The sequence below is a fragment of the Longimicrobium sp. genome, from assembly GCA_036389795.1.
In the GTDB taxonomy this organism is placed as follows: Bacteria; Gemmatimonadota; Gemmatimonadetes; order Longimicrobiales; family Longimicrobiaceae; genus Longimicrobium.
The window spans coordinates 1-115343 of the sequence record DASVWD010000141.1 but is presented as its reverse complement, the minus strand read 5'-3'; the positions used below and the strand labels follow the sequence as shown (position 1 = coordinate 115343).

Below are 115343 nucleotides of genomic sequence, written 5' to 3'. Positions count from 1 at the left end.
CCGACGTGGTGGAGGCGCTCAAGGACGGCGCCGCCGGGCCGGACCCGCGCCGCGCCCGGCTGCAGGGGCGCTTCGTGGCGGCGCAGGTGGCGCTCTCGCTGGTGCTGCTGGCGGCCTCGGGGCTCTTCCTGCGCAGCCTGGCCGCCGAGGCGCGGGTGGACGTGGGCTACGACGCCTCGGACCGCGTGCTGGCCGTCTCCTTCGACCTGGGGCGGCAGGGGTACTCCGACGCCCGCGCCCGCGCGTTCACCGACGCGCTGGCGGCGCGCGCCGAGGGGCTCCCCGGGGTGCGCGGCGTCGCCTTCGCCACCTCGGTGCCGATGGGCGGGCGCCGCGAGGGGGCGGAGGTGTTCCCGGGCGCCCGGCCGGCGCGCGAGGGCGAGGAGCACGGGCTGGAGGCGCTGCTCTACACGGTGGGTCCCGACTACCTCCGCACGGTGGGGATCCCGCTTGCCCGGGGGCGCGGCTTCGCGCCGCAGGACGCGCCCGGCGCGCCGCCGGTGGCGGTCGTGAGCGAGGCGCTCGCCCGGCAGGCGTGGCCGGGGGCGGACCCGCTCGGGCGGGAGCTGCGCGTGAACGACGGCGTGGTCACCGTGGTCGGCGTGGCGCGCGAGGCGGTGCTCTCGGCGGTCTACGAGAGCGCCAAGCCGGCGGTGTACCTCCCGCTCGCGCAGCGGCCCGGCCAGAAGCACCTGGCGCTGCTGGTGGGCACGGCGGGCGACGCGCGCCCGCTGGCGGCGGCGCTCCGGCGCGAGGTGCGCGCCCTCGACCCCGACCTGCCGGTGGAGGAGGTGCGCACGCTGGCCGGCTACCGGCGCCAGAGCATGTCCGACATCCGCGCCACCTCGCGGATGATCGGGCTCTTCGGCGCGCTGGCGCTCCTGCTGGCGGCGGCGGGGATCTACGGGGTGATGGCGTTCGCGGTCACGCAGCGCACGCGCGAGATCGGGGTGCGCATCGCGCTGGGCGCGCGGCGGGGCGACGTGGTCTCGCTCTTCGTCCGGCGCGGGGTGCGGCTGGCGCTCATGGGGATTGCCGTGGGGCTGGTGCTGGCGGCGGGGGTGGGGCGCCTCATGGCCGGGGTGCTCTACGGCCTGAGCCCGGTGGAGGCGCCCGCCCTGGCCGCGGTGGCGGCGCTCCTGGCGGGGGTGGCCGCGCTGGCCGCGTACTTCCCCGCCCGCCGCGCCGCGCGCGTGGACCCGGTGGTGGCGCTCAAGGCGGAGTAGGGAGCAGCAGGGGACAGCCGGCGGGCTGGCGACTGATCCGCCTCCCGCGCGGAAAGCCTGCCCCCGCGGTATGTGCACCCTTTCTCCCGCGCAGCGGGGGAGAGGGCCGGGGAGAGGGGGCGCCCGCCCGCCGCCGCGCCGGCGCCCGTCGCAGCGGATCGACATCGACCGAAGCCACCGTTCGTCCTCGCCCACGAGGCATCCTATGGACACGCTGCTGCAGGACCTCCGCTACGCGCTGCGCACGCTGCGCAAGAGCCCCGGCTTCACGGCCGTGGCGGTGCTCACGCTGGCGCTGGGGATCGGCGCCAACACCGCCGTCTTCAGCGTGGTCGAGGCGGTGCTGCTGCGCTCGCTGCCGTTCCGCGACCCCGACCGGCTGGTGGTCTTCTGGAACCGCTACGCCGAGGGGCTCTCGAAGGGCGCGATCTCGCCTCCCGAGTTCGCCGACCAGCGCCGGATGCTGCGCGAGTTCGAGGGGGTGGCCGCCGTCACCGACTGGGGGGTGAACCTCACCGGGCGCGGCGAGCCGGAGCGCGTCCGCGGCTACCGGGTCTCTCCCAACCTCTTCTCCGTGCTGGGCGTGGCCCCCGCGCGCGGGCGCGCCTTCGCCCCGGGCGAGGGGGTGGAGGGCAACCGCGAGGTGGTGGTGCTCTCCGACGAGCTCTGGCGCCGCAGCTTCGGCGCCGACCCGGCGGTGCTGGGGAGCGCCGTGCGGCTCAACGACCAGACCTACACGGTGATCGGGATCATGCCGCGGGGCGTGCGCTTCCCCGACGCGCCCGGGCTCCTCTTCCCCGAGCGCGCCGACCTGTGGGTGCCGCGCGCCTGGGAGCAGGAGGCGGACGACCGCGGCAACCAGTACCTGCGCGTGGTCGGCCGCCTCCGCCAGGGGACGACGCCCGAGCGGCTGCGGGCCGACCTGCGCGGCCTGGCGGCGGGCTTCAAGACCGCCGACCCCGACCGCTACTCCGAGGCGAAGGGGTGGGCGCCCGTGGCCGTGCCGCTCGGCGAGGAGTACGTGGGCGAGGTGCGCCCCGCGCTCCTGGTGCTGGCGGGCGCGGTGGGGCTGGTGCTGCTGATCGCCTGCGCCAACGTGGCCAACCTCCTCCTGGCCCGCTCGGCCGCGCGCCGCCGCGAGGTGGCCGTGCGCGCCGCGCTGGGCGCCGGGCGCGGCCGCCTGGTGCGCCAGCTCTTCACCGAGAGCCTGGTGCTGGCGCTCGCCGGCGGCTCGCTGGGGGTGCTGCTGGCCGCCTGGGGCGTGGCCACGCTGGCGCGCACCGGCCCGCAGAGCATCCCGCGGCTGGAGGCGGCCACGGTGGACCCGCGCGTGGGCGCCTTCGCGCTGGGGGTGTCGCTGCTCACGGCCGTCCTCTTCGGGCTGGCCCCCGCGCTGGCCCTGGCCCGCGGCGGCGCCCCGGCCGCGCTCGCGGCGGGCGCGCGCGGCACGGCCGACCCGTCGCGGCGGCGCGCGCGCTCCCTGATCGTGGCGGCCGAGGTGGCGCTTGCGGTGGTCGTCCTGGTGGGCGCGGGGCTCCTGCTGCGCAGCTTCGCGGCGCTGCTGGGCACCGACCCCGGCTTCCGGACGCAGGGCGTGCTCACCTTCCAGGTGGGTCTCCCCTTCGCCAAGTACGACGAGCCGGCCAAGCAGACGGCGTTCTACGAGGAGATGCTGGCCCGCGTCTCCACGCTCCCCGGGGTGCGCACCGCCGCGGTGGTGCGCCCGCTCCCGCTCTCGGGCGACGGGTGGGGCGGCTCGTTCATGGTGAAGGAGCAGCCGGTGCCCCCGGGCGGCAACTACCCGCACGCCGAGTACGCCGCGGTCACCCCCGGCTACTTCCGGGCGATGGGGATCCCGCTGGGCGCCGGGAGAGACTTCACCATGGCCGACCGCGCGGGGGCGCCCGAGGTGGTGGTGGTCGACCGCTGGCTGGCGGAGAAGTACTGGCCGGGGCAGGACCCAATCGGAAAGCAGATCAGCGTCGCGGGGCGGCCCGACTCGGTGTTCGCGACGGTCGTCGGGGTGGTGGGGCACGTGCGCTCCGGGGGGCTGCACCTGGAGGGCGAGCCGCAGATCTACCTCCCCTTCCTGCAGCGGCCCTTCACCGCCAACTACGCGGTGGTGCGCGCCGACGGCGACCCGCTGCGCCTGGCCGGCGCCGTCCGCGCCGAGGTGCGCGCCATCGACCGCGACATCCCGCTGGCCAAGGTGCGCACCATGGAGCAGGTGGTCTCCTCCGCCATGGCCCAGCGGCAGTTCAGCCTGCTGCTGATCTCCGTCTTCGCGCTCTCGGCGCTGGTGCTGGCGGCGGTGGGGATCTACGGCGTGGCCTCGTACACGGTGGCGCAGCGCACCCGCGAGATCGGCATCCGCATGGCGCTGGGCGCGCGCGCGGCCGACGTGCTGCGCATGGTGGTGCGTGAGGGGCTGGTGCTGGTGGGCGCGGGCGTGGCGCTGGGGACCCTGGGCGCGCTGGCGCTCTCCCGCCTGCTGACGGGCCTGCTCTACGGCCTGGGCGCCGCCGACCCGCCCACCTACGTGGGCGTGGCGCTCCTGATCGCCGCCGTCGCCGTGGCCGCCAGCGTCCTCCCCGCGCGCCGCGCCGCCCGCGTGGACCCGGCCGTGGCGCTCCGGACGGAGTAGGGAAACGGCAGGGGACAGGGGACAGGGGACAGGGGACAGCCAGCGGGGACGTCGCGGATCCGGATTTTCCGCTCGATGCGCCGGCTCCGCTGCCCCCTCCGGCGCCACTACCGCGTCGCCACCTCCCCCGTGCCAGGGGAGGTGGCAGGGTGAGATCCGCGCTTCAGGCGAGACCGTCTCCAGGGCGGAGTATTCTCGCGAGCGCGCGGAAAGCCTGCCTCGCGGTAAGTGCACCCTTTCTCCCGCGCAGCGGGGGAGAGGGCCGGGGAGAGGGGGCGCCCCGCCCGCCGCCGCGCCGAAGCCGGTCGCAGCAAATCGACATCGTTGATAAACACCCGTCCTCGCGACGAATCGACCCATGGACACGCTCCTCCAGGACCTCCGCTACACCTTCCGCACGCTGCGGCAGTCGCCCGGCTTCACGGCCGTGGCGGTGCTCACGCTGGCGCTGGGGATCGGCGCCAACGCGGCCATCTTCAGCGCGGTCAACGGCGTGCTGCTGCGCCCCCTCCCGTACGACGAGCCGGGGCGCGTGGTGCGCCTGCTGGGGACCACGGACGGCGAGACGGCGTTCGGCACGGTCTCGTACCCGGACGTGATGGACATCCGCGCCCAGGCCACCGTGTTCGAGGAGGTCGCCGCGTACGACGAGTGGTCGCCCACGCTCACCGGCCCCGGCGAGCCGGAGCGGCTGGCCGGGGCGTCGGTCACCAGCCCCTTCTTCCGCGTGCTGGGGGTGCGGCCCGCGGCGGGGCGCTTCTTCCGGCCCGACGAGGACCGGCCCGGCCACGACCCGGCCGTCGTCCTCAGCCACGCGCTCTGGATGCAGCGCTTCGGCGGCGACCGCGGGCTCGTCAGCCGGCCGATCCTCCTCAACGGCACCTCGTACACGGTGGTGGGCGTCGCCCCGCCCGACTTCGAGGACCCGGACCTCTCCGACGACGCCGAGCGGCAGCCGGCGCTCTGGCGCGTCACCCCCGCCTACTTCAACCCCGAGCAGTCGTCCCGCAGCGGGCACGCGTTCACGGCGGTGGCGCGGCTCAGGCCCGGCGTGACGCTGGAGCGCGCCGCGGCCGAGGTCCAGGCGCTGGCCCGACGGCTGGAGGCGCAGTACCCCGAAGACAACCGGGGGCGGAGCGTGCGGCTGGTGACGCTCCAGGACGAGATCGTGGCCCCGGTGCGCCCCGCGCTCCTGGTGCTGCTGGCCGCCGCCGGCGTGGTGCTGCTGGTGGCGTGCGCCAACGTGGCCAGCCTGCTGCTGGCGCGCGCCGCCGGCCGCGAGCGCGAGATCGCCGTGCGTACGGCGCTGGGCGCCACCCGCCGCCGCGTGGTCCGCCAGCTCGTCACCGAGAGCCTGGCCCTCTCGGCGCTGGGCGGCGCGGCCGGCGTGGTGCTGGCCTACTGGGCCGCCGAGCCGCTGGCGGCGCTGGGCGGGAGCGAGCTCGCCCGCGCGGCGCAGGTGCGCGTGGACGGGCGCGTCCTCCTCTTCTCGGTGGCCGCGTCGCTCCTCACCGGGCTCCTCTTCGGCCTGGCGCCGGCGCTGCAGGCCACGGCGGTGGACCTGCACGCCGCGCTCAAGGAGGGGAGCCGCGGCAGCGCCGGACGCGGCGCGCGGCGCACCCGCGAGGCGCTGGTGGCGGCCGAGGTGGCGCTCTCGGCCACGCTCCTGGTCGCGGCCGGGCTCCTCCTGCGCTCGCTCTGGGCGCTGCAGGGCGTCGACTCCGGGGTGCGGAGCGACGGCGTGCTCACCTTCACCGTGAGCCCCTCGGCCGCCGCCTACGACAACCAGGAGAAGCTCGACCAGGTCTACCGCGCCCTCCAGGCGCGGCTGGCGGCGCTCCCCGGGGTGGAGAGCGTGGGCTTCGCCGACATCCTCCCCATGTCGGGCAGCTTCAACGGGATGTCGTTCACCGTCGAGGGGCGGCCCGCGCCCGCCCCCGGCAGCGAGCCGATGGTGGAGACGCGCGCCGCCGACCCCGGCTTCTTCCGCGCCCTGGGCGTCCCCGTGCTGCGCGGGCGGGGCTTCTCCGACCGCCCCGCCTCCGAGGGCCCGGCCGAGGCGGTGGTCGACCGGGCGATGGCGCGCCGCTTCTTCCCCGGCGAGGACCCGGTGGGCAGGCGCATCACCCTGCAGGACGTCACCTGGGAGATCGTGGGCGTGGTGGGCGACGTGCGGCACTTCGCGCTGGACCGCGCGCCCGAGCCCACCCTGTACGTCCCGCGCCGCCGCGCCGCCTGGAGCGGAAACGACGGCACGCTCCTGCTGCGCACCCGCGGCGACCCGCGCGCGCTGGCGGGCCCCGCGCGCCGGGCGGTGTGGTCGGTGGACCGCGCCATCCCGGTGAGCCAGGTGCGCACGATGGACGACGTGGTGGCGCGCACCGCCGGCCAGCCGCGCTTCCGCGCGCTCCTGCTGGGCGGCTTCGCGGCGCTGGCGCTGTTGCTGGGGGCGGTGGGGATCTACGGCGTGCTGGCGTACGGCATCGCCCGCCGCACCCGCGAACTGGGGATCCGCGTGGCCCTGGGCGCCGGGCGGCGGCAGCTGGTGCGGCTGGTGGTGCGCCAGGGGATGCGGCCGGTGGCGGTGGGGCTCGCGGCGGGGCTCGCCGGGGCATTGGCGGCCGGGAAGCTGGTCTCCGGCCTCCTCTTCGGCGTCGGCGCGGCGGACCCGGCCACCTTCGCCGCCGTGGCGCTGGTGATCGGCGGCGTGGCCGTGGTGGCGTGCCTGCTACCCGCCCGCCGCGCCACCCGCGTGGACCCGATGGTGGCGCTCCGGGCGGAGTAGGAGGCCCCCTCCGGCGCCGCTACCGCGTCGCCACCTCCCCCGTCCCGGGGGAGGTAGAAGGGCGAGGGTCCGCGCTTCGGGGCGAGGTCGTCTCCGGGGCGGAGCAGGCTGCACGGGAGCGTGCACCCGGCGCGGAAACCCGCCCCGCGGTATGTGCACCCTTTCTCCCGCGCAGCGGGGGAGAGGGCCGGGGAGAGGGGGCGCCCCGCCGCCGCGCCGATGCCAGCTCGGGCGCGGTGAAGTTGCCGTCGTCGTTGCTTCGGCGGGCGAGGGGCCTCTCCCCACGGAGCCTCTCGCCCGCTACAATCTTCCGCACACGCTTCAGGACACCGGCACGGTTCGATGAAGATCATCCCCCCGCCCCGCATCCTGGTCGCCGACGACCAGCTCGACGTCCTCGAGGCGCTCCGGCTCCTGCTCAAGGGCGAGGGCTACCAGCTCGAGACCGCCACCTCGCCCGCCGGCATCCTCGACACGGTCCGCGAAAAGGACCTGGACGTGGTGCTGATGGACCTCAACTACACCCGCGACACCACCTCGGGCCGCGAGGGGCTCGACCTCATCCAGCAGATCCAGGCCGCCGACTCCACCCTGCCGGTGATCGTGATGACCGCCTGGGGGAGCGTGGAGGGCGCCGTCGAGGCCATGCGCCGCGGCGCGCGCGACTACGTCGAGAAGCCGTGGGACGACGCGCGGCTGCTGGCCACCATCAACGGGCAGGTGGAGCTGGCGCGGGCGCTGCGCCAGAGCCAGCGGCTGGAGCAGGAGAACCGCCGGCTCCGGAGCGACGGCCTTCCGCACATGATCGCCCAGTCGCGCGCCATGCAGCCGATGCTGCGGCTGATGGAGCGCGTGGGCCCCTCCGACGCGCACGTGCTCATCACCGGCGAGCACGGCACGGGGAAGGACGTGGTCGCGCGCTGGCTGCACGCCTCCAGCCAGCGCGCCTCCCGCCCGCTGGTGACGGTCAACGCCGGCGCCATCGCCGAGGGCGTGTTCGAGAGCGAGCTGTTCGGGCACGTGAAGGGCGCCTTCACCGACGCGCGCACCGACCGCGTGGGGGCCTTCGAGCTGGCCGACGGGGGGACGCTCTTCCTGGACGAGATCGGCACCATGCCCCCCGAGCAGCAGGCCAAGCTCCTGCGCGTGCTGCAGACCGGCGAGTTCCAGCGCGTGGGCTCCAGCAAGACGCGCCGGGTGAACGTGCGCGTGCTGTCGGCCACCAACATCGACATCCGCCAGGCCGTGGCCGAGGGCCGCTTCCGCGAGGACCTCCTCTTCCGGCTGAACACGGTGGAGATCCACCTCCCCTCCTTACGCGAGCGCCGCGAGGACGTGCCGCTCCTGGCGATGCACTTCCTCCGGCGCCAGGCCGCGCAGTACCGGAAGGACCTCACCGGCTTCGACCCCGACGCCATGCAGGCCATGCTGGCCTACGCCTGGCCCGGCAACGTCCGCGAGCTGGAGCACGCCATCGAGCGCTCCGTCCTCCTGGCCGCCGGCCCCACCATCACCGCCGAAGACCTCACCCTCCAGTCGCGCGCCCCCTCCGCCGCGTCGCTGGAGGAGATGTCGCTGGAAGACGCCGAGCGCCTGCTGATCAGGAAGGCCCTGGCGCGCTTCAACGGCAACGTGAGCCACGCCGCCGAGGCGCTGGGCCTCAGCCGCAGCGCCCTCTACCGCCGCCTGGAGCGGTACGGCCTGTGACGGAGTCGACCGGAATGCGGAAGCAGACGTCTGCCATTCCGGGCGAGGCACGAGCGAGGACCATACTTACCACGCCACGAGGACCGCTGCCCCGCACCATCCTCTCCCGCCGCACCGTCGTTCCCCCTCTCCCGCGCAGCGGGGGAGGGCCGGGGAGGGGGCATCCCCGGCCGCGCCCGCGCCACGGCCTGCCGGAAGGGATCGCGTTCCTGCCGGCGCTCACCATGGCGAGCGCCCCGTGACCCCGCGCCGCCGCAGGCAGCCGCCCCGCCACGAGCAGCAGGTGCTGCGGCTCTGCTTCCTCACCGGCCTGCCGGGGACGCTGCTGGGGATGCTCCTGCTCTGGACCGGCGACTTCGCCGCGCGCACCCAGTGGACGCTCACCCTCTTCGTGGTCTCTGCGTGGCTCGGCTTCACCTTCGCCCTGCGCGAGAAGGTGATCCGGCCGCTGCAGACGCTGTCCAACCTGCTGGGGGCGCTGCGCGAGGGCGACTTCTCGCTGCGCGCCCGCGGCAGCGGCCACGACGACGCGCTGGGGCTGGCCATGCTGGAGGCCAACGCGCTGGGCGAGATCCTGCGCGAGCAGCGCGTGGGCGCCATGGAGGCCACCGCGCTGCTCCGGAAGGTGATGGAGGAGATCGACGTCGCCGTCTTCGCCTTCGACGGCGAGCAGCGGCTCAGGCTGGTGAACCGCGCCGGCGCGCGGCTGCTGGAGAGCACCCCCGAGCGCCTCCAGGGCGGCACCGCCGACGAAATGGGGCTCGACTTCTGCCTGCGCGGCGAGACCCCGCGCACCGTCGACCACGCCTTCCCCGGCGGGAGCGGCCGCTGGGAGGTGCGCCGCGATCCCTTCCGCCTGGGCGGGCGCCCCCACGAGCTGCTGGTGATCTCCGACCTCTCCCGCGCGCTGCGCGAGGAAGAGCGCCAGGCCTGGCAGCGGCTGATCCGCGTCCTCTCGCACGAGATCAACAACTCGCTGGCCCCCATCCAGTCCATCGCCGGGACGCTGCAGCGCCTGGCCGCCAAGGACCCGCCCCCGCCCGACCTGGCCGACGACCTGCGCCACGGCCTGGGGGTGATCGGCGGGCGCTCGCGCGCGCTCAGCCGCTTCATGGCCGAGTACGCCCGCCTGGCGCGCCTCCCCCCGCCCTCGCGCCAGCCGCTGAGCGTGGGCGACTGGGTGCGGCAGACCGCCGAGCTGGAGACGCGGCTTCCCGTGCGCGTGGTCCCCGGCGCCGACGTGGCGATCCACGCCGACCCCGACCAGCTCGACCAGCTGCTGATCAACCTGCTGCGCAACGCCGCCGACGCCGCGCTGGAGACCGGCGGCGGCGTGCGCGTGGGCTGGTCGCGCAACGGGTCCACGGTCGAGGTGTGGGTGGAAGACGACGGGCCGGGGCTGCCGGAGACGGCCAACCTCTTCGTCCCCTTCTTCACCACCAAGCCCAACGGCACGGGGATCGGCCTGGTGCTCTCCCGCCAGATCGCCGAGAACCACGGCGGCACCCTCACCCTCGAGAACCGCCCCGCCGCCCGCGGCTGCGTCGCCCGCCTCACCCTGCCGATCGGCTGAATCAAGTCCGGAAAACCGGCTGGTCGCTGTCATTCTGAGGCCCGGCCGCACCCGACCGGCATCCGCACGAGCGACGGCAGGGCCGAAGAATCTTCTCACCCCGCACCGTGGGTCGGGCGCGGCAGCGGCACCGGCGCCTGCCTGCTTCGTTCGCCGTTGTTCATCCCCCGTCCCGCGGAACCTCGCGGGTACAAGATTGTACCGGAAAGCACGACGCGCCGCGGCCGCAAGCACCGGCCGCGGCTTCTTTTGCGAGGAACCGACGATGATGCTGAACGGCGATTACATGGTGCGCGCCACGGCCCTGGACGGCCGCGTCCGCGCGTTCGCGATGCGGGCCACCGGCGTGGTGGCCGAGCTGCAGCGCCGCCACGGCACCTACCCCGCCGTGAGCGCCGCGCTGGGCCGCACCGCCATGGGCGCGCTGCTGCTGGCCGCCGCGTCGCTCAAGGAAGACGAGCAGGCGCTCTCCGTCGAGGTCAAGGGCGACGGCCCCGCCGGCCGCCTGCTGGTGACCGCCAACGGCCGCGGCGAGGTGCGCGGCCTGGTGAGCCGGCCGCGCGTGCACGCCGAGAGCCGGAACGGCAAGCTGAACGTGTCCGGCGTGGTGGGGACCAGCGGCTACCTCTCCGTCACCCGCGACCTGGGGATGCGCGACACCTACCAGGGCACCGTCGAGCTCGTCTCCGGCGAGATCGGCGACGACCTGGCCTACTACCTGGGCAAGAGCGAGCAGACCCCCTCCGCCGTGGGCGTGGGCGTGTTCGTGATCCCTGAGGGCACCGTCGACGCCGCCGGCGGCTACCTGGTGCAGCTCCTCCCCGGGGTCGAGGAAGACGAGGTGGCGGCCATCGAGCGGCGCGTCGCCGCGCTGCCGCACCCCACCCGGCTGATCCAGGAGGGCACCACCCCCGAGGGCGTGCTGGAGCGCATCTTCCCCGAGGGCTTCGAGCTGCTGGACCGCTACCCCGTGGCGTTCCGCTGCCCGTGCTCGCGCGAGCGGTTCGAGCGCGCCATCGTGAGCCTGGGCGAGGCCGAGGTGCGGCGGATCATCGAGGAGGAAGAGGAGCCCTACACCGAGGTGGTCTGCCACTTCTGCAACGAGGCCTACCACTTCACCCCCGAGGACATGACCGCCATCCTCGCGGCCGCGAAGTAATACCACTTTGCAGAGCATCGTTCGGGTACAGCTTTCTGATAGAGCATCACACAGAGGACACAGAGGACACAGAGAAACTTCAATCGCGTCTTCAGTTCCTCTGTGTTCTCTGTGTCCTCTGTGTGATTCCAATCTGTTCGGAACCAGAACAATGCTCGGCAATCTGGTATCATTGTCGGCTCGAGATGATACCGGATCGGAAAACAGCAGGGCCTCACGCAGAGTCAGCAGAGTCAACAGAGGGGTTTCTCTGCTAACTCTGCTGACTCTGCGTGAGACAAGTCGTTGTCGTATTTTGATATATGCGAAGAGCCCCGGCGCGGTTTCCCGCGCCGGGGCTCGTGCACATCCAGGATAACGCTCGACTGTCAGCCGACGACGAGGTTGATCAGGCGGTCGGGGACGAAGACGGTCTTCCGCACCTGCTTCCCGTCCAGGAACTTGCGCACGTTCTCGTCGGCCAGGGCGGCCTCGCGGGCGGCGTCCTCGGCGATGCCGCGGGCCATCGGCAGGCGCGCGCGCACCTTGCCGTTGACCTGCACCACGAGCTCCACCGTCTCGGCCACCGCCTTGGCCGGGTCGAACTCCGGCCAGCGCGCGCCGTCGAACACGGAGCCCTTCCCGCCCAGGCGCTCCCACAGCTCCTCGGCCAGGTGCGGCGCGAACGGGGCCACCAGCCGCGCGAGCGGCTCAACGGCCGCCCGCTCGGGGGTGCGGCCGCCCGCGCGCACCACGTTCAGGTACTCCATCATCGCCGCCACGGCGGTGTTGTACGAGAGCGCCTCCAGGTCCTCCGTCACCTTCTTCACCGTGGCGTGCAGCTTCTGCTCGACGGCGGGGTCGATCTCGCGCTCCTTCGCCGAGAGCGCGGCGTCCCACAGGCGGTTCAGGAAGTTGAAGGGGCCGCTGATCCCGCTGTCGCGGAAGTCGCCGCCCTCCTGGTACGGGCCCAGGAACATCAGGTACATGCGGATGGTGTCGGCGCCCCACTCGGCGATGTACTCGTCGGGCACCACCACGTTGCCGCGCGACTTGCTCATCTTGGCGCCCTCCTTCACGATCAGCCCGTGGGCCCGGAAGCGCGTGAAGGGCTCCTCGAAGTCCACGTGCCCCATGTCCTTGAGCGCCATGGTCACGAAGCGCGCGTACAGCAGGTGCAGCACCGCGTGCTCGTTGCCGCCGATGTAGCTGTTCACGGGCAGCCAGTGCCGCGTCACCTGCGGGTCGAACGGCACCTCGGCGTCGTTGGCCGACGGGTAGCGCAGGAAGTACCAGGCGCTGTCCAGGAACGTGTCGCTGACGTCGGTCTCGCGCCGCGCCTTCCCCCCGCACGAGGGGCACTCCGTCAGGTACCACTCCTCGTGCCGCGCCAGGGGGGAGACGCCGCTCGCGTCGGGCTTGAAGTCCTCGATCTGCGGCAGCAGCACCGGGAGCTGGTCCTCGGGGACGGGGACGGTGCCGCACCGGTCGCAGTAGAGGATCGGGATCGGCGGTCCCCAGTAGCGCTGCCGGCTGATCGTCCAGTCGTGCAGGCGGTAGTTCACCCGCGGCGTGCCGCTCCCGCTCTCGGCCAACTGCATGGTGATCGCCTGCTTCCCGTCTTCCACGGTGAGCCCGTTGAAGCGGCCGGAGTTCACCAGCCGCCCGGGGCCCGTGTACGCCGCCTCCAGCGGCGTGTCCGCGTCCTCCCCCTCCGCGGCGATCACGCGGCGGATCGTGAGGCCGAACTTGCTCGCGAACTCGAAGTCGCGCTCGTCGTGCCCGGGCACGGCCATGATGGCGCCGGTGCCGTACTCCATCAGCACGTAGTCGGCGATCCACACCGGGATCTCCTCGCCGGAGAGCGGGTTGAGCGCCCGCGCCCCGGTGTCGACCCCGGTCTTGGTGCGGTCGTCGGTCTTCCTGCGCGTCACCAGGTCCTGCGCGGCCACGGCGCGGCGGTACTCGTCCACCTCGGCGCGGCGCTCGTCCGGGGTGATGCGCTCCACCAGCGGGTGCTCGGGGGCCAGCACCATGTAGGTGGCCCCGAAGAGCGTGTCGGGCCGGGTGGTGAACACGCTGACGGCCAGCGGCTCGGCCGCGCCGGGCCGCTGCACCACGGGGAAGCGGATCTCGGCCCCCTCGCTCTTCCCGATCCAGTTCTCCTGCGCCTTCCTGGTGCTCTCCGACCAGTCGATCCAGCGCAGGTTGTCGAGCAGCTTCGCCACGTAGTCGGTGATGCGGAAGAACCACTGCGACAGGAAGCGCATCTCCACCGGCGTGCCGCAGCGCTCGCACTCGCCGCCCACCACCTGCTCGTTGGCCAGCACGGTGTTGCACGAGGGGCACCAGTTGACCGGCGCCTCCTTCTTCTCGGCCAGCCCGTGCTTGTACAGCTGCAGGAAGATCCACTGCGTCCAGCGGTAGTACGCCGGGTCGGTGGTGTTCACCGTGTGGTTCCAGTCGTACATGAGCCCCACCCGGCGCAGCTGCCGGGTGAAGCGCTCCACGTTCCTGGGGATCAGCTCGCCCGGGTGGATCCCCTGCTTGAGCGCGAAGTTCTCGGAGTGGATGCCGAACGCGTCGAAGCCGATCGGCTCGAACACGTCGAAGCCCTGCATCCGCTTGAAGCGCCCGTAGATGTCGGCGCCCGTGAAGGCGTAGATGTTCCCCACGTGCAGCCCCTCGGCCGACGGGTAGGGGAACATCATCAGGTTGTAGAAAGGGCGCTTCGCCGTGCGCAGGGCCTCGTCGGTCCACGCGTTGGTGCCCCGTTCCTCCCAGCGCGCCTGCCACTTCCGCTCGACCTCGGCGGGGTTGTAGCTGCTGGAGACGTGCGTGTGCTCGCTCATGATGACCGCTCGGACGATTTCGCTGCTGCCGTGAAGAAAGCAACGCCGCCGGCGAGCCCGCGCCGGCGGCTGTCTGTACCCTCGGAAAAGTGCGAAAACTCAGGCCGTTCCACAACCCCCGCGCCCGCCCCGCCTGGGGCGGCTCTTCCACAACCTGAGGCATCCCGGCCGCACCGCGCCGCCACGCCATTTCACGTCAGGTGGCTCCACCGCAAGCGCTTGGGCCGGTGCGTCGCCGGCTCCGGGCGCTGGTGCCGCCGTTGCACGCACCAGGCTCCGGCGGTGCGCCCGCCCGCCACTTGATGATTCCCTCCCGTGAAAGGCTGGTGCACCATGCCCCTCAGACCGCTCAACCAGTACTGGCACCCCTTCCGGCAGGACAACTTCCTCACCGCCACCGCGGAGGGCCGCGTCAGCGCGGTGCTGGCGGGCTACCGCTTCGTGCGAACGGAGGGGTGGGTCCGCGACCAGCCCGAGCACCAGGGGCACGTTCCGCTCGACCTGTTCTGGAGCCCGGCGCGGGGCGACAACTTCACCACCGCCACCGACGCGGGGCGGCGCGACGCCCGGGCGGCCGGCTACGCGTTCGTACGCACCGAGGGATGGGTGACCGGCATCCCGGTCCTGCTCGCCAGGCCGCTGGAGCTCTTCTGGAGCCCGGCGCGCGGCGACAACTTCACCACCGCCACCGAGGCCGGTGTCCGCGACGCGCTGGCGGCCGGGTACGTCCGCATCCGGACCGAGGGCACGCCCGAGGCCCCGCCGGAGCTGGACGGCGGCCGCAAGCTCAAGCTCTTCTTCCACGCGGGGCGCAACGACTTCCTGACCGCGTCCACGGTCCAGGCGGCATTGAGCGCGGCCGCGTCGGCGTACGAGTTCGTCGGGTTCGAGGGCGACAGTGCGCGTGGCGTGGACTCGGTGCCGCTCGACCTGTACTGGCACGCCGGGCGGCAGGACTACTTCTCGACCGCCACCGAGCAGGGCCGCCGCGACGCCGCGGCGGCCGGCTACACGCTCGTGGGCACGGAAGGATGGGTCTGGCCGGCCCGGGAGCTCGTGCCGCCCGACTGGGACCCGGCGCCCCTCAAGCAGTACTGGCACCCCTTCCTGGGCGACAACCTGCTCACCCGCTCGCCGGCGGTCGAGCAGGAGGCGCAGCGGCTGGGGTACGCGTTCGTCCGCGTGGAGGGCTGGACCGGATTCTCGCCCGGCAACTCCCGTGAGCCCGGCCGGCGGGGGTCCGCGGGCTCGCGAGGATGGCTACGCCGGCTCCACCAGCGCCGCCACCGCCGCGTAGGGGTCGTCCTTCTTCGAGCGCGCCGCGGCCACGATGTCGTCCATCGCGCGCTTCAGGTCGCCGCCGCGGGCGCGGAAGACGCGCTCGAAGAGGTCCAGCCGGTCGTAGTAGAGTCGCCGGGAGATCAGCGTGGCGTTGTTCAGCTGGTCGTTCAGGAAGCGGTCGAAGTTGGTCACCTCGAGCCGGGGACGGACGTCGCGCGCGTAGCGCTCCTTCGCCGCGGCGAAGACGTCCTCGCGCATGGCGACCTTCTGCTCGCTGGTGAGGTCGGCGCGGCCGTAGAGCGCCTCCAGGTCGCGCACCAGCCCGCTCAGGAAGGCGCCGAAGAGGAGGTCGTCGTCCCACTCCTCGCTCGCGCGGCGGCAGGCGGGCGACTCGGGTCCGTCCCTCCCGCAGAAGAAGGCGATGGCGCCGCGGCCGCCCACGAAGTTCGCCAGGCTCTCGTTGAAGGCGGCCTGGCCGGGGGCGTAGAAGGTGTTGTGGAAGAGCTCGTGGATCACGGTATTCGCCAGCGACACCTCGTCGTAGCGCAGCAGCGTGGAGAGGAGCGGGTCGTTGAACCATCCCAGCGTGCTGAACGCCGCCGTGGGGCGGAGGTACGTGTCGAATCCCTGCGCCTCCAGCCGGCGCACCTCGCGGCGGGCGTCGTCTTCCTCGAAGAACCCCTTGTACGGCACGCGGCCGACCACCGGGAACCACCAGGTCCTGGCCTGGAAGCGGTCGCGGTAGGCGGCCGAGAGCACCAGCGCCAGCGTGTCGGACTCCACGCGCGAGAACAGGGTGTAGCTCTTCCCGGCCCGGAGGCCCAGCGAGTCGGCGGCGTAGGCGCGCGCCTCCAGCACCAGCGCCAGCTTGGCGCGCGTCGCCTCGTCCGTGCGCGGGTCGGCGATCACCCTGGCGATCGGCGTGCGCCGCTGGAGGATCTTCGCCTCCTCCCAGGTGGCGCGCAGCACGTACCCGGGCGAGCAGGCCGAGAGCGCCGCCGGGAGCAGGGCGAGGAGAATCAAACGAGAGAGCGGTTTCATCTCGCGTCGCAGAGGGAATCGGCGGCCGGTCCGGGACGAATCGCCCACCAATAAAGAACGGCTTCCGCCGAAACGGAAGCCGTGCGCAGGAGCCGCGCCGCAGCCGATCCCACCGGGAACTGGTTGTCATTCCGAGCGGCGCCGCATCACCGAAGCGGTCTTCGCTCCGAAGCTGGGCGGCGCCCGAGGAATCTACTCACCCTGCCGCGTGGCTGGCTCCGTGCACCGATCCGGCCTCTCGGCTGCCGCAGGTAGATTCCTCGGGAGCCCTGACGGCGTCGGTGCGGACGCGGGTCCGGTGCACCGGGCTCCGCTCGGAATGACAGATCGCGAGAAGTGCATCCCGAACCAGGAGATCCGATCATCCGCGCACAAACGGCGGGCAGCGGTGTACAGGGACGCCGGCAGAAGCAGCACGCTCCCCGACCCCGGAGCATTTCGGCTCCGGGGCCGGGTTCATTTTATCCTGGGAAACGATGACGGTTCAGCAGACGAAGGACACGCGCGGGAAGGCCGAGGCCACGTTCGCGGCGCTGGGGCTCCGGCCCGAGCTGGTGCGCGCGGTGGACGAGCTCGGCTTCACCAGGCCCACGCCGGTGCAGGCGGACGCCATCCCGCCGGCGCTGGAGGGGCGCGACGTGCTGGCGTGCGCCATGACGGGGAGCGGCAAGACGGCCGCCTTCCTCCTGCCGATCCTGCAGCGCCTGCGCGAGCGCCCCCGCGGCGCCACCCGCGCGCTGGTGCTGGCGCCCACCCGCGAGCTGGCGGCGCAGATCGAGGAGCACCTGAAGGAGCTGGCCCGGCACACCGGCATCCGCGGCGCCGCGGTGTTCGGGGGCGTGGGGATGAAGCCGCAGGAAGAGGCGTTCCGGCGCGGCGTCGACATCCTGATCGCCACCCCGGGGCGGCTGCTGGACCATTTCCAGTACGACTACGCCCGGCTCGACCACCTCGAGATCCTGGTGCTCGACGAGGCCGACCGGATGCTGGACATGGGCTTCCTCCCCGACATCCGGCGCGTGCTGCGGCACCTGCCGAAGCGGGCGCGGCAGACCCTCTTCTTCTCGGCCACGCTCCCGGCGCCGATCGTGGAGCTCACCCGCGAGCTGCTGCACGCGCCGGCCGCCATCAACGTGGAGCGGAAGCAGGCGCCGCCCTCGGCCGTCACCCAGGCGCTCTTCCCGGTCCCCGAGGGCCTGAAGACCGAGCTGCTGCTGGAGCTGCTCAGGCGCGACGAGGTGGGCAACGCCATCGTCTTCTGCCGCACCAAGCACCGGGTGAACCGGCTGACGGAGAAGCTGGAGCGCGCCGGGATCGCGGTCACGCGCATCCACGGCAACCGCAGCCAGGGGCGGCGCACCGAGGCGCTCAGCGGCTTCAAGAGCGGCGAGTTCCGCGTGCTGGTGGCCACCGACATCGTGGGGCGCGGCATCGACGTGGAGGCGCTGGAGCACGTGGTGAACTTCGACGTGCCCAAGGTGCCCGAGGACTACATCCACCGCGTGGGCCGCACCGCCCGCGCCGAGGCCACCGGCGAGGCGTACACCTTCGTGTCGCCCGACGAGGAGGCCGACGTGAAGGCGATCGAGCGGGCGCTGGGCAGGCGCATCGAGCGGCGCATGCTGGCCGGCTTCGACTACACCCGCAGGCACGACGACAAGCTGGAGATCCCGCTCAAGGACCGCATCGCGCAGATCCGCGCCGAGAAGGCCGAGCAGCGGGCGCGCGCCGCCGCCAAGGTCGAGCGCAAGGCCCAGGCGCAGGCCGAGGCCGAGGCCCGGGCCGCCGCCAAGGCCGAGCGCACCCGGCAGATCCACGCCCGGCGCGACGCCAAGGCCCGCGCCGCGGCGAGCGCGGACCGTCAGGCCGCTCCGACGCAGCGCGACGGCCGGCCGCACGCCGGTCCGCCCGCCGCCGGGACGGACGGGGCCCAGCGCCGCCGCCGTCGCAGGGGCCGCGGCGGCCGCGGCCGGAGCGCCGTCGCGGCGGACTGACGCCGCTCGACTATCAAGATGCGAGAAGCTCCCGGGCCGCGTGGCCCGGGAGCTTTTCGCGTTTCACGTCCACGGAGATCGCGATCGGCCTACCGCGCGAGGAGCGTAACCACGCCGGCGAGGAACATCGCCCCCGTCCATAAGGCGTCGAAGTTGACCCACACCCGGCGCAGGAATTCCACGCCGAGCACACGGTAGACCGCGAGCGCCGCGACGCTCATCACCAGGAACATCGCCCCCGTGTGCGCGGCCAGCGCCACCGCTCCGCCCTCCAGCGCCGGGTGCGTGTGGGCGTGCGGGCCGGCGTGCGCGCCCGTCCCGCCGACCAGCACGGCGGACCGGCGCCGTCCCGGAGTTGCCGTTTCCGGAACTATTGCGCGGCCGCCGCGCCGGCGATCCATTGCTGGGGAGCGGGCGCCCGGCGGCCCGGGGGAATGCCCGGGCGGCGGTCCGTCTCTTCTTCCAGGTCCGGCCTCTGGTGAACGCGGCCTCCCCCGCCGCGGCAGATCCGTTGGACGATTTTTTCGCGGAGGTGCTCATGCCTGCCTCACGTCCGCGCTGGACGGTCAAGTACCTGGCCGAGAGCATCGCGCCCGAGTGGGCGTTTCCTTCCGACTGGCTCTTCTGGCCGCCCGACGTGTTCGCGCTCACCTCCATCCTGCTGCGCCAGACCGGGTGCTACCGCCACATCATCTCTCCCGACTGGCCGCGCGAGGCGGGGTGGCAGCCGCGGGCCGAGCGCTGCGCCATGGCCTGGCTGGAAGGGATCAGCGCGCTCCTGGCGCGCGGCGCGCCCGAGGGGGCGGACGGCCCGCTGTGGCGGCTGACGCCGGACGTCCCCGCGCCGCTGGAGCCGGTGGCCGAAGCCCCGTTCCTGCTGGACGCGCTGGCCGAGATCGAGGAACTGGCCCCCGTCGTCACGGTGGAGCAGCTGCGCGTGCTCGCCACCCCCGAGGCGAAGCGCCTGTGCCGGAACCTGGTGATCGCGCACTGCGTGGCCGACGAGGCGTGCACCGGGTTCGGCCTCCTGGTGGCGCCGGCCACCGAGCACGCCCTGGCCCACTGCCTGGCGAACCTCCTCCTCACCGCGCGCGGCTCGCTCTCAGCCGTCTCCAAGCACCACGGCATCGTCCTGCCCAAGATGCGCACGCCGCAGTCGGGGCTCACGCTGCGCTCGGTGTCGCACCAGGTGACGTTCCACAGCTCCGAGGTGGAGGTCATGTGGCGCACGGTGCCCTGGGCCAACATCGAGGAGAACACCATCAACATCCTCATGGTCCCCTGGCCCGCCGAGGTCGAGGAGAACACGTTCTACCCCCTGCGCGACACCTTCGAGTCGGTGCGCTACTTCCGCTACGACCCCCCGGGCGAGGACAGCCACGCCCGCCTGGACGGCGTGGTGAGGCTGGTGCGGCAGGTGAACGAGGAGGTGGGCAGGCTGCACATGCTCGTCTTCCCCGAGCTGGCGCTGACCAAGGCCGAGTACGAGGCGCTGATGTGGAAGCTGCGCGACGCGCGCCGCGAAGGCCGCATCGAGCACGTACCGCTGCTCATCACGGGCATCCACAACCGCGACCCCGTCTTCGGCGACCTGAACGAGGTGCGGCTCGCCGTCTACTTCGCCCAGAGCTGGTACGAGCTGTCGCAGCGCAAGCACCACCGCTGGAAGATCGACCGCAACCAGATCCTGCAGTACTGCCTGGAGGGGCGCTTCGCCACCACCCGCAACTGGTACGAGATGATCCCGGTGGCCCAGCGCCGGCTGACCTTCCTGACCCCCACCGGGTGGCTGGCGCTCTGCCCGCTGATCTGCGAAGACCTGGCGCAGCTCGAGCCCGTGTCCGAGCTGATCCGCGGCGTGGGGCCGACGCTCCTGACGGCCCTGCTGATGGACGGGCCGCAGTTGAAGCACCGCTGGGCCGCGCGCTACGCCAGCGTCTTCGCCGACGATCCCGGCACCGCGGTGCTGTCGCTCACCTGCGCCGGGATGAGCTGCCGGTCGCGCTCGCTGGAAGACCCCGACTCGGAGGAGCGCAAGCGCACCGTGGCGCTGTGGAAGGACCAGATCACGGGGTGGAAGATCCTGGACCTCAAGGACGGGTGCGGCGCGCTGCTGATGACCATCTCCGCCGACTGGACCGAGGAGTGGACCGTGGACGGGCGCGGAGACCACCAGAACGCCTCGGTCTTCAAGTTCGAGGGCGTCCGGCAGTACCCGCTGCCGGGCGGCGCCGCGGCGGGCGGGGACGGCGCGGAGGCCGGGCCGACCGCCCAGGACGCCATGCGGGAGAGCGGCGACCGCTGGCTGCGCGACTGGGCGGACATCCGGGAGCTCTCCGCCGCCACCTTCGGCCTCGACGCGATCATCTCGCTGAGGGGGCGGCACGTCGAGCAGATCAGCGGCTGGGTGCTGAGCCGGCCCGCGCCCGAGGAGGAGGAGGCGCTCCCCGCGCGCCTGAGGGAGCTCATCGACCTGCTGCGCGAGTCGCAGCGCGACCCGAGCACGGTGGGCGTGGAAGCCGTCGAGACCAACTGGCCGACCCCGCAGCTGCAGTGGGCCGCCCGGGAGATCCGGACCTGGTTCGCCGAGCCCGCGGCCACCGACTCGGCGACCGCGTACTGGAGCGAGCTGGCCGGGCAGGCCATCCGCCAGCTGCGCTCCGACACCCCCTGGCGCGACCCCGCCACCGACCTCATCGACGACGCGGACCGGCAGCGCCTCGGGCGGGCGATCCCCCTGGCGATCCTCTCGGCCCTGCACTCCCGGATCGAGAAGGGCCGCCGGCGCCGGCCGCTCCCGCACGGGGGAGTCCGGCAGCCGGGCGCCTCGCTCCCCAACCCGCGGGTCCTGGTGGAGATGGCGGAGCTGCTCGACCGGATCGAGGAGGCGCTCCGCGAGTACGCCTAGCGCCCGGCCGGACCGTCACGGAACAGGCTGGAAATCACGCGGAGACGCAGGGGCGCGGTCGGGATCGAGATCCATCACTGAATGTCTCACACGGAGGAAACGGAGTTAACGGAGAACTGCGGGGGTTCTCTGTTGACTCCGTTGACTCCGTGTGAGGCCTTTTCGCCGTTCGCCGGAGGATCGGAATCCATCCGGAACTATCCCTGGAACCGGCATCATACCAGATTGCCGAGCATTGTTCTGGTTCCGAACAGATTGGAATCACACAGAGGACACAGAGAACACGGAGGAACTGAAGACGCGAGTGAAGTTTCTCTGTGTCCTCTGTGTCCTCTGTGTGATGCTCTATCAGAAAGCTGTACCCGAACGATGCTCTGCAAAGTGGTATCACAACTCGAGACGCACGCCCGCGTTGACCACCCGCCCCTCCGCGGGCGCCCACAGGTCCGTCGTCCAGCGGCCTTCGGGGGAGCGGGAGGGGAGGACCAGCGGGTCCCAGCGCGTCTGGCGGGCGTCCAGCAGGTTCTCGGCGTTGACGAAGACGCGCGCCCGGCCGATCCGCCGCTCGGCCAGCAGGCCCAGGATCACGAAGGGGCGGCTCGCCGCGCGGTACGGGTTCTCCTCCAGCGCCTGGCGGCCCGTGTAGTACAGCTCCACGCCCACGCGCCCCTCTCCCTCCGCCTCCCACATCCCCACCACCCCCACCTGGTGCCGCGGCGTGAGCGGCACCTCGCGGCGGCCGGCGCCGTCCGGGTCCGGCTCCGTCGAGCGGGTGAAGGTGTGCGTGGCGGTCACGTGCCACGGCCCCTGCACCCAGCGGGCGAGCAGCTCCGTGCCCCAGGTGCGCGTCTCGCCCTCCACGTTCACCAGCTCCACCGTCCCGCCGGGGGCCGGCCGCAGGGCGACCGCGTCGTCGATGAGCGAGCCGAAGAGGGTGGCGTTCAGCTCCAGGGCCCCGGCGGTGCGCGCCACGTCGAGCGAGGCGCTCCGGGCGCGCTCCGCCTCCCGCGCCGTCCCCGCCAGCCGGGCGAGGCCGATCGCCTCCGTTTCCTCGGTGAAGGGCGTCGGCGCGTAGTAGCCGGTGCCGGCGGAGGCGCGCACGCTCCACCCCTCGGCGGGGCGCAGGAGCGCGGAGAGGCGCGGGTTGAAGAAGGCGCCGAACTCGCTGTGCCGGTCCACCCGCGCGCTCGCCAGCAGCGAGAGCGCCTCCGAGAACCGGACCTCGTCCTGCGCGAAGAGTGAGGAGATGGCGTGCTCGAACTCGAAGCGGGGGACGTCGCGCGCGTCGTAGCGCTCCAGCTGCAGCGCGGCGCCGGCCACCCAGGTGTGGGCGCCCCCCGCGCCGCCGAGCGAGGCTTCCGCGAAGGCGGTGCGGTGCAGGTCGCGCTCGACGGCGTCGCCGAAGGTGTGGCGGTGCCGCTGCGCCATCGCCGAGGCGCGCAGCGAGAGGAGCCGCCCCTCGCCCAGCAGGAAGCGGCCGACCAGCCCGGCGTCCGCGCGCCGCGTCGCGAGCTCCTCGGGGAAGAGCTCGCCCGTGGCCACCCGGCCGCCGCCCTCGCGGTCCTCCACCGTGCCGCCCAGGGTGGCGAAGAGCGAGCGGCCCGCGCCGTCGTCCCAGAAGAGGCGCGGGCGCACCACGGCGCGGCGGTAGGCGGGGAGGTCGGCCCAGCGGTCGCCGTCCACGTCGGCGTCGGCCTGGCGGTGGCCGCCCGCGAGCAGGGTGTAGCCCCCGCGCCCCCACTTCCGCGACGACCAGAAGACGGCGTCCGCGCCGCCCAGCGTGGTGGCGTTCAGGAGCAGCTCGCGCTCGGCCTCGGGCGCGGGGCGGCGCGACACCAGGTTCACCACGCCGCCCAGCGCCGAGGCGCCGTAGAGGGCGGACGCCGCGCCCTTGATCACCTCCACCTGCCCCAGGTCCATCGGCGGGATCTGCAGCAGCCCCAGCGCGCCGCTCTGGCCGCCGTAGAGGGGGAGCCCGTCGGAGAGCACCTGCGTGTAGCGGCCGCGCAGGCCCTGCACGCGCACGGTGGCGCCCCCCAGCGACGGCGAGGTGCTCTGGACGCGCAGGCCGCTCGTCTCGTTGAGCAGCATCGCCACGTCGCCGGGCGTCATCAGCATCTTCTCCTCCACCTCCTCGCGCGCGAGCACCTCCACGCGCACCGGCACGTCCTCGATGCGCTGCTCGCTGCGCGTGGCGGTCACCACCAGCGCCTCGACCTCCACCTCCGCCTCCTCGCGCGGCTCCAGCGCCACCTCCACCGTGGTGTCCGCCGCCACGGTGAGGCCGAGCGACGCCCGCGCGAACCCGGGCTTCGTCACCACCAGCCGGGCCGGCCCGCGCGCGGCCGCCAGCACCGCCGTCCCCGCGCTGTCCGTCGCCGCCGCGGCCCGGCCGAGGACGGCGCGCGCGCCCGCCACCGGCGCCTCGCCCGCGCGAACGCGCACCGTCACGCGCGCGGACTGCGCCCGGACGTGCGAAGCCGTCGCGAGCAGGAGCGCGAGGGCGGCGAGCGGAAGTGGAGGGATGCGCATCGGGATCGGAGGATGAGATGCGAATGCGATCAGCAGCGCGGGTTCCGCGGGCAGCTCTCGACCCCGCGCGCCACGTCGGCCAGGAGCTCGTCGGCGAGCGAGAGGAGCGCGTCGACGCGGGGATCGCTCAGACGGTAGAAGGCGCGGCGCCCGGCCGGCTCGCGTGACACCAGCCCGCACCCCAGCAGGCACGCCAGGTGGTTCGACACGTTCGGCTGCCCGAGCCCCGTCGCGGCGACGATGTCGGAGACGGTGCGCGGCCCCTCCCGGAGCGCCTCGAGGATCGCCAGCCGCGAGGGGTCTGCGAGGCCGTGGAAGAGCTTGCCGCGCGTGGCGAGCGGGGCGGGTGCGGTCGACGGCGTCATGGGCGCGCGGGGCGGAAGGGTACGTATCAGCAGGTAATGATGTATCGTGCGGGACACGGATCGTCAACACCGCACGGACCGGGGACCAGCGGCCGGAAACATGCGGTGCAAATCACTTTCAGGCGGAGGCTGGATGGGCGGATTCGGGGGAGCGGTGCCGGAATGATCGCGGGAACCATACGACCGAGCAGTCGATGCAGCCGCTGGGAGCGACGGGCGAAACACCGGGGCACTGGACGCCGGCGGACCGTGCGTCCGTGCTCGTCGGGCTCCTGCTGGTGGGGGTCGCCCTCGTGTGGCAGCTCCGGGAGGCGACGGAAAGGAAGGAAGCGTTCTCCGTCGCGTACGAGACGGTCCACGTGAGGGACGACCTGCTGTACTACCTGGTCGTCGACCTGGCCAACGCCGGGAAGGGCGCGTCGTACGTCTGGACGGTGGGCTGGGACGCCCCGGGCTGGGAGGCGGCGATCGATTCCGGGGGAAGGCTGGTGCAGCCCGGCGAGACCGTCCACCTGGTCAGCAGGGGGATGGACTGGAAGCGCCTGGGCGAGCTCGGCTCTCCCGCGAAGAAGGTCGTCGTCAGGACCGTGCGCGGAAGGCACACCCTGGCCGCGGACGCCGGCAGGCTCAGGTCGTTCATGGAGCTGCAGGCTCTCTCGCGCGGGGCGTCCACCGACCCCGCCACGGACGAGGTGCTCAGGCGCGTGATCGAGCGCCTGCCTTTCGACCCGGTCCGCGACTCCCTCGTCCGGCGCTACGGCGGACGCCGGGAAGTGGCGGCACGGCACGGGTCCGCCGGGCCCCGCTGAGGAACGAGCGCCGCGCATGGACGAGAGGGCGCTGAGCCGCCGCGCGCTGTGGCTGTCGTACTTCACCGTCGGCTACAACCTGCTGGAGGGGGCGGCGTCGGTGGCGGCGGGGGCGGTGGCCGGGAGCGTGGCCCTGGTGGGGTTCGGGCTGGACAGCTTCGTCGAGTCGCTCTCCGGCGGCGTGATGATCTGGCGCTTCCGCGGCCGGCACGCAGACGCCCGCGAGCCCGCGACGGAGCGCAGGGAGCGGCGCGCGCTCACGCTGGTGGGCTACACCTTCTTCGTGCTGGGTGCGTACGTGCTCTTCGAGGCGGCGCGGAAGCTCCTCACCGGCGAGCGCCCGGAGCCCTCCGTCCCCGGCATCGCCATCCTCCTCCTCTCGCTGGTGGTGATGCCGCTCCTCTTCTTCGCCAAGCGGCGCACGGCGCGCCGGCTGGAGAGCCGCAGCCTGGAGGCGGATTCGAAGCAGACGCTGGCCTGCGTGGGGATGTCTGCCGGCGTGCTGCTGGGGCTCGTCCTCAACCAGGCCTTCGGCTTCTGGCAGGCGGACCCGGTGATCGCCATCGCCATCGCCCTGCTGCTGTTCAAGGAAGGCCGCGAGGCGGTGGCGGAGGGGAAGGTCTGCAGCTGCTGAGCGCGAGCCCCGTGTCGCCCTGCCGTCATACTGTTTCCGGAGATCAACCGTGCATCGTCGTTCCGGGTCCACTACCGCGTTGCGCGCGCATCGTCGGCGGGCGGCCCGGCCCACCGCAGGAGCAGCGCCACGAAAGCGGCCGCGGTCAGGACGACGGAGATCGCGGCGACCGCCACGAAAAAGATCGCGGCTCCCTCCCGGCTCGGCGAACCGGGGGGATCGGCCACGCTGAAGGAAGCGGTCAGGGCATATCCCGCGATGCCGTAACAGGCGCCCAGCACTCCGACGACGAGGAGGAGCCAGAGCCAGCCCGACCGCCACTGCGAAGGCTTCTTCACGGGCATACACCCTCCGGATCGGGGCCCGATAGACCGTCCCGCCTCTACTCCAGCGCGAACTTCTGCTTGTGCTCGGGGATGGTGCACTCCCACCCCAGGCGGTCCCGGATGCGCACCCGCAGGCAGTCGGCCGCCGCGGGCTCGCCGTGGACGATGAAGGCGCGGCGCGGGGCGCGCCCCAGCTTCGCCAGCCAGCCCAGGATCTCCTCGTAGTCCGCGTGGGCCGAGAGCCCGTCCAGCTGCTCCACCCGGCAGCGCACCGGCACCCACTCGCCGTGGATCTTGATCTCGCGCGCGCCGGCCACCATCTGCGCGCCGCGCGTGCCCACCGCCTGGTAGCCCGCGAAGAGCACCGTGTTCTTCGGGTCGGGCGCGAGGGCGGCCAGGTGGTGCAGCACCCGCCCGCCCGTGGCCATCCCGCTGGCCGAGACGATCACGCGGGGGAAGCTCATGCGGCCGATGCGCTTCGACTCCTCCACCGTGTCCGCCGGCTGCGCCGACGCGGCGACCGCCGCCCACTCCTCGGGCGAGAGCCGGCGCGCCTCGGGGTGGTCGCGGAAGGCGCGCGTGGCCCGCGAGGCCATGGGGCTGTCGAGGAAGACGGGGACGTCGGGGATGCGCCCCTCGCCCTTGAGCCGGTGCAGGTGGTACATCACGATCTGCGCGCGGCCGACCGCGAACGCCGGGATCACCACCACGCCGCCGCGCGCGGCGGTCTCGCTCACCACCTCGGCCAGCTCATCGCCCGGGTCCACCGGCGGGTGCAGGCGGTCGCCGTAGGTGGACTCCACCAGCAGGTAGTCGGCCCCGGGGGTGGGCGCCGGGTCGGGGAGGAGCGGGTCGCCCGGCCGCCCCAGGTCGCCCGAGAAGAGCACCGTCTTCCCCCCGGCCGAGAGCTCCACCGTCGCCGCGCCGGGGATGTGGCCGGCCGGGCGGTAGCGGAAGGAGATGCCGTCCGCGAGCGCCACCGCCTCTTCCCACGCCGCCGTGCGCAGGAGCTCGGTGGCGCGCGCCGCGTCGCGCACGGTGTAGAGCGGGAGCGCGGGCTTGTGTTTGGCGTGGCCGCGCCGGTTGGCGAACTCGGCCTCCTCCTCCTGCAGGTGCGCGCTGTCGGCCAGCAGGATCTCGCAGAGGTCGGCCGTGGCCGGCGTGCACCAGACGGGGCCGCGGAACCCCTCGCGCACCAGCACGGGGAGCCACCCCGAGTGGTCTAGGTGGGCGTGGGTGAGCACCACGGCGTCCACGCTCTCGGGGGGCACGGGGAACGGCTCGCGGTTCCTCTCGCGCAGCGCCTTGAGCCCCTGGAAGAGCCCGCAGTCGACCAGCACCCTCTTCCCGCCCGCCTCCACCAGGTACTTCGACCCGGTGACCGTCCCCGCCGCCCCCAGGAAGGTGATGTCCACGTGGACTCCAGTGCGTGAGTGCGTGAGTACGAAAGTACGGGGTACGAGGTACGAGGTACGAAAGACCGGGGGAGCAGGCCCTGACCTCGACCGCGCTCCCCTTCGTCCCGCGCGGATCTTCACCCGCCGAGCCGAATCCTGCCTCCACGATGCGGTTGAAGCCTCGCGGGGTTTGCGAGGCTTTCTGCCGTTGTTGCCGCGGCTTCAGCCGCCCTCGCCCACCTCAGCCCCGTGACAACCTCCGGCCCCGCCGCCCTGGACGCAAGTCGGACGTCTTCGTTTCGTGGAGGAGCTCTGTAGGGGATTTTACTGACGGGCGGCTCAGGATTCCCGACTGACGCGCGCTGGCACCGGGGGTATCCTCGGTCCGATGCAGGCGTCCGCCCGGGCCGGGGCGGAGTCTCACGCGCAGGAGGAGGGGACGATGAACGCCGTACGCGCGCCGCGGTTCCGCTCGCTGGACCGCCGGGAGATCGACGAGATCCTCGCCCGCAGCCACGTGGGCCGGCTGGCGTACGCGTGGAAGAACCACGTGGACATCGAGCCGCTCCACTACGTCTACCACGGGGGCTGGATCTACGGGCGCACCTCGCACGGGGCCAAGATGGACGCCGTGGGCTACACCTGGTGGCCCGTGGCCTTCGAGGTGGACGAGATCGAGGACCTCTTCCGCTGGCGCAGCGTGGTGGTCCACGGCGGCTTCTACGTGCTGCCGTCCGAGGGAGCCGCGTGGGAGGAGGAAGAGTGGCGGCAGGGCGTGGAGCTGCTGCGCCGCCTCATCCCCGAGACCTTCACCCCCGACGACCCGGTGGCCTTCCGCACCGTGATCTTCCGCATCGCCGTGCAGGAGGCGACGGGGCGCGAGGCCACCGAAAGTGCTTAGTGATTTAGTCCTTAGTCCTTAGTCATTCAGTGCCAGGGGTCGGCGAAGTTCACTAAGCACTAAGGACTAAAACACTAAAGGACTGCGGTTCCCGTCCCGCTCCCAATCGCCAGAGGACCCCTATGCCCGACAAGATCCGCATCGTGCTCGTCGACGACCACCCGGTGCTGCGCAGCGGCCTGGAGGCGCTGCTGGCGCTGGAGCCCGACCTGGAGGTGGTCGGCGAGGCCTCCACCGGCGAGGAGGGGATCGAGCGGGTGCGCTCCCTCCGCCCCGACGTGGTGGTGATGGACCTGGCGATGCCGGGGATCGGCGGGCTGGAGGCCACCCGCCAGATCGCCGCGCTGGGGACGGGGGTGAAGGTGCTGGTGCTCACCTCGCAGGCCGAGGAGGAGTTCCTCCTTCCCGTGCTGGAGGCCGGCGGCAGCGGCTACGTGCGCAAGACCAGCGCGGACGAGGACCTGATCCGCGCCATCCGCGCGGTGGCCCGCGACGAGGTGTTCCTGTACCCCAGCGCCACGCGCCTCCTGCTGCGCACCTACCGCGCGGCCGAGGAGAAGGGCCAGGCGAGCCCGCTGGAGAAGCTCTCCGAGCGCGAGCGCGAGGTGCTGGCGCTCACGGCGGAAGGGTACAGCTCGGGCGAGATCGGCAAGAAGCTCTTCCTCTCCCCCAAGACCGTCGACACCTACCGCGCCCGCCTGATGCAGAAGCTGGGACTCAGCCACCGCTCCGAGCTGGTGCGCCTGGCCCTCGACACCGGGCTGCTCAAGGCCGGCCAGGCGTAACCCGTCTCGCCCCGGTTTACAACGCACGCGCCCCTCCGCCCGGACATCAGGCGGAGGGGCGCACCGTTCCCCGTCGGCGCGAGGTGTTCCGTAGGGGCGAGCCTGCGAGTCCGAAGATAGGTGGCCCCGGCGCAGGCGGCCGCCCTGCGGCGCATGAGCCGGCACCCGCCGGTCGAGGCAGGCCTCGCCCCTACGGATCACCGGAGCGAGCCCGCCTGTCGCGCCCGAAGGCGGCCCCCGCGCCGAACCAGCCTGCGCAGGCAGGCTTCTCGCCGTTGTTGCCGCGGGTTCACCCGCCCGGCGCGGAGCCCTCGAAAAGCGTGGGATCTCTCCCCTCCGCCATCGCCAGGGCCGCCCGGAGCGCGGTCTGCGCGTCGGCGATGCGCACCACCACGGCGGAGCGGGTGAGCGGCGCGCCGTCGATGCTCAGGCCGTCGCGCACGTCCTCCAGCCAGGCGCGCAGCTCCGGCGGGCAGTCGCCCGGCGCGCCGTCCAGGCAGCGCCGCACCGCCGCGCACGCCGCGTTCATCGTCTCCAGCTTGGCCGGCCGCTCGTTGAGGATCGCGAGCGTCTCGCGGATTCCGCTTTCCAAACGTCGCTCCTCGGGGGAAATGAGCTGCGCTTCGCGGCCGGGGGAACGGGGCGACCCTGGCACGCGGTGTTCCCGGCGCCAGGACACCTTCGCCGTGAGGAGCGCGGGCTGTCCCCGCGAGACAGATCCGGGAAATCTCCGCCCTGGTGTTACATAAGCGCGTACACGGCTTGCCTTTGTGCCTTCGCGGCCGGGCGGGCGGGGCTCAGTCCGTGGGCAGTACGCAGGGGTAACCGAAGCCGTACCCCGTCCGCCCGGCCGCATCCGCACTCTCTCTTGCGCCGCGGGGCGCGCCGGAACGAGCCGGTGCGCCCCGCGAGCCGTCGAGGGCCGGCGGAGTGTGCGTGAGGGATGCGCGCCCGACAGGGCCGGAACCGTGGCGGCCGGGCAGTGTCGGCCGACGCGGGCCCGGCGCCGTTGGGCACGGTCGTATCGTGCCCTACGGCGCGCGCAGCCCGGCCCGGAGCGCAGCGGAGGGACACGCCCGGACACGCGGTTTGCAGTCCGTCGTCCAGGGGTGGAGCGAACCGACAGAACCCGACGCGAGGGGAAACGGCGTGCTGACGCTGATCGAGAACGGCGAGGTCTACGGGCCGGAGCCGCTGGGGAAGCGGTCGGTCCTGCTCACCGACGGCCGGATCGCCAAGGTGGGCGAGGTGGACCGCGAGGCGGTGGAGGCGCTGGACGTGGAGTGCCGGGTGATCGACGCCTCGGGGTGCATCGTGGCGCCGGGGCTCATCGACCCGCACATCCACCTGCTGGGCGGCAGCGGCGAGAGCGGATTCAGCACGCAGACGCCCGAGTTCTTCATCGGCGAGATCGTGCGCTTCGGCATCACCACCGTGGTGGGGGTGCTGGGCGTCGACACCACGATGAAGACGATGGCGGGGCTCCTGGCCAAGGTGAAGGCGCTCAAGGAGGACGGCCTGAACGCCTTCGCCTGGACGGGCGGCTACAACGTGCCGCCCACCTCGATCATGGAGTCGGTGCGCGACGACATCATGTTCATCGAGGAGGTGCTGGGCGCGGGCGAGGTGGCGATCTCCGACCACCGCGGGCTGGACCCGTCGCCGCGCGAGCTGGCGCGCATCGCCGCCGACTGCCACGTGGGCGGGATGCTCTCGCGCAAGGCCGGGCTGCTGCACCTGCACGTGGGCGAGGGCGAGGGGCGGCTGAAGCCCCTGCGCGAGGCGCTGGACGGCTTCAGCGTGGAGCCCGGGTGGTTCTACCCCACCCACGTGGCGCGCAGCGAGGAACTGATGGAGGAGGCGGCCGACTTGGCGAAGAAGGGGATGCCGGTGGACATCGACGTGGTGGAGGAGGACCTGCCGAAGTGGCTCCGCTTCTACCTCGACCACGGCGGCCCGCCGGAGCGGCTCACCGTCTCGTCCGACGCCTCGGTCACCAGCCCGCGCGTGCTGTGGGAGCAGGTGCGCAGCTGCATCCGCGACCACTGCTTCCCGCCCGAGCAGGTGCTGGCGCTGGTCACGCGCAACACGGCGCAGATCCTCCGGCTCAAGAACAAGGGGCAGCTCGGCAAGGGGATGATGGGCGACGTGCTGGTGCTGGAGGAGGACTCGCTGGAGATCGTGCACGTCTTCTCCAACGGCATCCCCATGGTCCGGGACGGCGACCTGGTGCGCGAGGAGAGCTTCCTGGAAGACAGCAACCGCGAGATCCGCCTGAAGGGGAGGAAGAACGGCGGGGAGGAGCAGGAAGAGGAAGCATAACTGAATGTTTCACACGGAGTTAATGGAGTGGACGGAGACCCATTCATGTTCTCCGTCTACTTCGTTGACCCGGGTGAGACTGCTTTGACAAACCTTAGACATTGAGGCGCTGGCACGCATTGCGCGTTTGCGCGCCGCGAAAACGCACGGGGCGCACGGGTTTTCCGCCCCGCAAAGCCACTCGCGGACGGACGCGCACATGTCACGCAAGCTACGCAACAGCAGCCTGAGCATCGTGGCCGCCCTGCTGTTCCTGCTGGCGATGGTGGGGCAGGGCGTCGCCGGTTACAAGGCGCACAACCAGGAGCAGAGGGACCACGGCGAGCCGGAGATCGGCGTCGCGCAGTACCTGCGGTCGGGGAACTTCCTGGAGGCCACGTTCGAGAACTGGGAGTCGGAGTTCCTCCAGATGGCGATGTTCATCTTCCTCACCGCCTTCCTGGTGCAGAAGGGCTCGTCGGAGTCGAAGAAGCCGAAGGAGGAGAGCGGCGGGGAGGACGAGCACGACGAGGACCCGCGCAAGCACCGGGACGACCCCGACGCGCCTTGGCCGGTGCGCCGCGGCGGCGTGGTGCTCAAGGTCTACGAGAGCTCGCTGAGCCTGGTGTTCTTCCTCCTCTTCGCGGCCACCTTCCTGGGGCACGCGGCCGCGGGGGCGGCGGACTTCAGCCAGGAGCAGGTGGAGCACGGCGGGCAGCCGGTGTCGCTCGGGCAGTACCTGGGCGAGCCGCGCTTCTGGTTCGAGAGCTTCCAGAACTGGCAGAGCGAGTTCCTGGCCGTGCTCGCCATCGTCGTGTTCTCCATCTGGCTGCGGCAGCGCGGCTCGCCCGAGTCCAAGCCGGTCCACGCGCCGCACCACGAGACGGGGGGGTGAGTGCCGGGAATGCCACCGGCCGGGCGGCTGAAGCCGCAGCGCCGCAGCAACAACGGTAGGAAGCCTCGCAAACCCCGCGAGGCTTCAGTTCAACGGCAAATCCGTGCGTGCGGCGGATCTGATTGGAACGCTTGAGATGAGCCAGCCTCGCGGCACGGTCGTCCTGCTGGGCGACTCGATCTTCGACAACGCGGCGTACACGGGCGGGGGGCCGCACGTGGCGGCGCAGCTCCAGGATGCGCTCCCGGACGGGTGGCGCGCGGTGCTGGCGGCGGTCGACGGCGCCGTCACCGCCAGCGTCCCCGCGCAGCTGCGCTCGGTCCCGCGCGACGCCACGCACCTGGTCGTGAGCGCGGGCGGCAACGACGCGCTGGGACAGGTGGGGATCCTGGACGAGAAGGCGAGCTCGTCGGCGCAGGTGCTGGGGCGCCTGGCGAACCTGGCCGAGGGCTTCGAGCGCGGCTACCGGGAGATGCTGGGCGCGGTGCTCGGCCTCGGCCTCCCGACCACGCTCTGCACCATCTACAACGGCAACCTGGGCGACCCGCTCACCCAGCGCCTGGCGCAGACGGGGCTCATCGTGTTCAACGACGCCATCCTGCGCGCCGCCTTCGACCACGGGCTGCCGGTGATCGACCTGCGCGCGGTGTGCTGCGACCCAGCCGACTACGCCAACCCGATCGAGCCCTCGTCCATCGGCGGCGAGAAGATCGCCCGCGCCATCGCCCGCGTGGCCGCCGAGCACGATTTCGGGCGGGGGAGGACGGAGGTGTATCTCGGGTGAGAAGTGCGAAAGTGCGAGAGTGCGTGAGTGCGAGAGTGCGAGAGTGCGAGAGTGTCCGGATGGTGGAGCGCGCGCTGTAGAATGCGCCTCGACTCCCAATGCTGTCATCCTGAGGAGCCGCCGCGCGGAACTGTCAGAGTGACGAATACCACGGCGGCGACGAAGGATCTATGGCCAGTCCCTACGCGAATGGTGGCTGTCGGCGCGGTCGCCACCCATAGATCTTCGGGCGCACAAACTCCTGTGCAGACGCGGCTTCGGCGGGTGCGCCCTCAGGATGACAGCGCGTTTCAATGTCTCTGAATGCAACTGTGGTGAAGGTCGAGCGGGTGCTGCGGGCGCGGGCGCGCCTGGGCGAGGGGCCGGTGTGGGACGCCGCCACCGGCACGCTGTTGTGGGTGGACATCTACGACCACCGCGTCCACCGCTTCGACCCCGCGGCCGGGCGTGACGAGGCGTGGGACGCGGGCGAGGTGGCCGGCTGCGCCTGGCCCGCGCGCAACGGGCGGCTGCTGGTGGGCCTGCGCCGCCGCCTGGCCCTGCTCGACCCGGCCACCGGCGCGCTGGAGCCGCTGGCGGAGGTGGAGGCGGGGCGGCCTGGGAACCGGCTGAACGACGGCGCCTGCGACGCGCGCGGCCGCTTCTGGGTGGGGAGCATGGCGAAGGAGGAGGGCGGAGCCGCGCTCTACCGCGTCGATCCCAACGGCCGGGTCGAGCGCATGGAGACGGGGCTCACCGTCTCCAACGGGCTCGGCTGGAGCCCGGACGGCGGCACCTTCTACCTCACCGATTCGCCCGCGCAAAAGATCTACGCCTACGACTTCGACGCGGACGCGGGAACGATCTCGCGCCGCCGCGTCTTCGCCGACCTGCGGGGGGATGAGGGGTTCCCCGACGGGCTGGCGGTGGACGCGGAGGGCGGCGTCTGGTCGGCGCGCTTCGCGGGCGGCTGCGTGGTGCGCTACGCCCCGGACGGCCGCGAGACGCACCGCGTCCCCTTTCCCGTCCCCCGGCCGACGAGCTGCGCGTTCGGCGGGGCGGACCTCCGCGACCTGTACGTCACCTCCGCCTCGGTCGGGATGAGCGAGGACGAGATCGAGGCCGCCTTCGACTCCGGCGACCTCTTCCGCCTCCGCGCCGCCGTCCCCGGCCTCCCCGTCACCCCCTTCGGCTGACCCAGGCTCCTGCGTGGACCGGGAGCCTGAACTGTAAATCTCACACGGAGTCAACGGAGAACCGCCTGAAGTTCCCTCCGTTGACTCCGTGTGAGGCTTTTTCGGTCCAGGACGGCTTCAGGCGCGGCCGAGACCGCCGCCGCCCCCGGCTTCCGATCCCCCGCTGGACTGCGCCCCCGTGGCGCCCGGCGCGGACGACCCGCCTCCCGCCGCGGCCGACGAGGGGCCGCCCGACGCGCCGGTGGCCGAGCCGGCCGGGGGGACGCCCGTGGCCGACGCGGCGCCCAGCCCGCTCCCCGCCGTCCCCGTTCCGCCGAACCCGGCCGACGAGGGGCCCACCGCGTCGGCCAGGTCCTCCGCCTGGTCCGTCGTGGGCCCGGTGGTCGCCGCGTGCGCGGTGTGGCCCAGGTCGCGCCCGCCGCCCGCCGCCAGCCCCGAGCCCGCGCTGCCGGTGCCCGTCTCGCGGCTGATCCCGGCCGTGCCCATCGCCGCCGCGTCGCGCGCGGCCTCGCCGTCGCTCGGATTGCCGCCGCCTGCCTGCACCATGCTGCCCTCCGCTGCTGTGAATCCGCGTTCCGGAGCAAGGCCGGGCCTCGCAAAAGCCCCGCCATCCGCGCGCACACGCCGCGTCGCGCGCCGGCTCTGCCTCGCGGCTGGCGTGATGTTTGAGACTGACCGCCGTGGAAAGCACGGTCCACACGGGAAAGACGGCATATGGCGGATGCGAAATCGAACGGCAGGGCGGGGCACCTGCTGGTGATCGGCGGCGCGGAAGACCCCGACGAGAAGGACATGTGCATCCTCCCCCACCTGGTGGAGATGGCCGGCGGGAAGGGCGCGCGCATCCTGATCTGCTCCTCGCCGTCGGAGGAGCCGGAGCGCAAGGTGGACGTCTACGGAAAGCTGTTCGAGAAGCTCGGCGTGGCCGAGGTGCTGGCCGCGCCGATCACCGACCGCAACCAGGGCGAGACGGAGGAGATGGTGGAGAAGGTGGACCGCGCCACGGCCGTCTTCTTCACCGGCGGCGACCAGCTCCGCCTCACCGCGCTGATGGCGGGCACCCGCTTCTGCGAGCGCATCCGCGAGCGGCTCTACGGCGACGGGCTGGTGGTGGCCGGCACCAGCGCGGGGGCGGCCGCCATGAGCAGCGTGATGATCATCGGCGGCAGCGAGCGCGGCACCGTGCGCCGCGCCGACGTCTCGCTGGCGCCGGGGCTCGGCTACTGGCGCGACACCGTGGTCGACACCCACTTCAACCAGCGCGGACGGCCCAGCCGCCTGCTCACCATCTTCGCCCACAACCCGCAGGTGCTGGGGATCGGCATCGACGAGAACACCGCCATCGACGTGGTCCCCGGCGAGGGCTTCCGCGTCCTGGGCGAGGGCGCGGTGATGGTGTTCAACGGCCGGGTGACGCACTCCAGCGCCCCCGAGGCCGGCGACACCGACACCCTGGCGGTCACCGACTCGACGGTGCACGTGCTGGCCGAGGGCTACGGCTTCGACCTCAAGCGCACCCGGCCGGTCCTCCCCGACGGCACCGTGGTCGAAAAGCCGGGCGGCGACGCCGGGCACTCGCGCCAGGCGCAGGAGCGGTAGGGGGAATGACGGAGCGCGCCGCCCCCGTGCGCGTGGTGGGGCACCGCTGGCACCCGCGCACGCACGAGGTCAAGGAGTTCCTGGCGCGCAACCGCGTCCCCTACCTCTGGACCGACCCCGGCGAGAGCGACGTCGGCCGCCGCCTGCGGGACGAGGCCGGCCCGGACGCGCGCCTCCCGCTCCTGGTCTTCCCCGACGGCGGCACCCTGCAGGACCCCTCCGACGACGAGCTGGCGCGGCGGATCGGGCTCGACACCGTGGCCGACCTGCCCTTCTACGACCTGGTGATCGTGGGCGGCGGGCCGGCGGGGCTGGCGGCGGCCGTGTACGGCGCCTCCGACGGGCTGCGCACGCTGATCGTGGAGCGGCGGGCGGCCGGCGGGCAGGCGGGGCAGAGCGCGCGCATCGAGAACTACCTGGGCTTTCCCGAGGGGCTCCCCGGCGGCGAGCTGGCCCGGCGCGCGGTGGAGCAGGCCGAGAAGTTCGGGGTGGAGATCGTGGTCACCCGCGCGGCCACCTCGCTCCGGGCAGACGGCGCCTACCGCGTGGTGGGGCTCGACGACGGGCGCGAGCCCGCCTGCCACGCCGCGCTGCTGGCCACCGGCGTCAACTGGCGCACGCTGGACGCGCCGGGGTGCGGCGAGCTGGTGGGCGCGGGGATCTACTACGGCGCCGCCGCGGCCGAGGCGGCCGCCGTGCGCGGGCGCGACGTCTACCTGCTGGGCGCCGGCAACTCCGCGGGGCAGGCGGCCATGCTCCTGGCCCGCTACGCGAAGTCCGTCACCCTGGTGGCGATGGAGGAGTCGATCGCCGAGAAGATGTCGCAGTACCTGGTGGAGCGCCTGGAGGCCACCCCCAACGTGCGCACCCGCCTGGGGTGCACCGTGTGCGCCGCGGGGGGGCGGGGACGCCTCTCCTCGATCACCGTGAAGGACGTGAAGACGGGGGAGACGGAGGAGATCCCCACCGAGGCGCTCTTCGTGTTCATCGGGGCGGCGCCCGAGACGGAGTGGCTGGAGGGGGTGCTGGCGCGCGACGAGGAGGGCTACCTGCTCACCGGCTCCCGGCTGCTGCGCGCGGGCCGCTGGACGCTGGAGGAGCGCGAGCCGTTCGTGCTGGAGACCAGCCTCCCCGGCGTGTTCGCCGCCGGCGACGTGCGCGCGGGCTCGGCCAAGCGCGTGGGCGCCGCCGTGGGCGAGGGCTCCATGGCCGTGCAGCTCATCCACGAGTACCTGCGCGAGCGGTGACCCTCTCCCCCGCGCATCCCGGTCGTTCGTTCCTCACGACCCGGACCGCGGGAGAGGGGAAACACCCCGGCACCGGGCGCGACACTGGATTTCGAGCAAGTAGGGGGTGGCGCAGTCGAAGCCTCGCGCGGTTTGCGAGGCTTTCCGCCGTTGTTGCCGCGGCTTCAGCCGCCTGCAACCCTCGCAACCCGTTGCACGCCATCGGCCTGGAAACTCCGGAGCAGATGCCGCGGAACGGGAAGTGCACGGTCCGCACGGCGGAGCTTCATCCACCCCTGACGGCCCGGGAGCGGGCGAGCGCGAGAGAAGCATGTTGCAGGACAAGCGCGGCGATCCCCGCCTCTCCCCCCGGCTGGCCAGCGTGGTGGAGCGCAACATCAAGGCGCTCCTGGCCCGGCGGCAGCAGGACGAGCGCGAGAAGAGCCTCCAGGACAGGCTGGCGGACCGCATCACCCGCTTCACCGGGAGCATGCGCTTCGTCTACCTGCACCTCCTGCTCTTCGGGGGGTGGATCGTGATCAACCTGGGGTGGACGCCGCTCAGGCGCTTCGACCCTTCGTTCGTGGTGCTGGCGATGGCGGCCTCGGTGGAGGCGATCTTCCTCTCCACCTTCGTGCTGATCAGCCAGAACCGCATGCAGGCGCTGGCCGACAAGCGCGCCGACCTGGACCTGCAGGTGAGCCTGCTGGCCGAGCACGAGGTGACGCGCCTGGTGCAGCTCGTCACCGAGATCGCCAGGCGGCTGCAGATCGAGGAGTCGCGCGACCCGGAGCTGAAGGAGCTGGCGCGCGACGTGGCGCCCGAGAAGGTGCTGGACGAGATGGAGCACCACGCCCGCAACTTCCAGGCGGTGCCCCGCAGGGGCGAGCAGTCGGACTAGCTCGGGGGTCTATCGGCGCGGCCGGGGACCGGGACCGGTCCCCGGCGGGCCGGCGCTCAGGCCGGCGTGTCGCAGTCCAGCCGCCGCGAGACGGGCCGGGCGCGCTCCAGCAGGCCGGCCAGTTCGCCGTCGCCCGCCTCGTCCCACCCGGCGGGGATCGGGGTCAGGCGCCGCTTCTCCTCCCCGTTCTCGAAGCAGAGCCAGCCCATGCCCAGGCTGGCGGAGAGCCCCACGACGGTCCCGCTGCGGCGGTCGGTCCCGCTCCTGCGCTCCGGCCCCGAATAGGCGTGCACGCCGCCCCGACGCCGCTCGGCGCTGCGCCGCTCGGGTCTGCCCTGCAGGCGCTGCGGGACCACGTCCCACACTCGCCACTCGTTCCCTCGTTCGTCTCGGAAGTTTTTCAGTGCCATCGTCTTAACTCATGCGCTGGGACCCGTCCCGTGATGCAGGTCGCGTGCCGCCGAGAGGCTGCTACAAAAAGGTGTCGCAGATCCCGTAAGTCGTTGTGAATCACAAGTTTACGCGCTGGCTGAAATCTCTCGCCCGGGGCGGGTGAGCCCGCGGCGACAACGGCAAAAAGCCCGCCTGCGCGGGCTCCTTCGGCGCACTTCGCAGGTGCGGCGTGGAGAGCGAGCGCCGCGCGTGGGGGGCAGGAGAGGGGGTCGAGGCGAGGAAATCCCTGGCGGTGGGCGAATCGCCGTCCAGCTTCGGCGCAGGCCTTGCGGAAGGGTCGCCGCTTGACCCTCATACGGACCCGACCAGGAGCGTGCGACGATGGCCGAGCCAGCCGGTGGCGCCCAACCCGCGGGGCCCGCGGGCCCGCCCGCCGCCCCTCCTCCCGAGCGGCGGGGGCTGATCGGCAGGCTGCTCCGGCGCAACCGCATCTTGAGCGAGCGCGAGGCGGAGCTCAGGGCGCGCGAGACCGAGCTGCTCGACCGGCTCTCCACCGCGCTCGGGCGCTTCGGGCCCGACATCGAGGAAGACGACCTCCGCCACTTCCGCCAGGCGCGCGAGCAGCTCGCCGGGCTCTTCATGCTGGTGATCGCCGGCGAGTTCAACTCGGGGAAGTCCTCGTTCATCAACGCCCTGCTGGGCGACCGCGTGCTCCCCGAGGGGGTGACGCCGACGACGGACCGCATCAACCTCCTCAAGCAGGGCGCCGAGGCCGGCGAGCAGATGCTGGAGGCGTACCTGCTGGAGCGCACCCACCCGGCTCCGCTCCTGGCCGACCTCAGCATCGTGGACACGCCCGGCACCAACGCGGTGATCCGCGAGCACGAGGAGCTCACCCGCGACTTCGTCCCCCGCTCCGACCTGGTGCTCTTCGTCACCTCGGCCGACCGGCCCTTCACCGAGAGCGAGCGCGCCTTCCTGGAGCAGATCCGGCAGTGGGGGAAGAAGATCGTGATGGTGATCAACAAGATCGACCTGCTGGAGAACCCCGCCGACCGCGAGCAGGTGATCGGCTACGTGCGCGAGAACGCCACGAGCCTCCTGGGCGAGACGCCCGAGGTGTTCCCCGTCTCGGCGCGGCTGGCGATGGCGGCGCGGCAGGCGGGCGACGAGGTGGGGTGGGAGAAGAGCGGCTTCGCGGCGGTGGACCACTACCTGGTCAACACCCTCGACCAGCAGGAGCGCGTGCGGCTCAAGCTGCTCAACCCGCTCAACGTGGGCCTGCGCCTGGCGGGCCGCTACAAGGAGACGGCCTTCGAGCGGCTCAAGCTGCTGGCCGACGACGTGGCCACGCTGCAGAACATCGACACGCAGCTGGCCGCCTACCACCAGGAGATGCTGAAGGACTTCGGGCCGCGGCTGGGGCGCCTGGACGCCATGCTCAACGACATGGAGCTGCGCGGGATGCGCTTCTTCGACGAGAACATCCGCACGGGCAACATCCGCCGGCTGATGCGCTCCGACCAGATCCGCCGCGACTTCGAGCGCGAGGTGATCGGCGAGACGCCGCGCCACATCGACGAGGAGGTGGGGCGCATCGTGGACTGGATCGTGGAGCGCAACCTCCGGCTCTGGCAGGACCTGGGCGCCTACATCGAGCGGCGCAAGATCGCCCGGCACCGCGAAGGGATGATCGGCGAGGTGGGCGCGGGGTTCAGCTACAACCGGCAGGCGCTGCTGGACTCCATCGGCCGCACGGCGCACGAGGTGGTGAGCACCTACAACCGCGAGGCCGAGGCCCAGCGCCTGGCCGAGGAGGTGCGCGGCGCCGGCGGGGCCACGCTGGCGGCCGGCGCGGGGATCGGCCTGGGCGTGCTGCTCACCGCGCTGGTCTCGGGGTCGCTGGCCGATTTCACGGGGATCCTGCTGGCCAGCACCATGGCGGTCACGGGGCTCTACGTGATCCCCGCCAAGCGGCGCCAGGCCAAGGCCGACTTCGCCAAGAAGGTGGCCGAGCTGCGCAAGCGCCTGGACGAGAGCCTCACCCGCCAGGTGCACGCGGCGATCCAGGACAGCACCGAGAAGGTGAACGAATCCATCGCCCCGTACCGCCGCTTCGTGCAGGTGCAGCAGGAGCAGCTCAACGAGGCGCGCGCCGAGCTGGTCACCGCCGAGGACGCGCTGCTCCGGCTCAAGCGGGAGATCGAGGGGACGTAGGACCGAAGTGCGTGAGTGCGAAAGTTCGAAAGTGCGAAAGTTCGAAAGTTCGAAAGTTCGAAAGTGCGAAAGTGCGAAAGTGCGAAAGTGCGAAAGTGCGAAAGTGCGAAAGTGATTCGCTCGCACGCCGCCGATGAACCGTAGGGGCGAGGCATGCCTCGACCGCCCCCGCCGCACGCGGATGCCACCCTGACGCGACGAAGCCCGCCTCGCAGCCCCGCGCAGGCGGGCTTCCCGTCGTTCCAGCCGCGGGTTCACCCGCATTCCGCCGCCGCATTCCCTTCGCATCCTCCTCGTCTGCATTCGTCGTCCCACCGCGCTCCCGCCCCTCTCCCGTTGACGCCAGCCGGCGGTGGTATATAGACTTACGCTCCTCCCCACGTCATCCCGAGTTTCCCCGCGGTGCCGACCCATGAGCCAGACCCCCGCGCTCCAGATCCCGGTCTCCGCCGACCCGGCCGCCTCGCTCGTGCAGGAGAGCCCGCGGCAGGCCGTTCCACTCGCCGCCGAGTGCGTGAGCTGCGGCGCCATGCTCACGGGCGCGTACTGCCAGGCATGCGGGCAGAAGGCGATGGGCCGCTTCACCTTCCCCAACATCCTGCAGCACCTGGTGACCGACGCCCTGGACCTGAACAAGGGGCTGCTCTTCACCGCGTGGTCGCTGCTGCGCGACCCGGGGCGGGTGGTCCGCGACTACGTGGCCGGGCGGACCGTGCGCTACACCAACCCGGTGAAGTACCTGCTGATCGTGGTGACGCTGGTGGTGCTCGTCTACGTGCAGATGGGGGCGCTCGACGCGATGATGGCGGCCCTGAAGCCGGGCACCGACCCGTCCGCCGAACTGGCGAAGAACCCGATGGGCTCCTGGATGGTGGGCCACCTGAACGTGATGATGCTGGTGGGCCTGCCGTTCCTGGCGGTGGCGTCGTGGCTGGTCTTCCGCCGGGCGCGGCTCAACTACGCCGAGCACCTGATCTTCAACCTGTACGTCTACGCCCAGCAGAGCCTGATGAGCCTGCTGCTGGTGACGCCGCTCTTCGCCGCGGGCCAGGTGGTCCCGGGCATCGTCGTCCAGTGCCTGATCACGCTGGGCTACTACGCCTGGGCCGCCTCCGGCTTCTTCCAGATGCGCCCGCTCCCCGCCTTCCTCCGCACCCTCGGCGCACAGATCGTTGGCGGGCTCCTCAGCGCGGTAGCCGGCGGGATCATCGGCGCGGCCGTCGCGCTCTCCAAGCTGCTGTGATGTCGACGCGGTGAACCGATCAGGGGAGAGAAACAGCGCCCCGGCGGCCGATGCGGCCGCCGGGGCGCTTTCGATTTGTGAGCCGACCGGCCCGTCGTCAGGTTCCGTGCTCGGGATTCGAGCCCCGGCGCATTTCGGCGAGCATCTCGTCCAGCCCGACGCCGCGGAAGAGGGATTCGCGCTCTTCCGTGTAGTTTCCGGAGCCGGTGACGAACTGGTTCAGGAAGCGCATCGTGTTCGCCACGCCCATCTCACGGGAGAGGACGTGAATGGCCTGGCGGGTGATCTCGTGCAGCGGCTTCACCGGTACGATCATCGCTCAATCTTCTCCTCAGCTCCGTGGAAGATCGAATCCACAGCCCCCGTACATATCGCTTCCACCCGATGATGTCATTCCGAGGAGGAACGACGAGGAATCTACTCGACCATAGCGGAAGATTGCTACTTCGCGCAGAACTTCTGGCGGGAAGGTTTCGCGCGACATGGCCGGCCACCAGCAGCGTCGAGTAGATCCCTCAGGCGCCGCCTGGCTTCGGTGCACGCGAGGTCAGGTGCGCCGGCGCCTTCGGGATGACACCAAGGCCAATTTCACGATATGAGAACGCCCCGGCGGCCGATGCGGCCGCCGGGGCGCCTCACGTCGCGAAGTCGGCGCGCGCTCAGTAGATGTAGACCGGGGTGCCGACCTCGACCAGGCCGTACAGCTCCTCCAGCGGCTCGTCGGCCACGCGGATGCAGCCGTGCGTGGCGGGGAAGCCGATGGCGAGCGGGTCGTTGGTGCCGTGGATCAGGATCCCCTCGCCGGTGTCGAGCTTGAACTTGCCCAGCACCTCGGGGATCTGCCGCTGGATGGTGCCGAAGGGCGGGATGTACATGATCCCGTCCCACATCAGCGGGTGCTCGCGCGGCAGGGGCTCGAAGGCGCCGTCCTTGAGGATGCCGAGCGTGTCGCCGCGGCGCACCACGCGGCCGCCTTCGGCGAGCTCCACCCCGCCCGCCGGGAACGGCCGGACGCGGCGCGCCATCCCCCAGTAGTGCCAGTCGGGCGGCACCCAGAACGGGTTCTCCTCCTTGCCCAGCACCCGGCGGGGCCCGCGCGGCGTGGAGAAGTCGTAGCTGTTGTTCCCCTTGCGCGCCACGCCCATCCCCACGCCCACGGGGGTGTTGATCAGCGTGTCGCCGTCCTCGTCGATCAGCCACAGGCGCCGCTCGTAGATCGACACGAGGATCTTGCGCCCGGTGATGCGGTCGGCCGCGCGGCGGTGCCGGTTCCACTCCAGGCTGTCGGCGCGCGTCTTGGGGCTGGTGGGCGCGGGATCGGGGTTGGGGATCCCCAGCCGGCGCAGGCGGTCGGTGATCAGCTCCTCGCGCGTGACCAGGCCGCGGGGGCGGTTGTCCACCGGGGCGCCGGAACCGGGGCGGGTGGTGGTGTCGGCCACCGCAACCACCTGCTGCTGCGCTGCCAGGGGCGCGGCCGCGGCGGCCGCCAGGAGGGCCGCCAGGGCCCAGCGGGTGTGGCGCATCAGGTCCTTCATGCTGCGGGTTTCAGAGGCTCAGGATTCGTCCAGCCGAGCCGGGGCCGGGAGCACAAGCGAAAATCGTGCACCCGTTTACGATAACGAAGATCCCCGGCCACGCCAAGCTTCTCCCTCCGCCGCGCGTCCCTCGCACCCTGAACGCGGTGCGTCGTCCTGCAAGCTTTTCCGCGGATTGCGGCGAAGTCGAGGGACCCGGAACAGCGGGTCTCACACAGAGACACAGAGGCACAGAGAACTTCCAAACCGCAGTTTCTCTGTTTCTCTGTGTCTCCGTGTGAGGCCAGCAGTTTTCTTTTTTGTTTACCGCCAGATCACTCGCGGTCCCACTCGATGCGCGCGTGGCGGGTGCCGGCGAAGCGGGCGCGCAGCTCGCGGAGCGCCGCCCGGCGGGCTTCGGCCGGGCTCTCGGCATCGACGGCGAGGGTGCCGCGCACGCGGTAGCGCACCGCGAACTCCTCCACGATGCGCCCCGCCGCGCCCGCGCGCGAGACGTCCAGCACCTCGACCCGCGCCTCCGGCCACGCCGCGCGGAGCTCCTTCTCCACCTGGTGCTCCGCGTCGGCCACCCCGTAGGCCGCCAGCTCCACCCGGCCGCCCCCCTTCAGCGCGACCACGTGCTCCGGCATCAGGGGATGCGGATCGAGTCCCTCGGCTCCGGGAAGGAGTCGGGCGGCGGGGGAGGCGGCGGAGGAGGCGGCCCGATCAGGATGGTGTCGGTGAACGCCGGCCGCTGCATCGCCGCGCGGATGGCGGCCAGGCGCCGCTCCGCCGCCTGCCGGTCGGCCTGGTTCACCGTCACCTGGACGAAGCGCTCCAGCGCCGGCACCGCCCCCGCCGTGTCGCCCATGGCCAGGCGCGCGTCGGCCAGGTGGCTGTAGAGGAGGTCGTAGGTGTTGTCGATGCGGATCGCCTCCTCCAGCAGCTGCGCCGCCTCGCCGTGGCGCCCCATGCGGATCAGCGCGAAGGCCAGGTGGTCGCGGTACATCACCCGGTCGGGGTCCAGCTCCACCGCCTGCCGGAAGAGGTCGGCCGCCGCCGGCGCGTCGCCCGCCTGCAGCAGCTGCATCGCCTGGCGGTCCACCCGCGGCGCGTCCTCGGGGGTCAGCGTGTCGCCCGAGACCAGCGTGTCCTTCGAGGCGCTGTCGGGCAGCCCCGCCAGCGGGTCCTCGCGCGGGCCGCCGCGGCCGTTCACGTTCTGGTACGCCAGGACGCCCGCCGCTCCCAGCACCAGCGCCAGCAGCACCCACACCAGCACCGGCACCCCGCGCCGCTCCGGCTCCAGCCTGCGCCGGGGCGGCGGGATCACCGGCGTCGGGCGCGGCGGTCCCGCCGGCGGCGGCGGCCCCGCCCCGCGCCCCGGCCCCGGCGGCGGCGCCAGCATCGTCCCGCCGTCGTCGCCCGCCAGCGCCGTGCGGTCGTCGTCCGCGTCGCCGGTCACCACCGCGCCGGCCACCGGCGGCACGGCCGCGGCCACCGCCGAGCGCTCCACCGGGCGCAGCACCGCGTCGACGGCGTCGGCGAAGGCGCCCGCGTGCGGGAAGCGCTCCGCCGGGTCCGGCGCCAGCGCGCGGCGGACCACCGCCTCCACCTCGGCCGGCACCGCGGGGTTGCGGGCGCGCAGCGACGGCACGGGCACCGCCACGCCCACCGCCATGCGGTTGCGGTCGGCCTCGGTGAACGGCTTCTCGCCGGTGAGGAGCTGGAAGCCCAGCGCCCCCAGGCTGAACACGTCCGAGGCCGGGGTGAGCCGCGCCTCGCCGGCCAGCTGCTCGGGCGAGGCGTAGGCGGGCGAGAGCGGGGCGCGGCCGTCCTGGGTGAGCGCCGTCTGCGTGTCCTCGTCGGCCATCACCTTGGCGATGCCGAAGTCCAGCACCCGCACCTGCATCTCGTCGCCGTCGTGCCCCTCCACCAGGAACACGTTGCCGGGCTTCACGTCGCGGTGGATCACCCCCAGGCGGTGCCCCACCGCCACCCCGCGCGCCGCCTCGCGCAGGATGCGCAGCGACGTGGCCAGCGGGGGCGGGCCGTGCTTCTGCAGCCGCGTGGCCAGGTCTTCGCCGCGCAGCAGCTCCATCACGATGAAGTCCAGCCCCAGCTCGGGGTCGGTGCCGTAGTCGTAGACGGGGACCACGTTGGGGTGGTGCGGGAGGCGGGCGGCGGCCGCGGCCTCGTGGCGGAAGCGGGCGCGCACCCGCTCGCGCAGCTCCGGGTCGCCCGCCGTGGCCGCGGTGATCACCTTCACGGCCACGGGGCGCCCCAGCCGCTCGTCGGTGGCACGGTACACGGCGCCCATCCCGCCCCGCCCGATCACCTCCTCGATGCGGTAGCGCTCGACCAGCACCCGCCCCCTCAACAGCGCTTCGATTCCCGCCATCTCAGCCCGGTCGCCTCTCGTCTTCGGGACTCCGCCGAACTACCTCGCACTTCGCACTCAGCACTTCGCACTTCGCGCTTCGCACTTCCACTGCAGTTTGGGCATGTCCCCGCTGGCGCGGGGCCGGGCTGCGCGCGCCGTAGGGCAGCAAACAACGCTGCCCAACGGCGCCGGGCCCCGGTCGCGCCAAACCCCACGGCGCGCCCGTGTCCCGGCCCTCCGGGCGCGCATCCCTCATGCGACTGCACGGGCGAGGCAGGCCTCGCCCTACGGAAGATCCCGCCGATCCGCGCCCATCCCCGTCATGTCCACCCTCTCCGAAGTGGGGAGAGGGTTGCCGCTCCAAGGCGGCAGGTGAGGGCCGCCCGCGGCCGCGCCGATGCCCGCTGTCCGCGCCCGATCCCCGCGCGCGAGGGGTGTGTTACCCCAGCCGGGTCGCGTCGGGGTCCACCGCCACCGCGTCTTCCTTCCCGGCGTCCCCCTCCTCCCCCTCCTCCCCGCCCCCGTCCCCGCGCGTGTCCACGATGCGCAATACCGGCCCGTGCTCGCCGATGCGCATGGGGACGCCGGGGCCCACCCACTCGGTGTGGTCGAGCACCAGGTCCTCCAGCTTCAGCTCGCCCTTGCCGCGGTTGGCGCCGGGGACCTCGCGGTCGCCCACGTGCAGCGGGTTGAGGCCCACGTTGTAAACGGTGAACCCCGGGCGCTCCCCCCGCGGCGCCCACACCAGCGCCAGCTGCCGCCGGCTCACGTGCGGCGCGTCGGTGATCGCCACGTCGCTGCGCATGGCGGGGTTCTCCGTCATCCGCCCCACCGTGGTCATGGGGGTGGGGATCGGGAAGCGCTCCTTCTCCGCCCCCTCCTCGTCCTCCACCGCCAGCGCCCAGCGCTCCCCGTCGTAGCGCGGGGTCGGCGGCGCCAGGCCGTCCAGCCGCGTCGCGTCGGGGTCCATCGACGGCTCGGACACCCGCACCGGGGCGGGGCGGGGGGCGATCACCGTCGCGCTCCCCGCCTCCACGCGCACCGGCTCGGCCGGGCGGGCGGGCGGTGCAGGAGACGGCGTCGGCGTGGACGGCCGCTCGGCCTCGGGCGGCGGCGGCGGGGGGAAGGGCTCCGGCTCGGGCTCGTTGGCCTTGCGCACCGACACGCGGAAGAGCGGGGCGCCCGGCGCGCTCGCCACCCGGAGCTTCACCCGGTACTCGCGGTCGTAGAGCGACCCGTGGCGCATCACCGAGTCGGTCAGCTCCTCCTCCAGCTCCGCCGCGATCGGGCGGATCGCCTCGGCCACGTCGGGGCGCAGGCTCACCACCAGCACGCTCTCCGGCAGCAGCTTGGCGTAGCGGTCGGGGATCGCGCGCAGGTTGTCGCGGTCGATGTAGTCGCCCAGCGCCAGCTTGATCTCGGGGACCGCCTCGCGCAGGAAGGTGTCGAGCAGCGGCTCGTCGACGGCGCTCTCGGGGGTTCTCGGGCTCAGCTCGCTCATCGCATCCACAGGGTCGGTGCTCAGGAGTTCTGACGGTTCCCAAGTCCTTGGTCCTTGGTCCTTGGTCCTTGGTCCTTAGTCCTTAGTCCTTAGTCCTTAGTCCTTAGTGCCAGGTGCGCAGATCTCCGTCCGGTGACCAGGCACTGAGGACTAAAACACTAAGCACTAAGGACTAAGCACTACTCACGGCTGCCGCCCCTTCGGCGCGGCCGGCGCGGGCGGCGGCACGGCGGCGGGCGGGACCGGCGCCGGCGGCGGCATGGGAACGATGGCGCCCGCGCTGTCGGCGCTGGCCGGCAGGCGGCCCGCGGTGTCGGGCGGCATCCGCGCGCGCAGCGAGTCCACCGACTGCCTGAGCGTGGCAACTTCCGCGGCCCGGCCGCGCGCCTGCAGGGCGGTCCACAGCGCGAAGGCCGCCAGCAGGAGCGCCAGCAGGGCCAGCGCGGTCGCGAGGCCCCCCAGGCGGGAGCGGCGAGGATGCATCACGTCGTCGGGCGGGTTGAAGGGTCCGCGGGGCCGGTCCAGCGTCGCGTCGCTCGACGTCGACGGAGGAGCGTACGCGCCGGGCGAGGCGAGCGTGGGCGACTCCTGCGTCATCGTCCCGTCGTCGGGAAGGACGCGCACGGCCACCACCGTGTAGTTGTCGTCGGGGCCGCGCTCCTCCACCTTGCGCACGATGGCGTCGCAGGCCGCCGCCGCGCTCCCCAGCGCCAGGAACTCGCCGATCTCGTCGATGCGGACCGCCTTGGTCACCCCGTCGGAGTGCAGCACGTAGCTCCACCCGGCCTTCACGGGGATCCAGGTGGTGTCCGCCTCGCCGCCGTGGCCCACCGCGCGCTGCAGCCGGTTGGCGCCCGGCGAGTCGGGGATCTCGTCGAAGGCGATCTCGCCCGCCTCCCAGCGCGCGTACGCCGGGGTGTGGTCGCGCGTCTCCAGCCGCACCACCCCGTCGGGCGAGCGCGAGATGATGCGCACGTCGCCCACGTTGGCCGCGATCCACCCCAGGTCGCCCCCGCGGTCGGCCGAGAGCGCCATCACCGCCAGGGCGCACCCCATTCCCTGGCGGTCCTGCGGCTCGGCGCCGGCCGCGTGCGCCACCGCCTCGTCGGCCGCGCGCACGGCGTAGCGGGCCGCGTCGAGCGACTGGATGCGCCCCACCCGCAGCACCGCCTGGAGCGCCGTGTCGGCCGCCATCCGCCCGGCGCGCTGCCCGCCCATCCCGTCGGCCACCGCCAGCATCCCCGTGGCGGGGAAGGCCTCGACGGTGAAGGCGTCCTGGTTCTCGGGGCGCGGGCCCTGCCCGCTCGCCCCCGCCACGTCGAACACCAGCCCGTACGCGCGGACCGGCCCCGGCGACTGCGTGCTCATACGATCCGCACCCCCTCCGCCCCCGTCTCCTCCGGCGGCGGGGCGAGCGCGCTCTCCATGCGCTCCTCCTGCGCGCGCCGGTGGCTGATCCCCGCGATCACCCCCACCGCGAACGCCGAGGCCAGCAGCTTGGCCCCGCCGTGCGCCGCGAACGCCGCCGCCACGCCCGTCAGCGGGATCACCCGCACGTCGCCCAGCGCCGCCAGCCAGAACGGCACCCCGATCAGCATCGCCAGCCCGGTCACCAGCGTGCGCTCGAACGCCCCCCGCTCGCGCAGCGCCGCGCTGAGCAGTTCCACCAGGAAGTAGGTGTAGACCAGCACCAGCGTCACCGTCCCCGCCCACCCCCACTGCGCCGCCATCAGGGTGAAGAAGCCGTCGTCGGCCGCGTTGGGGGCCGTCTCGCCGTGGCCGCGGCCGGGCCCCTCGCCCAGCAGGCCGCCCGCCAGCACGTTGGCGTCGAACAGCTTGATCTGGTGCACCTTGTCGGCCCAGCGCTGCGCCTGCTCGGGCGCCAGCTGCGAGACGTCGCGGTAGGGGTCGTAGGCGAGCCCCGCGCGCGTCTTCGAGCGGTCGTCCAGGTTGAACACCACCGCGATCATCCCCAGCCAGACGATCATCAGCGCCGCCCCCCACCAGCCGCGCCGCGTGCCGACCAGCAGCATCGCCGCCAGCGAGAGGGCCAGCACCAGCGTGAGCCCCAGCTCGTGGATGATCAGGAAGGGGACGATCGGGAGCGCCCCGTACAGGAAGAGCAGGAGGAGCCGTCGGCGGTCCAGCACCCCGCCCAGCCTCGCCAGGTTGTACGCGTCGTCGGCCAGGAACGCGGCCCACACGCCCACGAAGATGGGGAGCAGCAGCTCCCACGGCGTGGTCCCGCCCACCTTCCCCGTGGCGCGCGCCTGGGGGAGCATGGCCAGGGCGAAGAAGACGACCAGCGCGGGGGCGAAGATCCAGATCCGCCGGTCGCGCAGCCAGCGCAGCACCCAGCGGTTGCGGGTCACCAGGAACCCGGCCAGCACCAGGAGCGGCGCGATGAACACGGGGAGGTACGTCGTGCTCTTGGCGACGAAGCCGCGCGTCTCGCGCTTCACCGCCTGCTCGAACGGGTCGGGGAGCGGCGGCGGCGGGCCCTGATAGACGGTCTGCTGCCGCTCCCGGTCGTACGCGCGGTCGATGGTGGACAGGCGCGAGCGGGTGGCCTTGAGGTCGTTGGCCTCCGAGCGCGCCTTCCCCCGCGCCTGGTACGACGGGTCGGTGAACGCCTGGAACTGCGCCGGCCGCGACAGGCAGAAGATGAGCACCGGGAGGACCACGATCCCCCACGCCCCCCGGTAGCCCAGCCGCTTGAGCGAGAAGAGGACGACCAGCCAGGCCAGCAGCGCCAGGGCGTCGCGGAAGAGCGTGCCCCCCGCGCCGGGCGAGGTGCCGTGCACCGGCCAGACGCCCACGATGATGGAGAAGTGCGCCAGCGCGTAGAACACCGCCGCCAGCAGCAGCCCCCACCAGATGAAGCCCGGCAGCGCCCGCCCCGTCTTCTCCGCCTCGGGGACGTTGTACGGCTTCACCCGGATCGCCACGCCCATGGGGCCCGCGGGGCGGCTCCTGCGCCCGAAGCGCAGCCGGTCGCGCAGCGCCATCAGCGCCTCCCCTCTGCCCGGGCCGCCACGCGCTGCCGCTCCTCGGCGCGCGGGGCGGTGTACCGGGCCATGTAGCGCGTCATCTCCCCCGCGATCGGCGCGGCCACGCGGCCGCCCTGCCCGCCGTTCTCCACGTAGACCACCACCGTGTAGCGCGCCCGCCCGTCGGGCCCGTACATGAGCCCCGCGAACCAGCCGTCGGGGACGTGCCCGCGCACCACGTCGGCGGTGCCCGTCTTCCCCCCCATGTCCCACCCGCTCCCCTGCAGGATCGGGACGGCGCGGATGGCGGTGCCGCTGTCGACCACCGCCAGCATCGCCCGCTGCAGCTTCACCGTGGTCTCGGCCTGCATGATCCGCTGCCCCTCGGGGAGGTCGTCCAGGCGGTCCTGCTCGAAGGTCACCGGGAGCATCACCCCGCCGTTGCCGATCGCCTGCAGGAAGCGGGAGACGGCGATGGGGGTGACGTCCACCGGCCCCTGGCCGATCGCCGTCTGCGCGTACTCGAAGGCGTTGTAGCGCTCGCGCAGCCGCACCCGCGCGGGCGGCGGCGTCATGCGCTGCGTCCAGCGCTGGTTGGCCGTGTTCCAGAAGTCTTCGCGCGCCTCGGGGTTCTCGCCCGAGTACGGCTCGAAGCCGAAGCGGCGGAAGCCGTCGCGCACGGCGTCCATCCCCAGCCGGCGGCGCAGCTCGAACGCCATCATGATCGACTGCGTGTTGCAGCTGACCACCAGCATCCCGTGCGGCACGGAGAGCGAGGCGTACTCGTGGCTCTCGAAGTTGCGGATCGGCCGGCTCCCCACCTGGATGAAGGGCGGGCAGGCCCAGCGCTCGTCGGGCTGCCCGCTGTCCCACCAGAGCGCCGAGAGCGCCAGCTTGAAGACCGAGCCCGGCAGCGCGTAACGCTTGATCCCGTACGGCGCGTCCTCGGCCCGCCCCGTGGCCGCGTAGGCGACGAGCGCCCCGTTGCGCACGTCCTGCACGATGACCACGCCGGGCCGCCCCGTGGCCTGCAGGAGCTCCCACGCCGCGCGGGTGGGGCCGATGCAGAGGGTGAGCCCGAGGTCGGTCCCCTCGGGGTGCAGCTCGCCCTGCTCGGCCAGGTTGTTCGGCCGGCGGAGATGCTTCGTGAAGAGGCGCTCGATGGTGTAGTCGCGGTTCTCGGCCCCCGTCCCCCCGCCGATGAAGTTGGCGCCCCCCTCGCCCAGCGGGTACACGCGCGAGACCTCGCCGTCGCGCACGCCGTAGCGGGCCAGCGCGTTGGCGTCCTCGCCGGTGCAGTCCAGCATCCATCCGCGCAGCTCGGCGCGGTTGAGCTCGGCCAGGCGCGGGTCGCCGTACTTCGCGTAGCGCATCCGCCCGGCCTCGATCTGCTCGCGGTTCAGCAGCAGCCGCGCGTGGCCCAGGGCGTAGACCACCCCCAGCATGATCATGATCGCGGCGATGCGCTTCGCCCACTTCTCGCGGCGCTCGCGGACGGCCACGGCCATCCAGCGGAAGAGCGCGAGCACGGCTCCCACCCCGAAGAGGAGGAAGAGCCCGCGCAGGACCCAGTTCAGCAGCGTGTCGGCCACGGCGCTAGTCGAAGCGGGCGAAGCGCAGCACGGTGTTCCCCATGCGCACGGTGTCGCCGGGGCTCACCGCCACCTCCTGGTGGGGAGGGATCGGCTGCTCGTTGAGGAAGGTGCGGTTCTTCGAGTCCAGGTCGGTCACGTAGAGCCGCCCGCCGGCCGCGCGGAAGCGCGCGTGCCGCCCCGACATGTAGCGGTCGCCGAGCGCCAGCACCCCCGGCTCGGGCTTGCGGCCGACCACGACCTCGCCGTCCACGCGCACGGGGTCGCGCCACACCTCGCTGGAGACCACCTCCAGGAGCGCCCCGCGCCCGGGCGCGGCGCCGGGCCCGTACCCGGGCTGTGCGTACCCGGGCTGCGGCTGGGCGAAGGCGGCGCGCTGCGGCTCGGGGACCAGGGCGCGCTCGCCGCCGGGGACGGGCCCCACCGCGGGCGCGGGGGGCGGCGGCTCGTCCAGCCCCAGCGGCTTCACGAAGGCGAACTCGCGCTTGGTGTCCAGCAGGACCACCTCCACGCGCAGCCCCGCGCGGGCGATGCCGTTGTCCTGCGCCCACTGCGCGGTGAAGCGCCGCAGGTGGTCGGCCTCGTCGCGGGCGAACATGGCCTGGCTCATCCCGGGGGGCACCAGGTCGGTGGAGACGTAGACCCTGAGGTCGGGCGCCGTGCGCCGGTCGGCGTAGCGGCGGAGCGCCTCGCGCACCCCGTCCTCGAGCTGCTGCCGGAGCGTCGGGCGCAGGAACTTCCGGAAAGCGTTCAGCATGGGCGTTCGGTTCGGGTGTCGGCCGGGGCCAGCCGCAATATCAGGACCGGCGGAGTGGGACGCCAGACGAAGTGCGCGGGTGCGTGAGTGCGGAAGTGCGTGAGTACGAAAGTACGGAGTACGACATACGGGGTGCGCCGGACCGGGGGTGCGCTGCGCGCGGAGGCGGCTTCGCGATTCGTGGGACGGCGATGTCGGGTGTGCAGGTGTGGGTGAGCCAATGCGGGTGAACCCGCGGCTGGAACGACGGAAAGCCTCGCCAACCCCCGCGAGGCTTCAACTACGAACACCTCGAACCAGATCTGGACGATCATCGATACGCGCTGTCATTCCGAGGCCCGGTCACCCGGCACTGGCATCCGCACGAATGACCGCAGGGCCGAAGAATCTTCTCACCCTGGCAGGTGGGTTGGGCGCGGTAGCGACACGGATGCCCGCTCGCTCCATCCACCCGTTGTTTATCGGATCTGGCATTGCTCTCCAGACGCGCGGAGCCCCGCCCGCGCGGTGCGGACGGGGCTCCGGGGTTGGATCGATCGCCGTCAGGTCCCGCTGCCGATCACTCCCCTGCCGTCCTCGGTGGTGCCGCTGCCGATCGTCCCGCCGCCGTCCGACTCCGTACCGCTGCCGATCGTGCCGCCGCCGTCGTCCGCAGCCGTCCCGCTGCCGATAACTCCTCCGTCGTCGTCCGACTCCGTGCCGCTCCCCAGCGCGCCGCCGCCGCTGTCCTCCGTGCGGCCGCCGCCGCCCAGAGAGCCTATGCCGTCGAAGCGGGCGGACGGGTCCGGGGCGGTGGGCGCGGCGCCGCACGCGGCGGTGGCGAACAGGGCGATGACGATGGCGATGCGTCTCATGGGGTCGTCTCCGGCCGGGGTGGGCGGCGCACCGTCGTAGTGCGCGCTCCCCGTTCGACGCGGCCGCCGGCCGCCCGGTTCCTGTCGCGGGACAAAGAGGTGGCGGGCGAGACAAACTTCGCGGCGCGTCCGGCGGCGGGTCACGCGGAGCCGGTTCCCTCCTCGCCCGCGGCCGCCGGGAGCGTGAGGGTGAAGGTGGAGCCCTTCCCGACCTCGCTCTTCACCGTCAGGTCGCCCCCCATCCCGCGCGCGAGGTCGCGGCTGATCGCGAGCCCCAGCCCGGTCCCCTCCTGCGGGCTGGTGAGGTCGCGGCCGAGCTGCACGAACGGCTCGAAGATGCGCTCGGTCTGGTCGGGAGGGATCCCCACCCCGGTGTCGCGCACCAGCACCGCCACCCGGTCGCCGCGCCCCTCGCAGACGACCTCGACGCGCCCGCCGGCGGGGGTGAACTTGAGCGCGTTGGAGCAGAGGTTCAGCACGACCTGGTCGATCTTCGCGCCGTCGCCCACGGCGGCGAGCCCCTCGGGACAGGAGCGCAGCGCGAACTCGATCCCCCTCTCGGCGGCCTGCTGCTCGAGCATCGACACGATCACCTCGACGCACTGCCGCAGCGGGACGCGCGCACGCTCGTAGACGATCTGCCCCGCCTCGATCCGGCTGAAGTTCAGCAGGTCGTTGATGATGCTGAGCAGGTGCCGCTGGCTGCGCTGGATCTTGGCCAGGTAGTCCTGCTGCACCTCGGTCACCGGGCCGCCGATCCCCATCTCCAGCAGGTCGACGTAGCCGCCGATGGCGTTCAGCGGGGTGCGCAGCTCGTGGCTCATCGCCGCCAGGAACTGGCTCTTGGCCAGGTTGGCGGCCTCGGCCTCGGCCGCGCGGCGCGCCGCCTCCAGCGCCCGCACCTCGGCCGCGCGGCGGTCCGTCAGGTCGCGCGTGACCTTCGCGAAGCCCACCAGCTCCCCGCGCGCGTCGCGCAGCGCGGTGATCACCACGTCGGCCCAGAAGCGCTCGCCGTCCTTGCGGACGCGCCACCCCTCGTCCTCCACCCGCCCCTCCCGCTCCGCCTCCTTCAGCAGCCGCGGCGGCTTGCCGCGGTCTTCGGGAGGGTAGAACAGGGAGAAGTGGCGGCCCACGATCTCCCGCTCCGTGTACTGCTTGATGCGCTGCGCCCCCTCGTTCCAGCTGGTCACGTAGCCGTCGGGGTCCAGCGAGAAGATGGCGTAGTCCTTCACGCTGTGCACCAGCAGCCGGAAGCGCTCCTCGCTCTGGCGCAGCTGCTCCTCGGCCCGGCGGCGGTCCGTCAGGTCGCGGGTGACCTTGGCGAAGCCGACCAGGGCCCCCGACGCGTCGTGCAGCGCGGTGATCACCACGTTGGCCCAGAAGAGCGTGCCGTCCTTGCGCACGCGCCACCCCTCGTCTTCCAGGCGCCCCTCGCGCGCGGCCACCTCCAGCTCCCAGGCGGGCTTCCCCGCGGCTAGGTCCTCGGGCGGGTAGAAGGTCGAGAAGTGCCGGCCCACGATCTCCTCGCGGGTGTACCCCTTCAGCCGCTTCGCCCCGGCGTTCCAGCTCAGGATGTTGCCCTCGGCGTCGAGCGCGAAGATCGCGTAGTCCTGGACGCTCTCCACCAGCAGCTGGTAGAGCCCGGCGCCTTCCGGCGCGCCGCCGGCGCGCTGCGCGCCCTCGGCGAAGCCGGCGGCCTCGCGCGCCGCCTCGTCGCTCTCCGGCCAGTGGATGCGGAACGGATCGTCACCCTGCCACGCGCACATCGGTCACCTGTGAAAAGGGCGGGGGATGGTCCTGCGCGAACCTGCCGGACGCCGTGCCGGCCCGGAGCGGGTCGACGCCCCGGCGCGCCCGGAGACGGAGGAGATGCTGCATCCGCGGGGGCCGGTCGTCAACCGCCGGCGCCGCGGCCGCGCTCCGGCGGCGGCCCCGGCTCCAGCAGCCGGCGGACCTCTTCGAGAACGCGGCGGGGCTCGACCGGCTTCGCCAGGTAGCTCGCGCACCCCACCTCCATGGCGCGCGCGCGGTCGCCGGGCGACGCGTGGGCCGTGAGCGCCACGATGGGGATGTGCGTCGTGGACGCGTCGAGCTTCAGCGCGCGCGTGGCCGTCCAGCCGTCGATCTTGGGGATCGAGATGTCCATCAGGATCAGCGCCGGCTGGTCGCGCCGGGCGCGCTCGATCCCCTCCTCCCCGTCGACCGCCTCGATCACGCGGAAGCCGCCGTACGTGAGGATCGTGCGGTAGATCGCGCGGTTGTCGTCGTTGTCCTCCACCAGGAGGATCGTCTTCTCCACGGACTTCTCCCTCGGCCCGGGACGCGGGTCCCCGGGGGCACGGCCGTCGTGCACCCCGGCGGAGGCGCCGCCGCCCGGGCCGCCTCCGGGCGGGCTTACGCGCCCGGGATGGTGAGGATGAACGTGCTCCCCTCGCCCACGCGGCTCTCCACGGCGAGCTCCCCGCCCATGGCGCGCGCCAGCTCGCGGCTGATGGCGAGCCCCAGCCCGGTCCCCTGGCGGGCGCGCGCCAGGTCGGCGTCCACCTGCACGAACGGCTCGAAGATGTCGGACTGCCGCTCGGGAGCGATGCCGGGGCCGGTGTCGGTGACGGCGATCCGCACCCGTTCGCCCTCGTCCACGCACTCCACGGCCACGCTCCCGCCCGGCCCGGTGAACTTGATCGCGTTCGCGAGCAGGTTCAGCAGGATCTGCTCGAGCTTCTCCGGGTCGGCGCGGGCGAAGGTGAGCGCGCACGGCTCGGTCCGCGCGTAGGCGAGCCCCTTCGCCTGGAGCTGGGGCGCGGTGAGGGCCTCCACGTTGATCAGCACGTCGTCGACGGCGACCCTCCGGATGTCGAACTCCACCCGGCCGGCCTCCAGCTTGGCGAAGTTCAGCACGTCGTTGATGAGCCCCAGCAGGTGCTGCTGCGCCCGCTTGATGCGCTCCAGGTCGCCGCGCTGTTCCTCGGTGACCGGCCCGCGCACCCCCATCTCCATCAGGTCCGCGTACCCGCCGATGGCGTTGAGCGGCGTGCGGAGCTCGTGGCTCATGCTGGCCAGGAACTGGCTCTTGGCCAGGTTCGCCGCCTCGGCCTCGGCGCGCAGCCCCCGCTCGGCCTCGTACAGCCGGGCCCGCTCCAGCGCCGTGGCGCAGTGGCCGGCGACCGTGCGCAGGAAGGTGGCGTCGGTCTCGTCGAAGCCGCGCACGTCGTGGTAGCTGAAGCCGAGGGCGCCCGCCGCCTTTCCCTCGATCAGGACGGGGATGGCCGCGAAGGCCTCGTACCCCGATTCGCGGAACGCCTCCGCCATCTCCGGATACCGCGCCTGCCAGTCGGCGTACGAGCGCAGGGTGACCGGCTGGCCGGCCAGGACCGCGTCGGACATCGGCCGGCCGCCCTGCAGCGGGTACTCGGCGAAGCGGGCGGAGAGCGAATCGGGGTACCCCCGCATGGCCGCCGTGCGGAACCGGTCGCCGTCGGAGCTCAGCAGGGCGAGCGAGCCCGCGTCGGCGCCGACCGCGTCCGTCGCCTCGTCCACCACCACCCGGGCCACCTCCTCGGGCGTGACGGCCCGGTTCAGCAGCTCGGTGATCACCAGGAGGCGGCGCGCCAGGTCGGCGGCGCGCGCGGCGGCCGCGCCCGCCCGCCGCTCTCCCTCGTGCAGGCGCGCGTTGTCGATGGCCACCGCCGCCCACCCGGCGATCCCCACGGCGATCCGCTCGCTGCGCTCGGTGAACACGCCGGGGTCGGAGTGGCCGAAGAAGAGGCCTCCCAGCACCTCGCCCCCGCGCGACACCACCGGCACGGCCAGGTAGCTCTTCACCGGCAGGTGCCCCCGCGGCATGCCGTGGTACGGGGCGTTCTTCCCGTAGCGCGGGTCCCGTGTGATGTCGTCGCTGCGCACCACGCCCTCCCCGTGGAAGGTGGGGGAGAACACCGCGGTGTTGCGCGGCATGGGGAAGCCGGCGAACGCCTCGCGCGGCACGCCCGAGAGCGTGTAGAGCGTGTAGGACTCGCCGGATTCGTCCAGGACGTTGTAGAAGAACGCGCCGAACTGCGCGTCGACCAGCCGCGTGGCCGCGTCGGTGGCGCTCTGGACGATGCGCTCCAGGTCGAACTCGGCGGTCAGCGACGCCCCGATGCGGTGGAGGATCTCCACCAGCTCGGCCTCCTCCTCCCGGGCGGCCGCCGCGGCGAGGTTGGCGGCTGCGAGCTCCTGGTTCGCCTCCTCCAGCTCCTCGGCGCCGGCCTGCGCCTCGGCGAGCTGCTGCTCCAGCTCCGCCGCCTGCTCTTCGAGCTGCGTGGCCATCCCGGAGATCTGCTCGGCCTGCGCCTCGGCCTCGACGCGGGCGGCCTCGAGCTGCTCGCGCATCCGGACCAGGTCGGTCACCTCGACGGCCAGGGTGACGATGCCGGACACGCTCCCGTCCGCGGCGAGCAGGGGCTGGTAGGTGAGGCTGAAGAACCCCTCCTCGGGCTCGCCGTCGCCGTCGCGGTCGAACAGGATCCGCGAGTCGCTCGCGTGGTAGGGCTCGCCGGTGGCGTAGACGTGGTCGAGCCGCTCGAGGAGGCCCTGGCCCTGGAGCTCGGGGTACGCCTCCCGGGTGGCGCGCCCCAGCACGGAGCGGTCGCCCGCGAGCCGCTGCGCGAGCGGGTTCACGTACTCGATGTGGTGCTCCGGCCCCCGCAGCACGCTCACCGCCGCGGGGAGCACCGCCAGCACCGTCTCGAGCAGCACGCCGGGCGGCGCGGCCACCACGCTGGAAATCGGGATGGAGGGCGGGAGGTTCACGTCGTCTCCGCATGCGTGGACGGCCCGCCCTGCCCGCAGGCGAGGGGGGCCCACAAAGACCGCGCAGACCGCGCGCGCCGGAGAGTTCCGGCTTTCTACCCGGCCGGGCTTCCACCTTCCGGACGTGGGAGCATGATGCCGCGCAGGCGCTCGGCGACGCCCCGCGGCCCGCGCGGCACGATCACGACGTCGTGCAGCCGGACCACGTCTCCGGCGGCGGTGGCGTCACGGCCCGGCAGGACGAGGCTGGCGCGCGCCTCGACCACCTCCATCGGCCGGGAGCCGAACACCTCTCGCACGCTCCCGGCCGGGCCGGAGTCGTGCGTCGGCAGATCACGGTTCATCCGAAAAGCGAACCGCCGTGGAGGATCGTCCCCCGCGGTCGGGTGCCGAGGAAACCGGGTCCTGGAAAGCAGTCGTGACGGGCCCGCCGGACCGCGGGCCCGCTCCAACTGTTTCGGCGTGCCGCGGCGTGCAAGATGCGAGCCGAATGCCGGCCGCGGCGAGCGTCGACCAGGAACGGTGGCGTCCGGCGCTCAGGAGGGGGAATCGCCGTTCGGCTCCGGCTCGCGCAGGTACCAGGGGGTGTTGATCACCACCACCCGCGGCCCGCCCCGGAACAGGAGCATCCCCTTGAGCAGGGTGGCCCGGTGGCTGCGCAGGAGGAAGTGGTACCAGCGGCGCTCCACCAGCTCGGGGACGAAGACCCCCACGTAGCGGCCCGGGTTCTCGCGCGCCAGCGTGCGCACGTAGCGCAGCAGGGGGTCGAAGAACTCCCGGTACGCCGACGGCATCTCCACCAGCTTCGGCGGCGAGAACCCCGCCTCGCGGAACGGGCGCTCGACGTAGTCCCTCCACTGCGCCCGCAGCGGGTCCATGTTGGGCTCCTGCGTGAGCACGTGCACCACGTGCACGTCGGGCGACATCGACGCCGCCAGCCGGAGCGCCTTGCGCCCCACCCGGTCGAGCCGCTTGAGCGGGACCACGATCACCGGCGGCGGCGGCTCGTCCAGCTGCAGCGGCCCGTCCACCTCCACCTCGCGGTCGACGGCCTCGTGGTGGCGCCGGATGCGCAGGAACAGGTACAGGCACGCCGGCACCACCAGCACGGCCAGCCACGCCCCTTCGGTGAACTTGGCCACCACCACCACCACCAGCGTGGCCGCCGTGGCCGCTGCGCCGACGGCGTTCACGAACGACGAGCGCCGGGCGTGGGGCCCGCCCTCGCGCCGCCAGTGCGCCACCATCCCCGCCTGCGAGAGCGTGAACGCCAGGAAGGCGCCCACCGCGAAGAGGGGGATCAGGCGGTCGGTCACTCCGCCGAAGGCCACCAGGAGCGCGCCGGCCAGCACGGCCAGGATCACGATCCCCTGCGAGTACACCAGGCGGCGCCCCAGGTGGGCGAACTCGGCCGGGAGGTACTCGTCGAGCGCCAGCACCCGGCAGAGCCGCGGGAACCCCGCGAAGCTGGTGTTGGCCGAGAGCGCCAGCACCCCCACCACCGAGGCCAGGGTCACGTAGTAGAAGGCGCCGCGCCCCATCACCGCCCCCACCACCTGCGAGAGCACGCTCTGGTACCCCGCCGTCCCCGGGCGCGTGGCCCCGATCCCGTAGGCGTTCGACAGGAAGGCGATCCCCGCCAGGAGCAGGGCCAGGATGGCGATGATCGCCGTCAGCGTGCGCCGGGCGTTCACCGCGCGCGGCTCGCGGAAGATCGGCACCCCGTTGCTCACCGCCTCCACCCCCGTCATCGCCGTGCACCCGCTGGCGAAGGCGTGCAGGAGGAGCCAGAGGCCGGCGGCCGCGGCGGCGGGGGCCAGCGGCGGGGGCGGCGTCACCGGCTCGGGGCGGCCGCCCGCCGCCAGCGTCTTCGCCACCCCCACGGCGATGGTGACGCCCAGCGTGGCGACGAAGAGGTAGGTGGGGAGCATGAACAGGAGCCCGGCCTCGCGCACCCCGCGCAGGTTGACGATGGTGATGAGCGTGAGCAGGCCCAGGCAGAGGGGGAGCGTGTACGGCTGCAGCGGCGGGAACGCCGAGATGATGGCGCCCACCCCGGCGGAGATCGCCACCGCCACGTTCAGCACGTAGTCGACGGCGAGCGCGCTGGCCGCCAGGAGCCCCGGCCTGGCGCCCAGGTTCCGCGACGCCACGGCGTACGAGCCGCCGCCGTCCGGGTACGCCGCGATCGTCTGCCGGTACGAGAGGTAGACGATGACGAGCAGGCCGATGACGACGGCGCTGAGCGGCCCGATGTAGCGCGGGGCGAGCGCGCCGAGCGCCAGGAGCACGGTGAGGGCGGCCTCGGGGCCGTACGAGGCCGAGGCGAGCGCGTCGAGCCCCAGCACGGGCACCCCGCGCAGCGGGCCGATCTTCTGCTCCTCTTGCTCGTCCGAGCGCAGGCGTCTGCCGAACAGGAACGTGCGAAGGCTCACGATGGATGGGGCGCGGGTCGTCTCCTCTGTCCACAAAACGCACAGAGCGAACACCCGCATGCACCCGCCGTGCCCGCCGTCGAACAGGAGACGCCCGCCGCCTCACCTCAGCAGCAGGATGTAGATCGCGACCAGGAAGTCGAAGGTGGCGCAGAAGGGGGGGAACCAGCGGCGCAGCCCCGTGCGGATGCGCCGGGGGTGGTGCAGAAGGGCCCCTGTCAGACGTGGCGCCGGTCACACGGTGCCATTGCCGGACAGTTGAGAAGCGATACAACTCCGCGTGCCGACCGAACGCTGATCACCCCATCTTCAGAGCAGCAGACGGTGAGGGGGAACGGCAGGCGAGGTGAGCCGCGAACCGGAGTTCGGTGGAAGCGAGGCCGGGGAATCGTATTGTGCTGGCTACAGCAATCGCGTGCCGTCGGGCGCGGGATCCTGTCCGCGCTCTCCCAACCAGCCCAATTCCGTAAGGCGTTCCCACGCCTTGTAAACGTGCTGGGGCTTGAAAATCTGCTGCTTCCTGGGATTCCACGCATGCACAATCGTCACTGCTTCGTCGGTGTTCCGCGCAGACGGGGATCCATCCCGGCCGCCGTGAACCCCAGCCCAGTGCACTGTCGCGAGAAGCTCCATCCCATAAGGCGTCTCGAAGCCTTCGATCAACCTTGCAACTCGTGCAAGCCGCTGTCGGGATTCGGAGTCCCGAGCGAGAAACGCCTCGGCAGCCTCGACCGCGCCGGGGAGAAGCTCGATTTCGGCATCCGGGCGCTGGCTGTCGCCATAGCCGCGGATGTAGTGACCTTCCAGGCGTTCGAGGACCTTGTTCAGGTTGTGCGCGTACGGGCCGTAGATTCCGGCCTCGTAGCGCAACCGCAGCGGTTCACCGGCGGCCTGGAGGAAATACGCGAGCTTCTGTACTTCCAGCAGCGTGCGGCGGTAGTCCAGAGCGGCGTATTTCTCCATCAACATGATGAACAGGGCACGGGCTGCGGTCATCCGGGGACGCTCGGTGCGCACGGGCATCTTCGTGGCGGACGGAGCCCCAGCGGGTGCGTAAAGATGCACTTCAACCTCGGGGAGCGAGGCGAACGCGGCCTCGATACGCGGTCGGACCTCGTCCCATTCGAGCGCGCCGAGTCCACATCCGAGCGGAGGGATTGCGATGCTGCGGATCCCCCGCTGCCGGACTTCCTCCACCAGGGCCGACAGTCCCGCCTCGACGTCCTCCATCCGCGACTTTCCACGCCAGTGACGCTTGGTCGGAAAGTTGATGATGTAACGGGGCTGGATGAGCATCCCATGATCATGCACCAGCATTCGTCCGGGCGTCATTGCGCCGGTCTTGCATGCCGCTTCATAGGATTTGAAGTTCGCCGGAAATGCCTGCTTGAATTGCAGCGCGATGCCCTTACCCATGTAGCCAACACAATTTACAGTGTTGACCAGGGCCTCGACTGGCGCCTCGAGCAGATTTCCGCGTGCGATACGAATCACGTCGCCCCACTCCTCGGTCAATAATACCAGGCTCGCCGGACCCGGACCCTGGTGTCAGCCGCCACCGGGTAGGCGGCGGTGATGGATTCGACTCTTGCCTTCATAGCGTCGTTGAGAACCGCGATCCCCCCGATCGCTGACCAGGGGAGGTGCTGCCATACCAGGAACTCCGCTTGTTTACGACGTTGCCGGTCGTTGTCTTCAGGCGTATCCGCCCAGTACCGTTCGCCCACGATCTCCCAATCGACCTCAGCGAAGCGGTCCGGATTGTCGTACCAGTTGGTCAGCGCCGCCAGGCCATGTCCATCCGAGAAAACCCACGGCCGACCCGCAGCATTCACCCGCGCAACCGAGCTGACCAGGTATAGGATCGGGCTTTGGCCCTCGTTGTACCCCGCCACCCTGCCGGTGTGCAGATTCAGCAGCATCACCGACAGCGGCCCGAAATAGAAAGGTACGTAGTCGTGGATCGTGCCTCGCGGTCCGCACGGGATGGTACGGACGCGGCGACTCGCCTGCACGTCCGTGTTGTGAATGGTACGGTACGCCAGCCCGTCGGCCGGTGTGGAGTTCGGTGCGTGCAGTCCGCCACGCTGCAGCAGAGTGGGCAAATTCTCGACGTGTACGATCCGATACAGGAACCTGTCGGGGCGGGAGCCGCTGGAGCTACTCATCTACCCCGCTCTCTATATCGCACTCGAACTCGTGGGTGGGAGATTTCGGTGGCAAGGCGAAGATGTACAGTGAGGCCGCGCTGTGCAAGAGAACTGGTCTAAGGCAGGGCTGCACTGCCGCGTCGGAGACACGGAGAGATAGCTGCGAACAGCCTTCCCGATGTGCGAGGTGGCGACGCGGTAGCGGCACCGGAGGAAGCCGCCGCCGTCACCTCAGCAGCAGGATGTAGATCGCGACCAGGAAGTCGAAGGTGGCGCAGAAGGGGGGGAACCAGCGGCGCAGCCCCGTGCGGATGCGCCGGGGGTGGTGCAGCAGGTCCCACGCGCCGTGCAGCGCGAACCCGGCCACGGTCCAGAGCGAGGTCCACGACAGCCCCAGCATGGCCATGAAGACGAAGGCGAGCCCCGCCAGCGCCTCCATCGCCTTCACCCGCCGGCCGCCCTCGCCGGCCGCCACGCCCCAGTAGATGCCGCCGCTCGCCGCCAGGATCATCGCCAGGAAGTCCATGGTGACGTCGCGCAGCTCCATCAGCAGCGGGACGAAGAGCAGCGACAGGGCCACGCCGACGAGCGCGGGCTTCCAGCCGCCGCCGTGCTCGTGCACGTCGGCGGCGTCCGGAACGCCGGGTGCGGCTGCGCGGGTCTCGATGGTCATCGCGGCGAGGTGCGAGGGTTCGGATCGGTGATGCGCCGGGAAATCGGACCGTCTCCCGCCAGGCGCGCGGAGAGGAACGGGAAGACGCGCGTGCGCAGCCGCTCGCGGACGTGGCTGCCGTGCGTCCCCGGGTACAGCTCGAACGCGTGCTCGATGCCGGCCGAGTCGAGCGCGGCGTCCAGCTGCCGCACGTGGACGGGGATGTGCCGGAAGCCGTCCGACTCGCCCGCGTCGAAGGCGATCCCCCGCAGCCGCCGGAGCCCGCCTGCGTGCCGCGCCACGAACGAGCGCGGGCTCTCCGCCGTCCACCGCGCCAGCACCGGGTCGACGGGGACGAGCGAGTCGCCGCGCGCGGCGAAGGGGAGCGCCACGTACAGCGGCGGCCGGTCCGGCGCGGGGGAGAGCACCGCGGCGAGCGCGAGCTGCAGGCGCGTCCAGAAGAGCTCGGCCTCCGTCTCCGGCGGACCGGCGAGCGCGAGCGTCGTCTTCCAGGCCGGGTTGCCGCGCCACACCTCGTCCACCTGCTCCGGGCCCAGGCAGCACGGGCTCAGCGCGTACACCGCGCCGAAGACCTCCGGGTGCGCCGCCGCCAGGTGCAGCGCGCCGTATCCCCCCATCGACCACCCGGCCACCGCGCGCCCCCGGGGCCCGCGCACCGTCCTGAAGCGCCGGTCGACGTGCCGCACCAGGTCGCCCGCCGTGAAGTCCGCCCACCGCCCGGCCACCGGCGAGTTGGCGAAGAACGATCCGCCGTACGCGTTCTTGGCGTCGGGCATCACCACGATCATCGGCTGTGCCCCGCCCGCCGCCAGAAGCGAGTCCAGCAGGGCGCCGACGCCGAAGCGCTCCGTCCACTGCCGCGGCGAGCCGTCGAAGCCGTGCAGCAGGTAGACCACCGGGTAGCGCCGCCCCGACGCCGCGTACCCCGGCGGCAGGTAGACCGCGAGCGGCCGGTCCGGCGAGTCCCCCAGCAGGTTCCCCCGGAGCGCCGCCGAGCGCACCGTGTCGTAGACGATCGTCCCGCCGCCGCCCGCCGGCATCTCGACCGCCGGCCTCGTCGCGCACGCGGCGCAGAGCGCGAGCGCGGCGAGGAGAGGGAAGGGGCGTGTTCGGCGGGCGGTCGGCATCGCGCGAATCTATGCGGCCGCCGTCCCTTGCGCCAAAAGCCGTCGGACAAACCCACAACAACAGGCCTCACGCAGAGGAAGCAGAGGCAGCAGAGGAAACTTCGTAAAGTGGTGTGTTCTCTGCTAACTCTGCTGACTCTGCGTGAGAAAGTCTTTTACTGGCCCCGGTCGAGCACGTATCTCCTCTTCATATGCCAATGCCGGTGGAGCGGGACGACCTCCGGTCTTCTGCCCGGAGCCGCGTTGACGTACGACCGCTTCCGGACGGTCGGGACACGGGCGATTGATCGCGCCGGGGCCCGGCGGTATCGTTCGGCGGGCGCCGCGCCTGCGCCCGTCGCGACCCCCGCCGCCCCGCCGCCCGATGACCGACTTGCACGACCGCGTCACCGGCCTCTCGCCCGCCAAGCGCGCGCTGCTCGAGAAGCTGCGCGCCGCGCCCGCGCCGATCCCGCGCATCGCCGACGGCGCCGCGCCGCTCACGGCCGAGCAGCGGCGGCTCTGGTACCTCCTGCAGCTCGCCCCTGGCTACCCGGTCTACACCATCCCGCTGGGGTTCCGGCTGCACGGGCCCCTGGACGTGGACGCGCTCGCCGGCGCGCTCCGCGACCTGGTGGCCCGGCACGAGGTGCTGCGCACCACCTTCCGCGAGAGCGCCGGCATCCCCGTGCAGGTGGTGGGCGACGGCGCCGGCTTCGCGCCCGAGGTGGTGGACCTCCGGGAAGACGAGTGGGCCGAGCCCGAGGCCAACTACCAGACCGACGCCTTCGCCCGGCGCACCTTCGACGTGGGCCGCGGCGAGACCTTCCGCGCCCTCCTGCTGCGCGAGGGCGACGAGGAGGCCCGCCTGCTGCTGGCCGTGCACCACCTGGCGGGCGACGGCTGGTCGATGGCGGTGCTGCTGCGCGACCTGAGCGCGCTGTACGCGGCGCGCCTCGCGGGCGTCCCCGCGCGCCTCCCCGAGCTGCCGGTCCGCTACCGCGACTGGGCGGCGTGGCAGCAGCGCCCCGACCGCCCCCCGCCCGCGGCCGACGAGGCGTACTGGAAGGAGCAGCTGGCCGGGGCCCCGCACGTGCTGGAGCTCCCCCCCGACCGGCCGCGCCCGCCGGTGCAGGGGTGGGACGGCGCCAAGCATTCGTTCGACCTCTCCCCGCGGCTCTCCGACGCGGTGCGCGCGCTGGCCCGGCGCGAGGGCTCCACCCCGTTCGCGGTGCTCGCGGCGGCGTTCGCGCTGCTGCTAGGGCGCCACGCGGGGCAGGACGACCTGCTGCTGGGCACCCTGCTGGCCAACCGGCCGCGCCCCGAGCTGGAGCACCTGGCCGGCTTCTTCGCCAACACGCTGCCGCTGCGCCTGCGCCTGGACGGCGACCCCACCGCGGGCGAGCTGGTCCGCCGCGCGCACGCCGCGGCGCTCGGCGCGCAGGAGCACGCGTCGCTCCCCTTCGACCGCATCGTGGAGCTCTCCGGCGCGCGGCGCGACTTCAGCCGCCCGCCGCTGGTGCAGGCCGTGCTCACGGTCCCCGACTCGCCCGCCGGCGCCCTGTCGCTCCCCGGCGTGGCCGCCGAGCCGCTGACGCTGGACCCGAGCACCGCCATCTTCGAGCTGACCCTCCACGCCGAGGACCGCGGCGGCCGCTTCGCCTGCCTCTTCCAGTACGCGACGCAGCTCTTCGAGCACCCCACCATCGAGCGGATGGCGCGCCACCTGGAGGCCGCCCTCGCCGGCCTCGCGGCGGACCCGGACCGGCACATCTCGCGGATCTCCCTGGCCACGGACGACGAGGTGCGCGCGGTGGTGGCCGCGCTCGGCAGCACCCGCACCGCGGGCGACGGCCTCTGCGTGCACCAGATGTTCGAGTGGCAGGTGCGGGCGACGCCGGACGCCACCGCGCTGGCCTGGGGAGGCGAGGAGGTGAGCTACGCGGAGCTGAACCGGCGCGCCAACCGCATCGCCCACGCGCTGCGGCGGCGGGGCGTCGGTCCCGAGACGCGCGTCGGCGTCTGCCTGGAGCGCACGCCGATGCTCGTTGCCGCGCTGCTGGGGGTGATGAAGGCCGGCGGCGCCTACGTCCCACTCGACCCCGCGCACCCGGCCGCCCGCCACGAAGCGGTGCTCCGTGCCTCCGGCGCGACGCTGGTGGTCACCAGTCCCACGGCGCGCGTCGCTCTCCCCGCGACTCCCGACGTCGCCTTCCTCGACGCGGCGGAGCTGGAGAGGGAGGGAGGGCGAGACGACGATCCGCCCCTGAGCACCACGCCGGGGAACCTGGCGTACGTGATCTTCACCTCCGGCTCCACCGGCGGGCCGAAGGGGGTGGAGATCGAGCACCGCTCCGCCGCGGCGGTGCTGGCGTACATGCGGGAGCTGCTGGACGACGGCGAGCGCGCGGGCGTGCTCGGCTCCACCTCGGTGACCTTCGACGTCTCGGTGGCGGAGGTCTTCGGCACGCTGGCCTGGGGCGGCACGCTGGTGCTGGTGGAGAACGCGCTCGCCGCGCCGCCCCCCGGCCGCCTGGTGCGCTCGGCCGCGATGACCCCCACCGCCGCGGCGGAGCTGCTGCGCGAGGACCGCTTCCCGCCCGACGTGGAGACCGTGCTGCTGGGCGGCGAGCCGGTGCCGCTCCCGCTGGTGAGGGAGCTGCACACGATGCCCGCCGTGCGCCGCGTGCTGAACCTGTGGGGGCCCACCGAAGACACCACCTACTCCTCCTGCGCCGAGCTGGAGCCCGGCGCCGAGCGCGTCACCGTGGGCCGCCCGGTCACCGGCGGGCGTGTCTACGTGCTGGACCGGGCGCTCTCCCACGCCGGGGTGGGCGCTCCCGGCGAGGTGTGGACGGCCGGCGCCGGCGTGGCCCGCGGCTACGCGAACCGCCCCGCGCTCACCGCCGAGCGCTTCGTACCCGACCCGCACGGGCTCCCCGGCACGCGGATGTACCGCACCCTGGACCGCGGCCGCTGGCGCGAGGACGGCACCCTGGAGTACCTGGGCCGCGCCGACGCCCAGGTGAAGGTGCGCGGCTACCGCATCGAGCTCGAGGAGGTGGAGCAGGCGCTGGCCGCGCACCCCACCGTCGCCGAGGCCGCGGCCGCCGCGCAGGGCGAGGTGGGCGGCGAGCGGCGCCTGGCGGCCTTCCTGGTGGCGCGCGGGGGGGAGCGCCCGGCCGCGGCCGAGCTGCGCGCCTTCCTGCGCGAGCGGCTCCCCGAGTACATGGTCCCCGGCGCCTTCGCCTGGCTGGACGCGCTGCCGCGCACCTCCAGCGGCAAGCTGGACCGCCGCGCCCTCCCCGAGCATGAGGGCGAAGACGCGGCGCCTGCCGCGCCGTACGTGGCGCCCCGCGACGCGCTGGAGGAGCGGCTGGCGGAGATCTGGCGCGAGGTGCTGGGCGTGGAGCGGGTGGGCGTGCACGACGACTTCTTCGACCTGGGCGGGCAGTCGATCCTGGCCACCCGCCTGGCGGCGCGCGTGCGCGAGGAGCTGGGCTTCGAGCTCCCCGTGGCCGAGCTGCTCACCGGGCCCACCATCGAGCGGATGGCGCGGGTGGTCGCGGGGAGGAAGGGCGCCGCGCGCCTGCCGCTGGTGCCGCTGCAGACCTTCGGCGAGCGGCCGCCGCTCTTCGTGGTGCACCCCGCCGGCGGCCACGTGGTGTGCTACCGCGACCTGGCCTTCCTCCTGGCGCCGGAGCAGCCCGTCTTCGCCCTGCAGCCGCGCGGCATCGAGGACGGCGGCCAGGCGCCGATCTCCGCGATCGAGGAGATGGCCGCCTTCTACGTCGCGGCGGTGCGGGGGATGCGGCCGGAGGGGCCGTACCGGGTGGCGGGGTGGTCGTTCGGCGGGGTCGTGGCGTGGGAGATGGCGCAGCAGCTGGCCGCCGCCGGGCACGAGGTGGACCTGCTGGCGCTCTTCGACACCGCCCCGCACACCCCCGAGGGGATGATGATCAACGCGGGCGACCCGGCCGAGATCGTGTGGCTGACGGTGGCCGGGCTGGCCGGGCACGCGGCGGCGGCGCGGGTGGACGTGGACGAGCTGCGGGGGCTGGAGGGGCGCGAGCAGGCGCTGGCGATGCTGCGCAAGATGGACCTGCCGCGGCTGCTCCCCGAGAGCCGCGTGGACGACGTGCTGGCGCTCACCGCCATCCGCGCCGCCAACCTGCAGGCGCAGGCCGCCTACCGGCCGAGGCCCTACCCGGGGCGCCTGACCTACTTCCGCACCGCCGGCTCCGACGACGCGCGGGGAGGGTCGCCGGGGCTGGAGTTCTGGGGCGCGCTGGCCGAGGGGGGCGTTACCGCGCACCGGGTGGCGGGGAGCCACGGCACCATCCTGCAGGAGCCCTACGTGCGCGAGCTCGCCCGCGCGATCCTGGCCGAAGGGGCGCCGGGCGGGTGAACCCGCGGCAACAACGGCGAGAAGCCTGCCTGCGCAGGCTGGTTCGGCGCGGGGGCGGCCCTCGGCGTCGGCAGGCAGGGTCCGCAGGCGCGGAGCGCGCGGGCGCAGCCCGCCAGTCCGCGCAGGCGGACTTCGTGTGGTTGTAGCCCCGGATTTCAATCCGGGGATGCGGGCGGACGGGATTTCGATTCAACCCTGGGACCATCGCCGGCGGGCGGCAGGACCCCGGTCCACCAGCCCGTGTATCCAGCCCCGCCGCGGGGGATGGCGCACAGGTTGCAACCCCGCTTATGCTTACGCATCGCCCGCCGACGGCGGGTCCGTGGTCCGCAGTCCCTTTCGACACCCCAGGATCCATGACGCTCAGCACCGGCGCGCGCACGCTCGCGCTGTTCGTGGTCCCGCTCGCGCTCGCGGCGTGCGCGGGCTCCCGCACGCCTCCTCCCGCCGCGGAGCCCGTTCCCCAGGCGCCGCCCGCGCCCCCGCCCGCGCCCGTGCGCACCGACCTCAAGTACGTGGTGGTCGACGTGGAGCACAACGAGCTGCGCTTCATGGAGGGCGAGCGGGTGCTCTGGCGCGCCCCGGTGGGCACGGGGACGGGGTTCCGGCTGTCGACGCCCGGGCGGCGCTGGCAGTTCACCACGCCCAGCGGCCAGCGCCAGGTGCAGACCAAGCAGCTCAACCCGCCCTGGTACCGCCCCGACTGGTGGTACCACGAGAACAAGCTGCGCGTCCCGCGCCCCGACGCCCCCGAGCGCCGGCAGGAGGGGGGGCTGGGGGCGGCGGCCGTCTTCCTGGGCGACGAGCTCGCCATCCACGGCACCGACAAGCCCGAGCTGCTGGGGCGGCGCGTCTCGCACGGGTGCATCCGCCTCTCCAACGCGAACGCGCTGCGCCTCTTCCACAACGTGCAGGTGGGCACGCCGGTGCTGATCGTGGGCGAGGCCCAGGTGCTGGGCGAGCAGCCCGACAGCGTGGCCGCCTTCACCCGCTCGACGCGCCGCACCGCCACGCGCACGCAGATCTACCAGAACCCGCGCGCCCGGCTCTCCACCGAGGCGCTCCTGGCGCGGCTGGACCGCGAGCTGGGGCCCCAGGCGCCCGACGACTCGTCGTGGACGCTCACGGCCGGCGCGCTGCTGGAGCGGGGGCTCAGGGAAGACGCGCCGGCGCTGCGCGGGCTGCTCTCGCGCGCGGGGACGGCCACCGGGCTGGCCCGGCGCCGCGAGTACGCCACCTTCGTGGCCGACGCCTTCCACCGCGGGGCGTTGCGCACGGTGGTCTCGCTCAACCGCATCGCGCCCGAGGCGCGCGAGCGGGCGGTGCAGGACATCGTGGAGGCCACCATGTCGCTCTGGCACGGGCCGCTCGACCAGCCGCTCACCCCCTGGCCCACGCGCCGGGTGCCCAGGGAGCGGCTGGGCCCCGAGGGGCAGGCGGGGTGGACGGCGCTGCAGGCGGCGGAGGACCGCTACCGCGAGCGCTGGGCGCCCGCCACCCTGGTGCGGTCGGGGCGGCGATGACGGCAGGGGGAGACCGGCTGCTGGGGCTGCAGGACCTGCACTGCCACACCACCATGTCCGACGGGCACCTGTCGCTGGCCGAGGTGGTGGAGACGGCCGCCGGGCTGGGGGTGCAGGTGGGGATCGCCGACCACGTCTCCACGCGCAACCCGGGGATGATGGTGGCGAGCGAGGAGGAGACGCGCGCCTATCTGGACGCGCTGGAGGGGGCGCCGGTCTTCCGCTCGGGCGAGTTCTGCTGGTGCGACGACCTGTGGCGGACGCTCCCCGAGGAGGTGATGGAGCGCTTCGACTACCGGATCGGCTCCAACCACGGCTTCTGGCTCCCCGACGGCTCGGTGGCCTCGCCCTGGTGGGAGAAGCTCCCGGCGCCGTGGGACGCGAAGCCGCGCAAGCTGATGGACCTGATGGTCGCCAACCTCTGCGACATGGTCCGCACCATGCCGATCCGCATCGCGGCGCACTCCACCCTGATCCCGCCCGCCTTCCTGGCGCTGGAGGGCGACGTGCTCGCCTGGTGGACGCCGGAGCGCGAGGACCGCTACGTGGAGGCGCTGGCCGGGAGCGGGGTGGCGCTGGAGATCTCCAACCGGTACCGTCTCCCCCACGACCGCCTGCTCAGGAAGGCGAAGGAGGCCGGGGTGCGGTTCACGCTGGGGAGCGACGGCCACAACGCGCGGCAGGTGGCGCGCCTGGAGTGGGCGGCCGAGGCGGCGCGCCGGGCGGGGATCGGCGACGCGGACCTGTTCGTGCCGGAGAGGAGGGCGAACGGCGGAGGGTGAGCTCGAGAGGAGGAAATCCGTAGGGGCGAGGCCTGCCTCGACCGGCGGATGCCAGATCCTGCGCCGCAGGCAGCCACTCGCGCCGGGGCCGCCCGTCTTCGGACTCGCAGGCTCGCCCCTACGGAACGGCGGGACGGCGGATGCGGATCGACAGGAGGCGGGGCGGCGGAGCACTTCGTGCGGAGGGGGAGCGGGCGGTGCATCGGAACGACGATCCTGACGGCGGAGGAGGGGGGATGGAGCGCGAGGACGAGCTGCGGCGGGGGATGGCGGGTGCCGGGGACGACGCGCGGGACGCGACCCGCGACTCCGGGCTCGGCGGGCAGCCGGCGGCCGGGGTGCCGGGGGCCGAGGTGCCGAAGACCGGGCCGGGGACCGGGGTGCCGGCCGGCCGGAGCGAGGCCGCGCCGCCGCCGTCCGACGTCCGCTGGGGGGCGGGCGAGTTCGACGAGGAGGACGACGACGACCGGGTGGCGCGCAACCAGCGCGACCCCGGCGCCATCCGCGCCGAGGACACCGAGCCCTACATCGGCCTGCAGTACGTGGCGCGGCTCTTCAAGGTGGTGGCGATGGTGGTGATCGTGGCCCTCACCGCCGAGATCGTGGCCGCGCTGGCGATGGAGGGGCCCGACGCGCTCTTCCCCCTGTTCCTGGAGGTGCTCCAGGGCGCGGTGCTGGCCGCGCTGCTCTGGGGCGCCAGCGACCTGACGCTCCTCTTCATCGACGTGGGCCACGACGTGCGCGCGGCCCGGGTGCTGCTGGGCCGCATGTCGGCGCGCATGGGCCCCGAGTCCACCGGCGGGGGCGATCCCCGGCGCCACCCGCGCGACGGGGAGCGGGGGAGCAGCGGCCAGCGCGGCTGAGGTGGGTGCCCCTCTCCCCCGGCCCCTCTCCCACGAGGGGAGAGGGGAGCACTGCAACACCTCGGCGCTTCGCGCGACGGAACGACGGGGATCGGCGCGGGGTGGTTGGCTGTCCCCTGTAACCTGTCCCCTGCACCCTGGGGTTGCGTGAGGGATGCGCGCCCGGAGGGCCGGGACGGCGCCGCCACGGGGGTATCATGGCGGCGGCGGCCCGGCGCGTTTGGGCACAGTGGTATCGTGCCCTACCGCGCGCGCAGCCCGGCCCCCGGCACGGGGGACACGCCCGAATCCGCAGTTCAAGTCTTTTCGTCCTCAATGCTTGATCCCTGGTGAGCGAGACGGAGGAGGGGGGCGTCCCCGCGGCGCTGGAGGGGGTGGTGGTGGTCCTGTGGCAGACGCAGGACTACGTGAACGTGGCGGGGACCATCCGCGCGATGAAGAACTTCGGGCTCGCGCGGCTCCGGCTGGTGAGCCCGGCGCTCTGGGACCCCTGGCGCATCGAGGGGATCGCCCACGACACGCGGGACGTCGTGGAGCGCGTGGAGCTCTTCGACGAGCTGGACGCGGCGCTGGCGGACGCGTCGTTCATCGTGGGGATGACGGCGCGCGAGCGGCGGGCCAAGCGCGCGGTGGTCCGCCCGCGAGACCTGGCGCCGGAGCTGCTGGAGCGCGCGGCCGCCGCGGCGGCGGGCGAGGCGGGGCCGGTGGCGCTCCTCTTCGGGCGCGAGGACAAGGGGCTCCCCAACGAGGCGCTGGACCGCTGCCACCGCACCTGCATCATCCCCACCAACCCGGAGCACGCCTCGCTGAACCTGGCGCAGGCGGTGCTGGTGATGGCGTACGAGCTGTGGATGGCGGCCGCGGGGGCGGGGCAGGGCTTCAAGCCGCCCCGCCGCGACGCGCCCCCGCCCACGGCGGAGTTCCTGGAGGTGGTGTTCGCCGACCTGGAGCGGGCGCTCTGGGCGATCGACTTCTTCAAGACGCGCAACTCCGAGAGCGTGATGCGCACGCTGCGCGAGCTGGTGCGCCGCGCCGACGTGGACGCGCGCGAGGCGGGCTTCTTGCGCGCCATGGCCATCGAGGTGGTGAAGTACCTGAAGCGGAAGGGCGTGTACGAGCCGACCGATAGTGCCTAGTGCCCAGGGCCCAAGTGCCCAGGAACTGCCCGAACCAGTGCCGGAGAAGCAGTTCCTGGGCACTGGGCACTTGGGACTGGGCACTGCCTGACGATGATTGTTGCCCCGCCTGGGTCTCGCGCATACCATAGGCAACGCTCCGCGGTCGGCGCCCGCGCGCCGCGCGCCAACATTCCAGCCGGGAGGATGCGAGCATGTTCTACACGACCGTGGTGAAGGTGGTCGCGGAGGGGTCGAACCGGCCGCTGCCGGGCGTGCGCGTGTCGCTGTACGACAAGGACCTGTTCTCGCCGGACGACCTGCTGGGCACGGCCGACACCGACGCGGAGGGCGAGGCGCGCTTCCGCTTCACCGCCGACAAGTTCGCGGGCGACGAGGACTCGGTGGGGCCGCGCGGCGAGTTCCCCGAGCTGTACGCGGTGGTGCACGCGCCCGACGGCTCCGAGGTTTGCTCCACGCGCGAGGACGCCAAGGACAACCTCCCGCGCCGCCACATCACCATCACCGTTCCCGCGGACGCGGCCCGCACGCACGGCTGGGCCGCCGCGGGCTGACCGATGCGCGTCCTGCGCGTCTCCGGCCTGCGGGGGGCGGCGCTGCTCGCGGCGGCGCTGGCGCTCGCGCCCGCGGAAGCGGCGGCGCAGGAGCTGGCGCCGGGGACGCGCGTGCGCGTGACGGCGCCGATCGCCAGCCGCAACTCGCGCTTCGTGGGGACGGTGGCGGCGGCCGACAGCGCCCGGCTCACGGTGCGGCTGGACCCGGCGGTGCGGCAGGCGGTGCCGGGCGACTCGGTGGTGATCCCGCGCGCGCTGATCCGCCGGGTGGAGGTGAGCCTGGGGCGCTCCGTGGCGCGGCGCTCGCACGCGGCGGCCACCGGCGCGGTGGCGGGCGCGTTCGTGGGCGTGGGGCTCGGGCTGGTGCTGGCGGAGCGCCACAACGACAACGAGGAGCAGACGCTGCACAACCCCTGGGAGACGGCCTCGGTCACCGGCCCGCTCGGCGCCGCCGCCGGCGCGGCGGTCGGCTACCTGATCGGGCAGCGGGCGCGCGAGGAGTGGCGCCGGCTGCCGGGGTACGCGTCGGTGGGGGTGCCGCCCGGCGGCGGGATCGCGGTGGCCGTGAGCCTGCGACGGTGACAGACCCCGAAAAGCCTCACACGGAGTCAACGGAGGAACCCCTCGTGTTGTTCTCCGTTGACTCCGTTTCCTCCGTGTGAGGCTTTTTTGACATTTACAAACGAGAGAGGCCGGCCCTGGCGAGCGGGGCCGGCCTCCTTGTTTGTCGATGGTGAGTGTTACGGGCGGAAGCCGAGGGAGGTGTAGACGTTCAGCTCGTGGCGGTCGGGCTCGTCGAGGGGGTAGCCGACGCCGGCCGTGAGGCGGAGCGCGGGGAGGCGGATCAGGTTGAGCGCGGGGGTGGTCGCCGTGGTCTCCACCCCCGCCACGCGATACCAGTCGTGGTCGTCGCCCCGCGCGCCCCAGTAGTAGGCGGTCAGCCCCCGCAGGTTGGTGCTGGCGCGGTAGAGGAGCACCTCGCGCCCGCGCGCCACCCCGAAGCGCGCCGCCGGCATCTCCAGCCGCTGCGACAGGACGGCGTCGTCGAAGAGCTGCTGCTGGATCCCGCCCGCCGCGAAGCGCTCCCACTCCGGCGCCCCGTCGTTCACCCGCCCGTACGTCACCTGCCCCTGCGCATTCAGCCCCATCATCGTCACGCCCACCGCTCCCGTCGCCAGCCCGCGCCGCCAGCCGTCCCCGCCCGTCCGCCCCGCGGAGCCGTGCAGCGCCAGCGCGGCCCCGATCCCCTGCCGCCCGCGCGTCCAGGTGAGCCCCGTGGCGTGCTCGGCGAAGGCGAGGAGGCGCGTCCCGCCCTCGTCCCCGCCCAGCTCGACCTCGCCCGCGGAGACGCCCGCGCGCAGGCGCCGCCGCGACGCCACGCCGCTCCAGGGGTGCTCCAGGTACAGCGTGCCGCCCCGGTACTCCGCGTCGAGCCCGGGCGGGACGGCGAGGTCTGCGGGGAGTGACCGGAGCCGCGACGGGTCGTGGGTGAGCCAGAACGCCTCCGCGCCCACGGCCGGGAGCCAGCCGCGGTAAACGGAGGTGAGCGAGGCGCCGCGCGGGAGCCCCCGGCTGCCGGCGCTGCCGCGCACGAGCAGGGTGAGCCGGCCCACGGGGTCGCCGTTCAGCAGCCCCACGCCCCCGGTGCCGCCGTCCGCGCCGTAGGCGCTGGAGAAGAGGAGGCGCGTGCGCCGCGGCCCCAGCCCGTACTCGCGCGGCGCCGGGAGGGGCGCGCGGGGGAGCGTGTCGGGCGCGGCGGCCGGCGCGGGCGGGGCGGCTGGCGCCAGCCCCGGCGCCAGCGCGGCGACGGACCCCGGGCGGGCGCTGTCGGGGTGGACGCGCATCAGGTCCAGCCCGCCCGCGTGCAGCGACAGGTAGAAGACGTGCCCCGTCCCCGGCACCGGCTCGGGCGCCACCGCCGCGCCGGTCACCCGGGTGAGCGGCGTCTCCTCCCCCGTCCGCGCGTCGATCACCGCCAGGTTGGCCACGCCCCCGCGCTCCGAGACCGCCACCAGGCGCGGCGGGCCGGCCAGCCACGCCGCGTCGTAGCGGCTGGCGCCGTCGTCGGGGCCCACCAGGCGCAGCGCCCCGCGCGCCACGTCCCAGAGCGCCAGCCGCCAGCGCGCGCCCTCCTGCACCGACACCGCGATGCTGCTCCCGTCCGGCGAGAAGCGCGGGCGGTAGAAGACCCCGTTCGGGGGCGCGTCCGCCAGCACCGTCACCTTCCCCGACGCCAGGTCCACGCTCACCAGGTCGCAGCTCCCGTGCAGGCAGCGCACCGCGGCGGCCGTCTTCCCGTCCGGCGCCGGGTCCGCCGACTGGATCCCGGCGCCGCGGGTGATTCGCCGCACCTCGCCCTTCCTCCGCCAGCTCCACGCGAACAGGTCGGGCCGCGTGGCGCCGCCGGGGAGCGGCTCCGCGCGCGTCACCAGCACCCCGCTGCCGTCGGGGAGGAAGCGCGGGTCGTCGTGCCCGCGGCCGTTCACGGGGTAGAGCGTGGCGAGCGCCCGCTTCGGCCGCGGGCGCCAGCGCACGTCGGGGACGTCCTGCGGGTCGCGCTGCAGCAGGCGCCGGCGCGCCGCGGCCGCCGCCGAGTCCCCCGGCTCCTCCGCCGTCTTCCAGACGACGACGCGCGAGGGGCTGCCCGGCGCGCCGCGCAGCACCACGGCCAGGTGCTGCCCGTCGCGCGAGACGGCCGGGTCGCCCGTGCTCCAGGCCAGGCGCTGCACCGTGTCGCCCGCCACGATCCCGGCGGCCTCGAGCGCGCGGCGGGCCTGGAGGGCGCGCTCGGTCAGGTCCACCGTGAAGCGGCCGTACAGCTCGTGCGGCGGCCCGCCGTAGACCCCCGCGAACGCGTCGGCGAACGAGCGGTCCTGCCGCGCGCTCATCCGCCGCCACAGGTGCACCAGGCTGCTGTCGCCGCGCTGTTCCGCCAGCCACTCCAGGAACGCCGACCCCGCCAGGTACGCCATCGCCCCGCCGTAGAAGCCGCCGCTCGCGCTCAACTGCCCGTACGTCGGCAGCCGCCCCTCCAGCGCCCACTGCCGCAGCACCGCCGCGCGGATCACGCTGTGCGGCCGTCCCGCCCCGGTGAGCTTGCCCTCCACGTACGTCGCGTACCCCTCCGTCACCCAGCGCGGCGCCTTGCGCGCCACCGGCCCCACGCGCACGGGCGAGAGCCCCCACAGGAAGCGCTGCCGCGGGTTGCGCGTGGGGCGGGAGAGGTGCGCCACGTGGGCGAACTCGTGGACGACGAGCTGCTCCGCCGCGTCGCGGTTGTGCCCCAGGTTGGAGCGCGGGTCCGGCGGCGTGGGCCACAGCGCGATCGCCGGCTGGTCCAGGAAGGGAAAGGCGAAGCCGTTCGCCTGGCTCGACGGGTCCTCCACCACGATGGTGACGCGCTTCGGCGGCGCGTAGCCGACCAGGGCGGCCACCTCCGCGTGCACCGCCTCCAGCCGCGACACCACGTCCAGCGTCCACTCCGAGAGCTCCCGCGGGTAGTGCACCTCGAAGTGCTCCGTGTGCACCGTGCGCCACTCCAGGTGCGGCCGGGTCACCACCTGCGCCCCGGCCGCGTGGACGGCGAGGGCGGCGGCGAGCGCGGCCAGGCAGATCGGCTTCATCATGCGGTGTTCGGGGAGAAGGGCTCCGTCGCGGGCGCGGGCGCGAAGATTACGTCGGACAAACGATGAACGGCAACTGCGGATGCGGGCGTGTCCCTCCGCTGCGCTCCGGGCCGGGCTGCGCGCGCGGTAGGGCACGATACGACCGTGCCCAACCGCGCCGGGCCGCCGCCGCCACGAAACCCCGTGGCGGCGGCGTCCCGGCCCTGTCGGGCGCGCATCCCTCACGCGGACGTCCATCGCGGCGGTGAGTTTTCGTAGGGGCGAGCCTGCGAGTCCGAGCACAGGCGGCTACGGCGCGAGAGGCCGCCTGCCGCGAGTGAGCCGCCATCCGTCGGTCGAGGCATGCCTCGCCCCTACGAGGCTTCCGCTCCTCGCACCAAAGCCGTAAAGTCCACCCTCTCCCGAAGTTGGGCCCCGAAGTTGGGAGAGGGTTGCCGCTCCAAGGCGGCGGGTGAGGCCCCCCGCCGCGGCGCCGAAGCCCGCCCCGAAGTTCAAGACTCCCCCGACCGGCGCGTGGGGAGATTTCCCTACACCGCGTCCGGGTTGGTTGGATCAGATTGCCGCCCGGGTCCGCGGGAGGTGCCCGCCGGCGGGGGACGGCACAGGAGCGGGAGCGGCGATGGACACGCTGACGGCGGCCCGGGCGCAGATGGAGGTGTCGCTCGCCTTCCACATGGTGTTCGCGGCGCTCGGCATCGGCATGCCGCTCCTGATGGTGCTCGCCGAAGGCTTGTGGATCCGCACCGGGCGGGCGCACTACCGCGACCTGGCCCGCAAGTGGGCCAAGGCCACCGCGCTCACCTTCGCCGTGGGCGCCGTCTCGGGGACGGCGCTCTCCTTCGAGCTGGGGCTCCTCTGGCCGCGCTTCATGGAGCTGGCGGGCGGCGCCATCGGCCCCGCGTTCGCGCTGGAGGGCTACGCCTTCTTCCTCGAGGCCGTCTTCCTGGGCCTCTACCTCTACGGCTGGGAGCGCCTCACCCCCCGCGCGCACCTGCTCACCGGCGCCGCCGTCGCCGCCAGCGGCATGCTCTCCGGCGTCCTGGTGGTGGCCGCCAACGCGTGGATGCAGAACCCGGCCGGCTTCGAGCTGGCGGGCGGGCGGCTGGTGGACGTCGACCCGCTGGCCCCGTTCAAGAGCCCGGCGTGGCCGCACATGGCGCTGCACTCCACCCTCTCCTGCTACGTGGCCACCGGCTTCGCCGCCGCGGGCGTGTACGCGCTGGGGATGCTGCGCGGCCGCCGCGACGCCTACCACCGCGCGGGGCTCACGCTCGCGCTCGCGCTGGGGAGCGGGGCCGCGCTCCTGCAGCCCGTGAGCGGCGACCTGAGCGCCAAGCACGTGGCCGGCCACCAGCCCGCCAAGCTCGCCGCCTTCGAGGCGCACTTCGAGACCACGGCCGGCGCCCCGCTCACCATCGGCGGCATCCCCGACGCCGACGCGCGGATGGTGCGCGGCGCCATCCGCGTCCCCGGGGCGCTCAGCTTCCTGGCGCACGGCGACTTCGGCGCCACGGTGCGCGGGCTGGAGGAGTTCCCGCGCGAGCTGTGGCCCAACGTCGTCATCTCCCACCTCGCCTTCCAGGTGATGGTGGGGTGCGGTTTGGCGCTGATCGGGCTGGGCGCCTGGTTCTGGCTCGCGCGCTGGCGCCGGCGCGGGGGCGAGCCGGGGCGCTGGCTGCTGCGCGCGCTGGTGGCCGGCTCGCCGCTCGGCTTCCTGGCGCTGCAGGCGGGGTGGATCGTCACCGAGGTGGGCCGTCAGCCGTGGGTGGTCTACGGCGTCCTGCGCACGCGCGACGGGGTGACGCCCGTGGCCGAGGTCCCCGCCACGCTCTTCGGCTTCTCCGTCCTCTACCTGGCGCTGGGGATCGCCCTGGCCCTGCTGCTGCGCGGCCTGGCCACGGGCGCGCCGAAGGTGATGGTCGCGACCCCGAGCGTGGAGGTGGCGCATGCTCGCTGACCTGGCGGCGGGGCTGGCGCTGGTGGCGCTGGTGGCCTACGCGGTGCTGGCGGGGGCGGACTTCGGCGGCGGCATCTGGGACGCGCTCGCCCGCGGTCCGCGCCGGGCCGCCCAGCGCGAGGCGATCGCCCGGGCGATGGGGCCGGTGTGGGAGGCCAACCACGTCTGGCTGATCTTCGTGATCGTCCTCCTCTTCACCTGCTTCCCGCCCGCGTTCGCGGCGCTTGGCGTGGCGCTCTTCGTCCCCTTTCACCTGGTGCTGCTGGGGATCATCCTGCGCGGCGCCGCGTTCGTCTTCCGCGCGTACTCGCCGCAGGGCGCGCGCGGGGTGGAGCCCGGCCGCGCCGCCCTGCGCTGGGGCGCCGTCTTCGGCGCGGCGAGCGTGATCACCCCCGTGCTGCTGGGGATGTGCCTGGGCGCCGTCTCCGCCGGCGGCCTGCGGGTGGTGGACGGCCGGGTGAGCGTCGCGGGCACGCCGCCCTGGCTCGCGCCGCTGTCGCTGTCCACGGGCGCCTTCGCGCTGGCGGTGTGCGCGTACCTGGCCGCCGTCTACCTGGCGAACGAGACGGAAGGGCCGCTGCGCGAGGACTTCCGCCGCCGCGCGCTGGCCGCGGGAACGGCGGTGGTCGCCCTCTCCGTCCTCGTCCTCCCGCTATTGCACGCACGGGCGCCGCACCTGTGGGCGGGGCTGACGAGCCCGCGCGCCGCGCCGGTGGTGGGCGCGGGGGTGGCGGCCGCGCTCCTCTCCGGCTGGGCGCTCTGGCGCCGGCGGCCGCGGCTGGCGCGCACCGCCGCCGTCGTGCAGACCACCTGTCTGCTGGCGGGGTGGGGGATCGCGCAGCACCCGTACCTGATCTACCCGGACGTCACCGTGCACGCGGCCGCCGCGCCCGACGCCACGCTGCGCTTCGTGCTCTGGTCCACCCCGTTCGGGATGGGGCTGCTGCTGCCGTCGCTGTGGTTCCTCTTCCGCGTCTTCAAGGGCCCCAGTCTCGGGCTGACGGATCGCGCGGAGGGGGAGTTCTGAGCCTTGAGTCCTTAGTGTTTTAGTGCTTAGTCCTTAGTTGAGACACCTGAGCACTAAGGACTAAGCACTAAGGACTAAAACACTTGCAGTTCGACTTTCGCACTCTCGCACTCCCATGAGCGATAAACCACCCCCGATCATCATCGTCGGCGCCGGAATCGGCGGCCTCTCCGCGGCCATCGCGCTGCGGCGGGCGGGGTTCGAGGCCGAGGTGTTCGAGCGCGCGCCCGAGCTGCGCGAGGTGGGCGCCGGGATCAGCGTGTGGCCGAACGCCTCGCGCCTGCTGCGGCGCTGGGGCGTGCTGGACGGCGTGGTGCGCCGCGGCTTCGTCTTCACCCGCGGCGAGATGAAGAGCTGGCGCGGCAAAGTGCTGCACCGCATGCGCTTCCACGCCGGCGCCGCGCCGCACGTGCTCGTGCACCGCGCCGACCTGCACGCCGCCCTCGCCGAGGCGCTCCCGCCCTGGGCCGTCCACACCGGCGCCGAGTTCGAGCGCTACGAGGAGACCGCGGACGGCGTGCGCGCCTGGCTCGGCGGGCTGGGCGCGGCGGACGGGCAGGCGCTGGTCGGCGCGGACGGGCTCCGCTCGGCGGTGCGGCGCCAGGTGCTCGGCGACGGGGCGCCCGTCTACCGCGGCTACCCCGTCTGGCGCGGCGTCGCGCGGCTGGAGGGCGCGGAGCGGGTGGACACGCTCACCGAGTCGCTCGGAGCCGGGCAGCGCTTCGGCGTGGTGCCGATCGGGGGCGGGTGCGTGGCGTGGTGGGCCACCGCCAACGAGCCGGAGGGGACCGACGACGGCCCAAGCCGCCGGGAGAAGCTGCTCGGCCTCTTCGGCGACTGGCACTGGCCGGTCCCGCAGCTCCTGGCCGCCACCCCCGAGGACGAGATCCTGAAGAACGACACGTATGACCGCCCGCCGGTGCGCGGCTGGGGGCGCGGCCGCGTGACGCTGCTGGGCGACGCCGCGCACCCCACCACGCCCAACTTCGGGCAGGGCGGCTGCATGGCCATCGAAGACGCGGCGGTGCTGGCCGCCTGCCTGGCCGCGCGGCCGGACGACCTCCCGGCGGCGCTGCGCCGGTTCGAGCGGAGGCGCTACGGCCGCACCACGGCCGTCACCCGCCGGTCGCTCCTGTACGGCCGCATCGGCCAGTGGTCGAGCCCGCTCGCCGTGCGCCTGCGCGACGCCGCCTTCCGCCTGACGCCCACGCTGGCGAGCGACCTCACCCTGCGCCGGCTCTTCGCGTTCGACGGATGAGATCAGAGTAAAGCATCACACGTAGGAAACGGAGAACAACAGGTTTTCTCCGCTACCTCCGCTTCCTCCCGTGTGATACCGTCTCCCGGAATTCGCTGTGCATTGGGAAGCTGTCATTCCGAGTGGAGCCCGATGCGCTGGGCTCGCATTCGCCACCGAAGTCGGCCGGGCTCCCGAGGAATCTACCCGCGGCAGGCAAGAGGCCGGATCACTGCACAAAGCCAGCATCCGGACGGGGCGAGTAGATTCCTCGGGCGCCGCCCAGCTCAGGTGTGAAACCCGGATTGGTGCTGCGGCGCCGCTCGGAATGACATGGTTCGCGAGAGGACCGGATGTGGAATCCGGTCTCAGACAAATCGGCCGGGCCTGCGCAGGTTCTGGCCCGTTTCTCTCTCAGGCGCGGAACCGTGGCGCCCCTGCGGGGTTTACGCCGCGCCGCCTGACATCGCTCCACCGAACCGCTGGATCTCGCCGTGCGACTGAAGTACCTGCTCCTCGCCGTTCCCCTGCTGCTCGCGCCGGCCGCCTGCACGCCGCGCCGCCCGGTGGTCGTCGTTCCGCCGCCCCCGCCTCCGCCGCCCCCGGAGCCGGAGATCACGCCCGAGGAGGAGGCCGCCGCGAAGGTGGCCTCGGCCAGGCGGGCGTGGGAGCAGGGGACCGAGGCCGGGCGGCAGGGGCGGTTGAGCGACGCGGAGCGGCTGTACCGGCAGGCCACCGTGCTGCAGCCCGACACGCCCGTCTACCACATGGCGCTCGCCAGCGTGCTCCTCCAGCAGGAGCGCTGGAGCGAGGGCGCCGACGAGATGCTGGCCGGGATCCGCGCCGAGGAGGCGCTCCCCAACCCGAACCACCGCGTGCTGGCGGTGGACTACGAGCGCCTGATCCAGCTGCTGGACCGCCTGGGCCGCCTGGACGAGGCGCGCACCGCCCGCGAGCGCCAGCGCTTCCACCGCACCATGCGCGACGCCGCCCCGCCGCGGTGAAGGGCGGGGGGCGATCCTGGGCCCGAACGCACGAAAGGCCGCCCCGGGGGACGGCCTTTCGCGCTGAGGTGCAGGAGCGGTCAGGCGCCCATGCGCGTCACGTTCTCCGCCGCGGGGCCCTTGGGGCCCTCCACGATGTCGAACTCCACGGTCTCGCCCTCGGTGAGGGTCTTGAAACCTTCCTGCTTGATGGCCGAGAAGTGGACGAACAGGTCTCTGCCACCCTCGTGTTCAATGAAGCCGAAACCCTTGGCGTCGTTGAACCACTTCACTTTGCCAGTCGCGCGGGCCATCTCCTACTCCTGCATCTGCGGTTTGGATGAGCGCCGGTGCGGCAACTTCCGCACAACGACGTTGGTCGCGGGTCGCGCCGGTCATGGCGCGTTGGGGCGCCCACCCGCGGGGCGCAGAATCCTGTTCTCCTGGAATCGCCCTCAGCCGCCGGCGCGCGCGCTCCCGCCGCGCGGACGCACGAACGTCCGGGCCGGAAGCGGCACGGCCGGACGAAGGCGAACGGCGGAGATGTGAGATGAAGCCACGGCCCTAGCGGGGAGAAACCGAATCTGCGGAAGTACGATCCTGCCGACTTGCGCGGAGATCCTGAGGGGGAGGAGCGGACCGCTCCGGGAATGCCGACGGGAGAATGCCGTCTGAACCGCCCTTTTATAAGGCTTTAAATCTCGTATGTCAAGAATCTTGTCTCAGATTCGTCCCAAGCCGCCACTCTGTTCCCCGCCCGGCACGCGTTCGCCGGCGGCCCCGCGGCGCGCGCATCTCGTTGCGGGAGCAGAGGATCTGGGGAGGGCGGGAAACAAAAGATCCGGCCCGCCGCCGCGGCGGGCCGGATCGGCTTCATCCGTCGTCGAAGCGCTACCCCGCGGGCGTGGTGGCGGCCACGGGGAGGCGGATCTCGAAGCGGGCGCCGCCCAGCGCCTCGCCGGGGCGGTGGCGCACCCAGCCGCCCATCTGCTCCACCATCCACGCCACGCCGCTGAGTCCCAGCCCGCCCTCGGGGTCGCCCGTGTCGGCCATCGGCTCGAACAGCTCGGCGGCGCTCATGGGGTCGAGCCCCGCGCCGTCGTCCTCCACGTCGATGCAGAGCACGGCGGCCGCGTCCTCGTCCATCCGCCGCGGCTCCTCGAGAGAGACGTCGATCCACACCTCGCGCCGGCAGTAGTGCATGGCGTTGGCCAGCAGGTTCCACACGGAGCGGAAGAGGAACGAGGCGCGCCCGTGCACCTCCAGCGCCGGGTCCACGTGCGAGATCAGCCGCACCTCCACGGGCCGGGTGGCCGGGAGGAACCAGCGCACGGCGCGCTCCAGCACCGGGTACACCTGGAAGGTCACCTCGGGCGAGGTGGTGCGGCCGCGCAGCGCGTCGAGCACGTCGCGCAGCATGGCCCCGAGCTCGGTGCTGGTCTCCACCACGCGGTCCAGGTCGCCGCCGGGGGGGCGGCCGGCGCGCGCCTCGGCGGCGGCCAGGCGGGCGCGCATCTCCAGCGCGGCCATCCCCTCCGCCAGGTCGTGCAGCAGCTCGGCCGAGACCTGGCCGAACGCCTCCAGCCGCTCGCGCAGCTGGAACGGGGAAGCAGGGTCGTCGTAGGGGCGGAACCGGTCCATCGTGACCACCCGGTGACTCGAGGTGCCGCGCCGGGATGCCATGGGGAGGGCCCGGCGCGGGGGCGAGCGGAGCTCGCTTCGAAGTATAAAAGCCGATGCAAGGACGCCGCCAGTCGTCCGGCGGTCACTCCCCCGCCGGGGCCACCTGGAACCGGGCGGCCAGGGCGTCCAGCGTCGACGCCGTTCCGGCCGTGCGCAGGCTGGTCTCGGCGAGCTGCTCCATGGCCTCCTCCTGCGCCCGGCTCTCGGCCGCGGTCTCGCGCGAGCGTCCCTCCGACGCCTCGGCGATGGCCCGGATGCGCCCCACCCCGTCGCGGATCGCCTCCAGGGCGCCCGCCTGCCGCTCCACGTCGCGGCTGATCTGCTCGATGAAGCGCACGGTGCGCCCGAGCCCCTGCACGATGGAGCCGAGCGACTCGCGCCCCGACTCGGCCACGTCGCCCACCCCGCCGATCCGCTCGCTCCCGGCGGCGAGCCGCTCGCGCACCTCCGCCAGCGCGGCCGCCGTCTGGCCCACCACGCCCGAGACCTCGGCCGCCGAGGCCGCCGCCTGCGCCGCCAGCTCCCGCACCTCGCCGGCCACGATGGCGAAGCCGCGCCCCTGCTCGCCCGCGCGCGCGGCCTCGATCGCCGCGTTCAGCGCCAGCAGGTTGGTCTGCTCGGCGATGTCGCCGATCGTCGCCACGAAGCCGCTCACCCGCGTCCCGGCCGTCTCCAGCGCGCCCACGGCGGCCTCCAGCCGGCGGTAGTCCTCGCCGAGCTCCAGCAGCACCCCCGCCGCCCGCCCGATCCGCGCCGCGTGCGCCTCGGCCTCGCGGGCCAGCCCGCGCGCCGCCTCGCTGGAGCGCGCGGCCTCCTCGCGCAGGTGCTCGCCCTCGCGGCTCACCGTCTCCAGCGCCCGGCCGCTCGTCTCCACCAGGGCCAGCTGGTCGCGCGCCGCGCGGGCCGCCTCGCCGGTGCCGGCGCCGATGCGGCGGGCGGCCTCGCGCACCTCCTCGGCGGTGCCGGCCAGCTCGTCGGCCAGGCGGGCGAGCGACTGGGCGCGCTCCTGGATCTCGCGGACCGCCCGGCCGACGGTCTTCGACATGCTGTTCACCGAGACGGAGAGGAAGCCCAGGTCGTCCAGGTGCCGCTCGGGGAGGCGGGCGGTGAAGTCGCCCTGCTCGGCCCGGGCGAGCGCCTGCCGCACGCGGCGCAGGCGGCGCGTGTACGCCGCCGGGCCCGACATCGACAGCCACCCCGTCCCCAGCAGCACCAGCCACTCGATGAGAACGAGCCAGGGCGACGCGTCTTCGACACGGCCGAGCCCCAGCCAGCGGCCGAGCGGGTAGAAGAGGGCGGCGAGGGCGAGCTGCACCTGCGCCGCGCGCGGCATCCCCAGCGCGTATCCGCCCACGGCGAACACCAGGTAGGGGAGGACGAGGTAGCCGTGCGGCCCCAGCGCCCAGGCGAACCCGGCCATCACCACGGTGTCGAGGGCGACGATCCCCCAGAACTGCCAGGGGTGGAAGCGCCCGGCCCGCTCCAGCCGGTCGACCGCCAGGTTGCCGAGGAAGGTGGTGAGGCTGAGTCCCGCCGCCCACGCCCAGGTGACGGCGGTGGAGCCGGTGAGGCGCCCGAGGACCGCCAGGGCGACCGCCAGGAACACCAGCGCCCAGCGCATCACGATCGCCTGCCGGTGGCGCTCGCGCATCACGAGCACGCGCTCGCGCGCGAACAGCTCGCGAAGATCCGTCGTGCCGTCGTTCAAGGGTGTGGCGTGGCGAAGGGTACGGCGGGTGGGACGGCGGGCCGCGGGTGCGAGCGCAATGATGCCGGGCGGCGGCCGTAGTGTCAAGCAGAAACGGCGGTTGCGCCCAAAGCCGGTGGATAGCGCCGCACGGAGTCCCCAGGGGACCGGAACCACACAGCCTCACACGGAGTCAACGGAGTCAACGGAGGACCGAATGATTTTTCTCTGTTGACTCCGTGTGAGGCTCATGTTCAGCCGGATCCGGCGTGGGGCCTTCTCCCGATGCCGGGACGGAACTTTCAGCCTTGCCAACCCACTATCACCGCGCCGACATTCCTGTCGTGGCCGGCGCCGCGCCCCCGCGCGAGCACCCTCCCCCACTGCGCCGGCCTCCCACCACTCCACACGCGGACCCCGCCATGCACCGGGCTCCCTTCGCGCTGGTCGCGGTCGTCGGCCTCACGGGCTTCTTCGCCCTCCGCCAGGACACCCCGCAGCCGGGCGGGCCCGAGCTGGGCGTGCTGCGCACCGCGCCCGACGAGCCGGCCGAGCCGGACGCGGTGGTCTCCGTCACCTTCGACCGCCCGGTGGCCGGCGGGCTGGACGAGGCGGTCGACGCCCAAGCGCTCTTCCGCATCGAGCCGGCGGTGGCGGGGAAGGCCGAGTGGCGCGACCCGGTGACGCTGCGCTTCACCCCGGCGGCGCCGCTGCGCCCGGGCGCCACCTACCGCGTCAGCGTCGCGAACACCTTCCGGGCGATGGACGGCAGCCGCCTCCCCCGCCCGCTGCGCTTCTCGTTCCGGGTGGAGGAGGCGCGCGTCCTCACCGGCCACCCCGTGGGCCCGCACGGGACGAACCGCTTCCTGTCGCCCGCCCCCCGCTTCCGCGTCCTGCTGACGAGCCCCGCCGACCTGCGCGAGCTGGCCGCCCGCGCCCGCGTGGCCCTCGCCCCGGGGTGCGGGCCGGCCACCGTGGCGCTGCGGGGCGTGCGCCTGCGCGCGATCGGCGAGGGCGACCCCGAGTGGTTCCGCTTCCACGGCGCCCAAGGGAACGACCCCGCCCGCGACCTGCGCCGCGTGGCCGAGCTGGAGCCGGTGCGGCGGCTCCCCCCCGGGTGCGCGGCCGAGCTGGTGCTCCCGGCGCGGATGGACGATCCCGGCGGGGAGGCGCTCCGCTGGCCGTTCGCCACCTACGGCCCGCTCCGCGTGGTCCGCGCCGGGTGCCGGGAAGAGGGCGGCTGCCACTACGGGCCGGCCGAGGTCGTCTTTTCCACCCCCGTGCGCGGCGCCGACGTGCTGCGGCACGTGCGGCTGGACCCGGCGCGCCCCTTCACCGTGCGCGACACCGCCGAGGCCTCCGACCGCTGGGTGCTGGAGGGGCGCCTCGTCCCCCGCCGCGGCTACGCCGTCACCGTGGACCCCGCCCTGACGGACGTCTTCGGCCAGCGGCTGGCCACCAGCGCGCGCGTGGCGTTCACCACGCCGGGCGTCCCGCCCTCGGTGGTCTACCCCCACGGGAAGATGGTCGTGGAGCGGGAGGGCTTCCGCACGCTGGCGGTGCAGCACGTCAACGTCGACACCCTGGAGGTGGAGGTCGCCCCCGTCCCCGACTCGCTGGAGGCGCGCTTCCTGAGCCGCGGCTGGGGGAGCTGGAGCGAGACCTGGAAGCTGCTGGCCCCCACGGCCGAGCGGCGCCGGATCGCGGTCCGCAGCGAGCAGGACCGCAGCTCGGTGAGCGGCGTGCGCCTCCCGCTGGCCGACGCCCGCCGCTCGCCGCACGGGACGCTGCTGGCGGTGCGGGTCACGGGCCGCGGCGTGGACACCCTCGAGGTCGCCCGGCACCCGCTGGCGGTGGTGCAGGTGACCGACCTGGCCGTGCACGCCCGCGTGGGGGTGGACCAGGGGGTGGTGTGGGTCACCGGCGTGCGCGACGGCCGCCCGTGCGGCGGGGTGGAGGTGAGGCTGCACGACGCGAAAGGCGTGGTGCGCGCCGCGGCCCGCACCGACCGGCGGGGGATCGCCACGCTCACCGGCTTCCGCCCGCCCGCCGCGCGCGAGGGCGACGGAGACGGCTGCGACGACGGGTGCTCGTTCGAGGGGTACGTCTCGGCGCGGCGGGGCGCCGACCGCGCGGTGGTGGGGATCAACGACTACGACCCCGACCTCTCCCCGTACCAGTTCGGCATCTACGACGCCTGGGGCGAGGAGCGCGCGCCCGCCGCCGGGGCCGTCTTCACCGAGCGCGGGATCTACCGCCCCGGCGAGCCGGTGTACGTCAAGGCCATCGTCCGCCGCGGCCCGCTCGGCGCGCTGGAGCCCCCGGCGCGCGGGGATTCGCTCCGCTGGCGCTTCACCGGCCGCGAGGGCGAGGTGGTGCGCGACACCACCGTGGCGCTCAGCCGCTTCGGCACCGCCGACCAGAGCTTCCGCGTCCCCGCCGAGACGCCGCTCGGCCAGTACGGCGTGGAGATCCAGCTCCGGCGCGAGGGGCGCTGGCGGCCGCTCGGGCAGGCGTACTACCTGGTGGCCGAGTACCGCCCGCCGGAGTTCCTGGTGGAGGTGAGCACGGGCCGCGAGCCCCGCTTCGCCGGGGACCGACTCCGGGCGACCGTGGGCGGGCGCTACCTCTTCGGCGCGCCGATGGCCCGCGCCCCGGTGCGCTGGTCGGCCCGGCGCCAGGCGGTCTCGCCGTGGGAAATCGAGGTCCCCGGGACGGAAGGCTACCACCTGGGCGAGTCGGGGGAGTGGTGGGAGGAGGGCTACGGCGAGGTGGAGGTGGTGGCCGGCGGCGTCGACACCCTCGACGCGCGCGGCTACCGCGAGCTGCAGCTGCCGCTCACGCCGTCCGCCGACGGCCGCCCGGCGCGCCTGCTGCTGGAGGCCGAGGTGGTGGACGCCAACCGGCAGGCGGTGACGGGCTCGGTGGACGTGCTGGTGCACCCGGCCGACTTCTACATCGGCGCGAAGCCGGAGGGGGACGGCTGGTTCTGGACGGCGGGGACCCCCGTGCGGGTGGGGGTGATCACGGTGCGCCCCGACGGCCGCCCGGTCACCGGCGTCGACGTGCGGGGGGCGGTGGTCCGCCGCGAGTGGCACCGGGTGCGGCGCCAGCGGGGCGGCGAGTACGACGAGGTCGGCGAGTGGGTCTCCGACACCGTGGCCACCTGCCGGGTGGAGACGGGGGCGCAGCCGGCGCCGTGCGCCTTCACCCCGCGCGCGGGCGGCACGTACACCGTCTCCTTCACCGCGGTGGACCGGCGGGGGCGCCGGGCGTCGACCTCCTTCACCCGCTGGACCGTGGGCGGCGACTGGGTCCCCTGGAACGACGAGGGGAAGTTCAAGATGGACGTGGTCCCCGACCGCCAGCGCTACGCCGTGGGCGACACCGCCACCGTCCTCCTCGCCTCGCCCTTCACCGACGCCGAGGCCTGGGTGACGGTGGAGCGCGAGCGGGTGCTGGAGCAGCGGCGCATCCGCATCGCCTCCGGCACCCACACGCTGAAGATCCCGATCACCGAGGCGTTCGCCCCCAACGCGTTCGTCTCCGTGATCGTGGTGCGCGGGCGGAGCGCGGCCCCGGGGACGGTGGACGACCCGGGGCGCCCCACCATGCGCGTGGGCTACGCGGAGCTGCGCGTCACGCCCGAGGTCAAGCGCCTCGCGGTGGAGGTGCGCCCGCTCGCCGCGGAGTACCGCCCCGGCGACACCGCCCGGGTGCGCGTGCGGGTGCGCGACGCCGCGGGTCGGGGGCAGGCAAGCGAGGTGACGCTCTGGGCGGTGGACGAGGGGGTGCTCTCGCTCACCGGGTACGAGACGCCGGACCCGATCGACCTGGTCTACGCCCCCCGCGGGGTGGGGATGCGGCTGGCCAGCAACCTGGTGGCCGTGGCGCCGCAGGTGCCCGAGGGGCAGAAGGAGACGCGTAACCCGGGCGGGGGCGGCGGCCAGGACCTGCTGGGCGTGCTGCGCTCGCGCTTCCGCCCCACGGCGTTCTTCCTGGGCTCCGTCGAGACCGATCGGAACGGCGAGGCGGTCGCTGCGGCCGCGCTGCCCGACAACGTCACCACCTTCCGGGTGATGGCGGTGGCGGTGACCGCCGGCGACCGCTACGGGGCCGGCGAGTCGCCGCTCCTGGCCACGCGCCCGCTCCTGGCCCGCCCCGCGCTCCCCCGCTTCCTGCGCGAGGGCGACGACTTCTCGGCCGGGGTGGTGGTGAACCACCGCTTCGGCGCGGGGCTCGACGCGCGGGTGACGGCGTGGTCGCAGGGCGTCACCCTGCTGGACGCCGCGTCGCGGGGCCTGGCGCTCCCCGCCGGCCGGGGGGCGGAGGCGCGCTTCCACTTCCGCGCCCCCGCGGGCGACAGCGCCGTCTTCCGCTTCGGGGTGACGGGCGGCGGGGAGGCCGACGCGGTGGAGGTGCGCGTGCCCGTGCGCCCCGCAAACCGGCCGGTGGTGCACACCGTGGCCGGGGTGCTCCGCGACACCGCCACGGTCGAGTTCGTCCTCCCGGCCGAGATCGACCCCGCCCGCTCGCGGCTGGAGCTGGGATTCGGCACCTCGCCGCTGGCGCTGGTGCGGGAGTACCGGCGGCGGCTGGAGGTCTACCCGTACTGGTGCACCGAGCAGATCTCCAGCGGGGCGCTCCCCCTGATCGCCCTCTACCGCGCGCGGGAGGCCGGGCCGACGCTCGCGGCGAACGAGACCCGCGGGCAAATCGAGGGGGTGGTGCGCACCCTCTCGCGCCGGCAGCGCGCCGACGGCGGGATCGGGCTGTGGGACGAGGACGACTGGACCTCGCCCTGGCTGACCGCGTACGCCGGCCGGGTGCTGCTGGAGGCCCGCGCGGCCGGCGTGGCGGTGAGCGACTCCGTGCTGGACCGGATGGCCGCCTACCTGGAGCGCGCCCTGCGCGAGACTCAGCTGCTCCAGGCGGCGCTGGGCGCGCGCGACGGCCGGGTGGAGGCGGTGCTGGCGGAGCGGCTGCAGGCGGCCGACTTCCTGAGCCGCCTGGGGCGCCCCGACCTCCCGGCCGAGAACCTCCTCCTGGGCCAGGCCGCCCGCCTGGCGTGGGAAGACCGGGTGGCGCTGGCGGAGGTGCTGGCCCGCCGCGGCGAGCTGGGGCCGGCGCGGCGCCTCCTGGCCGCCGCCTGGGCGGGGGTGCAGGTGCGGGGCGCGCGCGCGGTGCTCCCCGAGGCCGCGTACCGGCGCGACTTCTACTTCCTCTCGCGCGTCCGCCCCGCCGCGCGGCTGCTGACCGCCACGCTGGCCGTGCAGCCCGGCCACCCGGGGGTGGGCCCGCTGGTGGAGACGCTGGTGCAGCAGGGGCGGGCCGAGGCGCGCCACCCCTGGACCACGCAGGACTACGGCTCCGCCGTGCTGGCGCTGCTGCGCTTCGAGGAGACCGTCCGCGGCGGGCAGGACCGCCTGGTGCGGCTCCGGCAGGGCGGCCGCGTGGTGGGCGAGGCGCGCGCCCGGCGCGGCGAGCGGCCCGACACGGCGCGCGCGCTCGGCGGGCTGCTGACCACGCGCGCGGACGGGCGCAGGGTGCTGCGGCTGGCGCTGGAGGCCCCGGGGCCCGGCGCCCCGGTCTACTACCACCTCTCGGTGCGCGAGGTGGTCTCGCGCCCGGTGTTCACCCCGCTCGACCAGGGGATCGCGGTGGAGCGCTGGTACGAGACGCTCGACACCCGCCGCCCGCTGACCGGCGTGGCCGAGGGGCAGGTGGTGCGCGTCCGGCTGCGCCTCACCGTGCGCGAGGAGCGGGAGATGGTGGTGCTGGACGACCCGCTCCCGGCGGGCCTCGAGGCGGTGGACCTGACGCTGCGCACGGTGAGCCCCTTCGCCGGCGAGTTCGGCGAGGGAGAGGAAGAAGAGGAGGCGCCCGTCCACGGGTGGTACTTCGGGAGGTGGGACTCGGGGCTCTGGTCGCCGTTCGACCACCAGGAGGTGCGCGACGACCGGGTGGTCTACTTCGCCCGCGTCCTCTGGCCGGGGACCTACCACGCCACCTACCTGGCCCGCGCCACCACCACGGGGCGCTTCGTGGCCGCGCCGGCGCACGCCGAGGAGATGTACAACCCCGGGGTGCACGGCCGCAGCGGCGGCGGCCCCTTCACCATCCGCCCCGTGGCGCCGTGAAGCCGCGCGCGCGCCGGATCACCCGGGCGGCCGCCGCGCTCCTGGCGTGCGCGGCGGCGGCGGCGCTCTGGGTGGCGCTTCCCCTCCCGGCGGGACTCGCCGCCCCGGCGCCGGTGCCCGGCCTGGTCGTCGAGGACCGCGCCGGGCTCCCCCTGCGCGCCACCCGCGCCGCCGACGGGAGCCGCGGCGGGTGGACGCCGCTGGCGGAGATGGACCCGCGGCTGGTGCAGGCGTTCCTGGCAGCCGAGGACCACCGCTTCTTCGCGCACCCGGGGGTCGACGCCCGGGCGGCGGCGCGCGCGCTGCGCGACAACCTGCGCGGCGGGCCGCGGGCCGGGGCCTCCACGCTCACCATGCAGACGGTGCGGCTGCTGCGCCCGCTGCCGCGCAGCTGGAGCGGCAAGCTGCGGCAGGCGCTCTGGGCGCTGCGGCTGGACGCGCACCTGGAGAAGCGCGCCATCCTGGAGCAGTACCTGAACCGCGTCCCCCTCGGCCAGGCCTCGGTGGGGGTCTCGGCGGCCGCCACGCTCTACTTCGGCGCCTCCGCGCGCGAGCTGGGGCTGGGGCAGGCGGCGCTCCTGGCGGGGATCGCCCGCGCCCCCTCGCGCGACAACCCGCTCGTCTCCCGCGAGCGCGCCCGGGCCCGCCGCGACGTGGTGCTGCGGCGGATGCAGGCGCTCGGCTACGCCACCGCCGAGGAGGTGGCGCGGGCGCGCGGGGAGCCCGTCCTCCCCGTGGACCGCCCGCCGCCCTTCCTGGCCCCGCATTTCACCACCCGCGTGCTGGGCTGGGCCGAGGCCGGAGGGCTGCCGCCGGAGGGGACGCTCAGGACCTCGCTCGACCTGGAGCTGCAGGCGCTCCTGGAGGCCGAGGTGCGCCACACCGTGCGGGTGCTGGCGGACCGCGGCGCGCGCCACGCCGCGGCCGTTGCGCTCGACAACGCCACGGGCGAGGTGCTGGCCTGGGTCGGCTCGCCCGACTTCGGCGAGGCGGGGGTGGGGCAGGTGGACATGGTGGTGTCGCCGCGGCAGCCGGGGTCCGCGCTCAAGCCCTTCCTCTACGCCCTGGCGTTCGACCGCGGCCACACGGCCGCCACCGTGCTCCCCGACCTCCCCCGCAGCTACGCCACCACGCTGGGGCCGTACCGGCCGCAGAACTACGACCGCCGCTTCCACGGCCCCGTGCGCGCGCGCGAGGCGCTGGCCAGCTCGTACAACGTCCCCGCCGTGGAGCTGGCCGACCGGCTGGGGGTGGAGTCGCTCCTGGCCGTGCTGCGCCGCGCCGGCTTCGCCTCGCTCTCGCGGGACGCCTCGGACTACGGGCTGGGGCTGGCGCTCGGGAGCGGCGACGTGACGCTCGTGGAGCTGGCCAACGCCTACCGCGCCCTGGCCCGCGGGGGTGAGTGGACCCCCTGGCGCTGGCGGGCGGCGGCCCCGGGCGAGCCGGCCCCGGCGCGGGAGCGGGTGGTGTCGGAGCGGGCGGCGGCGCTGGTCCTCGACATCCTGGCCGACGCCGACGCCCGCACCCCCGGCTTCGGGAGCGAGACGCCCTTCGACTTCCCCTTCCCGGCGGCGGCCAAGACGGGCACCAGCCGGCACTTCACCGACAACTGGGCGGTGGGGGTCACGCGGGGGTTCACGGTGGCGGTGTGGGTGGGCAACTTCACCGGGCGGCCGATGGAGGGGGTGAGCGGGGTCACCGGCGCGGGGCCGCTCCTCTACCGGGCGATGCTCGCCACGGCCAGCCGCCGCCCGCCCGGGGCGCTCCCCACCCCGGAAGAGGCGGGGCTCGTGCCCGTGCGCGTCTGCCGGCTCTCGGGGCTCCGGGCCACGCCGGGGTGCGCCTCGACGGTCGAGTGGTTCCTCCCCGGCACCGAGCCCTCGCGGGTGGACGACTGGGAGCGGGGTGGGCGGGTGGCGCTCCCCGAGGAGTACGCGGAGTGGGCGGCGGGCGAGCGGCGGCGCTGGAGCGAGGCGGCGTCGCTGGCCGGCGCGGAGCGCTTCCACATCCTGGCGCCGCGCGACGGCGACCGCTACGAGGTCCCCGTGGGCGTGGACCCCCGCTACGCGACGCTCGCCCTGCGCGCGGCGGGCGCGGGCGGTCCGGTCCGCTGGCTCGTCGACGGCCGCGAGGTGCGGGAGCCGCGCTGGCGGCTCGTCCCCGGCAAGCACACGGTGCGCGCGGAAACCGGGTCCGGCGCGTGGGACGAGGTCCGCATCGAGGTGGCGGGGAGGTAGAACGGCAACCCCGAAATGTCTCACGCAGAGCAGCAGAGTCAGCAGAGAACAACGAGTCCTCTGCTGACTCTGCTGCTCTGCGTGCCATTCTTTCAGGGCCTGGAAACCAGAACGAATATCAGCGAAACGGTAGATTCATACCATTTCCCCGAGCATCGTTCAGGATTCAAGTTCGAAGAAACTGCATGTTTCACGCAGAGGAAGCAGAGAACACATCGCTGCCGTGGTTTTCCTCTGCTACCTCTGCTTCCTCTGCGTGAGGCTCGTAGGAGAGTCGAAATCCAGAACGTTTCTCTGCAACTTGGTATCATATCATCCGCTTCGCGCCGCCTCCTTGAGCAGCTCCCACGCCTCGCGGACGTGCTCCTCCGTCGTGCGCAGGTTGCCGACGGCCAGGCGCAGGACCAGGCGGCCGTCCAGCTTCGTGTGGCTGAGGAAGGCGCGGCCGGTGGCGTTCACGGCGGCCAGGATGCGCTCGTTGTGTGCGTCCGCCTCGGCCTCGCCCACCGCTTCCGGCCGGTGGCGGAAGACGACCAGCCCCAGCGGCACGGGCGCCGCCAGCTCCCACTCCGGCTCCGCCTCGATCCACCCCGCCAGCAGGCGCGCCAGCCGCAGGTGCTCGCGCAGCCGCGCCCGCACCCCCTCCACCCCGAAGTAGCGCAGCACGAACCACAGCTTGAGCGAGCGGAAGCGCTTCCCCAGCGCGGGGCCGTAGTCCATCAGGTTGGTGACCGCCTCCCCCTCGTCCGTGCGCAGGTACTCGGGGACGAGGCTGAACGCGCGCCGCGCCACCCCGGGCTCGCGGAAGTAGAGCGCGGAGATGTCCACGGGGACGAAGAGCCACTTGTGCGGGTTGACCACCAGCGAGTCCGCCCGCTCCACCCCGTCGAAGATCCAGCGCATCTCCGGCAGGATCGCCGCCGGCCCGCCGTACGCCGCGTCCACGTGCAGCCAGATCCCGTGCCGCTCGCAGAGGTCCGCGACCGCCGCCACCGGGTCGATGCTGCTGGTGGACGTCGTCCCCACCGTTGCCACCACGCAGAGCGGGATGATGCCGTCGGCGCGGTCCTCCTCGACGGCGCGCTCCAGGGCGGCGGCGTCCATGCGGAACTCCGCGTCGGCCGGGATCTTCCGCAGCCCCTTCGTCCCCAGGCCCAGCGTGATGCACGCCTTGTCGATGGACGAGTGCACGTGCTCGCTGGCGTAGACGCGCAGCCGCGGCAGGTGCCGCCCGGTCATCCCCTCCTCGCGCACCCCCAGCCCCGCCCGCTCGCGCGCCGCCGCGATCGCCACCAGCGTGGAGATCGAGGCCGTGTCGTGGATCGTCCCCCGGAAGGCGGGCGGCAGCCCCAGCATCTGCCGCAGCCAGTCGAGCGAGCGCTCCTCCAGCTCCGTCTGCGCCGGCCCCGTGCGCCAGAGCATGGTGTTGGTGTTGAGCGCCGCCGCCAGCATCTCGCCCAGGATCCCCGGCGCCGAGCCCGTGATGGCGAAGTAGGCGAAGAACCCCGGGTGGTTCCAGTGCGTCACCCCCGGCACGATCACCCGCTCGAAGTCGCCCAGCACCGCCGCCATGTCCTCGCCCGTCCTCGGCGGCGACTCGCCCAGCCCGGCGGCGACCTCGCCCGGCCGCACCCGCGCCAGCACCGGGTAGCGCCCGACCTCCGCCAGGTAGTCGGCGATCCAGTCGACAGCCGCGTGCGCGTGGCGGCGGAACTCCTCGGGCGGCATGTCGCCGAGCGGCGGCGCGGCCGGCGGGTCGGCGGGAGCGGCGGAAGCGGGCGCGAGCGCGTCCATGGGCCTCGTCCTGCGGTTTCGGGGGCTTGCGGTCTCCCCTAACTTACCGGCGCTCCGTCCCCGCCGCACGGTGGGCGGGAGTGCGAAGTGCGAGGTGCGAAGCGCGGATGGACCCGCGCGGCGCACGGCAGCCCGGGGCGCCGCGGAGCCCGCCGGCTGACCCCTGTCCCCTGTACCCTGTCCCCTGCGGTTTCGAATGATCCGCACCTCCCCGGAAGTCGCCGAGGCCCTGCGCGAGGGGCGCCCCGTGGTGGCGCTCGAGTCCACCGTGCTCGCGCACGGGCTCCCCCGGCCGCGCAACCTGGAGGTGGGGCGCGCGCTGGAGGACGAGGTGCGCGCCGGGAGCGCCGTCCCCGCCACCGTGGGCGTGGTGGGCGGCGAGCCCGTCGTGGGGCTGTCGCACCAGGACCTGGACTGGCTGGGGACCGCGCACGGCGTGCTCAAGCTCTCCACCCGCGACCTTCCCGTCCCCGTCGCGCGCCGGCTCGACGGGGCCACCACCGTGGCCGCGACCATGTGGCTGGCGCACCGCGCCGGCATCGCCGTCTTCGCCACCGGAGGCATCGGCGGCGTGCACCGCGGCGAGGCGAACGACGTCTCCGCCGACCTCACCGAGCTGGGGCGCACGCCGATGCTGGTGGTGTGCGCGGGCGCCAAGTCGATCCTCGACCTCCCCGCCACCCGCGAGGCGCTGGAGACGGCCGGCGTGCTGGTGGCCGGCTACGAAACGGACGAACTCCCCGCCTTCTACTCGCGCGAGAGCGGGATCGCGGTCGACGTGCGCGTGGACTCCCCCGCCGAGGCCGCCGACCTCTGGCGCGCCCACCGCGCCCTGGAGATGCCCGGCGCCGTCCTCCTCTGCGTCCCCCCGCCCGCGGAGGCGGCGGTCCCCGCGGCCGAGATCGAGGGGGTGATCCGCGAGGCGCTCGGGGAGGCGGAGCGGCGGGGCGTGCGGGGGAAGGACGTCACCCCGTTCCTGCTGACCACCGTGGCGCGGCGGACGGGCGGGCGCTCGCTGGAGGCGAACGTGGCGCTCTTGAAGAACAACGCGCGCGTGGCCGCCCGGGTGGCCGCCGCGCTGGCGGAGCGATGACCAAGGACGAGCTGCGCGAACGCACGCGCCGGCGCCTGAGCGGCATCCCCCCGGCGGTCCGCGCCGCCGCGGAGCGCGCCATCGCCGAGCGCGTGTGGACGGTCCCCGAGGTGGCGGGCGCCCGCTGCCTCCTCCTCTTCGCCCACCTCCCCGAAGAGGTGTCGACCGACCCGATCGCCGAGGAGGCGCTCCGCCGCGGGATCGCGCTGGCCTACCCCCGCACGCTCCCCCAGGGCCGGGTGATGACGCTGCACCGCGTCCGCGGCCTGGACGAGCTGACGCCCGGCCGCTACGGCATCCGCGAGCCCGACCGCGGGCGCTGCCCCGAGGTCACCCTGGAAGAGATCGACGCCGCGCTGGTGCCGGGGCTGGCGTGGGACCGCCGCGGCGGGCGGCTGGGGCGGGGGGCGGGCTACTTCGACCGGCTCTTCGGCGACCCGGGGTGGTGGGGCTTCCGCTGCGGGATCTTCTTCTCCTTCCAGGAGGCGATCTCCATCCCCACCGACCCCTGGGACGTCCCCCTCCAGGCCGTCGTCACCGAGCGCGAGGTGTGGCGGGCGAGTTCTTGATGCGGCAGGCAATTCCGAATAAATTCCGTATGCGGTGAAGGGGATTTCTTCCCGGCAGGGGGCCCGAATGCGTACACGCTTCCGCGAGGAAAGGACGACGCAGGCCGCCGCGAAGCTCCTGCGGCTGCGCGGAGGGAAGATGAGCCACCTCAAGCTCATCAAGCTACTCTACCTGCTCGACCGCGAGGCGCTGCTGCGGTGGGGGCGGCCGGTCACGTTCGACTGGTACTACTCGATGCCGCACGGCCCGGTGCTCAGCTACACGCTGGACCTGATCAACGGGGAGCGCGCGCCCGGCGAGCCGTCGTACTGGGGCGAGTACATCGCGGAGAAGTCGCACCACGAAGTCGGGCTCCGCGCCGGCAGGGAGTGCCCGAACGACCAGCTCTCACCCGCCGAGGAGCAGCTGATCGAGGAGGTCTTCGCGAGGTACGGCCGGATGAGCCGCTGGCAGCTGCGCGACTTCTCGCACACGCTCCCCGAGTGGACCGATCCGCGGGGCTCGTCGGTGCGGATCGAGCACCGCGACATCCTGCGCGCTGGCGGGACGAGCGAGGAGGACATCGCCCACATCGAAGCCGAGCTCGAAGAATCGGCGCTGGCCGACTCCGCCTTCGGATAAGTGCCGATCACCCGCGGCAGCACCTTCATCCTCACCCGCGCCACGGGCTCCGTCCCGCACCTGTGGGTGGTGCTCTCGGACCCCGCGGGCGACCCTCCCGAGGTCGTCATCCTCAGCCTCACCACGCTCCGTCCTCACTCGGACGAGACCGTCGTGCTGAACCCCGGCGACCACCCGTTCGTCCAGCACCCCACCTGCGCGTACTTCTCGGACGCGCGCATCGTCACGGTCCAGAGCCTCGAGCGGGCGCTGCGGCTGCGCCAGGCCATCCCCCAGCCGGACATGGACGCCGCGATCGTCGAGCGGATGCGGGACGGGCTGTTTCAGTCCCCGTTTACCATCCACGCGATCCGCGAGCGCTGCCGCGTACTCTTCGGGAGAAGCTAAAACAGCGCGATTCGGGCATGCCCCTCCGCTGCGCTCCGGGCCGGGCTGCGCGCGCCGTAGGGCATGATACCGCTGTGCCCAACGGCGCCGGGCCACCGCCGCCACGATACCCCCGTGGCGGCGGCGTCCCGGCCCTGTCGGGCGCGCATCCCTCATGCAAACCGCGAAACCGAAACCCTCTCCCGCAGTCTGGGAGAGGGTCGGCGCGAGCGCGGCGGGACGCCGCGCCGGGGTGAGGGCCCCCGGCGGTTTACCGCCGGCAGGGCTTGCCTTCCCACACCTTCTGCCAGCGCGCGCCGCGGTCCCCGGAGATCGCCTCGTACCACGAGTCGGTGGGGCCGAACACCTGCACCAGCATCTCGTTCCCGCCGCGGCGGTTCCAGTTCAGGTAGTCGATCAGCTTCGGGGCCACCTTGGGGCCCTTCCGGTAGTCGTGCACCTCGCTGTACACCGGGTTGTAGCCCGTGCGCTGCTCGTAGCTGGCCACGTAGAACACGCTCCACCCGTCCTGGTTCGGCGGCCCCACCGCCAGCTCGTCGCCCGAGAGGAAGGTGGTGGCCATCTCGGGGCTCCCGCCGGGGATCACGTCCAGCGCCTGCAGGTCGCGCTGGGCGCGCGTCCAGCTCCCGGGCCGCTGCATCCCGTTCGTCAGCACCAGGCGCTCGGTGACCAGGGGCGCGTAGCGGCGGATCGGGCCGCTCACCTGCGGCGGGCTGAACTCGCCCACCACCTGCGGCTCCAGCCCCCGCCGGAAGGCGATGAACTCCTGGTCGGCCGCGGCGGCCGCCACCGTGGTGGCCTGCCCCGCTCCCACCGGCACCCCGCACGTGGTGAGCCCCGCCGGGCCCTGCAGGGTGAAGGTCCCCACCGGCGCCCCGCGGCGGAAGAGCACGAACTGCGAGTTGGGCGGCAGCACCGCCTGGCGGAAGCGCTGCTCGAACGCCTGCGGGCTCACCCCCGCCGGCTTCTCGATGCCGCGCAGCGAGTCGCCCGAGACCTCGGCCACCGGGATGATGCGGTCCTGCCCGGCCGAGCGCACCACGTGGAAGACCACCGTGCCGCGCGGCAGCCCCAGGTTGGGGGCCTGCTCGGGCGCGGTGGTCACCTCCCCCGCGCCCACGGGCGGCGGCGGCTTCACCACGCGCACCTCGGCGCCCCCCCACTGCACGTTGTCGCAGGCGGACAGAGCGGTTAGAATCATCAGCGCCGCGGCGCGGGCGGTGCTACTCGGCGGTCTGCGCATAGGGTGTCGCGGGAAGTGCGTGGGGCGGACCGGGGCCGCGGCGCGGATCCGGTCCGCCTGCGTCGAAGGGCCCGGTCCCAGCAAGGAGCCGGCCAGCTTGCGCGCCGCGCGGACAGGTTACCGAGAATCCTCCCCTCCTGCCAGATGATCGACACCAGCGAGTTCCGCCGCGTGATGGGCCACTTCGCCACGGGGGTGGCGGTGGTCACCACGCTGCGGCCCGACGGCACGCCGTGCGGCCTCACCGCCAGCGCCGTCTGCTCGGTGTCGCTGGAGCCCACCATGATCCTGGTGTGCGTCGACCGCGGCGCCGACACGCACGGCTGCATCGAGGAGCGCGGGATCTTCGCCGTGAGCGTGCTGGAGGAGGGGAAGGGCGAGACGCTGGCGCGGCGCTTCGCCGACGTGGACGCCGACGACAAGTTCCGCGGCGTGGCGTTCCACGAGGAGCGCACCGGCGCCCCCGTGCTGGACGACGCGCTGGCCTGGCTGGACTGCCGGGTGGCCGAGCGCTGCCCCGGCGGCGACCACACCGTGTTCCTGGGCGAGGTGCTGGCCGCCGACAACGTGGAGGGCACGCCCCTCCTGTACTACCGGGGAGGGTACGGCCGCTTTGCCCCCTAGCCGCTTCCGCCGCCACGCGCCCGCGGTGCGCCCGCTGCTGGTGGGCGCGGCGCTCGGGGTGCTCGCCTTCGCCTCGGGGAGCCTGGTCCTCTACGAGGCGGGCGGGGTGCTGCGCGCCGCCGGGGGGATGGTGGCCACCTACGCCGCCGCCCTGGCCGCGGGGCTCTGGGCCGGCTCGCCCGGCGCCCGCCGCGACACGCCCCCCACCGGCCGCTGGGTCTTCGCCGGGGTGTCGCTGGGGCTGGCGGGCGTCATCGCCACCGCCTGGACCGTGTACCAGGACGCTGCCCGCGGCGGCCTGGCCCGCGCCGTCGCGCTCCTCTTCCTGGTGGGGCTCCCCGTCTACGCCATCGGCCTCCTCCTCCCCGCGCTGGTGGCGTGGGAGCGCCGCGACGACGACGAGGGCGAGGCCCCCGCGGCCGGCGCCGGGGGGACCGTGGCCACCGTCCTCGCCGGGGCGGCCGTGGGCGCGGGCGCGGCGGGGATCTTCCTCCTCCCGCGCTTCAGCCCCGGGCCGCTCCTGCTGGCGGTGGCGGCGCTGCTCACCTTCCCCCTCCTCTTCCCCCGCCCCGGGCGCGGCGAGGAGGGGGGCGAAGAGGTGCTGCACGAGGAGGAGACGCCCTTCGGCACGCTCCGGGTGACGGAGATCGTCTACCCCGGCAAGCGCCAGCCCGAGCGGCGCCTCTACCAGAACGACGAGATCGAGTCGGGCGAGCTGGTGCGCACCGGCGCGCCGACCTTCGCCTACATCGTGGCGGCCGAGCGGCTGCTGGCCGACCTGGCGCGCCCCGGCCAGGCGTACCTCTTCCTGGGCGGCGGCGCCTACACCCTGCCGCGCCGGGTGGCCGAGCGCGACCCCGGCGCCCGGATCACCGTGGTGGAGCTGGACCCCGAGGTCACGCGCGTGGCGCAGAAGTTCTTCGGCCTGCGCCCCGAGCTCGGGATCGCGAGCCTGCACGGCGACGCGCGGATGGTGGCCGGGCGGCTCCCCCCGGGCGCGTACGACCGCGTCTTCCTGGACGTGTACGACGGCGCCGAGCAGGTCCCCTACCACCTGGTGACGCTGGAGGCGCTGGGCGAGCTGGGGCGGCTGCTGGCGCCGGGCGGGCTGCTGGTGGTCAACGCGATCGGCGTGGCGGCGGGCGAGGGGGAGCGGCGCTTCTGGTCCACGGTGCGCACCGCGCGCGAGGCGTTTCCCTCGCTGCGGCTCTACTACCACCTGAGCCGCGACTTCCCCGACCGGCAGAACTTCCTGCTGGTGGCCTCGCCCGAACCCGACGCGGCGCTGCCGAGCGCGGCGGGGAGCTTCGAGTGGTGGCCCGAGCCCGACTGGCCGCGCCTTCCCACCGCCGTCTTCCGCGACCGCCTCCTCGGTGCCGACGAGCGCCGCGCCGCCGCCCCCGAGCGCGCCCCGTCGCCCGTCGCCACGCACCTGCGGACGGAGTCTCCGTGAAGAAGTGCTCCAGGCGCGTTCGAGGCTCCGAGAACTGCAATGCCTCACACAGAGGACACAGAGGAAAACGAGAGAAACAGCAGAAAAGTCTTTGCTTTTTCTCTGTGTCCTCTGTGTCCTCTGTGTGAGGCTTGGCGGAGCCTGCGGACTGCGCGGTGGTCGGTCGACGTGCAGGAAAGCGAGATCCCTCCCCCGCGGAGCCGCGGAGGAGGGATCGTCGCCGGTCGGACGGGAGAGGTCAGCGGGGCTTGTTGCCGCCGCGCTTCTTCTGCTGGCGCTTCTGGGCCTGCTGGAGCTGGGCCTGCATGAACTCCACCGCCTTCTGGCGCTGCTCCAGGTGGCGCTTCATCTGCTCGCTCTGCTTGAGCTTGGCGCCCTCGGCCCCCGTGTAGCGCGTGCGGTTCATGAGCCGGTTCAGCAGCTTCATGATGGGCCCGGAGACGTACTTCAGGATGAACGCCCTCCCGCGCTTCCCCTCCTTCTCGTAGTGGGTGATCGCGAACGGGAGCGCCTGCACGTTGTCCTGGATGGTGCGGTGCATCTCGGCGGCGGACCGCTTCTTCTTTTTCTTCTTCTCGGCCATCGGAAGGTCTCGCTCGGGCGAAACGGTTCGGTCGTGGGCTGTCGGAGGCGCCGGATTCCCGGACGGGCCGCCTGGTACACCCGCCCGCCGGTCCCGGTCCCGTCCCCCGGTTGCCGCGCCGCCCGCCGGGCGGTACGATTCGGGGGACCGGCACCCTACAGCGTCGCGGCCCCCGGCGCAAGGCGGTCTCATCCTCGGCGAACCCCATGATCCGGACCGATCAGGAGTACGAGCGAGCGCTCCAGTACCTCCAGAGAGATTCCGTCGCGATGTCCGCACAGCGCACGCGGCTTCTGGAGATGGGGATCGAGGGTGAAGAACTGGAGCGCGCGATGCAGCCGATGGAGTCCTTCCGGCAACAGGTGGTGGAAGAGATCGAGGCGTACGAGCGCATGAGACAGCCTCACCAGCGTCCCTCATAGTTCATCGCACATCGTCTCGCGTTCCGTGTACTAAAGCAGGCCCCTCGCCCTCACTTCGTCTTGCAGCAGTCTCGTCTGATCCGTCCGTGAGAATCGCCCATCTGGCCGACCTGCACCTGGGCTACCGCGCCTACCACCGCGCCACACCGCGCGGCGTCAACGTGCGCGAGGCCGACGTCGCCGACGCCTTCCGGCACGCCGTGGCCCAGGTCGCCGACCTTAGGCCCGACGTGGTGCTGGTGGCCGGCGACGTCTTCCACACCGTGCGCCCCTCCAACACGGCAATCGCCGAGGCCTTCCGCCAGTTCTGCGTGCTCACCGAGCGGCTGCCGGGCGTCCCCGTGGTGATGATCGCCGGCAACCACGACTCCCCGCGCTCGGCCGACACCGGGAACATCCTCGCCCTCTTCCGCGAGATCGACGGCGTCCACGTGATCTACGAGGACTGCCGCCCGGTGAAGCTGCCGAAGCTCGCGGCCAGCGTGCTCTGCATCCCCCACTGCACCCTGGCCGTCGAGCACGAGACGCGGATGGACCCCGACCCGGCGGCGAAGCACAACCTGCTGATGCTGCACGGCACCGTGCGCGGCGCCGAGGCCGACGAGAAGCTCCGCATCACCACCGAGTTCGGCGGGGCCGAGGTGGAGAACACCGCTATCGGGCCCGAGCGGTGGGACTACGTGGCGCTCGGGCACTACCACGTGGCCACCGACCTGGCGCCCAACATGTGGTACCCGGGCGGGCTGGAGCGCACCTCGGCCAACATCTGGTTCGAGAAGGGCCCCAAGGGCTTCCTCCTCTACGACACCGAGGCGCGCGCGGCCGACTTCCACCCCGTCCCCACCCGCGAGATCGTCGACCTCCCCAAGGTGGAGGCCGCCGGGCTCTCCCCCGCCGAGGTCGACGAGGCGATCGGCGCGCGGGTGGAGTCGATCGAGGACGGGGTGCGCGGGAAGATGGTGCGGCTGGTGGTCTACGACGTCCCCCGCTCGGTGGTGCGCGAGCTGAACCACAAGCGCATCCGCGAGTGGAAGGCCGAGGCGCTGCACTTCCACCTGGACGCCCGCCCGCCCGAGGTGCGCCGCCGCGTGGGCTCGGGCGCCCCCGTGCGCCGGCAGACGCTGCGCGAGCAGGTGGAAGGCTACCTGCGCCACCACTGGAAGCCGACGGTCAAGGAGATCGACCGCGAGCGGCTGGTGACGCTGGGGGTGGAGTACATCGACCGCACCGCCGAGGGGGTGGGCTGATGCGCCTCCTCTCGCTGCGCCTGCGCAACTTCCGCCAGCACGCCGACAGCTTCATCGAGTTCCGCCCGGGGCTCACCGGCATCATCGGCCCCAACGGCGCCGGCAAGTCGACGATCCTGGAGGGGATCGCCTGGGCCATCTACGGCGCCCAGGCCGCGCGGGGGACGAACGAGACCATCCGGTTCAGCCGCGCGGCGCCGCGCACCCGCGTGGAGGTGGAGCTGCGCTTCGCGCTGGGCGGCCACGAGTACCGCGTCTCGCGCACCCTCTCCAGCGCCGAGGTCTGGCTCGACGGCGGCCCCACCCCGGTCGCCGCCACGCTCGGCGGGGCCACGAACTACCTCCAGCATGCCATCGGCATGACGCGGGAGGAGTTCTTCAACACCTACTTCACCGGGCAGAAGGAGCTGCAGTTCCTGGCGGCCATGGGGCCGTCGGAGCGCGGGCGGTTCCTCTCCCAGGTGCTGGGCTACGAGCGGCTCCGGCGCGCGCAGGACCTGCTGCGCGAGCGGCGCAAGGAGATCCGCGCCGAGATCAAGGGGCTGCAGGCCGCGCTCGGCGACCTGGACGAGCTGGTGGCCGCGCGGCTCGAGGCGCAGCAGCGGATGGGCGCCGCCGTCGACGAGCTGAAGGCGGCCGAGCTGGAGACGGAGGAGGCGGCCTCGGAGCTCAAGGCGGTCCTGCCGAAGTGGGAGCGGGCGCAGGCCGCGCGCGAGCGCCACCGCGAGCTCACCCATACCATCGAGGCCGCCGAGGCCGAGCGCGAGGCCGCCCGCCGCGACCTGGAGCGCGCGGCGGCGGCGCTCGCGGCGATCGCCGGCGCCGAGGGCGAGCTGGCGCCGCTCCGGGCCGAGCTGGAGGCGCTGCCGGCGCTCTCGGCCGAGTGCGAGCGGCTCTCCGACCTGGCCCGCAAGGACGAGCGGCGCAAGGCGCTGGCCGCGCAGCTCGCGGAGCTGGAGCAGGAGCTGGAGCGCGGGCGTGAGCGGATGGAGCGGATCGGCGACGCGCCCGGGCTGGAGAAGAAGTTCGCCGAGGAGCTGGACCGGCTGCGCGGAGAACGGGCCGAGGCGGCCGGCGACCTGGAGGCCAAGAACACCGCCTGGCTCACCGACCGGCAGGACGCCTTCACCAAGCTGCAGGGGTACCGCGACCGCGGCCGCGAGCTGAAGGAGCAGATCAAGAACATCCGCGAGCTGGGCCCCGAGGGGAAGTGCCCCACCTGCGGGCGCCCCGTGGGCAAGGACTACGCGCGCCTCCTGGAGCAGCTGGAGGACCAGTTCCAGGACGTCAAGCAGGACGGCGTCTGGTGGAAGAGCCGCTACGAGCAGGTCGAGCACAAGCCCGCCGAGCTGCTGGAGCTGGAGAAGCGCGAGCGGACGCTCACGGCGCAGATCGACGACCGCACCCAGAAGCTCACCCGCTGCCAGGCCGCCGTGCAGGAGCTGGAGTCGCTCACCGCCGAGCACGCCGCCCGCGAGCGGCGCCGCGGCGAGCTGGCCGCCGAGCTGGCGGCGATCCCCGCCGGCTACGACCGAGGGGCGCACCGCCAGGCCGAGCGCGAGCTGGCCCGCCTGCGCACCGTGGAGAAGCAGGCCGCGCGGCTGGAGGAGAGCGTGGCCCGCCGGCCGAGCTGGGAGAAGGAGCAGGCGGAGGCGTCGGCGCGCGAGGCGTCGGCCGCGAAGCGCCACGGGGAGGCGGCCGCCGAGCGCGAGGCGCTGGGCTTCACCGAGGCCGAGTTCGTGGCCGTGCGCGCCGAGCACGAGGCCGCCGTGGAGCGCCACCGCCGCTGCGAGTTGCGCGCGAAGGAGATGCAGGGCGCCGTGCGCACCGCCGAGCACGTGCTGCAGTCCGCCCAGCGCGCCGAGGCGCAGTACCACGAGCGGGCCAAGGAGATCGCCGCGCAGGAGGCCGACCTCAAGCACCACGAGGAGCTGGACCTGGCCTACACGGAGCTGCGCGGCGAGCTGAACGACCAGGTGCGCCCGGAGCTCTCCGAGATCGCCTCGCTCTTCCTGGCCCAGCTCACCGACGGGCGCTACACGGCCATGGAGATCGACGAGTCGTACAACATCATGGTGCTGGACGAGGGCGAGGAGAAGCCGGTGATCTCGGGCGGCGAGGAAGACGTGGCCAACCTGGTGCTGCGCCTGTCGCTGTCGCAGATGATCGCCGAGCGCGCCGGGCACCCGCTCTCGCTGCTGATCCTGGACGAGGTGTTCGGCTCGCTCGACGTGGCCCGCCGCGACAACGTGGTGCAGCTCCTCCACCACCTGGAGGACCGCTTCGAGCAGGTGGTGCTGATCACGCACATCGAGGGGATCCGGGAGGGGCTGGACCAGGTGCTGCGCGTGGAGTACGACGAGCGCACCGGCACCTCCCTCGTGCGCGAGGAGACGTTGGGCGGCCCCGAGTTCTTCCCCGAGGCCCCGATGGCGGCGGACTGAACGGCAGGTGCCCAGTGCCTGGTGCCCAGTGCCCAGGAACTGCGAAAACGCAGCTGTGGATCGGAACGCACAGCGGCCCCGGGATCAACTCCCGGGGCCGCTGCTCTCGCCTGGTCTCCGCGCCGAGCTACTGGGCACTTGGGACTGGGCACTGGGCACTTATCAATCCGTCCACGTCCGCGTCACGTCGACCGTCTGGTTGCAGAAGGTGCCCTTGAGCGTGTAGGTGTGCGTGGCCGGGTCCCAGGTGGAGACGAGGTCGATGGCGCAGGTGCCCGACTGGCCGGTGCTCCGCGACCAGGCGAAGCTCCCCTTCTTGGTCGCCGTCCCCACGCCCCGCACGCCGTTGGTGACGCTGTGGCTGGCCGTGATGGCCGTGTTGGGGTTGCCGTTGACGGTGATGGTGACGCCGTCGCGGCGGCCCTGGAACACGCAGGCGTTCTCGGTGCGCGTGGCGTTGAAGGTGTGGCTGCCGCTGCGCGTCTCGCGGTCGCGCGTGTCGGTGATGGTGCCCGCCAGCGTCACGCTGCCGCCCAGCGGGCAGGCGCGGGTGCGCGTGAAGGTGGTGGTGGTGGTGATGGCGGCCGCCAGCGCGCCGCCGGCCTCCTCGGGCGAGAGGCTGAACGACGGGGTGCCGAAGCTGCCCAGCATGGCGGCGTCCTGCGCGCCGATCTCGGCGGCCAGCGCCTGTGCCTCGGCGGGGGACAGGCCCTCGTCGGGGGCGGTGGCCGACTGGTCGCACGCCGCGGCGGCGAGGGCAAGGGCCGCGGCGAGCGCGCCGGGGACGAGCGTCTTGCGAAGCATGGGCGTCCTTCCGAGTGGAGAGTCCGTTTCCCGGCCGCGGCCCGCGCCGCGCCGAACGAGCGACCACGGCTTACAGCGCCTCCGCCCGGAGCGTTGGGGCAGACTTCTCCCGGCGCCCGCGGCGGGTGGATCGCGCCTGTCGGCAGGACAAGATACGCGGAATGTGCGCAACGGGTTAGAGGTACTGCTGGAAGGAGATGCTCACACGGACCCTCACGACCAGCGCCGCGCTCCCTCTCCCGAACTCCGGGAGAGGGAAGCACTCCGGCGCTCCGCGCGACGAAGCGGCGGGCGAGGAGCGAAGGGGTCGAGCGGTTGAAGCCTCGCGGGGTTTTGCGAGGCTTTCTGCCGTTGTTGCCGCGGCTTATGCCGATTGAAAAACTAACCCGGTAATAAGCCAACGTGCCGCAGCAACCCGGCATTGGGTCTCTGCAGTTCCGCCAGAAACTGGTCTACCCGGCCGCGCAGCGTGGCCCAAGCGTCGGAGAACCGATGCAGTCGAAGCACTTCGTCCTTGAGCTTGTCCCAGAGCTTCTCGATCGGGTTGGTCCACGGCGCGTACGTTGGGGTGTTCAGGAGCGTGATCCTCGCCTCGGCGGCTGCCAGCAGCACGTCTCGATGGTAGTGGTTCGGCCAGTTGTCCCAGATCACGACGATCTCCACGTCCGGCCCGTAGTGCCTGCGCAGCTGATGGAGAAACGAGACGAGTGCCCGCACCCCGATCACACTCCGGGTCATCGAGCAGACCTGCCCGTCGGTGATGTCGAGCGCTCCGATGATGCGCCGCTTCGTATTCGAGCCGGGCGCCTGCTGCACCGTCGGCTGAGCGGTTCCGCCACCGCCGCGTCCATACCAGTTGCAGCCCCGCTCCGGACGACGGTAGAAGGTCGTCTCGTCAACATAGACGACCTTCACCCGCTGAGGATCGGCGGCGGCCCGAGCCCGTGCGGCTGCAATCGCCGCGAGCTTCGACGCGTACTCCGGATCGGGGCTGACCAGGTGCAGCCGTCCTACCTTCCAGGCGATGCGCCAGCGCTGCATTCGCCGCAGGACCCGGAGTCTGTCGTGATCTCGCTCAACTCGGGGCAGAGTTGGCGAATCAAGGCCAGGCTCCAGCGAGGAGGCAGCGCTGGCACAACGGGCGCCGACCAACACTCCGGCGGCTGGTGGAGCCGCTCCAGCAACGCCTCGCGCGCGGCGTCGTCAGGGGGAAAAACGCCGACGGCAGGGTGGCCTCACGCGCAGTTTACGGTACTCGTCATAGTAGTCGAGCCAGCCGTAAACTGTGTCGGGATCCCGACATCGCAGCAACCCCGTGCGGGCAACCGCGTGCGGAGTCTGGCCATCGGCGATTTTCAGCAGTGCCGCAGCTTGCTCTCGCAGGTAGGCACGTGGCTCCCGATCCCGACTCCGGATCAGCTCGTCTCGCTCCTGCGGGCTCAACACGAGAGTGCGTCGCTTCGGCAAACTGTCTCCTTTGTTCAGTTTGCCTCGCAAACTCGTGTTACCGACTTAGATTGTCAATCAGCATCAGCCGCCTTCGACTCCCCCTACTGCACGACGACGACGCCCGTCATGCCGTCGAGCCGGTGCGGCTCGCAGTGGTAGTTGTAGGTGCCGGGCGTGTTGAAGGTGTGGTCGAACACCTGGTTCTGGGTGGTCAGGGCCTGGCTGGTCCACGCCCCCGGCTGCGCGGCGTTGTCGGGGGTTACGGTGTGCCCGAGGGCCGCGTCGTTGATCCAGCGCACGGTGGTGCCCGGCGCGATGTTGACGGTGGCGGGCGAGAAGCGCAGGCCCGCCGTGAGGTGCACGGTGACCGAGTTCCCCGGCGGCGGGGGCGGAGGCGGCGGGGGCGGGGTGATGCCGCCGCCGCCCCCGCCCCCGCCTCCGCCGGAGCACGCGGGGAGCACCAGCGCCAGCACGAACAGCGCGGGAGTCGCGGCGCGGACGAAGCGGTTCATGGGTCCCTCCCTGGTTGCGGGTTCCGGGGCGCGGCGGAAGCGCCGCGTCCGTTGAGCGATGCGGTGTTTGTGGTTAGATTTCCCGGTCCTGAACCAGCCGCGAAGCGAAAAATGGATCGACTCAGCGACGAGGTCCGCCGGCGGCGGACCTTCGCCATTATCAGCCACCCCGACGCGGGGAAGACCACGCTCACGGAGAAGCTCCTTCTCTACGGCGGGGCCATCCACCTGGCGGGGAGCGTGAAGGCGCGCCGCGCGGCGCGCCACGCCACCAGCGACTGGATGGCGATGGAGCAGGAGCGCGGCATCTCGGTGACCAGCTCGGTGCTCCAGTTCGGCTACGGCGGCTTCCAGGTGAACCTGCTGGACACCCCCGGCCACCAGGACTTCTCCGAGGACACCTACCGCACCCTGATGGCGGCCGACAGCGCGGTGATGCTGCTGGACAACCGCAAGGGCGTGGAGGAGCAGACGCGCAAGCTGTTCGAGGTGTGCCGGCTGCGCCGCACTCCCGTGGTCACCTTCGTGAACAAGTGCGACCGCCCCGGCGCCGACCCGCTGCAGCTGCTGGACGACGTGGAGCGCGAGCTGGACATGAAGTGCTACGCCATGACCTGGCCGATCCACGCCGGCGACCGCTTCCTGGGGGTGTACGAGCGCTCCACGCGCCGCGTGCACCTCTTCGAGCGCGGCGAGGACCACGGGCAGACGCGCGCCGGCGGGCGGGTGCTGGACTTCGACGCCGACGATCTGGCGGGGGAGCTGGGCGACGAGGCGCTGGGGAAGCTGCTGGACGACCTGGAGCTGCTGGAGCTGGCCGGGGCGGAGTTCAGCCGCGAGGCGTTCCTGGCGGGCGAGGTGAGCCCGGCCTACTTCGGGAGCGCGCTCACCAACTTCGGGGTGGAGCCGTTCCTGGCGCAGTTCCTGGAGCTGGCGCCGCCGCCCACCCCGCGCGAGGCCACGGAGCGCGAGGTGCGCCCCGAGGAGCCGGCGTTCACGGGCTTCGTGTTCAAGATCCAGGCGAACATGGACCCCAAGCACCGCGACCGCATCGCCTTCGTGCGCGTGTGCAGCGGGCGCTTCGAGGCGGGGATGCAGGTGAAGCACGTGCGCACGGGGCGGCCGATCCGCCTGGCGCAGCCCACGCAGTTCCTGGCGCGCGAGCGCACGCTGGTGGAGGAGGCGTGGCCGGGCGACGTGATCGGCATCCACGACCGCGGGACGCTGCGCATCGGCGACACGCTCTCGGCGGACGGCGACCTGGAGTTCGCGGGGATCCCGCGCTTTTCCCCCGAGCACTTCGCGCGGGTGCACGTGCCCGACCCGATGCGCCGCAAGCACCTGGACACGGGGCTGCAGCAGCTTTCCGAGGAGGGGGCGGCGCAGGTCTTCTACGCGCAGTCCATCACCGGTCCGGCGCCGATCGTGGGGGCGGTGGGGCGGCTGCAGTTCGACGTGCTGCTGCACCGCTTGGAGCACGAGTACGGGGTGAAGGCCCGCCTGGAGCCGATGAGCTACACGCGCGCCCGCTGGGTGGAGGGGCCGATCCGGGAGATCGAGCGGGTGGCGGGCGGCGGCTACGGGCGCGCGCTGGTGTACGACGCCAAGGAGAGGCCGCTCATCCTCTTCGACAGCGAGTGGACCATGCGGACCACCATCGAGCGCGAGAAGGAGCTCGGCTTCCACGACGTGGCGCCGTAGCGCGGCCGGGCCGGCGAGCCGGGGCTGGGTCGGGTTCACGCCCGGTGCCGCGGCAAGCGCCGCTCCCTCCGTCACGGCGTGACGGGTGTGGCGTGTAACTGAATCCGTTGCAACGGATTTCTCGGGAGGCGGGGAAACAGATGAGAGAACGCGGAGTGTCCCGGCGTGGGACACTCCGCGTTTTCACGTCTCGCCGTGGAGCACGGGTCCCGACGGGCCCTCTCCCTGGCGCCGCTACCGCGTCGCCACCCTCTCCCAACTTCGGGAGAGGGTACTTCAGGGGGATCGGTGCGGGGACGGGCGGTGATGCCGGGTGTCCCCCGTCCCCTGTGTTCCCTGTCCCCTGCCGTTGCGTGAGGGATGCGCGCCCGGAGGGCCGGGACGGCGCCGCCACGGGGGTTGTGTGGCGGCGGCGGCCCGGCGCGGTTGGGCAGCGTGGTTTGCTGCCCTACCGCGCGCGCAGCCCGGCCCCCTTCAGGGGGACACGCCCGAACGAGCAGTTCAAGCGGTTCCGGTCCGCGGCTCCGCGTCGATCACCCGCTCGGCGGCGGGACGGGGCTGGGGCGCTGCAGGTCCTGGAAGCGCTTGGAGCGCTCGGCGAAGAACTTCTGCGTGCGCGCCAGGAAGTGGTCCCACGGGAAGTCGGGGCCCGGGTCCATGTGGTCGGACTTCTTGAAGACCTGCGACACCTGCCGGTGGCCCACGATCCCCTTGCTGACGCCGTCCTTCAGCTCGTCGTTGGTGAGCTGGCGCACCGGGATGTTGTACTTGAGGCAGTACTGGGCCGTGGCGTCGGCCGCCTTGTCGAGCATCAGGATGCCGTAGGGGTCCAGCCACTCGTGGCGCTTCTGCCGGGCGAAGCCGGCCAGCTCGAGCTGGATGCCGTCGTGGTTGGCGCCCGGCGCGGCGAAGGCCACGTCGTTGTCCAGCACGCACTGCACGATGCTGTCGTTGTCGATGCACAGGTGCGCGGACGCCTTGACGGGCCTCCCCTTGGCGTCGCGCGGGTCCTGGAAGTAGCGGGCGACGTTCTCGGCGGTGCTCCCCTTCTCGGGCGCCTCCATGTCGTGGATGACGACGAGGCGCACCTTGCGCTTCTCCCGCACGTCGGTGAACCAGCGGGCGCGCACCACCGGCCATGCGTCGGTCTCGAACTCGTGCTCCATGCGGTCTCTCGGGGTGAAGGGTGGATCGGGATCCGTCGTGACGGGCTCCGGCGCGGCCGCGGGCACCCCCTCTCCCCGGCCCTCCCCCCGCCGCGCGGCGGGAGGGAGCGCCGCGCGTCCGGGGCCGGGGAGCGGGTGCTTCGATCCTGCCGCGTCACCGCTGCCGGGCCGAGTCGGGCAGGTGGTGCCCGGGGATCGGCTGGATGACGGTGGTGGGGCGCCGCTGGTCGCGGTTCGGCACGCCGCGCTCCAGCGAGAACAGCGGCAGCATCGACGCCGGCCGCGGCTTGGCCATCCGCAGCAGGAAGCTGAAGTCGGCGAAGACGGAGTCCTTCCGCACCGTGTCGGGGAGCGTGTACGCGTACTGGTGGCACCCCAGGCACGAGGAGCCCTGGGGGATGTAGCTCTCCAGCGCCGTGTTGCGCAGCACCAGCGGCACCGGCTCCAGCTTCGACCGGGGGTCGCCCGACATCCACTGCGTGCCGATCAGCCGGTAGTGGCGCCAGACGGTGGCGCCCATCCGCCCCACCCACAGGGTATTCACGCTGTCGGTCATGGGGACGATCGGCTCGGTGCGGGTGATCTGGTTGCCGAACCTCCCCTGGACGGCGTAGCGCCCCGCGTACGGCGGGACGGAGTCCCACAGGAAGGTGGTGTCGCGCGTGGCCGCCAGGTGGAGCGAGTCGTTGACGGCGCAGCCGGTGCACGCGGCGTTGTAGAACGACCAGCGCGGGCGGTCGGCGCCGCACTGCGCGCCGGGGGCGGCCGAGTCGGGGCAGGTGGGGGCGTTGTCCTCGTGCTCGAAGGTGGTCCAGATCCAGTCGCCGAAGAAGCTGCGCGTCTTGTGGACGATGTGCAGCCCCACCAGCCCCACCTGCACGTTCAGGCACATGTCGCGCCCGGTGGCGCTGTTGCGCGCGGGGACGTACACCACGGCGCGGCGGGTGTAGAAGCGCGTGGTGTCGTCGCCCCGCTCGGGCTGCAGCACGCGCCAGGCGGCCTTGACCTCGATGGCGCCCACCTGCCCGCCCGCGGCCGAGTCGGCGTTCTGGTAGTAGCCGGCCGTGAAGGAGAGCGCCTTCCCGGCCGTGTCGGCCGCGTACTGCCCCTCGGGGGTGTTCAGGCGGTGCGTGCGCAGGTACTCGACGTCGGCGGGGTTCAGCTTCTTCTCGTAGAGCGCGAAGTTCACGTTCACGTCGGCCAGGGGGCCGCCCACGGCTTCATCGAAGTCGCCGTCGGGGTCCACCACGTCGCCGTTCTTGGCCATCTGCCCCAGGAACTTCTGGCCCGGGCCCACGTTGCACGGCGTGGGGCGCCCGGAGCCGTAGACCTCGGCCGCGTCGAGGTAGGTCTCCCACACGCGCGGCGCGCCGGTGCTGTCGGTGAACGACGGCAGCGGCGCGCCGTCGGCCGACGCGGGCCAGTTGAGCGCCACGAAGCTCTGCCACGAGAAGGTGTCGAAGTGCCGCTGGTCGCGCGCGTTGAACCCGGTGTAGCCGGCCAGGATGCGCACGATCACGTCGTGCGGGACGAAGGAGCAGAGCCGGTTGACGCCGGGGAGCGCGCAGGGCGGGTTGGCGGTGTCGGTGGGGAAGGTGTCGCCGGACGCGATGGCGGCCCCTTTGGCGGGCGCTCCGCCTTCGTCTTCCGTGCACGCGGAAGCGACGAGCAGCGCCGCGACGAAGCTCAGGAGGACGACGGGGGTGCGTTTCATGGCGGGAGCTCCTGTGAGGGGTGGGCCTGCACGTTCGCACGGCGGCGCGAGGAGAGCGTCCGCCGGTACCGCCGCCGGCGCGTGCGGTGGGGGCGCCGGTCCCTCGGAGAACGGAGATGCTCCGAACGAAGCCGCGCTCCCGGGTGCCGAGGCGGCCGGGGGCGCGGTACCACAGGAAGCGTCGTCCAGTATACGGCGCCGCCCGCGCGGGCGGAAGCATCCCGCGTGGTGGGCTCTCGCGGGCATTCGCGGTGGCGGACGCCGGGGTCTACGGGCAGATTCGTACGCGCCGCGACCCGGCACTTCGCACTTCGCACTTCGCACTTCGCACTCAGACCCACATGCCCGACGCGACCACGTCCCTCGGCCGGCCGGCGTACCGCATCGAGACGCCGCGGCTGGTGGTGCGCTGCTACGACCCGGCCGACGCGCCGCTCCTGAACGAGGCGATCGCCGGCAGCCTGGAGCACCTGCGCGCCTGGATGCCATGGGCGATGGGCGAGCCCGTCCCGGTGGAGGAGAAGGCGGAGCTGCTGCGCCGCTTCCGCTCGGACTTCGACGGGGACCGCGACTACGTCTACGGGATCTTCTCCGCGGACGAGGCGCGCGTGCTGGGCGGGACGGGGCTGCACCGGCGGGTGGGCCCCGACGCGCTGGAGATCGGCTACTGGATCGGCGCCGACCAGCAGGGGAGGGGGCTGGCGGCCGAGGCGGCGGGGGCGCTGGTGCGGGTGGGCTTCGAGGTGATGCGCGCATCGAGATCCACTGCGATCCCGACAACGCGCGCAGCTCGGCGGTGGCGCGGCGGCTGGGGTTCACGCACGACGGCACGCTGCGCCGCCGCCTGGCCGCGCCGCAGGGCGCCCCGCGCGACGAGATGATCTGGAGCCTGTTCCCCGACGAGTACCCCGCGAGCCCCGCCGCGCGCACGGAGGCGCGGGCGTTCGACGCGCTGCGGAGGCGGGTGCTGTGAGGGAGGATGTTTACAAATCCGAACTATAGACACGCTGTCATCCTGAGGGCGCACACACCGAAGCCGCGTCTGCACGAGAGCTCGTGCGCCCGAAGGATCTGCGGATGGGGACTCGCGCGTCTGCCAGACTCACGCTCGGACCCAGCCCGCAGATCCTTCGTCGCCGCCCGAAGCTTCGTCACTTCGACGATTCCGCGCGGCGGCTCCTGAATAGAAACTACGGAGCCGGGGTCGCGCTCTTCAGGCGGCCTTCCGCAGTTCCACCTTGTAGCCGAGCCTCTCCAGACGCCGCTGCAGGCGTCGCGCTACGCGCTCTCCACCCTGG

General features: G+C 73.2%; 86 protein-coding genes (1 of these 86 running past the window's edge). 45 read left to right on the top strand and 41 right to left on the bottom strand.

Features of this window, described 5'->3' with window-relative positions; genetic code table 11:
- The 6 genes from VF746_19650 to hslO form a co-directional block, all read left to right on the top strand.
- Positions 1 to 1226: the 3' portion of an ABC transporter permease gene (locus VF746_19650; protein ID HEX8694649.1), read on the top strand. Its footprint begins 1222 nt before the window's first position; the window shows 1226 of its 2448 coding nt (coding positions 1223-2448); its start codon lies off the left edge, out of view; its stop codon occupies positions 1224 to 1226.
- Between the two features lie 205 nt (positions 1227 to 1431).
- Positions 1432 to 3870 (top strand): ABC transporter permease, encoded by a 2439-nt coding sequence (locus VF746_19645; GenBank protein HEX8694648.1) that lies wholly within the window; start codon positions 1432 to 1434, stop codon positions 3868 to 3870.
- A gap of 358 nt (positions 3871 to 4228) precedes the next feature.
- On the top strand, positions 4229 to 6655 hold the full coding sequence (locus tag VF746_19640) for an ABC transporter permease (GenBank protein ID HEX8694647.1): 2427 nt from the start codon (positions 4229 to 4231) through the stop codon (positions 6653 to 6655).
- A 342-nt stretch (positions 6656 to 6997) separates the two neighbouring features.
- A complete protein-coding gene (locus VF746_19635) occupies positions 6998 to 8362 on the top strand; it encodes a sigma-54 dependent transcriptional regulator (protein HEX8694646.1) in 1365 nt (454 codons plus the stop codon).
- Positions 8363 to 8600: 238 nt separating this feature from the next.
- The gene (locus tag VF746_19630; GenBank protein ID HEX8694645.1) at positions 8601 to 9935 is read left to right on the top strand and encodes an ATP-binding protein; all 1335 of its coding nucleotides are present in this window, start codon (positions 8601 to 8603) and stop codon (positions 9933 to 9935) included.
- A 265-nt stretch (positions 9936 to 10200) separates the two neighbouring features.
- Positions 10201 to 11094 carry an Hsp33 family molecular chaperone HslO gene (gene hslO / locus VF746_19625; protein HEX8694644.1) on the top strand — a complete coding sequence of 298 codons (894 nt, stop codon included), beginning with the start codon at positions 10201 to 10203 and terminating at the stop codon, positions 11092 to 11094.
- A gap of 368 nt (positions 11095 to 11462) precedes the next feature.
- Here hslO and leuS read toward each other — a convergent pair whose 3' ends face one another.
- Positions 11463 to 13925 carry a leucine--tRNA ligase gene (gene leuS / locus VF746_19620; protein ID HEX8694643.1) on the bottom strand — a complete coding sequence of 821 codons (2463 nt, stop codon included), beginning with the start codon at positions 13923 to 13925 and terminating at the stop codon, positions 11463 to 11465.
- A 1260-nt stretch (positions 13926 to 15185) separates the two neighbouring features.
- On the bottom strand, positions 15186 to 16229 hold the full coding sequence (locus tag VF746_19615) for an aminopeptidase (protein HEX8694642.1): 1044 nt from the start codon (positions 16227 to 16229) through the stop codon (positions 15186 to 15188).
- Positions 16230 to 16723: 494 nt separating this feature from the next.
- Here VF746_19615 and VF746_19610 point away from each other — a divergent pair, with 494 nt between their 5' ends.
- Entirely contained in the window at positions 16724 to 18241 is a 1518-nt protein-coding gene (locus tag VF746_19610) for a DEAD/DEAH box helicase (GenBank protein HEX8694641.1), read from the top strand.
- Between the two features lie 89 nt (positions 18242 to 18330).
- Here the strand turns inward: VF746_19610 and VF746_19605 are convergent, their stop codons facing one another.
- Entirely contained in the window at positions 18331 to 18573 is a 243-nt protein-coding gene (locus VF746_19605; GenBank protein HEX8694640.1) for a hypothetical protein, read from the bottom strand.
- A gap of 206 nt (positions 18574 to 18779) precedes the next feature.
- Here VF746_19605 and VF746_19600 point away from each other — a divergent pair, with 206 nt between their 5' ends.
- Complete coding sequence (locus VF746_19600; protein HEX8694639.1) at positions 18780 to 21149, top strand: hypothetical protein; 2370 nt, start codon at positions 18780 to 18782, stop codon at positions 21147 to 21149.
- A 387-nt stretch (positions 21150 to 21536) separates the two neighbouring features.
- Here the strand turns inward: VF746_19600 and VF746_19595 are convergent, their stop codons facing one another.
- Together VF746_19595 and VF746_19590 are read right to left on the bottom strand one after the other, a co-directional pair.
- Positions 21537 to 23681, bottom strand: a complete 2145-nt coding sequence (locus tag VF746_19595; GenBank protein ID HEX8694638.1) for a TonB-dependent receptor — start codon at positions 23679 to 23681, stop codon at positions 21537 to 21539.
- A 29-nt stretch (positions 23682 to 23710) separates the two neighbouring features.
- The gene (locus tag VF746_19590; GenBank protein HEX8694637.1) at positions 23711 to 24046 is read right to left on the bottom strand and encodes a metalloregulator ArsR/SmtB family transcription factor; all 336 of its coding nucleotides are present in this window, start codon (positions 24044 to 24046) and stop codon (positions 23711 to 23713) included.
- Positions 24047 to 24240: 194 nt separating this feature from the next.
- On the opposite strand from VF746_19590, the gene VF746_19585 reads away from it, so the two are divergent.
- Both VF746_19585 and VF746_19580 read left to right on the top strand, forming a co-directional pair.
- Positions 24241 to 24855, top strand: a complete 615-nt coding sequence (locus VF746_19585; protein ID HEX8694636.1) for a hypothetical protein — start codon at positions 24241 to 24243, stop codon at positions 24853 to 24855.
- Positions 24856 to 24871: 16 nt separating this feature from the next.
- Positions 24872 to 25489 (top strand): cation transporter, encoded by a 618-nt coding sequence (locus VF746_19580; GenBank protein HEX8694635.1) that lies wholly within the window; start codon positions 24872 to 24874, stop codon positions 25487 to 25489.
- 71 nt (positions 25490 to 25560) lie between these two features.
- Here VF746_19580 and VF746_19575 read toward each other — a convergent pair whose 3' ends face one another.
- Positions 25561 to 25833 (bottom strand): hypothetical protein, encoded by a 273-nt coding sequence (locus tag VF746_19575; protein ID HEX8694634.1) that lies wholly within the window; start codon positions 25831 to 25833, stop codon positions 25561 to 25563.
- 38 nt (positions 25834 to 25871) lie between these two features.
- Entirely contained in the window at positions 25872 to 27230 is a 1359-nt protein-coding gene (locus VF746_19570) for an MBL fold metallo-hydrolase (protein ID HEX8694633.1), read from the bottom strand.
- A gap of 424 nt (positions 27231 to 27654) precedes the next feature.
- Between VF746_19570 and VF746_19565 the strand changes: the two genes are divergently transcribed.
- On the top strand, positions 27655 to 28113 hold the full coding sequence (locus VF746_19565; protein HEX8694632.1) for a pyridoxamine 5'-phosphate oxidase family protein: 459 nt from the start codon (positions 27655 to 27657) through the stop codon (positions 28111 to 28113).
- A 122-nt stretch (positions 28114 to 28235) separates the two neighbouring features.
- Positions 28236 to 28898 carry a response regulator transcription factor gene (locus tag VF746_19560; GenBank protein ID HEX8694631.1) on the top strand — a complete coding sequence of 221 codons (663 nt, stop codon included), beginning with the start codon at positions 28236 to 28238 and terminating at the stop codon, positions 28896 to 28898.
- 289 nt (positions 28899 to 29187) lie between these two features.
- Here VF746_19560 and VF746_19555 read toward each other — a convergent pair whose 3' ends face one another.
- Positions 29188 to 29490 (bottom strand): hypothetical protein, encoded by a 303-nt coding sequence (locus VF746_19555; protein ID HEX8694630.1) that lies wholly within the window; start codon positions 29488 to 29490, stop codon positions 29188 to 29190.
- Positions 29491 to 30047: 557 nt separating this feature from the next.
- On the opposite strand from VF746_19555, the gene VF746_19550 reads away from it, so the two are divergent.
- The 4 genes from VF746_19550 (at position 30048) to VF746_19535 (ending at position 34053) form a co-directional block, all read left to right on the top strand.
- Positions 30048 to 31220 (top strand): amidohydrolase family protein, encoded by a 1173-nt coding sequence (locus VF746_19550; GenBank protein HEX8694629.1) that lies wholly within the window; start codon positions 30048 to 30050, stop codon positions 31218 to 31220.
- Positions 31221 to 31419: 199 nt separating this feature from the next.
- The gene (locus tag VF746_19545) at positions 31420 to 32094 is read left to right on the top strand and encodes a DUF6766 family protein (GenBank protein HEX8694628.1); all 675 of its coding nucleotides are present in this window, start codon (positions 31420 to 31422) and stop codon (positions 32092 to 32094) included.
- A 136-nt stretch (positions 32095 to 32230) separates the two neighbouring features.
- Entirely contained in the window at positions 32231 to 32878 is a 648-nt protein-coding gene (locus VF746_19540) for an SGNH/GDSL hydrolase family protein (GenBank protein HEX8694627.1), read from the top strand.
- Positions 32879 to 33192: 314 nt separating this feature from the next.
- Positions 33193 to 34053: an SMP-30/gluconolactonase/LRE family protein gene (locus tag VF746_19535; protein HEX8694626.1), complete on the top strand. Its 861-nt coding sequence runs from the start codon at positions 33193 to 33195 to the stop codon at positions 34051 to 34053.
- Positions 34054 to 34170: 117 nt separating this feature from the next.
- Here the strand turns inward: VF746_19535 and VF746_19530 are convergent, their stop codons facing one another.
- Positions 34171 to 34599 (bottom strand): hypothetical protein, encoded by a 429-nt coding sequence (locus VF746_19530; GenBank protein HEX8694625.1) that lies wholly within the window; start codon positions 34597 to 34599, stop codon positions 34171 to 34173.
- Positions 34600 to 34767: 168 nt separating this feature from the next.
- Here VF746_19530 and VF746_19525 point away from each other — a divergent pair, with 168 nt between their 5' ends.
- The 3 genes from VF746_19525 (at position 34768) to VF746_19515 (ending at position 37779) form a co-directional block, all read left to right on the top strand.
- Positions 34768 to 35652 (top strand): cyanophycinase, encoded by an 885-nt coding sequence (locus VF746_19525; protein ID HEX8694624.1) that lies wholly within the window; start codon positions 34768 to 34770, stop codon positions 35650 to 35652.
- Positions 35653 to 35657: 5 nt separating this feature from the next.
- Complete coding sequence (locus VF746_19520) at positions 35658 to 36899, top strand: FAD-dependent oxidoreductase (protein HEX8694623.1); 1242 nt, start codon at positions 35658 to 35660, stop codon at positions 36897 to 36899.
- Between the two features lie 310 nt (positions 36900 to 37209).
- On the top strand, positions 37210 to 37779 hold the full coding sequence (locus VF746_19515) for a DUF1003 domain-containing protein (protein HEX8694622.1): 570 nt from the start codon (positions 37210 to 37212) through the stop codon (positions 37777 to 37779).
- Positions 37780 to 37835: 56 nt separating this feature from the next.
- Here VF746_19515 and VF746_19510 read toward each other — a convergent pair whose 3' ends face one another.
- Positions 37836 to 38144 carry a hypothetical protein gene (locus tag VF746_19510; protein ID HEX8694621.1) on the bottom strand — a complete coding sequence of 103 codons (309 nt, stop codon included), beginning with the start codon at positions 38142 to 38144 and terminating at the stop codon, positions 37836 to 37838.
- 409 nt (positions 38145 to 38553) lie between these two features.
- Here VF746_19510 and VF746_19505 point away from each other — a divergent pair, with 409 nt between their 5' ends.
- On the top strand, positions 38554 to 40389 hold the full coding sequence (locus tag VF746_19505) for a dynamin family protein (protein HEX8694620.1): 1836 nt from the start codon (positions 38554 to 38556) through the stop codon (positions 40387 to 40389).
- 412 nt (positions 40390 to 40801) lie between these two features.
- The gene (locus tag VF746_19500) at positions 40802 to 41632 is read left to right on the top strand and encodes a DUF3667 domain-containing protein (GenBank protein HEX8694619.1); all 831 of its coding nucleotides are present in this window, start codon (positions 40802 to 40804) and stop codon (positions 41630 to 41632) included.
- Between the two features lie 97 nt (positions 41633 to 41729).
- On the opposite strand, the gene VF746_19495 is transcribed toward VF746_19500, so the two are convergent.
- The 19 genes from VF746_19495 to VF746_19405 form a co-directional block, all read right to left on the bottom strand.
- Positions 41730 to 41948 carry a hypothetical protein gene (locus VF746_19495; GenBank protein HEX8694618.1) on the bottom strand — a complete coding sequence of 73 codons (219 nt, stop codon included), beginning with the start codon at positions 41946 to 41948 and terminating at the stop codon, positions 41730 to 41732.
- 343 nt (positions 41949 to 42291) lie between these two features.
- A complete protein-coding gene (locus VF746_19490; protein HEX8694617.1) occupies positions 42292 to 43167 on the bottom strand; it encodes a L,D-transpeptidase in 876 nt (291 codons plus the stop codon).
- 314 nt (positions 43168 to 43481) lie between these two features.
- Positions 43482 to 43796 (bottom strand): hypothetical protein, encoded by a 315-nt coding sequence (locus tag VF746_19485; protein HEX8694616.1) that lies wholly within the window; start codon positions 43794 to 43796, stop codon positions 43482 to 43484.
- Positions 43796 to 45544: a protein kinase gene (locus tag VF746_19480; GenBank protein HEX8694615.1), complete on the bottom strand. Its 1749-nt coding sequence runs from the start codon at positions 45542 to 45544 to the stop codon at positions 43796 to 43798. Before VF746_19480 ends, VF746_19485 begins: the two co-directional genes overlap by 1 nt.
- 421 nt (positions 45545 to 45965) lie before the next feature.
- Positions 45966 to 47027 carry a hypothetical protein gene (locus VF746_19475; protein ID HEX8694614.1) on the bottom strand — a complete coding sequence of 354 codons (1062 nt, stop codon included), beginning with the start codon at positions 47025 to 47027 and terminating at the stop codon, positions 45966 to 45968.
- Between the two features lie 183 nt (positions 47028 to 47210).
- Complete coding sequence (locus VF746_19470; protein ID HEX8694613.1) at positions 47211 to 48395, bottom strand: protein phosphatase 2C domain-containing protein; 1185 nt, start codon at positions 48393 to 48395, stop codon at positions 47211 to 47213.
- The gene (locus VF746_19465; protein ID HEX8694612.1) at positions 48392 to 50035 is read right to left on the bottom strand and encodes an FtsW/RodA/SpoVE family cell cycle protein; all 1644 of its coding nucleotides are present in this window, start codon (positions 50033 to 50035) and stop codon (positions 48392 to 48394) included. The genes VF746_19470 and VF746_19465 overlap by 4 nt, the downstream gene beginning before the upstream one ends.
- Complete coding sequence (locus VF746_19460; GenBank protein ID HEX8694611.1) at positions 50035 to 51609, bottom strand: penicillin-binding transpeptidase domain-containing protein; 1575 nt, start codon at positions 51607 to 51609, stop codon at positions 50035 to 50037. The genes VF746_19465 and VF746_19460 overlap by 1 nt, the downstream gene beginning before the upstream one ends.
- Before the next feature lie 4 nt (positions 51610 to 51613).
- Positions 51614 to 52366 carry an FHA domain-containing protein gene (locus tag VF746_19455; protein ID HEX8694610.1) on the bottom strand — a complete coding sequence of 251 codons (753 nt, stop codon included), beginning with the start codon at positions 52364 to 52366 and terminating at the stop codon, positions 51614 to 51616.
- A 542-nt stretch (positions 52367 to 52908) separates the two neighbouring features.
- A complete protein-coding gene (locus tag VF746_19450; GenBank protein HEX8694609.1) occupies positions 52909 to 53220 on the bottom strand; it encodes a hypothetical protein in 312 nt (103 codons plus the stop codon).
- A gap of 140 nt (positions 53221 to 53360) precedes the next feature.
- Complete coding sequence (locus VF746_19445) at positions 53361 to 54986, bottom strand: PAS domain-containing sensor histidine kinase (protein HEX8694608.1); 1626 nt, start codon at positions 54984 to 54986, stop codon at positions 53361 to 53363.
- A 128-nt stretch (positions 54987 to 55114) separates the two neighbouring features.
- Complete coding sequence (locus VF746_19440; GenBank protein ID HEX8694607.1) at positions 55115 to 55519, bottom strand: response regulator; 405 nt, start codon at positions 55517 to 55519, stop codon at positions 55115 to 55117.
- A gap of 95 nt (positions 55520 to 55614) precedes the next feature.
- Positions 55615 to 58011: a GAF domain-containing protein gene (locus VF746_19435; GenBank protein HEX8694606.1), complete on the bottom strand. Its 2397-nt coding sequence runs from the start codon at positions 58009 to 58011 to the stop codon at positions 55615 to 55617.
- 95 nt (positions 58012 to 58106) lie between these two features.
- Entirely contained in the window at positions 58107 to 58355 is a 249-nt protein-coding gene (locus tag VF746_19430; GenBank protein HEX8694605.1) for a hypothetical protein, read from the bottom strand.
- A 192-nt stretch (positions 58356 to 58547) separates the two neighbouring features.
- Positions 58548 to 60446 carry an APC family permease gene (locus tag VF746_19425; protein HEX8694604.1) on the bottom strand — a complete coding sequence of 633 codons (1899 nt, stop codon included), beginning with the start codon at positions 60444 to 60446 and terminating at the stop codon, positions 58548 to 58550.
- A gap of 402 nt (positions 60447 to 60848) precedes the next feature.
- Positions 60849 to 61961 (bottom strand): macro domain-containing protein, encoded by a 1113-nt coding sequence (locus tag VF746_19420; GenBank protein HEX8694603.1) that lies wholly within the window; start codon positions 61959 to 61961, stop codon positions 60849 to 60851.
- Positions 61958 to 62614: a DUF4433 domain-containing protein gene (locus tag VF746_19415; protein ID HEX8694602.1), complete on the bottom strand. Its 657-nt coding sequence runs from the start codon at positions 62612 to 62614 to the stop codon at positions 61958 to 61960. The genes VF746_19420 and VF746_19415 overlap by 4 nt, the downstream gene beginning before the upstream one ends.
- A 208-nt stretch (positions 62615 to 62822) precedes the next feature.
- Positions 62823 to 63269, bottom strand: a complete 447-nt coding sequence (locus tag VF746_19410; GenBank protein ID HEX8694601.1) for a DUF6010 family protein — start codon at positions 63267 to 63269, stop codon at positions 62823 to 62825.
- Positions 63266 to 64396 (bottom strand): alpha/beta fold hydrolase, encoded by a 1131-nt coding sequence (locus VF746_19405; protein HEX8694600.1) that lies wholly within the window; start codon positions 64394 to 64396, stop codon positions 63266 to 63268. Before VF746_19405 ends, VF746_19410 begins: the two co-directional genes overlap by 4 nt.
- A gap of 364 nt (positions 64397 to 64760) precedes the next feature.
- Here VF746_19405 and VF746_19400 point away from each other — a divergent pair, with 364 nt between their 5' ends.
- The 7 genes from VF746_19400 (at position 64761) to VF746_19370 (ending at position 74223) form a co-directional block, all read left to right on the top strand.
- A complete protein-coding gene (locus tag VF746_19400) occupies positions 64761 to 68783 on the top strand; it encodes an amino acid adenylation domain-containing protein (GenBank protein HEX8694599.1) in 4023 nt (1340 codons plus the stop codon).
- Positions 68784 to 69139: 356 nt separating this feature from the next.
- Positions 69140 to 70306 carry a L,D-transpeptidase gene (locus VF746_19395; GenBank protein HEX8694598.1) on the top strand — a complete coding sequence of 389 codons (1167 nt, stop codon included), beginning with the start codon at positions 69140 to 69142 and terminating at the stop codon, positions 70304 to 70306.
- On the top strand, positions 70303 to 71088 hold the full coding sequence (locus tag VF746_19390; GenBank protein ID HEX8694597.1) for a hypothetical protein: 786 nt from the start codon (positions 70303 to 70305) through the stop codon (positions 71086 to 71088). Before VF746_19395 ends, VF746_19390 begins: the two co-directional genes overlap by 4 nt.
- A 236-nt stretch (positions 71089 to 71324) precedes the next feature.
- Complete coding sequence (locus VF746_19385; GenBank protein HEX8694596.1) at positions 71325 to 71951, top strand: hypothetical protein; 627 nt, start codon at positions 71325 to 71327, stop codon at positions 71949 to 71951.
- A 329-nt stretch (positions 71952 to 72280) separates the two neighbouring features.
- On the top strand, positions 72281 to 73087 hold the full coding sequence (locus tag VF746_19380; protein HEX8694595.1) for a TrmJ/YjtD family RNA methyltransferase: 807 nt from the start codon (positions 72281 to 72283) through the stop codon (positions 73085 to 73087).
- A 194-nt stretch (positions 73088 to 73281) separates the two neighbouring features.
- Positions 73282 to 73641 (top strand): hypothetical protein, encoded by a 360-nt coding sequence (locus tag VF746_19375; GenBank protein ID HEX8694594.1) that lies wholly within the window; start codon positions 73282 to 73284, stop codon positions 73639 to 73641.
- 3 nt (positions 73642 to 73644) lie between these two features.
- Positions 73645 to 74223 carry a hypothetical protein gene (locus VF746_19370; protein HEX8694593.1) on the top strand — a complete coding sequence of 193 codons (579 nt, stop codon included), beginning with the start codon at positions 73645 to 73647 and terminating at the stop codon, positions 74221 to 74223.
- A gap of 158 nt (positions 74224 to 74381) precedes the next feature.
- On the opposite strand, the gene VF746_19365 is transcribed toward VF746_19370, so the two are convergent.
- Positions 74382 to 77267, bottom strand: a complete 2886-nt coding sequence (locus tag VF746_19365; GenBank protein ID HEX8694592.1) for a hypothetical protein — start codon at positions 77265 to 77267, stop codon at positions 74382 to 74384.
- 619 nt (positions 77268 to 77886) lie between these two features.
- On the opposite strand from VF746_19365, the gene VF746_19360 reads away from it, so the two are divergent.
- From VF746_19360 to VF746_19345, 4 genes are all read left to right on the top strand, one after another.
- Entirely contained in the window at positions 77887 to 79224 is a 1338-nt protein-coding gene (locus VF746_19360; GenBank protein HEX8694591.1) for a cytochrome ubiquinol oxidase subunit I, read from the top strand.
- Positions 79214 to 80251: a cytochrome d ubiquinol oxidase subunit II gene (locus VF746_19355; GenBank protein ID HEX8694590.1), complete on the top strand. Its 1038-nt coding sequence runs from the start codon at positions 79214 to 79216 to the stop codon at positions 80249 to 80251. Before VF746_19360 ends, VF746_19355 begins: the two co-directional genes overlap by 11 nt.
- A gap of 115 nt (positions 80252 to 80366) precedes the next feature.
- A complete protein-coding gene (locus VF746_19350; GenBank protein ID HEX8694589.1) occupies positions 80367 to 81509 on the top strand; it encodes an FAD-dependent monooxygenase in 1143 nt (380 codons plus the stop codon).
- A 473-nt stretch (positions 81510 to 81982) separates the two neighbouring features.
- Positions 81983 to 82492 (top strand): tetratricopeptide repeat protein, encoded by a 510-nt coding sequence (locus tag VF746_19345; protein HEX8694588.1) that lies wholly within the window; start codon positions 81983 to 81985, stop codon positions 82490 to 82492.
- A gap of 80 nt (positions 82493 to 82572) precedes the next feature.
- Here the strand turns inward: VF746_19345 and VF746_19340 are convergent, their stop codons facing one another.
- The 3 genes from VF746_19340 to VF746_19330 all read right to left on the bottom strand — a co-directional run bounded on the left by VF746_19340 (position 82573) and on the right by VF746_19330 (position 85862).
- Entirely contained in the window at positions 82573 to 82785 is a 213-nt protein-coding gene (locus VF746_19340) for a cold shock domain-containing protein (GenBank protein HEX8694587.1), read from the bottom strand.
- Between the two features lie 577 nt (positions 82786 to 83362).
- On the bottom strand, positions 83363 to 84112 hold the full coding sequence (locus VF746_19335; GenBank protein ID HEX8694586.1) for a sensor histidine kinase: 750 nt from the start codon (positions 84110 to 84112) through the stop codon (positions 83363 to 83365).
- Between the two features lie 124 nt (positions 84113 to 84236).
- Complete coding sequence (locus VF746_19330; GenBank protein HEX8694585.1) at positions 84237 to 85862, bottom strand: methyl-accepting chemotaxis protein; 1626 nt, start codon at positions 85860 to 85862, stop codon at positions 84237 to 84239.
- Between the two features lie 401 nt (positions 85863 to 86263).
- On the opposite strand from VF746_19330, the gene VF746_19325 reads away from it, so the two are divergent.
- Together VF746_19325 and pbpC are read left to right on the top strand one after the other, a co-directional pair.
- Positions 86264 to 91981 carry an MG2 domain-containing protein gene (locus VF746_19325; protein HEX8694584.1) on the top strand — a complete coding sequence of 1906 codons (5718 nt, stop codon included), beginning with the start codon at positions 86264 to 86266 and terminating at the stop codon, positions 91979 to 91981.
- Positions 91978 to 94218: a penicillin-binding protein 1C gene (gene pbpC, locus VF746_19320; GenBank protein ID HEX8694583.1), complete on the top strand. Its 2241-nt coding sequence runs from the start codon at positions 91978 to 91980 to the stop codon at positions 94216 to 94218. Before VF746_19325 ends, pbpC begins: the two co-directional genes overlap by 4 nt.
- Positions 94219 to 94530: 312 nt before the next feature.
- On the opposite strand, the gene VF746_19315 is transcribed toward pbpC, so the two are convergent.
- Positions 94531 to 96012, bottom strand: coding sequence for an aminotransferase class I/II-fold pyridoxal phosphate-dependent enzyme (locus VF746_19315; GenBank protein HEX8694582.1), 1482 nt, complete (start codon positions 96010 to 96012; stop codon positions 94531 to 94533).
- Positions 96013 to 96208: 196 nt separating this feature from the next.
- Here VF746_19315 and VF746_19310 point away from each other — a divergent pair, with 196 nt between their 5' ends.
- From VF746_19310 to VF746_19295, 4 genes are all read left to right on the top strand, one after another.
- Positions 96209 to 97105, top strand: a complete 897-nt coding sequence (locus VF746_19310; GenBank protein ID HEX8694581.1) for a pseudouridine-5'-phosphate glycosidase — start codon at positions 96209 to 96211, stop codon at positions 97103 to 97105.
- On the top strand, positions 97102 to 97674 hold the full coding sequence (locus tag VF746_19305) for a 5-formyltetrahydrofolate cyclo-ligase (protein HEX8694580.1): 573 nt from the start codon (positions 97102 to 97104) through the stop codon (positions 97672 to 97674). The genes VF746_19310 and VF746_19305 overlap by 4 nt, the downstream gene beginning before the upstream one ends.
- A 67-nt stretch (positions 97675 to 97741) precedes the next feature.
- On the top strand, positions 97742 to 98296 hold the full coding sequence (locus VF746_19300) for a Panacea domain-containing protein (GenBank protein HEX8694579.1): 555 nt from the start codon (positions 97742 to 97744) through the stop codon (positions 98294 to 98296).
- Positions 98297 to 98683, top strand: a complete 387-nt coding sequence (locus VF746_19295; GenBank protein ID HEX8694578.1) for a hypothetical protein — start codon at positions 98297 to 98299, stop codon at positions 98681 to 98683.
- 250 nt (positions 98684 to 98933) lie between these two features.
- On the opposite strand, the gene VF746_19290 is transcribed toward VF746_19295, so the two are convergent.
- Positions 98934 to 99884, bottom strand: a complete 951-nt coding sequence (locus VF746_19290) for a hypothetical protein (GenBank protein ID HEX8694577.1) — start codon at positions 99882 to 99884, stop codon at positions 98934 to 98936.
- A gap of 186 nt (positions 99885 to 100070) precedes the next feature.
- Between VF746_19290 and VF746_19285 the strand changes: the two genes are divergently transcribed.
- Complete coding sequence (locus tag VF746_19285; GenBank protein HEX8694576.1) at positions 100071 to 100550, top strand: flavin reductase family protein; 480 nt, start codon at positions 100071 to 100073, stop codon at positions 100548 to 100550.
- Positions 100540 to 102003: a fused MFS/spermidine synthase gene (locus tag VF746_19280; GenBank protein ID HEX8694575.1), complete on the top strand. Its 1464-nt coding sequence runs from the start codon at positions 100540 to 100542 to the stop codon at positions 102001 to 102003. Before VF746_19285 ends, VF746_19280 begins: the two co-directional genes overlap by 11 nt.
- A 238-nt stretch (positions 102004 to 102241) precedes the next feature.
- On the opposite strand, the gene VF746_19275 is transcribed toward VF746_19280, so the two are convergent.
- Positions 102242 to 102586: a hypothetical protein gene (locus VF746_19275; GenBank protein ID HEX8694574.1), complete on the bottom strand. Its 345-nt coding sequence runs from the start codon at positions 102584 to 102586 to the stop codon at positions 102242 to 102244.
- A 206-nt stretch (positions 102587 to 102792) separates the two neighbouring features.
- Between VF746_19275 and VF746_19270 the strand changes: the two genes are divergently transcribed.
- From VF746_19270 to VF746_19260, 3 genes are all read left to right on the top strand, one after another.
- Positions 102793 to 103008, top strand: coding sequence for a hypothetical protein (locus VF746_19270; protein HEX8694573.1), 216 nt, complete (start codon positions 102793 to 102795; stop codon positions 103006 to 103008).
- A gap of 86 nt (positions 103009 to 103094) precedes the next feature.
- Positions 103095 to 104255: an exonuclease SbcCD subunit D gene (locus VF746_19265; protein HEX8694572.1), complete on the top strand. Its 1161-nt coding sequence runs from the start codon at positions 103095 to 103097 to the stop codon at positions 104253 to 104255.
- Positions 104255 to 106699, top strand: a complete 2445-nt coding sequence (locus tag VF746_19260; GenBank protein ID HEX8694571.1) for an SMC family ATPase — start codon at positions 104255 to 104257, stop codon at positions 106697 to 106699. Before VF746_19265 ends, VF746_19260 begins: the two co-directional genes overlap by 1 nt.
- Before the next feature lie 162 nt (positions 106700 to 106861).
- Here the strand turns inward: VF746_19260 and VF746_19255 are convergent, their stop codons facing one another.
- The 3 genes from VF746_19255 to VF746_19245 all read right to left on the bottom strand — a co-directional run bounded on the left by VF746_19255 (position 106862) and on the right by VF746_19245 (position 109464).
- Positions 106862 to 107503, bottom strand: coding sequence for a hypothetical protein (locus VF746_19255; GenBank protein HEX8694570.1), 642 nt, complete (start codon positions 107501 to 107503; stop codon positions 106862 to 106864).
- A gap of 381 nt (positions 107504 to 107884) precedes the next feature.
- Positions 107885 to 108544 carry an IS630 family transposase gene (locus tag VF746_19250; GenBank protein ID HEX8694569.1) on the bottom strand — a complete coding sequence of 220 codons (660 nt, stop codon included), beginning with the start codon at positions 108542 to 108544 and terminating at the stop codon, positions 107885 to 107887.
- 509 nt (positions 108545 to 109053) lie between these two features.
- Entirely contained in the window at positions 109054 to 109464 is a 411-nt protein-coding gene (locus VF746_19245) for a plastocyanin/azurin family copper-binding protein (GenBank protein ID HEX8694568.1), read from the bottom strand.
- A gap of 111 nt (positions 109465 to 109575) precedes the next feature.
- Between VF746_19245 and VF746_19240 the strand changes: the two genes are divergently transcribed.
- Positions 109576 to 111165 carry a peptide chain release factor 3 gene (locus VF746_19240; GenBank protein HEX8694567.1) on the top strand — a complete coding sequence of 530 codons (1590 nt, stop codon included), beginning with the start codon at positions 109576 to 109578 and terminating at the stop codon, positions 111163 to 111165.
- Between the two features lie 533 nt (positions 111166 to 111698).
- Here VF746_19240 and VF746_19235 read toward each other — a convergent pair.
- On the bottom strand, positions 111699 to 112331 hold the full coding sequence (locus tag VF746_19235) for a peptidoglycan recognition family protein (GenBank protein HEX8694566.1): 633 nt from the start codon (positions 112329 to 112331) through the stop codon (positions 111699 to 111701).
- 154 nt (positions 112332 to 112485) lie between these two features.
- Positions 112486 to 114045: a hypothetical protein gene (locus VF746_19230; GenBank protein ID HEX8694565.1), complete on the bottom strand. Its 1560-nt coding sequence runs from the start codon at positions 114043 to 114045 to the stop codon at positions 112486 to 112488.
- A 341-nt stretch (positions 114046 to 114386) separates the two neighbouring features.
- Here VF746_19230 and VF746_19225 point away from each other — a divergent pair, with 341 nt between their 5' ends.
- The gene (locus VF746_19225) at positions 114387 to 114926 is read left to right on the top strand and encodes a GNAT family N-acetyltransferase (GenBank protein ID HEX8694564.1); all 540 of its coding nucleotides are present in this window, start codon (positions 114387 to 114389) and stop codon (positions 114924 to 114926) included.
- Positions 114927 to 115343: the final 417 nt, after the last annotated feature.

Excerpts from the sequence above, each read along its gene's own strand:
- VF746_19645 (HEX8694648.1), top strand. The coding sequence starts at position 1,432 with ATGGACACGCTGCTGCAGGACCTCCGCTACGCGCTGCGCACGCTGCGC.
- VF746_19640 (HEX8694647.1), top strand. The coding sequence starts at position 4,229 with ATGGACACGCTCCTCCAGGACCTCCGCTACACCTTCCGCACGCTGCGG.
- VF746_19635 (HEX8694646.1), top strand. The coding sequence starts at position 6,998 with ATGAAGATCATCCCCCCGCCCCGCATCCTGGTCGCCGACGACCAGCTC.
- hslO (HEX8694644.1), top strand. The coding sequence starts at position 10,201 with ATGATGCTGAACGGCGATTACATGGTGCGCGCCACGGCCCTGGACGGC.
- leuS (HEX8694643.1), bottom strand. The coding sequence starts at position 13,925 with ATGAGCGAGCACACGCACGTCTCCAGCAGCTACAACCCCGCCGAGGTC.
- VF746_19610 (HEX8694641.1), top strand. The coding sequence starts at position 16,724 with ATGACGGTTCAGCAGACGAAGGACACGCGCGGGAAGGCCGAGGCCACG.
- VF746_19600 (HEX8694639.1), top strand. The coding sequence starts at position 18,780 with ATGCCTGCCTCACGTCCGCGCTGGACGGTCAAGTACCTGGCCGAGAGC.
- VF746_19595 (HEX8694638.1), bottom strand. The coding sequence starts at position 23,681 with ATGCGCATCCCTCCACTTCCGCTCGCCGCCCTCGCGCTCCTGCTCGCG.
- VF746_19590 (HEX8694637.1), bottom strand. The coding sequence starts at position 24,046 with ATGACGCCGTCGACCGCACCCGCCCCGCTCGCCACGCGCGGCAAGCTC.
- VF746_19585 (HEX8694636.1), top strand. The coding sequence starts at position 24,241 with ATGCAGCCGCTGGGAGCGACGGGCGAAACACCGGGGCACTGGACGCCG.
- VF746_19580 (HEX8694635.1), top strand. The coding sequence starts at position 24,872 with ATGGACGAGAGGGCGCTGAGCCGCCGCGCGCTGTGGCTGTCGTACTTC.
- VF746_19575 (HEX8694634.1), bottom strand. The coding sequence starts at position 25,833 with ATGCCCGTGAAGAAGCCTTCGCAGTGGCGGTCGGGCTGGCTCTGGCTC.
- VF746_19565 (HEX8694632.1), top strand. The coding sequence starts at position 27,655 with ATGAACGCCGTACGCGCGCCGCGGTTCCGCTCGCTGGACCGCCGGGAG.
- VF746_19560 (HEX8694631.1), top strand. The coding sequence starts at position 28,236 with ATGCCCGACAAGATCCGCATCGTGCTCGTCGACGACCACCCGGTGCTG.
- VF746_19545 (HEX8694628.1), top strand. The coding sequence starts at position 31,420 with ATGTCACGCAAGCTACGCAACAGCAGCCTGAGCATCGTGGCCGCCCTG.
- VF746_19540 (HEX8694627.1), top strand. The coding sequence starts at position 32,231 with ATGAGCCAGCCTCGCGGCACGGTCGTCCTGCTGGGCGACTCGATCTTC.
- VF746_19530 (HEX8694625.1), bottom strand. The coding sequence starts at position 34,599 with ATGGTGCAGGCAGGCGGCGGCAATCCGAGCGACGGCGAGGCCGCGCGC.
- VF746_19525 (HEX8694624.1), top strand. The coding sequence starts at position 34,768 with ATGGCGGATGCGAAATCGAACGGCAGGGCGGGGCACCTGCTGGTGATC.
- VF746_19520 (HEX8694623.1), top strand. The coding sequence starts at position 35,658 with ATGACGGAGCGCGCCGCCCCCGTGCGCGTGGTGGGGCACCGCTGGCAC.
- VF746_19515 (HEX8694622.1), top strand. The coding sequence starts at position 37,210 with ATGTTGCAGGACAAGCGCGGCGATCCCCGCCTCTCCCCCCGGCTGGCC.
- VF746_19505 (HEX8694620.1), top strand. The coding sequence starts at position 38,554 with ATGGCCGAGCCAGCCGGTGGCGCCCAACCCGCGGGGCCCGCGGGCCCG.
- VF746_19500 (HEX8694619.1), top strand. The coding sequence starts at position 40,802 with ATGAGCCAGACCCCCGCGCTCCAGATCCCGGTCTCCGCCGACCCGGCC.
- VF746_19495 (HEX8694618.1), bottom strand. The coding sequence starts at position 41,948 with ATGATCGTACCGGTGAAGCCGCTGCACGAGATCACCCGCCAGGCCATT.
- VF746_19490 (HEX8694617.1), bottom strand. The coding sequence starts at position 43,167 with ATGAAGGACCTGATGCGCCACACCCGCTGGGCCCTGGCGGCCCTCCTG.
- VF746_19485 (HEX8694616.1), bottom strand. The coding sequence starts at position 43,796 with ATGCCGGAGCACGTGGTCGCGCTGAAGGGGGGCGGCCGGGTGGAGCTG.
- VF746_19480 (HEX8694615.1), bottom strand. The coding sequence starts at position 45,544 with ATGGCGGGAATCGAAGCGCTGTTGAGGGGGCGGGTGCTGGTCGAGCGC.
- VF746_19475 (HEX8694614.1), bottom strand. The coding sequence starts at position 47,027 with ATGAGCGAGCTGAGCCCGAGAACCCCCGAGAGCGCCGTCGACGAGCCG.
- VF746_19470 (HEX8694613.1), bottom strand. The coding sequence starts at position 48,395 with ATGAGCACGCAGTCGCCGGGGCCGGTCCGCGCGTACGGGCTGGTGTTC.
- VF746_19465 (HEX8694612.1), bottom strand. The coding sequence starts at position 50,035 with ATGGCGCTGCGCGACCGGCTGCGCTTCGGGCGCAGGAGCCGCCCCGCG.
- VF746_19455 (HEX8694610.1), bottom strand. The coding sequence starts at position 52,366 with ATGCTGAACGCTTTCCGGAAGTTCCTGCGCCCGACGCTCCGGCAGCAG.
- VF746_19450 (HEX8694609.1), bottom strand. The coding sequence starts at position 53,220 with ATGAGACGCATCGCCATCGTCATCGCCCTGTTCGCCACCGCCGCGTGC.
- VF746_19445 (HEX8694608.1), bottom strand. The coding sequence starts at position 54,986 with ATGTGCGCGTGGCAGGGTGACGATCCGTTCCGCATCCACTGGCCGGAG.
- VF746_19430 (HEX8694605.1), bottom strand. The coding sequence starts at position 58,355 with ATGAACCGTGATCTGCCGACGCACGACTCCGGCCCGGCCGGGAGCGTG.
- VF746_19415 (HEX8694602.1), bottom strand. The coding sequence starts at position 62,614 with ATGAGTAGCTCCAGCGGCTCCCGCCCCGACAGGTTCCTGTATCGGATC.
- VF746_19410 (HEX8694601.1), bottom strand. The coding sequence starts at position 63,269 with ATGACCATCGAGACCCGCGCAGCCGCACCCGGCGTTCCGGACGCCGCC.
- VF746_19405 (HEX8694600.1), bottom strand. The coding sequence starts at position 64,396 with ATGCCGACCGCCCGCCGAACACGCCCCTTCCCTCTCCTCGCCGCGCTC.
- VF746_19400 (HEX8694599.1), top strand. The coding sequence starts at position 64,761 with ATGACCGACTTGCACGACCGCGTCACCGGCCTCTCGCCCGCCAAGCGC.
- VF746_19395 (HEX8694598.1), top strand. The coding sequence starts at position 69,140 with ATGACGCTCAGCACCGGCGCGCGCACGCTCGCGCTGTTCGTGGTCCCG.
- VF746_19390 (HEX8694597.1), top strand. The coding sequence starts at position 70,303 with ATGACGGCAGGGGGAGACCGGCTGCTGGGGCTGCAGGACCTGCACTGC.
- VF746_19385 (HEX8694596.1), top strand. The coding sequence starts at position 71,325 with ATGGAGCGCGAGGACGAGCTGCGGCGGGGGATGGCGGGTGCCGGGGAC.
- VF746_19375 (HEX8694594.1), top strand. The coding sequence starts at position 73,282 with ATGTTCTACACGACCGTGGTGAAGGTGGTCGCGGAGGGGTCGAACCGG.
- VF746_19370 (HEX8694593.1), top strand. The coding sequence starts at position 73,645 with ATGCGCGTCCTGCGCGTCTCCGGCCTGCGGGGGGCGGCGCTGCTCGCG.
- VF746_19365 (HEX8694592.1), bottom strand. The coding sequence starts at position 77,267 with ATGATGAAGCCGATCTGCCTGGCCGCGCTCGCCGCCGCCCTCGCCGTC.
- VF746_19360 (HEX8694591.1), top strand. The coding sequence starts at position 77,887 with ATGGACACGCTGACGGCGGCCCGGGCGCAGATGGAGGTGTCGCTCGCC.
- VF746_19355 (HEX8694590.1), top strand. The coding sequence starts at position 79,214 with ATGCTCGCTGACCTGGCGGCGGGGCTGGCGCTGGTGGCGCTGGTGGCC.
- VF746_19350 (HEX8694589.1), top strand. The coding sequence starts at position 80,367 with ATGAGCGATAAACCACCCCCGATCATCATCGTCGGCGCCGGAATCGGC.
- VF746_19340 (HEX8694587.1), bottom strand. The coding sequence starts at position 82,785 with ATGGCCCGCGCGACTGGCAAAGTGAAGTGGTTCAACGACGCCAAGGGT.
- VF746_19335 (HEX8694586.1), bottom strand. The coding sequence starts at position 84,112 with ATGGACCGGTTCCGCCCCTACGACGACCCTGCTTCCCCGTTCCAGCTG.
- VF746_19325 (HEX8694584.1), top strand. The coding sequence starts at position 86,264 with ATGCACCGGGCTCCCTTCGCGCTGGTCGCGGTCGTCGGCCTCACGGGC.
- VF746_19315 (HEX8694582.1), bottom strand. The coding sequence starts at position 96,012 with ATGGACGCGCTCGCGCCCGCTTCCGCCGCTCCCGCCGACCCGCCGGCC.
- VF746_19310 (HEX8694581.1), top strand. The coding sequence starts at position 96,209 with ATGATCCGCACCTCCCCGGAAGTCGCCGAGGCCCTGCGCGAGGGGCGC.
- VF746_19305 (HEX8694580.1), top strand. The coding sequence starts at position 97,102 with ATGACCAAGGACGAGCTGCGCGAACGCACGCGCCGGCGCCTGAGCGGC.
- VF746_19300 (HEX8694579.1), top strand. The coding sequence starts at position 97,742 with ATGCGTACACGCTTCCGCGAGGAAAGGACGACGCAGGCCGCCGCGAAG.
- VF746_19290 (HEX8694577.1), bottom strand. The coding sequence starts at position 99,884 with ATGATTCTAACCGCTCTGTCCGCCTGCGACAACGTGCAGTGGGGGGGC.
- VF746_19285 (HEX8694576.1), top strand. The coding sequence starts at position 100,071 with ATGATCGACACCAGCGAGTTCCGCCGCGTGATGGGCCACTTCGCCACG.
- VF746_19275 (HEX8694574.1), bottom strand. The coding sequence starts at position 102,586 with ATGGCCGAGAAGAAGAAAAAGAAGAAGCGGTCCGCCGCCGAGATGCAC.
- VF746_19270 (HEX8694573.1), top strand. The coding sequence starts at position 102,793 with ATGATCCGGACCGATCAGGAGTACGAGCGAGCGCTCCAGTACCTCCAG.
- VF746_19260 (HEX8694571.1), top strand. The coding sequence starts at position 104,255 with ATGCGCCTCCTCTCGCTGCGCCTGCGCAACTTCCGCCAGCACGCCGAC.
- VF746_19255 (HEX8694570.1), bottom strand. The coding sequence starts at position 107,503 with ATGCTTCGCAAGACGCTCGTCCCCGGCGCGCTCGCCGCGGCCCTTGCC.
- VF746_19250 (HEX8694569.1), bottom strand. The coding sequence starts at position 108,544 with ATGCAGCGCTGGCGCATCGCCTGGAAGGTAGGACGGCTGCACCTGGTC.
- VF746_19245 (HEX8694568.1), bottom strand. The coding sequence starts at position 109,464 with ATGAACCGCTTCGTCCGCGCCGCGACTCCCGCGCTGTTCGTGCTGGCG.
- VF746_19240 (HEX8694567.1), top strand. The coding sequence starts at position 109,576 with ATGGATCGACTCAGCGACGAGGTCCGCCGGCGGCGGACCTTCGCCATT.
- VF746_19235 (HEX8694566.1), bottom strand. The coding sequence starts at position 112,331 with ATGGAGCACGAGTTCGAGACCGACGCATGGCCGGTGGTGCGCGCCCGC.
- VF746_19230 (HEX8694565.1), bottom strand. The coding sequence starts at position 114,045 with ATGAAACGCACCCCCGTCGTCCTCCTGAGCTTCGTCGCGGCGCTGCTC.
- VF746_19225 (HEX8694564.1), top strand. The coding sequence starts at position 114,387 with ATGCCCGACGCGACCACGTCCCTCGGCCGGCCGGCGTACCGCATCGAG.